This is a genomic window from uncultured Marivirga sp., assembly GCF_963974845.1.
In the GTDB taxonomy this organism is placed as follows: domain Bacteria; phylum Bacteroidota; class Bacteroidia; order Cytophagales; family Cyclobacteriaceae; genus Marivirga; species Marivirga harenae.
In genome coordinates this window covers 173,014-288,356 of sequence record NZ_CAXBEQ010000005.1, presented here as the reverse complement: position 1 = coordinate 288,356, position 115,343 = coordinate 173,014, and the positions used below count along the sequence as shown (strand labels likewise).

At 35.4% G+C, this 115,343-nt stretch carries 97 protein-coding genes and 1 tRNA gene (2 of these 98 only partly in view); 68 read left to right on the top strand and 30 right to left on the bottom strand.

Annotated elements, in window-relative coordinates; genetic code table 11:
- Nucleotides 1-698: the 5' portion of an Nramp family divalent metal transporter gene (locus AAC601_RS13120; RefSeq protein ID WP_340153521.1), read on the bottom strand. Its footprint begins 514 nt before the window's first position; 698 of the gene's 1,212 nt are visible here — the first part of the coding sequence; it begins with the start codon at nt 696-698; its stop codon lies off the left edge, out of view.
- A gap of 40 nt (nt 699-738) precedes the next feature.
- Nucleotides 739-1,323, bottom strand: coding sequence for a redoxin domain-containing protein (locus AAC601_RS13115; protein ID WP_303269464.1), 585 nt, complete (start codon nt 1,321-1,323; stop codon nt 739-741).
- A gap of 200 nt (nt 1,324-1,523) precedes the next feature.
- On the opposite strand from AAC601_RS13115, the gene mnmA reads away from it, so the two are divergent.
- The 18 genes from mnmA to AAC601_RS13025 all read left to right on the top strand — a co-directional run bounded on the left by mnmA (nt 1,524) and on the right by AAC601_RS13025 (nt 19,691).
- A complete protein-coding gene (mnmA, locus tag AAC601_RS13110; protein WP_340153520.1) occupies nt 1,524-2,660 on the top strand; it encodes a tRNA 2-thiouridine(34) synthase MnmA in 1,137 nt (378 codons plus the stop codon).
- On the top strand, nt 2,635-3,309 hold the full coding sequence (locus AAC601_RS13105; protein WP_340153519.1) for a hypothetical protein: 675 nt from the start codon (nt 2,635-2,637) through the stop codon (nt 3,307-3,309). The genes mnmA and AAC601_RS13105 overlap by 26 nt, the downstream gene beginning before the upstream one ends.
- A gap of 146 nt (nt 3,310-3,455) precedes the next feature.
- Entirely contained in the window at nt 3,456-4,271 is an 816-nt protein-coding gene (locus tag AAC601_RS13100) for a S1-like domain-containing RNA-binding protein (RefSeq protein ID WP_340153518.1), read from the top strand.
- A 71-nt stretch (nt 4,272-4,342) separates the two neighbouring features.
- Nucleotides 4,343-4,831 carry a YkgJ family cysteine cluster protein gene (locus tag AAC601_RS13095; RefSeq protein ID WP_340153517.1) on the top strand — a complete coding sequence of 163 codons (489 nt, stop codon included), beginning with the start codon at nt 4,343-4,345 and terminating at the stop codon, nt 4,829-4,831.
- A gap of 274 nt (nt 4,832-5,105) precedes the next feature.
- Nucleotides 5,106-6,128 (top strand): DNA polymerase III subunit delta, encoded by a 1,023-nt coding sequence (gene holA / locus AAC601_RS13090; RefSeq protein ID WP_303269456.1) that lies wholly within the window; start codon nt 5,106-5,108, stop codon nt 6,126-6,128.
- A gap of 97 nt (nt 6,129-6,225) precedes the next feature.
- Nucleotides 6,226-9,294, top strand: coding sequence for a tetratricopeptide repeat protein (locus tag AAC601_RS13085; RefSeq protein ID WP_340153516.1), 3,069 nt, complete (start codon nt 6,226-6,228; stop codon nt 9,292-9,294).
- Between the two features lies 1 nt (nt 9,295).
- On the top strand, nt 9,296-10,984 hold the full coding sequence (locus AAC601_RS13080) for a hypothetical protein (protein WP_340153515.1): 1,689 nt from the start codon (nt 9,296-9,298) through the stop codon (nt 10,982-10,984).
- Nucleotides 10,985-11,139: 155 nt separating this feature from the next.
- Complete coding sequence (locus AAC601_RS13075) at nt 11,140-11,916, top strand: SPOR domain-containing protein (RefSeq protein WP_303269450.1); 777 nt, start codon at nt 11,140-11,142, stop codon at nt 11,914-11,916.
- Nucleotides 11,917-11,927: 11 nt separating this feature from the next.
- A complete protein-coding gene (locus AAC601_RS13070; protein WP_303269448.1) occupies nt 11,928-12,605 on the top strand; it encodes a MotA/TolQ/ExbB proton channel family protein in 678 nt (225 codons plus the stop codon).
- A 6-nt stretch (nt 12,606-12,611) separates the two neighbouring features.
- On the top strand, nt 12,612-13,007 hold the full coding sequence (locus AAC601_RS13065; protein WP_303269447.1) for a biopolymer transporter ExbD: 396 nt from the start codon (nt 12,612-12,614) through the stop codon (nt 13,005-13,007).
- Entirely contained in the window at nt 13,000-13,848 is an 849-nt protein-coding gene (locus AAC601_RS13060) for a hypothetical protein (RefSeq protein WP_340153514.1), read from the top strand. The genes AAC601_RS13065 and AAC601_RS13060 overlap by 8 nt, the downstream gene beginning before the upstream one ends.
- Before the next feature lie 22 nt (nt 13,849-13,870).
- A complete protein-coding gene (locus AAC601_RS13055) occupies nt 13,871-15,172 on the top strand; it encodes a folylpolyglutamate synthase/dihydrofolate synthase family protein (RefSeq protein ID WP_340153513.1) in 1,302 nt (433 codons plus the stop codon).
- A 2-nt stretch (nt 15,173-15,174) separates the two neighbouring features.
- Nucleotides 15,175-15,840 carry a tRNA (guanosine(46)-N7)-methyltransferase TrmB gene (trmB, locus tag AAC601_RS13050; protein WP_303269444.1) on the top strand — a complete coding sequence of 222 codons (666 nt, stop codon included), beginning with the start codon at nt 15,175-15,177 and terminating at the stop codon, nt 15,838-15,840.
- Nucleotides 15,828-16,490, top strand: coding sequence for a phosphatase PAP2 family protein (locus AAC601_RS13045; RefSeq protein WP_303269442.1), 663 nt, complete (start codon nt 15,828-15,830; stop codon nt 16,488-16,490). Before trmB ends, AAC601_RS13045 begins: the two co-directional genes overlap by 13 nt.
- Complete coding sequence (locus tag AAC601_RS13040; RefSeq protein ID WP_340153512.1) at nt 16,487-17,422, top strand: succinylglutamate desuccinylase/aspartoacylase family protein; 936 nt, start codon at nt 16,487-16,489, stop codon at nt 17,420-17,422. Before AAC601_RS13045 ends, AAC601_RS13040 begins: the two co-directional genes overlap by 4 nt.
- A gap of 1 nt (nt 17,423) precedes the next feature.
- Complete coding sequence (locus AAC601_RS13035; RefSeq protein WP_340153511.1) at nt 17,424-18,026, top strand: sugar transferase; 603 nt, start codon at nt 17,424-17,426, stop codon at nt 18,024-18,026.
- A gap of 172 nt (nt 18,027-18,198) precedes the next feature.
- Nucleotides 18,199-18,903 carry a response regulator transcription factor gene (locus tag AAC601_RS13030; protein WP_303269438.1) on the top strand — a complete coding sequence of 235 codons (705 nt, stop codon included), beginning with the start codon at nt 18,199-18,201 and terminating at the stop codon, nt 18,901-18,903.
- Between the two features lie 68 nt (nt 18,904-18,971).
- A complete protein-coding gene (locus AAC601_RS13025) occupies nt 18,972-19,691 on the top strand; it encodes an SDR family oxidoreductase (protein WP_303269437.1) in 720 nt (239 codons plus the stop codon).
- 76 nt (nt 19,692-19,767) lie between these two features.
- On the opposite strand, the gene AAC601_RS13020 is transcribed toward AAC601_RS13025, so the two are convergent.
- Nucleotides 19,768-20,625, bottom strand: a complete 858-nt coding sequence (locus tag AAC601_RS13020; protein WP_303269436.1) for a M57 family metalloprotease — start codon at nt 20,623-20,625, stop codon at nt 19,768-19,770.
- 170 nt (nt 20,626-20,795) lie between these two features.
- Between AAC601_RS13020 and AAC601_RS13015 the strand changes: the two genes are divergently transcribed.
- The 10 genes from AAC601_RS13015 (at nt 20,796) to AAC601_RS12970 (ending at nt 33,515) form a co-directional block, all read left to right on the top strand.
- Complete coding sequence (locus AAC601_RS13015) at nt 20,796-23,657, top strand: S8 family peptidase (RefSeq protein WP_340153510.1); 2,862 nt, start codon at nt 20,796-20,798, stop codon at nt 23,655-23,657.
- A 125-nt stretch (nt 23,658-23,782) separates the two neighbouring features.
- Nucleotides 23,783-24,400, top strand: coding sequence for a DUF4159 domain-containing protein (locus AAC601_RS13010; RefSeq protein ID WP_340153509.1), 618 nt, complete (start codon nt 23,783-23,785; stop codon nt 24,398-24,400).
- A gap of 114 nt (nt 24,401-24,514) precedes the next feature.
- On the top strand, nt 24,515-25,480 hold the full coding sequence (locus tag AAC601_RS13005; protein WP_303269432.1) for a MoxR family ATPase: 966 nt from the start codon (nt 24,515-24,517) through the stop codon (nt 25,478-25,480).
- 32 nt (nt 25,481-25,512) lie between these two features.
- Nucleotides 25,513-26,349, top strand: a complete 837-nt coding sequence (locus AAC601_RS13000; protein WP_303269431.1) for a DUF58 domain-containing protein — start codon at nt 25,513-25,515, stop codon at nt 26,347-26,349.
- Nucleotides 26,346-27,365, top strand: a complete 1,020-nt coding sequence (locus AAC601_RS12995) for a BatA domain-containing protein (RefSeq protein WP_340153508.1) — start codon at nt 26,346-26,348, stop codon at nt 27,363-27,365. Before AAC601_RS13000 ends, AAC601_RS12995 begins: the two co-directional genes overlap by 4 nt.
- Nucleotides 27,358-29,535, top strand: coding sequence for a hypothetical protein (locus AAC601_RS12990; protein WP_340153507.1), 2,178 nt, complete (start codon nt 27,358-27,360; stop codon nt 29,533-29,535). The genes AAC601_RS12995 and AAC601_RS12990 overlap by 8 nt, the downstream gene beginning before the upstream one ends.
- A gap of 37 nt (nt 29,536-29,572) precedes the next feature.
- A complete protein-coding gene (locus AAC601_RS12985) occupies nt 29,573-31,237 on the top strand; it encodes a hypothetical protein (protein ID WP_340153506.1) in 1,665 nt (554 codons plus the stop codon).
- A 4-nt stretch (nt 31,238-31,241) separates the two neighbouring features.
- Nucleotides 31,242-32,702, top strand: coding sequence for a M20/M25/M40 family metallo-hydrolase (locus AAC601_RS12980; RefSeq protein WP_340153505.1), 1,461 nt, complete (start codon nt 31,242-31,244; stop codon nt 32,700-32,702).
- Nucleotides 32,703-32,849: 147 nt separating this feature from the next.
- Nucleotides 32,850-33,038: a hypothetical protein gene (locus AAC601_RS12975; RefSeq protein ID WP_303269426.1), complete on the top strand. Its 189-nt coding sequence runs from the start codon at nt 32,850-32,852 to the stop codon at nt 33,036-33,038.
- Between the two features lie 12 nt (nt 33,039-33,050).
- On the top strand, nt 33,051-33,515 hold the full coding sequence (locus AAC601_RS12970; protein WP_303269425.1) for a DUF2452 domain-containing protein: 465 nt from the start codon (nt 33,051-33,053) through the stop codon (nt 33,513-33,515).
- Nucleotides 33,516-33,550: 35 nt separating this feature from the next.
- Here AAC601_RS12970 and AAC601_RS12965 read toward each other — a convergent pair whose 3' ends face one another.
- From AAC601_RS12965 to AAC601_RS12955, 3 genes are all read right to left on the bottom strand, one after another.
- Nucleotides 33,551-34,168, bottom strand: coding sequence for a response regulator transcription factor (locus AAC601_RS12965; RefSeq protein ID WP_303269424.1), 618 nt, complete (start codon nt 34,166-34,168; stop codon nt 33,551-33,553).
- Nucleotides 34,161-34,961, bottom strand: a complete 801-nt coding sequence (locus tag AAC601_RS12960; RefSeq protein ID WP_303269423.1) for a histidine kinase — start codon at nt 34,959-34,961, stop codon at nt 34,161-34,163. Before AAC601_RS12960 ends, AAC601_RS12965 begins: the two co-directional genes overlap by 8 nt.
- A 607-nt stretch (nt 34,962-35,568) precedes the next feature.
- Nucleotides 35,569-36,156 carry a hypothetical protein gene (locus tag AAC601_RS12955; RefSeq protein ID WP_340153504.1) on the bottom strand — a complete coding sequence of 196 codons (588 nt, stop codon included), beginning with the start codon at nt 36,154-36,156 and terminating at the stop codon, nt 35,569-35,571.
- 561 nt (nt 36,157-36,717) lie between these two features.
- On the opposite strand from AAC601_RS12955, the gene AAC601_RS12950 reads away from it, so the two are divergent.
- Both AAC601_RS12950 and AAC601_RS12945 read left to right on the top strand, forming a co-directional pair.
- A complete protein-coding gene (locus AAC601_RS12950; protein WP_340153503.1) occupies nt 36,718-38,703 on the top strand; it encodes an OmpA family protein in 1,986 nt (661 codons plus the stop codon).
- A gap of 446 nt (nt 38,704-39,149) precedes the next feature.
- Complete coding sequence (locus AAC601_RS12945) at nt 39,150-40,880, top strand: DUF5018 domain-containing protein (protein ID WP_340153502.1); 1,731 nt, start codon at nt 39,150-39,152, stop codon at nt 40,878-40,880.
- A 160-nt stretch (nt 40,881-41,040) separates the two neighbouring features.
- Here the strand turns inward: AAC601_RS12945 and AAC601_RS12940 are convergent, their stop codons facing one another.
- A complete protein-coding gene (locus AAC601_RS12940; RefSeq protein WP_303269419.1) occupies nt 41,041-41,670 on the bottom strand; it encodes a phosphoribosylanthranilate isomerase in 630 nt (209 codons plus the stop codon).
- A 323-nt stretch (nt 41,671-41,993) separates the two neighbouring features.
- Between AAC601_RS12940 and AAC601_RS12935 the strand changes: the two genes are divergently transcribed.
- Nucleotides 41,994-42,701 (top strand): hypothetical protein, encoded by a 708-nt coding sequence (locus AAC601_RS12935; protein ID WP_340153501.1) that lies wholly within the window; start codon nt 41,994-41,996, stop codon nt 42,699-42,701.
- A gap of 63 nt (nt 42,702-42,764) precedes the next feature.
- Here AAC601_RS12935 and AAC601_RS12930 read toward each other — a convergent pair whose 3' ends face one another.
- Complete coding sequence (locus AAC601_RS12930; RefSeq protein ID WP_340153500.1) at nt 42,765-45,224, bottom strand: zinc-dependent metalloprotease; 2,460 nt, start codon at nt 45,222-45,224, stop codon at nt 42,765-42,767.
- Between the two features lie 310 nt (nt 45,225-45,534).
- Here AAC601_RS12930 and AAC601_RS12925 point away from each other — a divergent pair, with 310 nt between their 5' ends.
- Nucleotides 45,535-46,725, top strand: a complete 1,191-nt coding sequence (locus AAC601_RS12925; RefSeq protein WP_303269416.1) for a pyridoxal phosphate-dependent aminotransferase family protein — start codon at nt 45,535-45,537, stop codon at nt 46,723-46,725.
- Here AAC601_RS12925 and AAC601_RS12920 read toward each other — a convergent pair.
- The gene (locus tag AAC601_RS12920; protein ID WP_340153499.1) at nt 46,722-47,417 is read right to left on the bottom strand and encodes a 16S rRNA (uracil(1498)-N(3))-methyltransferase; all 696 of its coding nucleotides are present in this window, start codon (nt 47,415-47,417) and stop codon (nt 46,722-46,724) included. The genes AAC601_RS12925 and AAC601_RS12920 overlap by 4 nt on opposite strands.
- 212 nt (nt 47,418-47,629) lie before the next feature.
- Here AAC601_RS12920 and AAC601_RS12915 point away from each other — a divergent pair, with 212 nt between their 5' ends.
- The 3 genes from AAC601_RS12915 (at nt 47,630) to AAC601_RS12905 (ending at nt 51,542) form a co-directional block, all read left to right on the top strand.
- Complete coding sequence (locus AAC601_RS12915; RefSeq protein WP_340153498.1) at nt 47,630-48,916, top strand: nucleoside transporter C-terminal domain-containing protein; 1,287 nt, start codon at nt 47,630-47,632, stop codon at nt 48,914-48,916.
- Nucleotides 48,917-49,068: 152 nt separating this feature from the next.
- On the top strand, nt 49,069-50,463 hold the full coding sequence (locus AAC601_RS12910) for an alpha/beta hydrolase (protein WP_340153497.1): 1,395 nt from the start codon (nt 49,069-49,071) through the stop codon (nt 50,461-50,463).
- 77 nt (nt 50,464-50,540) lie between these two features.
- Nucleotides 50,541-51,542: an NADP-dependent oxidoreductase gene (locus AAC601_RS12905; protein ID WP_303269412.1), complete on the top strand. Its 1,002-nt coding sequence runs from the start codon at nt 50,541-50,543 to the stop codon at nt 51,540-51,542.
- Between the two features lie 40 nt (nt 51,543-51,582).
- Here AAC601_RS12905 and AAC601_RS12900 read toward each other — a convergent pair whose 3' ends face one another.
- Both AAC601_RS12900 and pckA read right to left on the bottom strand, forming a co-directional pair.
- Entirely contained in the window at nt 51,583-52,245 is a 663-nt protein-coding gene (locus tag AAC601_RS12900) for a peptidoglycan DD-metalloendopeptidase family protein (protein ID WP_340153496.1), read from the bottom strand.
- 150 nt (nt 52,246-52,395) lie between these two features.
- Nucleotides 52,396-54,018, bottom strand: coding sequence for a phosphoenolpyruvate carboxykinase (ATP) (gene pckA / locus AAC601_RS12895; RefSeq protein ID WP_303269410.1), 1,623 nt, complete (start codon nt 54,016-54,018; stop codon nt 52,396-52,398).
- Between the two features lie 223 nt (nt 54,019-54,241).
- Between pckA and AAC601_RS12890 the strand changes: the two genes are divergently transcribed.
- The 4 genes from AAC601_RS12890 to AAC601_RS12875 all read left to right on the top strand — a co-directional run bounded on the left by AAC601_RS12890 (nt 54,242) and on the right by AAC601_RS12875 (nt 57,315).
- A complete protein-coding gene (locus tag AAC601_RS12890; RefSeq protein WP_303269409.1) occupies nt 54,242-55,744 on the top strand; it encodes a peptide MFS transporter in 1,503 nt (500 codons plus the stop codon).
- A gap of 99 nt (nt 55,745-55,843) precedes the next feature.
- A complete protein-coding gene (locus AAC601_RS12885) occupies nt 55,844-56,386 on the top strand; it encodes a SiaB family protein kinase (protein WP_340153495.1) in 543 nt (180 codons plus the stop codon).
- Between the two features lie 11 nt (nt 56,387-56,397).
- Nucleotides 56,398-56,775, top strand: a complete 378-nt coding sequence (locus AAC601_RS12880; RefSeq protein ID WP_340153494.1) for a DUF1987 domain-containing protein — start codon at nt 56,398-56,400, stop codon at nt 56,773-56,775.
- A 6-nt stretch (nt 56,776-56,781) separates the two neighbouring features.
- On the top strand, nt 56,782-57,315 hold the full coding sequence (locus tag AAC601_RS12875; protein WP_303269405.1) for a hypothetical protein: 534 nt from the start codon (nt 56,782-56,784) through the stop codon (nt 57,313-57,315).
- Here AAC601_RS12875 and AAC601_RS12870 read toward each other — a convergent pair.
- On the bottom strand, nt 57,312-58,346 hold the full coding sequence (locus tag AAC601_RS12870; protein ID WP_340153493.1) for a PorP/SprF family type IX secretion system membrane protein: 1,035 nt from the start codon (nt 58,344-58,346) through the stop codon (nt 57,312-57,314). The genes AAC601_RS12875 and AAC601_RS12870 overlap by 4 nt on opposite strands.
- Nucleotides 58,347-58,400: 54 nt before the next feature.
- Entirely contained in the window at nt 58,401-65,309 is a 6,909-nt protein-coding gene (locus tag AAC601_RS12865; protein ID WP_340153492.1) for a PKD domain-containing protein, read from the bottom strand.
- A gap of 388 nt (nt 65,310-65,697) precedes the next feature.
- On the opposite strand from AAC601_RS12865, the gene AAC601_RS12860 reads away from it, so the two are divergent.
- Both AAC601_RS12860 and AAC601_RS12855 read left to right on the top strand, forming a co-directional pair.
- Entirely contained in the window at nt 65,698-66,234 is a 537-nt protein-coding gene (locus tag AAC601_RS12860; RefSeq protein ID WP_340153491.1) for a hypothetical protein, read from the top strand.
- Complete coding sequence (locus AAC601_RS12855; protein WP_340153490.1) at nt 66,212-66,394, top strand: hypothetical protein; 183 nt, start codon at nt 66,212-66,214, stop codon at nt 66,392-66,394. Before AAC601_RS12860 ends, AAC601_RS12855 begins: the two co-directional genes overlap by 23 nt.
- Before the next feature lie 5 nt (nt 66,395-66,399).
- Here AAC601_RS12855 and AAC601_RS12850 read toward each other — a convergent pair whose 3' ends face one another.
- The 6 genes from AAC601_RS12850 to AAC601_RS12825 form a co-directional block, all read right to left on the bottom strand.
- On the bottom strand, nt 66,400-67,368 hold the full coding sequence (locus tag AAC601_RS12850; protein ID WP_303269399.1) for a sodium-dependent bicarbonate transport family permease: 969 nt from the start codon (nt 67,366-67,368) through the stop codon (nt 66,400-66,402).
- Between the two features lie 5 nt (nt 67,369-67,373).
- Nucleotides 67,374-67,655, bottom strand: coding sequence for a hypothetical protein (locus tag AAC601_RS12845; RefSeq protein ID WP_340153489.1), 282 nt, complete (start codon nt 67,653-67,655; stop codon nt 67,374-67,376).
- 145 nt (nt 67,656-67,800) lie between these two features.
- Nucleotides 67,801-69,921 carry an ATP-dependent helicase HrpB gene (hrpB, locus tag AAC601_RS12840; protein ID WP_340153488.1) on the bottom strand — a complete coding sequence of 707 codons (2,121 nt, stop codon included), beginning with the start codon at nt 69,919-69,921 and terminating at the stop codon, nt 67,801-67,803.
- Between the two features lie 443 nt (nt 69,922-70,364).
- Nucleotides 70,365-72,842, bottom strand: a complete 2,478-nt coding sequence (locus AAC601_RS12835) for a TonB-dependent receptor (RefSeq protein WP_340153487.1) — start codon at nt 72,840-72,842, stop codon at nt 70,365-70,367.
- A 123-nt stretch (nt 72,843-72,965) separates the two neighbouring features.
- Nucleotides 72,966-74,315 carry an MATE family efflux transporter gene (locus AAC601_RS12830; RefSeq protein WP_303269392.1) on the bottom strand — a complete coding sequence of 450 codons (1,350 nt, stop codon included), beginning with the start codon at nt 74,313-74,315 and terminating at the stop codon, nt 72,966-72,968.
- Between the two features lie 28 nt (nt 74,316-74,343).
- Nucleotides 74,344-74,772, bottom strand: coding sequence for a hypothetical protein (locus tag AAC601_RS12825; protein ID WP_340153486.1), 429 nt, complete (start codon nt 74,770-74,772; stop codon nt 74,344-74,346).
- Nucleotides 74,773-74,918: 146 nt separating this feature from the next.
- Between AAC601_RS12825 and AAC601_RS12820 the strand changes: the two genes are divergently transcribed.
- A complete protein-coding gene (locus AAC601_RS12820) occupies nt 74,919-75,761 on the top strand; it encodes an alpha/beta hydrolase (protein WP_340153485.1) in 843 nt (280 codons plus the stop codon).
- On the opposite strand, the gene AAC601_RS12815 is transcribed toward AAC601_RS12820, so the two are convergent.
- Together AAC601_RS12815 and AAC601_RS12810 are read right to left on the bottom strand one after the other, a co-directional pair.
- Nucleotides 75,701-76,111 carry a hypothetical protein gene (locus AAC601_RS12815; protein WP_340153484.1) on the bottom strand — a complete coding sequence of 137 codons (411 nt, stop codon included), beginning with the start codon at nt 76,109-76,111 and terminating at the stop codon, nt 75,701-75,703. The two genes, AAC601_RS12820 and AAC601_RS12815, sit on opposite strands and share 61 nt — an antisense overlap.
- The gene (locus AAC601_RS12810; RefSeq protein ID WP_303269384.1) at nt 76,083-76,481 is read right to left on the bottom strand and encodes an alkyl hydroperoxide reductase; all 399 of its coding nucleotides are present in this window, start codon (nt 76,479-76,481) and stop codon (nt 76,083-76,085) included. The genes AAC601_RS12815 and AAC601_RS12810 overlap by 29 nt, the downstream gene beginning before the upstream one ends.
- 145 nt (nt 76,482-76,626) lie before the next feature.
- Between AAC601_RS12810 and AAC601_RS12805 the strand changes: the two genes are divergently transcribed.
- The 5 genes from AAC601_RS12805 (at nt 76,627) to AAC601_RS12785 (ending at nt 79,949) form a co-directional block, all read left to right on the top strand.
- The gene (locus tag AAC601_RS12805; protein WP_340153483.1) at nt 76,627-77,211 is read left to right on the top strand and encodes a hypothetical protein; all 585 of its coding nucleotides are present in this window, start codon (nt 76,627-76,629) and stop codon (nt 77,209-77,211) included.
- A gap of 83 nt (nt 77,212-77,294) precedes the next feature.
- A complete protein-coding gene (locus tag AAC601_RS12800; RefSeq protein WP_303269380.1) occupies nt 77,295-78,218 on the top strand; it encodes a lysylphosphatidylglycerol synthase domain-containing protein in 924 nt (307 codons plus the stop codon).
- Nucleotides 78,215-79,351, top strand: coding sequence for a glycosyltransferase (locus tag AAC601_RS12795; RefSeq protein ID WP_340153482.1), 1,137 nt, complete (start codon nt 78,215-78,217; stop codon nt 79,349-79,351). Before AAC601_RS12800 ends, AAC601_RS12795 begins: the two co-directional genes overlap by 4 nt.
- The gene (locus tag AAC601_RS12790) at nt 79,320-79,577 is read left to right on the top strand and encodes a hypothetical protein (protein WP_340153481.1); all 258 of its coding nucleotides are present in this window, start codon (nt 79,320-79,322) and stop codon (nt 79,575-79,577) included. Before AAC601_RS12795 ends, AAC601_RS12790 begins: the two co-directional genes overlap by 32 nt.
- A 9-nt stretch (nt 79,578-79,586) precedes the next feature.
- Nucleotides 79,587-79,949 (top strand): DUF3703 domain-containing protein, encoded by a 363-nt coding sequence (locus tag AAC601_RS12785; protein WP_303269375.1) that lies wholly within the window; start codon nt 79,587-79,589, stop codon nt 79,947-79,949.
- 131 nt (nt 79,950-80,080) lie between these two features.
- Here AAC601_RS12785 and AAC601_RS12780 read toward each other — a convergent pair whose 3' ends face one another.
- The 3 genes from AAC601_RS12780 to floA all read right to left on the bottom strand — a co-directional run bounded on the left by AAC601_RS12780 (nt 80,081) and on the right by floA (nt 84,056).
- Entirely contained in the window at nt 80,081-80,506 is a 426-nt protein-coding gene (locus AAC601_RS12780) for a hypothetical protein (protein WP_303269373.1), read from the bottom strand.
- A 77-nt stretch (nt 80,507-80,583) separates the two neighbouring features.
- The gene (locus AAC601_RS12775; RefSeq protein WP_303269372.1) at nt 80,584-83,028 is read right to left on the bottom strand and encodes a zinc-dependent metalloprotease; all 2,445 of its coding nucleotides are present in this window, start codon (nt 83,026-83,028) and stop codon (nt 80,584-80,586) included.
- A 140-nt stretch (nt 83,029-83,168) separates the two neighbouring features.
- A complete protein-coding gene (gene floA / locus AAC601_RS12770; RefSeq protein ID WP_303269371.1) occupies nt 83,169-84,056 on the bottom strand; it encodes a flotillin-like protein FloA in 888 nt (295 codons plus the stop codon).
- A 360-nt stretch (nt 84,057-84,416) separates the two neighbouring features.
- Between floA and AAC601_RS12765 the strand changes: the two genes are divergently transcribed.
- The 4 genes from AAC601_RS12765 (at nt 84,417) to AAC601_RS12750 (ending at nt 88,906) form a co-directional block, all read left to right on the top strand.
- A complete protein-coding gene (locus AAC601_RS12765; RefSeq protein WP_303269370.1) occupies nt 84,417-84,923 on the top strand; it encodes a nucleoid-structuring protein H-NS in 507 nt (168 codons plus the stop codon).
- Between the two features lie 125 nt (nt 84,924-85,048).
- Entirely contained in the window at nt 85,049-85,633 is a 585-nt protein-coding gene (locus AAC601_RS12760) for a hypothetical protein (RefSeq protein ID WP_303269369.1), read from the top strand.
- Nucleotides 85,630-86,460: a hypothetical protein gene (locus tag AAC601_RS12755; RefSeq protein WP_340153480.1), complete on the top strand. Its 831-nt coding sequence runs from the start codon at nt 85,630-85,632 to the stop codon at nt 86,458-86,460. The genes AAC601_RS12760 and AAC601_RS12755 overlap by 4 nt, the downstream gene beginning before the upstream one ends.
- Nucleotides 86,447-88,906 carry a leucine-rich repeat domain-containing protein gene (locus AAC601_RS12750; protein ID WP_340153479.1) on the top strand — a complete coding sequence of 820 codons (2,460 nt, stop codon included), beginning with the start codon at nt 86,447-86,449 and terminating at the stop codon, nt 88,904-88,906. Before AAC601_RS12755 ends, AAC601_RS12750 begins: the two co-directional genes overlap by 14 nt.
- 58 nt (nt 88,907-88,964) lie before the next feature.
- On the opposite strand, the gene AAC601_RS12745 is transcribed toward AAC601_RS12750, so the two are convergent.
- Together AAC601_RS12745 and AAC601_RS12740 are read right to left on the bottom strand one after the other, a co-directional pair.
- Nucleotides 88,965-89,693, bottom strand: coding sequence for a sulfotransferase family protein (locus AAC601_RS12745; protein ID WP_340153478.1), 729 nt, complete (start codon nt 89,691-89,693; stop codon nt 88,965-88,967).
- Nucleotides 89,690-90,607 (bottom strand): aminotransferase class IV, encoded by a 918-nt coding sequence (locus AAC601_RS12740; RefSeq protein WP_340153477.1) that lies wholly within the window; start codon nt 90,605-90,607, stop codon nt 89,690-89,692. Before AAC601_RS12740 ends, AAC601_RS12745 begins: the two co-directional genes overlap by 4 nt.
- A gap of 243 nt (nt 90,608-90,850) precedes the next feature.
- On the opposite strand from AAC601_RS12740, the gene AAC601_RS12735 reads away from it, so the two are divergent.
- From AAC601_RS12735 to AAC601_RS12680, 12 genes are all read left to right on the top strand, one after another.
- Nucleotides 90,851-91,849 carry a N(4)-(beta-N-acetylglucosaminyl)-L-asparaginase gene (locus AAC601_RS12735; protein ID WP_340153476.1) on the top strand — a complete coding sequence of 333 codons (999 nt, stop codon included), beginning with the start codon at nt 90,851-90,853 and terminating at the stop codon, nt 91,847-91,849.
- 232 nt (nt 91,850-92,081) lie between these two features.
- A complete protein-coding gene (locus AAC601_RS12730; protein WP_303269362.1) occupies nt 92,082-93,314 on the top strand; it encodes a PP2C family protein-serine/threonine phosphatase in 1,233 nt (410 codons plus the stop codon).
- A complete protein-coding gene (locus AAC601_RS12725; protein WP_340153475.1) occupies nt 93,307-93,945 on the top strand; it encodes a polysaccharide deacetylase family protein in 639 nt (212 codons plus the stop codon). Before AAC601_RS12730 ends, AAC601_RS12725 begins: the two co-directional genes overlap by 8 nt.
- Entirely contained in the window at nt 93,942-95,051 is a 1,110-nt protein-coding gene (locus AAC601_RS12720; RefSeq protein ID WP_303269358.1) for a glycosyltransferase family 2 protein, read from the top strand. Before AAC601_RS12725 ends, AAC601_RS12720 begins: the two co-directional genes overlap by 4 nt.
- Nucleotides 95,048-95,803, top strand: a complete 756-nt coding sequence (locus AAC601_RS12715) for a TatD family hydrolase (protein WP_303269355.1) — start codon at nt 95,048-95,050, stop codon at nt 95,801-95,803. Before AAC601_RS12720 ends, AAC601_RS12715 begins: the two co-directional genes overlap by 4 nt.
- Complete coding sequence (locus tag AAC601_RS12710) at nt 95,804-96,874, top strand: asparaginase (RefSeq protein WP_303269353.1); 1,071 nt, start codon at nt 95,804-95,806, stop codon at nt 96,872-96,874.
- Between the two features lie 190 nt (nt 96,875-97,064).
- Nucleotides 97,065-97,151 (top strand) — tRNA-Ser (locus AAC601_RS12705).
- 174 nt (nt 97,152-97,325) lie between these two features.
- On the top strand, nt 97,326-98,177 hold the full coding sequence (locus tag AAC601_RS12700; protein ID WP_303269351.1) for a MotA/TolQ/ExbB proton channel family protein: 852 nt from the start codon (nt 97,326-97,328) through the stop codon (nt 98,175-98,177).
- 24 nt (nt 98,178-98,201) lie between these two features.
- Nucleotides 98,202-98,525 carry a hypothetical protein gene (locus tag AAC601_RS12695; protein ID WP_303269350.1) on the top strand — a complete coding sequence of 108 codons (324 nt, stop codon included), beginning with the start codon at nt 98,202-98,204 and terminating at the stop codon, nt 98,523-98,525.
- Nucleotides 98,525-99,100: a biopolymer transporter ExbD gene (locus AAC601_RS12690; RefSeq protein ID WP_303269348.1), complete on the top strand. Its 576-nt coding sequence runs from the start codon at nt 98,525-98,527 to the stop codon at nt 99,098-99,100. The genes AAC601_RS12695 and AAC601_RS12690 overlap by 1 nt, the downstream gene beginning before the upstream one ends.
- A gap of 3 nt (nt 99,101-99,103) precedes the next feature.
- Nucleotides 99,104-99,586 (top strand): biopolymer transporter ExbD, encoded by a 483-nt coding sequence (locus AAC601_RS12685; RefSeq protein ID WP_303269347.1) that lies wholly within the window; start codon nt 99,104-99,106, stop codon nt 99,584-99,586.
- Nucleotides 99,587-99,672: 86 nt separating this feature from the next.
- Nucleotides 99,673-100,974 carry an MFS transporter gene (locus AAC601_RS12680; RefSeq protein WP_303269346.1) on the top strand — a complete coding sequence of 434 codons (1,302 nt, stop codon included), beginning with the start codon at nt 99,673-99,675 and terminating at the stop codon, nt 100,972-100,974.
- Here the strand turns inward: AAC601_RS12680 and AAC601_RS12675 are convergent.
- A complete protein-coding gene (locus AAC601_RS12675) occupies nt 100,971-102,554 on the bottom strand; it encodes a GAF domain-containing protein (protein WP_303269345.1) in 1,584 nt (527 codons plus the stop codon). The genes AAC601_RS12680 and AAC601_RS12675 overlap by 4 nt on opposite strands.
- Before the next feature lie 245 nt (nt 102,555-102,799).
- Here AAC601_RS12675 and AAC601_RS12670 point away from each other — a divergent pair, with 245 nt between their 5' ends.
- Together AAC601_RS12670 and AAC601_RS12665 are read left to right on the top strand one after the other, a co-directional pair.
- Complete coding sequence (locus AAC601_RS12670) at nt 102,800-105,826, top strand: amidohydrolase family protein (RefSeq protein WP_303269343.1); 3,027 nt, start codon at nt 102,800-102,802, stop codon at nt 105,824-105,826.
- Between the two features lie 6 nt (nt 105,827-105,832).
- The gene (locus tag AAC601_RS12665; RefSeq protein ID WP_303269341.1) at nt 105,833-107,137 is read left to right on the top strand and encodes an amidohydrolase family protein; all 1,305 of its coding nucleotides are present in this window, start codon (nt 105,833-105,835) and stop codon (nt 107,135-107,137) included.
- 79 nt (nt 107,138-107,216) lie between these two features.
- Here the strand turns inward: AAC601_RS12665 and AAC601_RS12660 are convergent, their stop codons facing one another.
- From AAC601_RS12660 to AAC601_RS12650, 3 genes are all read right to left on the bottom strand, one after another.
- Complete coding sequence (locus tag AAC601_RS12660) at nt 107,217-107,546, bottom strand: thioredoxin family protein (RefSeq protein WP_303269339.1); 330 nt, start codon at nt 107,544-107,546, stop codon at nt 107,217-107,219.
- 277 nt (nt 107,547-107,823) lie between these two features.
- Entirely contained in the window at nt 107,824-108,090 is a 267-nt protein-coding gene (locus AAC601_RS12655; protein ID WP_303269337.1) for a hypothetical protein, read from the bottom strand.
- A gap of 336 nt (nt 108,091-108,426) precedes the next feature.
- Nucleotides 108,427-112,335, bottom strand: a complete 3,909-nt coding sequence (locus AAC601_RS12650) for a PAS domain S-box protein (RefSeq protein ID WP_303269326.1) — start codon at nt 112,333-112,335, stop codon at nt 108,427-108,429.
- A gap of 206 nt (nt 112,336-112,541) precedes the next feature.
- Here AAC601_RS12650 and AAC601_RS12645 point away from each other — a divergent pair, with 206 nt between their 5' ends.
- The 3 genes from AAC601_RS12645 to AAC601_RS12635 all read left to right on the top strand — a co-directional run.
- Complete coding sequence (locus AAC601_RS12645) at nt 112,542-113,219, top strand: response regulator transcription factor (protein ID WP_303269325.1); 678 nt, start codon at nt 112,542-112,544, stop codon at nt 113,217-113,219.
- Nucleotide 113,220: 1 nt separating this feature from the next.
- The gene (locus tag AAC601_RS12640) at nt 113,221-114,474 is read left to right on the top strand and encodes a HAMP domain-containing sensor histidine kinase (RefSeq protein WP_303269324.1); all 1,254 of its coding nucleotides are present in this window, start codon (nt 113,221-113,223) and stop codon (nt 114,472-114,474) included.
- Between the two features lie 170 nt (nt 114,475-114,644).
- A protein-coding gene (locus AAC601_RS12635) for a TonB-dependent receptor (RefSeq protein ID WP_303269323.1) crosses the window boundary here: on the top strand, nt 114,645-115,343 show its 5' end (the start). 1,752 nt of this gene lie beyond the right edge of the window; the window shows 699 of its 2,451 coding nt (coding positions 1-699); the start codon lies at nt 114,645-114,647; the stop codon falls past the right edge of the window.

Here is a 115,343-nt window from a genome sequence, read left to right as displayed (position 1 = left end):
CCTAAACTTACGGAAAGGATAGTGTCAAACCTTGATAATTTCAACGAGTCACCATCTTTCCATTTTGTTTTACTAGCGGATGCATGCAGAAATAAATTGTAGGGAACCACAGTGGTGCCAATCAAACCCACTACCATCAATCCTGCTTTATCAGGAATTACCGGGATAAAAAGGCCTTCCATGATTTCAATAAAAGAGGGTTGTAATAGTAAAGCTGCAAGAATGAAAACTATTCCCATTAAACTTACTAAAAGAACTAAAAATCGCTCAATATATTTGTATTTGCCTACAAATAATAGTGTAAAGGCAATAAGACCAATCAAGATTAACAATATATTGGTTCCAAAAATTTGAGGAAAGTTCTCAAAGCCCATGACTGCGCCAGCCAAATTCCCTGATTCATATGCCGCATTTCCAATCACAATGGCGCTGATTACCAGAAAATAACTTAAATATTTTAGGAATCTACTTGAGGACTTTTTGCGAATGGCTTCACCTAGCCCCATTTTTGCTTGCGTCCCCAATCTTGAAGTCATTTCCTGGAGGATTATTGTCGCAATGATAGAAAAAAGCATGGCCCATAGCAGTGTATAACCATATCCCGCTCCAGCCATGCTAGCAGTTGTAACAGTACCTGGCCCAATAAATGCGGCAGCCACTATCATTCCTGGTCCCAATTGCTTTAAATCTTTTAGCATTCACTTTTTTGCCAAAAGTTAATATAATTATCGGGAATGCTTAGGAGACCGCTTTATATTCTTCTTCAAAAATGCTACTGTCATCAGCAAATTTCTCAATCAGATCTAAATCAAGTCTATCAGTAAGGCTCTTGGAATAATGTAGTTTTTTAAGTCTCAATCCTTTATCCACTAAGAATTCGGCAGGAATGGTGTTTAGAGACTCCTGCTCTTCAGGCATATTCATAGGGACACCTGTAAACTTAGCCTTAATGGCGGTTTGAATAAAGCTTGTGATGTGGCTATTTCTAGATATTTTTTTTGATTCCTCTAGACCATATTTAGCATAGATTTCTTTATCGGGATCCGATATCAGCGGAATTGGTGAGACCTCTTTATGAAAAGTGCTTCGCAATAATACACTTTCCTTGGATTCGAAAAAGAATATCATTTCTAGTCCTTTTGCTTTTAATTTTTCATGTACTTTAGTTAAAGCATGAACCCTTAAATTACAAAACGGACAACCGGCATGTCTAAAAAATCCAATAAGTAACTTTTTTTCTTTATAATCCTCTAAATTAATCTGACGACCAAATATGTCTTTTTTATTGAATAAGGGGGCTAAAGCTGTAGAATGAAGTGTCATATAAATATTTATATTTTAAATGTATCTACACGAACGTATGAACTAGCATTTTTGGTTTTAATTTGATCGATAATTCATGATCATTTAACGAAATATATATTTTCTCCTTAACTTTGCCCTTTCTGTCAATAAAAGTTGTTGACATCACAAAATAAATGTGTCACCAAAGCAGGGCTGTGAACCCTGTGAAAACGTGAATTATGAGCAAAAAAGGAAGAGTATTAGTAGCCATGAGCGGTGGAATAGACAGCTCATTGGCAGCCGTTCTATTGCACGAACAAGGCTATGAGGTCATTGGCATGACAATGAAAACATGGGATTACGCCTCATCTGGCAGTTCCAAAAAAGAAACGGGTTGTTGCAGCTTGGATTCCATCAATGATGCCCGAAACTTAGCAGTTAATTTGGGTTTCCCACACTACATTTTGGATATCCGGGAGGAATTTGGTGATTACGTAATCGATCATTTTACCGATGAATATTTGGCTGGAAGAACCCCTAATCCCTGTGTTTTATGCAATACCCATATTAAATGGGATTCATTATTACGAAGGGCAGACAAATTAGGCTGTGACTATATTGCTACTGGACATTATGCCAAAGTAAGAGAGGAAAACGGCAGGTTTGTTATTTCCAGAGGGAAGGATTTGAATAAAGATCAATCTTACGCACTTTGGGGAGTTTCTCAGGAAAGTTTAAGCCGAACAATCTTACCATTAGGGGATTTAACAAAACCAGAAATTCGTAAAATGGCAGAAGATAAGGGCTTTTACGAATTGGTAAATAAATCTGAGTCTTACGAAATCTGTTTTGTTCCTGACAATGATTACAGAGGATTTTTAAAAAGAAGAGTAGAAGGATTGGAAGAAGAAGTGAAAGGGGGAGAATTTGTTCTTGAGGATGGAACTGTAGTTGGTACTCATGAGGGATATCCATTCTATACTGTCGGTCAAAGAAAAGGTTTGGGAATTGCATTAGGATATCCAGTTTATGTAACTGAAATTCAAAAAGATAAAAATAGAGTAGTTCTAGGTACTTTTGATGAACTTTCCAGAGATGGAATGTATGTTAAAAACCTAGTGATGAGTAAATATACTGCACTTAACGACCGCCTTGACACGGTAACTAAAGTTAGATACAATGATGACGGTGCTCCTGCTGTAATTGAACAAGTAGGGGACACCATGAAAGTATTCTTTGGCAATGGAATTCCTGCAATTGCACCAGGCCAAGCTGCAGTTTTCTACGAAGGAGATGATGTGATAGGCGGAGGTTGGATTCATTCGTCATTTAATCAGCAAAAAATAAAAAATGAGGCTTTATCTAATTCTATTTAGTCTCTTTATAATTTTCGCTGCCTGTGAAAATTCAACTGTAGCTCCTAATGAGGAAATATTGGGGCTACAGTTTTTTCCTATTGATTTTCAAAACGCAGATAGTTACTCAGTTGAAGAGATTAATTACAATAATGATGGCACCATCGATACCCTCCGTTATTCTATTCAAGATGAGTGGACAGATTCGGTTGCAATAGACAATGGAATTAAATTAGAAGGATATCGCTACAATATCAATCATAATGGGGATAAAGAGATTGTTTCTACGATTGTAAAAACCCGAACTACGAATCTTGCTAAATTAAAATTAGGCAATGCAGAAGAAGTGAAGTTAAGTTTCCCCGTAGCAGAAGGTAAAAGCTGGAACGGTAAACCTCAGGAATTTGAAGAAGACGAATTTACCATTTCTGGAGCTTTCCAAGACAAGGAGCTTGCAGATTCAACTTTTGAGAATACTGTTCAAGTAATCCAAGAAGACAACCAAGATTCAATAGCCAGTTATGACCAAAGAATTGAGGTCTATGCTGCTAATGTTGGATTGATTTATAAAGTATCGTCTCAATTGGAATTTTGTAGAGAAACAGAATGCTTGGGATTACAAGAGATCGAGTTTGGGAAAACTGTTCGAATGCGTAGAGAATTTAACTAAGATCTTTCAAAAAGAGATTTTAATTCGTTAGAAAACTATCAGTTTCCTCTATTCTAATGACAATCTTCAATGACGCAATTTTTTGCGTTTTTAACTTCTCACTTCTATCTGTTTATAATTACCCAAATCCGTCTTAACTTGCAGCTATGTTAAAAATAGGAAAGTGGAATACATTAAAAGTATTACGGGAATCTCCACAAGGTCTATACCTGGGAGACGGAGAAGAAGATGTTTTATTACCAAATAAATACGTCCCACAAAATACGAAAGTAGAAGATGAGATCAATGTTTTTGTTTATAAAGATTCTGCGCAAAGACCTATTGCTACCACTTTAAAACCATTAGCTGAACTCAATCAGGCAAGATTGTTTGAAGTTCGTCAAATCACTAATGTCGGTGCTTTTGTGGATTGGGGCTTAGAAAAAGAATTACTTATCCCTTTTTCGGAACAAACAGATGAGCTGGAAGTGGGCGATTTGATTGTGGCTTATGTCACTTTAGACCCTAAAACCGATCGAATTGTGGCTTCGATGCATATTGAATCCTTTTTAGAGGCAGGTTCTGGGGATTTGAAAGAAGGTCAGGAAGTGGATTTATTGATATATCGAATTACAGATTTGGGTTATGAAGTTGTCATCAATCAACAATATAAAGGATTGGTTTATGAAAACACTGTGTTTGATCCGCTTGATATTGGAATGGAAGGCAAGGGAAAAATAAAATCCATAAGGGCAGATGGCAAAATGGATGTGCAATGGAAAATTGAAAAGGAAGAAAAGCAAAAGGAAATCCTTGAGTTGCTTAGAGACCATAATGGTTTTATGCCTTATCATGACAAATCCAAACCAGATGAAATATATGATATGTTCGGCTTGAGCAAAAAGGAATTTAAACGGCAAATCGGGCATTTGTATAAAGAAAAGAAAATTCAGATTAAAGAAGACGGGATTTATTTGGTTTAGCCTTTGCATTCTTGTTAATGAGAAAATTGAAGCTTTTAGAGGATTCAAAGCAAATACTATATTGTAAACTTATGAGCACCGAACTATATCAAAACTGGAAGGAAAACAGCAAAGATTATCTTGCTCATAACAAGTCTTTTTTTCATCAATTGCGCAAAAAGAAAAAGCTAGATGATAATTTTCATGCTTTAGATGCAGAGGTCTTCGAGAAAATGGATTGTTTGGATTGTGCCAATTGTTGTAAAACCACAAGCCCTATTTTTCAGCAATCAGATATAGAAAGGGTTTCCAAAGCAGTTAAGATGAGGGTGCCGGAATTCATTGATACATATTTGCATATTGATGAAGATGGCGATTATGTATTGAATTCAGCGCCTTGTCCTTTTTTAGGCTACGATAACAAATGTATAGTTTATAAAAGCAGGCCAACTGCCTGCAGGGAATATCCTCATACCAACAGAAAAAGAATGCATCAGATATTGAAAAAGACATTCACGAATGCAGAGATTTGTCCAGCAGTCTATAGTATTTTGGAAAGGATGAAAGACTTAGAAGCGTGAAATGAAAAGGTGTTCTCGGTCTGATCCATATATAAAGGTACTGAGGAGTTGATAAAAGAAATTAATGTGCTTCTAGATATTAAGCTTGCACAATAATTAGAGGATGTTTATCATTAACAGTTAGAGGTTAGCAACCGACTAACCTTCTGTGATGTGTTGTTTTTATTTTGGTTCAAAAATCTAATAATTGTTTTTCGTTATCAGTAGGCCTGGAATACTTGTGACTTGATACTGACAATCGGATAGTTTATATTCGCACCAATACAGCAATTTTATGGCAAAATCGGCAGAACAAATACTAGCAGACCTTAAAAGCGGAAATTATGCACCTATCTATTTCCTTCACGGAGAAGAACCCTACTTTATAGACCTCATTAGCGATTATATAGAAAAGCATGCCTTAGATGAAAGCGAGAAAGGTTTTAATCAACAAATTCTTTATGGTAAGGATGTAAAGTTAAACCAAGTGGTCTCTGCCGCCAGGTCTTTTCCCATGATGGGGCAACGTCAGGTAATCATCGTTAAAGAGGCTCAAAATTTAGGTGAGTTCACAGAAAGCGATTTTGATTTCTCTCTTTTAGAGAATTATCTCCAAAGCCCCCAGGCTTCTAGTGTTTTGGTTTTTTCTTATAAGCACAAAAAACTTGATAAGCGAAAAAAGATCTTTAAAAGCCTAGAAAAACATACAGTTCTACTAGAGTCAAATAAGATTTATGAAAATAAAGTTCCAGATTGGATCTCACAATATGTAAAGTCTAAGGGACACAGCATAAATCGTCAAGCTTTAATGTTATTGACGGAATACATCGGAAATAATTTGGAGCGCCTTTCTAATGAAATTGATAAAGTATTAGTTAATTTTGATAAACCATCCGAAATCACCGATGCTTTGATTCAAGAATACGTAGGAATCAATAAGGATTATAATATATTTGAATTACAATCAGCGATTATTAAGGGAAATGGGCTCAAAGCGAATCGAATAATTAATTATTTTGCCTCCGATCCTAAAAATCATCCAGCAGTTGTGAATATTGGTTTTCTGCATTCCTTTTTTACAAAGGTACTGTTGATTCATCATTCACAGGATAAAAGTGAAAGAGGAGTAGCAGCCGCAGCAGGAGTTAATCCATTTTTTGCGAAGGATTACATTACAGCAGTTAACAGGTTTAATCTGAATAAGACCATTCAAAATTTAGCGCATATTTTTCAGGCAGACTTAATGTACAAAGGAGTAACAGCTAATATTAATGAAGCGCAACTTATGAAAGAATTAATATATAAATTGATGCACTGAAATTTTTTAAGATGAAATAAATCATTGATTTTGTAGTTAATACTGCATAGTTCGAACACTTTGAAAAAGAGTTTTTAATAGACACATCACCATAGGAATGAATAAATATATTGTAGTAATAGGCTTTGTTTTTTTACTGCCCCTTCAATCTTTTAGCCAATATGCCTTCGTCAATTCAGGAGCTAATGATATCTATCAAGAGGCAATCGAGGCTTTTGAGCAAAAGCAATATACTACAGCTCAAAATAAATTCGAAGAGTATAGAAAACTTCAAGATCACGAACGAATAAAAGCAGAAAATGCAACTTATTATAGTGCTTTAATTTCTATTTACCTCTATCAGTCGAACGGAGAGAACAGAATTAAATCGTTTGTTAAATCAAACCCTGCCCATCCTAAAGCACTGGAAGCATATTACGAACTTGGTAATTTCTATTTTCGGGAAAAGAACTATGCTAAAGCCATTCAATATTACGAAAAAACTGAGGGTGATAAATTAAAAGGAGAGGACAAGACTCATTATCAATTTAAAATTGCCTATGCATATTTTAGTAGAAAGGCTTTTCAAGAAGCTTTACCATACTTCAATTCATTAAAAAGGCGGGACAATCAATACCAATCAGCTGCAAATTACTATGCGGGGTATATTTATTTTGATAAAAAGCAATTCGATGAAGCTTTAATTGATTTAGAACGGGCAGCGGAGAATGATGATTACAAAATTTCTACTGCCAATATGATGGCTAATATTTATTATCAAAGAGGCCAATATCAAAAATTAATTGATTATGCAGAAGACTTGATTCCTCGCCTGAATAGGTTAGAAGCCTTAAATATTAAGTTGTTGATAGCAGATGCTTATTTTGAGCAAAATAATTATAAACAGGCAAATGATTATTTTGAAGAATATAGAAGTGAAAATAGAAGCAAAATGGATAGGGAATTGCTCTATCGAATGGGTTATGTGGCTTATCAATTGCAAAAATATGAAGAAGCCATCAAACTATTTGAGGAAGTTGGAATTGCAAAAGATTCTTTATCACAGTTTAACGCCTACTATTTAGGGGAGTTATATTTGAAAAAAGAGAATTATAGATTTGCTTCGAACGCTTATGAGCAAGCGAAACTTCTGGATTTCAACCAAGATATTGCAATGGAGAGTCATTTTCAATTGGCTAAATTGCAATTAAAGCAAGGGAACACTACCAATGCAGTAGAAGAGCTTTCTTCTTACATTAAAAATTATCCGAAAAGCCCATATTCTACCCAAGCGAATGAATTATTAAGTGAAGCCTTTCTGAATTCCAATGCCTATGACAAAGCCATTGAATTCTTAGAATCAATTGAGAATAAATCCTTGAAGCTAAAGGAAGCTTATCAAAAAGTTACCTTTTATCAAGGTGCTGAATACTTTAATCAGGCAAATTATTATCGCGCCATGGAATTATTTCAAAAATCCGTTGATTATCCGCAGAATATCAGTCTATTAGGGGAGACTTATTTTTGGATGGGAGAATCCTACTCTACTGGAAAGAAATATAAGGAAGCCATCGCATCATACGAAAAATCATTTAAATCAAGTAAAAGGAGTGACAATTGGTTTGCTAACCTAAATTATGGATTAGCTTATGCTTTTTACAATGATAAGCAATTTGAAAAATCTCTACAATATTTTAAAGAATATTTAAATAATGGTAAATCAGCCACTTATTATGCAGATGCTATTGTTCGCTTGGCAGACTGTTATTATGTGACCAAGAATTATCAATTAGCGATTAACTATTATCAAAAGGCGATAGATGAAAGAAACCCTAATATTGACTACGCATATTTTCAAAAAGGGGTCGTTAACAGCATAACGGGCAATAATAGTTTAGCAAACCAGAGTTTTGATAAGGTTATATCGGATTTCAGAAATTCTAATTATTATGACAATGCCTTATTTCAAAAAGCTCAATTAGCATTTGAATCAGGGCAATATGAAAAGTCAATTGATGGGTTTTCTTACTTATTGAAGAATCTGCAACAAAGTCCGCTGCGTCCTTTTGCTTATTCAAGAAGAGCTTTAGCATATTTCAATTTACAGCGATATGAGAAAGCAGAAGAAGATTATACTTTGATTTTGCAAAATTACTTAACTCATTCGACCGCAAATGGTGCGTTAGCTGGTCTACAGGAACTGTATTCAATAATGAATAAAGAAGGGGATTTGGATCAATACTTATCAGCTTATAAAAATGCAAATCCTAATGATGGTGAGGTGACAAAAATTGAATTTGATGCCGCCCAATCACTTTATTTCAATCAAAAGTACGATAGAGCAGTATCTTCGTTTAAGGCCTATATTCAGAACTATCCTGATCACTCTCTGACAGCTGAAGCACGGTACTATTTGGCGGACTCCTACTATAGGAATAATCAATTTGAAGAAGCATTGGGATTATTTTATGAAGTGGTTGAGGCTGACAATACCGCATTTAATAAACGCTCAATTCAAAAAATAGCAGAAATAGAATTGGTAAATAAGGATTACAGTAAGGCAAGATTGTACTTTACAAAACTTTTGGATCAATCTGAGAATAAAAAAGACAAGTACAACGCATATACTGGTCTGATGGAAATTGCTAAAGCAAATTCTGATTATAGTAAAATGATTTTGTATGCCGATTTAATTATGGAAGAAGCAGCAGTAAATGCTAATGCAATCAACGAAGCATATCTGAATAAGGGTATGGCTAATTATTACCAAGGAAAATATGCTGAAGCAAAGTCTAGTTTTCAAAGTGCGGTAAATGCAGCTAAGGACGAATTTGCAGCAGAGTCAAAATATATGATTGCCTTAATGGATTATAATTCTAAGAACTATCAGGAATCCATTAACGCATTATTCCAATTGAATAAAGACTTTGGGAATTATGCGATCTGGATTGGTAAATCATTCTTGTTGATAGCGGACAATTACTACGCAATGGATGAGATTTTTCAGGCTAAAGCTACCTTAAATTCAATAATTGAGAATGCAGATTCCAAAGTATTAAAAGACGAGGCGAAATTGAAGCTTGAATTAATAGAGAGTGAGACTGGAACAACTGAGGAGGGCCAGGATAGCAGCATGAATACTATTGAAATGGAAGAAGTAATTGAAAATGATTCTACTAAAAACTGAGATGTTAAGATATATTCTATTTATAATTTTTTGTTTCCCCTTCAGTTTAATAGGTCAAGATAACTGGAATCAGGAGGGTGATTTGGAAGATTCTCAAGTTATTATTGAGAAGGATCGTAAAATTGATCTACCGAGAGTGAATAGGGATTTCAAAAATGTACCTAAGATCAAAGGGAATCAGTCTCCTTTAGAAGTTGAATTTACTTCAAGGCAATTTGTGCCCAATCTTAGTAACTTGACTCCTAGAATTCGAGTGCTGACCATTCAAGATGAAAAGTTAGAAAAGTTGTATGCTAATCAAGTAAAATTAGGAGGGGGAAATTATGGAGCATCTTTTTTCGAAGGTGCTTTTGCAAGTAAAAGAAGTAAAGACAAAAGTTATGGGCTAAATTTATTTCATCAAAGCTTTGCTAACGGCCCTATAGATGGAAGAAATTCTGGTTCAGGATACCAAAAGGTAAACCCATATGGAAAGCTGATCTACCAAAAAGCGGTTATAAACGCTGGTGCTTTTTATGAGCGACATAACAACTATTTATACGGCTATGATACGCTCCTTACTTCAGAAGTTGATAGAGATAGTTTGCAAAGAACATTCCACACTATTGGTGCCAATATCTCCCTGGAAGATCTAAATGAAAATAGCCAATATCATTATCACTTGGACATGGATGCATACCAATTATTTACAAATATCAATAATTCTGAGCTTTCATTTAATTATAATTTGAAAAATAGCTTTAACATAAATGATGAATTTTTAATTTATTTTGGCGCTAATGGATTTATAAGTGCTTTAAAATTTGATGCACTTGACTCATCTCAAAATAGAAATTTACTAAGATTTAAACCGGGCGTAAAGTTTATTAGAGATAAACTAAAGATTGGCGTGGGTCTCAATATGGTGAGCGAGAATGACACGCTCCCAGGAATGAATAAATTTCATGTATATCCTGACTTAAGTATTGTGTATACACCATTTAATAAGTTAAGCATTTTTGGTGGCTTGACAGGAGATGTCAGAGGTAATCGCTACAGAGATTTTCTGATGGAAAACCCATATTTAGATAATGTTATAAGTGTGAATAATACTTTAATGCCATTTCAAATCTATGGTGGAGTAAATGGTTCCTTAAGTAATTTCTTAGGCTATGAATTTGGATTCAGTGTAGCTTCAGTTCGTCATAATTTTGGATATGAGGCAATCTACAGTGAAGCCGAAGGCGAGATTAGATACAGGGCTAGGTATCTTAATAATAATAATACAGAAGCTAATGTTTATGCCTCATTATTTACTAATATCGATAACCTGAAGATTAATCTAAGAGGAGATTATTTCTACTACAATGTGGGGGAAACAGAACTTATGCCTTTCCGTCCTAATTACACTTTGAGATTTGATTCCCATTATTGGTTTGCTAATAAACTTAAGATTGGTTTTGATGCCTATTTACAGGGGCGTATGAATAATGTCAATACCTTCATTCAAGAAAACGCTAGTTATTCGTTCAATCTAGATGAATCTATCCCACCCATCTATGATTTAGGAATAAAATTAGGGTATCAGTTAAGTAATAGAAGTCAGATTTTCTTACATGCTAATAACCTGATAGCCAATAAATACGAGTACTATTTGGGATATCCTAACCGTGGATTTCAAATTTTAGGAGGCTTTACATATTCGTTTTAATGTTTTTAATATCAATATTTGCCATTATATTTGATTCTAATAGGTAAAACTATTTATTATTGAGTATTGATTTTGATTAAAAACAATAGTTTATTGATAAAGTATTATAAATTTTTAATACTTTTAAGCTAGAGTAAACCTTAAATTACCAGAATATGGCCAAAAAGGACAAAAAAGACGAGGAGTATAAAGACGAAAACATACATAAGGAGCCCGAGCAAGATGATGAGGATTTCGGTTTGCCTGATCTAGACGAGGACGAAGAAAAGTCTGCACCTTCTGATGATTTTGATTCAGAAGATATTGCTACTACTCAGGATGAGTCTGAAATTGAGACTTCATTTGATACTTCTGAAACTACGGAGGATTCTCTTTCGCAGTATGCTGAAGAGGAATACGACCCAAATCCTTTTGGGGATGAAGAGGAGGAGGTAGAAGAGGAAGAGCCTGTTTCAACCTACACTCCACCTAAAAAACAATCGGCTGCACCAATAATTATTGCATTATCAATAATAATAATAGCTACTGTTGCAGTGATTTATTGGTTTTTCTTGAGAGAACCTGCGCCAGAGCCAGTGGTTGAAAAAGAGCCTGTCGAAGAAACCACACCTGTTGTAGTAGAAAAGCCCGTTGAGCCTGAACCTGAAGTAATTGAGCCTGAAGAGCCTGCAGAAGGACAAGTCAACACACTAAACTCGAGAACAGGGCGTTCTTATGTTGTTGTTGGTAGCTTTTTTGATGAGGATTTGGCGAAAGACTACGCAGAAAAGCTTACCAAAGATGGAACTAATGCTTTTATTATTCCACCTTTCGGTAAAAGTAAATTCAATAGAGTAGCTATTGAAGAAACAGAGAGTTTTGCTGCTGCGAGTACTCGAGCTACAGAATTAACAGGTCAATTTAAAGAGCAACCTTGGCCTTTGAAATATTGATATAATTAAATATGACACTATTACAAGTTACTACTGTTGCTGATTCAGCAATGGTTAACGCTTCTGAAGAAAGCGTTAATTTGTTTGACTTACTTTTAAAAGGGGGATATGTAATGATTCCCCTTTTGTTATTATCAGCTGCAGCAATTGCTATTTTTATAGAGCGGGTACTAACTATTAAGAAATCATCTAAAACCCCAACAGGATTGCTAAACCAAGTGAAATCATTGGTTTCTGATGGGAAAATAGATCAAGCCAAAATGATGTGTTCTCAGAACGAGACTCCAATTGCCAAAATGTTGGAGAAAGGTATTTCTAGAATAGGAAGTCCCCTTAAAAACATTGAAGTTTCTATAGAGAACGTGGGTAAGATTGAAATTTACAGACTAGAGAAGAATTTATCTTTGCTGGCCACGATTTCCGGTGCTGCACCTATGATTGGGTTTTTAGGCACGGTTACTGGAATGATACAGGCTTTTATTGCAATAGCTCAAGAAGAGGGATCAGTAAGTCCAAAATTGCTCTCTGAAGGAATCTATGAGGCTATGATCACTACGGCCGTAGGTCTTTCAGTCGGGATCATTGCTTATCTTGGTTATAACTATTTGGTAACCCAGGTGCAAAAGGTTATACATAAAATGGAATACACATCCGTTGAATTTATTGATTTACTTCAAGAACCTAAATAAAACGCTATGTCAATGAAATCTAGACATAATGTTGATCCTGCCTTTAGTATGTCATCCATGACAGATATCATTTTTCTCTTATTGATATTTTTTATGTTGACTTCTTCATTTATTACACCTTCTGGATTACCCGTTAATTTGCCTTCAAGTAAATCTACCAATATCGTAATGCAAAAAGTGAGTGTTACCATAACAAAAGATATGCTTTACTTCGTTAATGATAAGAGAGTAGCAGTATCAGATTTAGAGACAGCTATAAAAAGAGAGTTGCGGAATGCAGATGAGGGTGTAGTGGTGTTACACATTGACAAAAGTGTTCCTACAGAGCATTTAGTAAAAGTAGCCGGTATTGCGGCTTCATTAAAAGCAAAAGTTTCTATTGCGGCACAGCCAAATGAGTGATTATGCACATAGGGAAAAGAAAAATCGGATAATTGGAATATCCGTTTCTGTTGGGCTTCATATTTTGTTGCTCCTACTATTCTTGTGGGTAACTGCTTGGAAAGAACCCTATCCTCCTTTACCAGAATATGGAATTGAACTAAACATTGGTATTGATAATCAAGGTTCAGGAAATGAGCCGGTCTCAGCACAACAAACTGAAGAAATTGAAGAAACTCCAACTGAGGAGACTGAACAGATTGTTGAAGACGAGGTAGAAGAAACTACTGAAGCTGAGGCTGAAGATATTGTTGAAGAGGTTTCTGAACCAGTCGAAGAAGTAGTTGAGGAAGCTGTTACGGATCAAGAAGCTCCAGTGAAAGTAGAAGATATGCCAACAGAAAAAGCTAAAGAAACAACGAAAAAGGAAGAGAAGGAAGTAAAGAAGGAAGAACCTAAGGCTAATCCAAATGCACTCTTCCCTGGAGATAGTAAATCTCAGGGTGAAACTAATGAAAAAAATGGAGATCAGGGCAATCCGGAAGGAGAAGTAGATGCCGAGGCGATGATGGGCCCGCAGGGAGGTGGGAGCGGTAGTAAGTTGGATATGTCAGGATGGAAGTGGGATTCTCCACCTAGACCAAATGATCCATCGCAACAAAGTGGAAAGATCGTTTTTGATATACGAGTGGATAATAATGGTGAAGTTATTTCAGTAAGAGCTATTGAAACTACTGTATCAGCGGAGGTGTTAAAAATATATCAGGATGAGGTGGCTAAATTATCTTTTAGTAGAACATCAGGAGGTAAAACTGCACCTCAGTCAAAAGGAACCATAACGTTTTTAATTCGCTCTAATTAGATCTTCGAATTGATTATATAATATGACATACCAAGAAGCGGAAGCTTTTTTATTTGAACAACTGCCCATGTTTCAACGTGTGGGAGGATCTGCTTACAAAAAGGATTTACATAATACTTTGGCTTTATTGGAGTCAATAGGAAATCCTCAGAAAAAAGGGAAGTTCATTCATGTTGCGGGTACAAATGGAAAGGGTAGTACTGCTTCATTCCTTTCGTCCGTATTGCAGGAAGCAGGGTACAAAACTGCTCTTTATACTTCACCTCATCTCAAAAGTTTTACGGAAAGAATGAGGATCAATGGGATTCCAATTTCTGAAGCGGAAGTAATTAAGTATGTTGAAAAATTTAAGCCCATTATAGCTGAATTAAGACCATCATTTTTTGAACTTACAACAGCTATGGCCTTCGATTATTTTGCAAGGGAAGAAGTAGATATTGCGGTGATAGAAGTTGGCATGGGTGGAAGACTAGATTGTACAAATGTGATAGAACCTTTATTATCAATTATCACACAAATAGGTTTAGACCACCAGCAATTTTTAGGAGATACCTTAGAAGAAATTACAAAAGAAAAAGCAGGGATTATAAAAAATAGTGTTCCCGTCATAACTTCTGTAAAGGAAAATGAACTGAGGTTGATTATTAAAGAGTTGGCCGATTCCAAGAATGCTCCTTTTATGGACAGCCAGGAATTTTTTAGTGTTTCAGTCCTTGAGGAGTCTTTGCCAGATTGGAAATTTAGTGCTGAGAATCTTAAAAGCAACGAAAAAATTGAGTTCGAATCTGGACTTTCTGCTACATATCAAATACAAAATTTGAAAAGCGTATTTACAGCTATTGAATTTCTAAATAAAAGCGGCTTTGATATCTCTTCAAGTGATATTCAAAAGGGTTTGAAAAATGTAATTCAAAATTCGGGAATAAAAGGAAGGTGGCAAAGGATATCAAATACTGGTTCTAGCACTCCAATGATTGCTGATACAGTTCACAACATAACAGCATTTGAATTCATTACCAAGATGCTTCAGCAGGAAGTGTATGAGCAATTGCACTTTGTTTACGCCACTGTAAATGATAAAAAGCTAGATGAAATATTAGAATTACTTCCAAAAAATGCTATTTACTATTTCACCCAAGCTAATATCCCTCGCGCTCTGGATTCGAAGAAATTGAAAAAAATAGCTCAAGATTTTGGTTTGACGGGACATTCTTACGCTACTGTAGACCAAGCAATTAAAATAGCACAAAAAAATGCTTCAGATAAGGACTTAATTTTTGTCGGAGGTTCTACCTTTGCGGTAGCCGAAATTGCAAATCTGTAAAAATGAGTAGACAAAAGTTAAAAAGGTTTGAAGATTTACAAAATCGTCATAATGTGATTGAATATGATGATGACCGATTTCCAAACATTAGGTCAAACTGGGGAACATACATATTTAGGAATTCCAATCCTATAAATTTGGAGTTGGCATGTGGCAGAGGGGAATATTCTGTAGGCTTGGCAAAAGAATTTCCGGATGAAAATTTTGTAGGTATTGATATTAAAGGAGAACGCTTATGGCAGGGAAGCACAAAAGCGTTAGAAGAGGGCTTAGAAAATGTCGCCTTTGCTCGTCATTTTATTTTAGACCTTGAGCAAATGTTTGCAGAGGGGGAAGTGAAAGATATTTGGATTATTCACCCTGACCCTAGACCAAGAGATAGAGATGAAAAGAGAAGATTGACTTTTCATCGTTTCTTGGAAATATATAAGAGAATTCAAGGAGGAAAAGGGAGGATATATTTCAAAACCGATAATACAGACTTATTTAACTGGACACTCAATGAAGTTTTGCCAGCTAGGGAAGACATAAAAGATTTGCATTATACAGATGATTTGCATAATTCTGTATATTTAGGAGAGCATTATGGGATTTCAACTCGTTATGAAAGAAAATTTTCTAAGGTGGGAGAGACTATAAAATACTTAAGATTTGAATGGAAAGCTTAAAAGATAAATTACAAAGCCCTGCATTTTTGATGTACGTGCTTTATTTCTTAACAGCCTTGGCCTTAGTGCTATTTCTAGATAAGGGTACCTTCTTATTGTGGCTAAATAAAAGACATAATCCTTTTGGAAATGCCTTTTTTACTTATATCACTTATCTGGGTGAAGCACATATATTTATTATCACAGGCATTATTTTATTAATGTATAGAATTTACTTTGCTATTTTATTGACTTTAACTGGTCTAGTACATTTTGCAATTGTTCAATTTCTAAAAATTGTAGTATTCAATGTTAATCGGCCTGCGTTGCATTTTGAGGAATCTTTGTCCTCATTTAATTTGGTAGAAGGCGTAGAACTGAGCAACTTTTACAGTATGCCAAGTGGGCATTCTGCTTCGGCATTTGCCTTGGCAACGATTTTAATATTACTTACAAAAAATAAGCTTCTGCAGGTGATTTATATGTTACTAGCCATTTTAGTTGCTATTTCTCGGGTTTATTTGTTTCAACATTTTATGGTCGATACAATTGTGGGTGCTACCATTGGCTTATTGGTTTCTGGTTTTATATGGTGGTTTTTCTCCTTCAAAAATCAAAAGTTACTGTATAATGTAAGTGCCATGCATAAAGGATTAATTTTTAATAGATGATTTTACACGGAATTGAAATTGAGCCAGGAGAGGAAAAAGTGGTAGATGTGAATATTGCCAGACTCCCTTCGCATACTACTATAGACGTATCAATTACAGTGGCTAGGGCTGTTGAACCGGGGCCTGTATTACTATTGATGGGAGGTTTACATGGTGATGAAATCAATGGTTCTGAAATTGTAAGGAGAATGATCGAGAAAAACGATCATATTCCTAAGATTGGAACCGTAATCTGCATCCCTATTATCAATGTATATGGTTTCATTTATTTCTCTCGATATGTTCCGGATGGTAAGGATGTTAATCGATCATTTCCAGGAAATAAAAATGGTTCATTAGCTTCCAGGATGGCGTACTTTTTGACAAATGAGATTATTCCATTGATTGATTATGGAATTGATTTTCATACAGGTGGAGCCGATAGAACCAATTACCCTCAAATAAGATGTATGATGAAGGATGAAAAAAATGTGCAGTTAGCAGAGGCTTTTCATGCTCCATTTACATTAGATTCTAAATTTCGGCCAAATTCTTTGCGACAAACGGCCAATAAGTTCGGAAAGAATATTTTGGTATATGAAGGTGGTGAATCTTCCCGCTTCGATGAATTTGCTATTCGTGAAGGTATTAAAGGTACAAAAAGGATGATGCAACACTTGGGAATGTGTGAAGAATCTGAAAAAGCCAGTTATAAGAATTTAGTTATAAAAAACTCTTCTTGGGTGAGGGCCAAAAAATCAGGTGTATTTCTTTCTGCTGTCAAAAGTGGGGATGTAATTAAAAAGAATCAGTTATTAGGACATGTGAATGATCCCTTTGGCGGCTTTAAAAGTAAAATTACTTCTTCAGTGAATGGTTATGTTATAGGTCTCAATCATAACCCCATTGTGCATCAAGGAGATGCTATTATGCATTTGGGCGTAATCAAGTAGAATGTACAAAAAATTTTATAAACCTTTTTTTGACAAGTTAACTGCCTTAATTGCTTTTTTAGTTGCAAGTCCAATATTTCTCGTGGTTGCTTTACTATTAGCAATATTTCAAAACGGAAAAATCTTTTTTACACAGAAAAGACCTGGTTTAAACGAGGAAGTATTCTTGTTGATTAAGTTTAAAACCATGAGAGATGATAAAAATGAAAAAGGGGAACTATTACCTGATTCAGAAAGACTTACTTGGATTGGTAAACTAGTAAGAAAAACGAGCATGGATGAAATCCCACAGTTATTCAATATTATAAAAGGGGATATGTCTTTTATTGGGCCGCGACCATTGTTGGTGGAGTATTTACCTCTTTACAGTCAGCAGCAAAGCCAACGGCATTTGGTAACGCCAGGCATCACAGGTTGGGCGCAAATAAACGGCAGAAATACCATTAGCTGGCAAAAGAAATTCGAATATGATGTTTGGTATGTTCATAATCAATCCTTTCTGCTGGATTTGAAAATCATATTTTTGACCATTTTTAAAGTTTTCAAAGCAGAAGGAATCAGTGGGGAAGGGGTGGCTACAATGGAGAAGTTTAGGGGCAATTAACAGGGAAGGATTTCTTGCTTTACCTCAATATTAATAATTCACTTGATTTTCATATCTAATATTAAGTCTAGTTTACCTTCAAGTTATTTTCACTTTAACTTCAGTTTTTGAGGATATATTCATTCCGATTTTGTGCTTTCTTAGAGTAATGAATTTAAGGAGTATCTAAGAAATGCAACAAAGCAGAACTGCGGTAATAGCGGACGATGACAAGAGTACATTAAGGGATTTGGTGACCATTCTGGAATCAGAAAATTTCAATGTAGCTCTCGCCTTAGACACTCAACATGCAATCCAACTAATCAATAAACACCATCCTCAATTAATCATTTCAGAAATTGGTAATCAGAATTATGATGGGATTAGCTTATTTACTTACCTGAAAAATGAAGTTGCAATTAACGAGCTGGATACTAAAATAATAGCCCTTACTTCCAATAGTGACGAGAAATACGAAATCCTAAGTTATGAAACAGGGATTGATTTTTTCTTAAGAAAGCCACTACGGAAAAATGCTTTTAAAAAGAGGTTGTCCAAATTCTTTGACACAGAAGACTCCGTTTTCAATTTAAAGCCGATTGAAGAATATGAAATAAGAGATCTGTATTTTGATGTTAAAAAGCGATTGTTATTTAAACTTCCTGCCAAAGATTTGTTACAGATTCAATCTAAATCTTATGAAATACTTTTATTTTTAGCACGATTTCCAAACCAAGTATTTTCTCGAGAGCAGCTTATGCAAGCTATTTGGGGTAATTCCGCTAAGGTTACTTTGCGTTCTGTTGATATTCATATCTTGAAAATTAGACAATTGCTCGGAGAAGGTTATATCAAGACCATCAAGGGAGTGGGCTATTTATTCAAGCAAAAAATCTAAGTTTCATCTAGTCATTTTGTAACCAATCATTTTTTTATCAGTTGATTGAAGGTAAACAAACTTATATTATGCAAAACTTAGAAAATAAAACAGCACTTATAACAGGAGGAAGTAAAGGTATTGGATATGGTATTGCAGAAGCATTATTGGCAAAAGGTATAAATGTAGCTATTACAAGTAGGAGTCAGGAGTCAGCGGATAAAGCTGCAGAGTCTTTAGCAAAAAATGCGAAAGCTGAGGTTTTAGGACTTCAAGCTGATGTGAGATCATTTGAAAATCAGCAAACATGTGTGAATGCCGTATTGGATAAATGGGGAAAATTAGATATCGTGATTGCGAATGCAGGTTTAGGACATTTCGCTCCTATTGATGAAATGGAAATTGATAAATGGAATGAAGTCATAGATACTAATTTAACTGGCGTCTTCTATACAATTAAATCTAGTGTTGAAGCATTAAAGAAAAATGGAGGTTATTTCTTCACAATATCTAGTTTAGCAGGCACTAATTTCTTTCCTGGTGGTTCAGCTTACAATGCCAGTAAGTTTGGTCTGACTGGTTTTACGCAATCAGTGATGTTAGATCTGAGACAAGAGGGTATTAACGTTTCAACTATAATGCCAGGGTCTGTGGCTACTTATTTCAATGATCACGAGCCGAACGAAAAAGATTTCTGGAAAATTCAAAAGGAAGATATTGGGCAGATGGTTGTTGATTTGTTAGAAATGAACCCAAGAACATTGCCAAGTAAGATAGAGGTGAGACCAAGTAGACCACCGCAGAAGTAGTTTTCACTTGTTTAGGAACTAAAAAAGGTCAGCATTTGCTGACCTTTTCAATTGTTACTGTTAACTCCAAATTGTATTAGTATAGGTATTCTAAAGCCACTCTATCGTAGTAACCAAATTCACCATCCTCATTTGCGCTGAAGCAAGCAAGCATTAATGAATTAGGATCAATATCAGTAGGAGTGCCAGGAATATGGATTGCTCCAACACCTGCAGTACCTTCACTTCCTCCAGATCCACAAGAATAAGAACGGTTAAACCAGTCGGTATGACGTAATCCTATTGAATGACCCATCTCGTGGCCAATTACATGCTCCACTACATTTGTGTCATATTGACTTGTACCTGAATTAATTCTGATAAACTTATTAGGGGCTCCTCCGCTTGGGAATCCGGCACTTCCACCGCCTCCGCCACTAACTCGGTAAACTACCATGTCATATGAGTTGTAATTAGTACCATAGGTTAATGTGAATGTTAAACCAGTGTTCAATGCATTGTAATTATCTACAGCCCATTGAAGAGCAGTTCGCATCTTCGAATCTAATCCATTAGCGTTGTTGCCAGTATAACCAATCACGTCTATTGTGCTATTTTGGCTCACAAGATTAGATGTGCGATATTGTTCAGCAAATTTACCCGTGTGGAATAATTCGCTCTCAGACATTTCTTTTAATTGTTTTTCTTCAATTAAAATGTCACCTTCTACTACATAATGGAATCCTTGATCTCCTGTAAGAGGGTTGTTGAACTTTTCACGATAAGCATCGCTCGGATCGAAACCAAGATCTTTTAACTGATCTTTCACTTCTTCTGACACAATACTTTCGTCAATTTGAGTTGCCATTTCTTCATCTTGCTGGCATGAACTCATGAATACTGTTGCGGCCATGAATGTTAGTACATACATGACACCTTTTCTTAAATTTGTCATAACTTTGTAAAATTTTAGTTAGGTTTGCAACATATAGTTTTAATTCTGAATATTAAAAATATTACATTGATAAATTGTGAAAATATTTGTAAATTAATATTTAAAATTAAAAAAAGACAATATAATACAGCTAAGACCCTATGAATTATTGCAATTTATTCTCCCATTTATTGAAATCTTGTATACGACCAAGATCAATAATATTATATTTTTGCCTTTTTGAAGGGGTCCAATCAATAGCTCAAGAAAATGAAAGTGTCTTATTTTATGAACCTGAGAGTTATGCGATAAAATCACCAAATAATATAATTGAAGGAAATTATTATTTGGTTAGCGATACTACATATTTGGCTTCTACTTTAGGTTCATCGAGCAGTTTAGAAGTCATTAAGAGGTATTTAACTGGCTCATACATAGTGTATTTGGATCCTCATGCGAACTCAATACTGTTTAAATCAGAAGATATACAACCTTTTCACAATATAGATGATTTTTGGAAAACACCAAACAAAAATAAGATTAATACTAAATCAATTTTGAATGGGGATTATTTAGTTTCGGTAAGAGATGAGTCAAAGTACCTAGATTTTACTAGAATGCAATCTATGTTAAGTACTATTGGATTGCAAGATGGCCTCTTCAAGCTCTCTGTTGATAGCGTAGGTGCTGATAAAATTATAAATAATATAGCTATTACTTACATTGAGAAAGTAGCTGCTAAGGCTGAAAGTGAAGTAAATGTCTTAGATCTCAATTTGCACCCAAATAAGATTAATACAATTCATGCCTATTTTCCTAATCTTAATGGAGCAGAAGAGTTAGTCAGTTTAAAAGAGCCATTATATGAGGTTAATAATATTGATGTAAGGGGTCGATATATAAACACGGGTTTCGAAAGCACTGTTCTTGATAATCATGCTTTGGAAATGGCCACCATAATTTCTGGAAATGGGAATTCTTCTTTAAATGGTTTTGGTGTCGCACCCAAGTCTTTTCATACCTCGAGCTCAAATGAGTCTATTATTCCCGACCCGATTCAATATTTTGTAGATAATGATATCCAGACACAAAATCATTCTTATGGAACAGAGATAGAGTCTTTTTATGGCATAGGCGCTTCGCTTTACGACAAGCAAGTTTATGATGCTCCGCAAATCCTTCATATATTTTCAGCTGGAAATTCAGGTTTAGAAAGTGCCGATCATGGTAAGTATCAAAACCTTACAGGTTATGCGAATATTACTGGTAATTTTAAACTTGCTAAAAACGTTCTAACAATAGGTGCTGTAGATACAACAATGAACACGATTGTGCTCAATAGTAATGGCCCTGCATTTGATGGTAGAATAAAACCCGAATTGGTTGCATACAGTATGACTGGAACTTCAAATGCTGCCGCTTATGTAAGTGGAGTAAGCGTTTTGCTACAACAATCCTATCGCCAAAAATTTAATTCTGAAATGCCAGCAGCTTTAACAAAGGCTATTTTGATCAATGGAGCTGACGATATTGGTGTATTAGGACCAGATCATAAAACTGGATATGGCAGTTTAAATGCACAAGAGGCACTCTTGCAACTAGAAAATGGCCATTTTCTTGAGGACGATCTTATAGCAAGTGAACAAAGCAAATACAAGATAGCCATTCCGGAAAATGCAATTAATTTTAGAGCCACATTAGTTTGGACAGATCCGCCAGCAAATCCAAATGACGAAATTGCCTTAGTGAATGATTTGAATTTGCACGTCAGAAACCAAAAGGATCAGAAGTTTTTACCTTGGGTGTTGTCTACTACTCCCAATATTGAATCTCTAAGTGCGGCTGCATCAAAAGGTGTGGATCATTTAAATAATGTAGAGCAGGTATATATAGAAAATGTTGAATCTGATACACTTGAAATTGTAATTAGCACTGAAATTCCATTGAATTCTCGTCAAAATTATTCAATCGTGTATGACTGGGAAATTGAAAATGAATTTAGCTGGACCAGCCCTACCTTTAAGGATAATATACCCTATAATGGAGAAACTGTTTCGCATTTAAGGTGGGAAAGTAGTTATTCTAAAGGGCAAAAAGGAGATTTGTATTTCAAATTAGTCTCTGAAGAGAGTTGGAGGGCAATTGCAGAAAACGTATCTCTTCAAACAGAGAATTTCAGATGGGATCCTGAAATGGTAAATGATTTTGCACAATTGAAAATGGAAGTTGAGGGTTCCCAGTACTTAAGCGACACTTTTTCTATCTCAGCACCACTAAGATTAAATGTGGGCTTTAATTGCACAGATTCTCTGTCTTTTTATTGGAAATCAATAGAGGGCGTAGATTATTATACGCTTTTCAACTTGCAAGAAAATGAAATGAGGTTACTTGTGAGCACTATGGACACTAGTATTACCGTTAGTAAATCAGATTTAAAGAGCTCATTTTTAAAGGTTCAAGCATTCAAGGATGATAAGCCCTTAATTCAAGGCGGAGCGATTGACTATAATCTGCAAGCTTCAAATTGCTTTTTACAATCCTATTTTGTTGAAGCTGTTCAGGGAGAAGGTATTTTCCACAACATCCAATTATCATCTTTGGTAGGAATTAAGGATATTCAAATTCAAAAGATGAACGCTCTGGAAAGTAACTGGGACTTATTAATTGAACTTAATCCCAATTCCTTTAAGCTGGAATTTTTAGAAGAACAGCCGATCAATGGTTTTAATGAATCTAGAGTAATAGTAAATCTTGATAACGGAGAAAGTGTAGTAAGTGAAATGAAATCTACTTATTTTGTTAAAGATGAAGAATTCATTCTATATCCCAATCCAATATGGACTGAAGATGATTTAAAAGTATTTGCTAAAGAACCCAAGACCGATGCAGTTATTAACTTTTATAATTTGCAGGGTTTAGAAATTATTTCTTTCCCTATTCCGAATGACCGTAATTTTCTTGATTTGAGTTCATTTGAAGAGGGGATGTATTTTTACAGAATTAGTGAAGAAGGAGAACAATATGCTCAAGGGAAAATATTAATTCAAAATTAAGTTTGAAGCTCCACTCCCGGTTTCTATTTTCATATTGTTCTTTCCAATAATTACGCTTTCTGACCATTTATATAAATACCAACAAATTCATTGTTCTCATTTGTTTTTTGCCGTAAACTCGTGAAATGAATAAATTTTTCTTCACACGCTTGCAATATGAATCGGGAGACTGGAACGTGGATCAAAGGATGCCAAGCAACCTATTAAATTCACTAATTGAATATACCAATATGCCAGTGGATACCACAGAAAGGGTGGTAGCCTTAAGCAGTGAGGAAATATTTGAATGCCCGTTTTGCTATTTAAGTGGCCATAAACTGGTGCAGTTTACACAAGCTGAAAAGGAAAATTTCACTAAATACATTAATAATGGAGGATTCATTTTTGTTGATGATTGCAATCACGATATAGATGGGCTTTTTGCTAAATCATTTGAAAGCCAAATGGATGAAATTTACGGGGAAGAAGTACTTGCGAAAATACCCGATAATCACCCCATTTATTTCAGTTTTTTTGAATTTGAAGATGGCCCACCTACCACTTCGCAAGAACTAAATGGCTGGGGTGATGACATTGTCCATGATTACTTAAAAGCGATTGAAATCGATGGTAAAATACGAGTGTTATATAGCAATAAAGATTATGGATGCGAATGGGACTATGATTTCAGAAACAAACGATGGTTGGCTGAAGATAATACCAAGTTTGGGGTGAATATTGTAATGTATGCGATTTTCAATTGAATTGAATAAGACCATAATCAAGTTTAAACGGATCATTGAATCCCAAGGGATGAAAGTTGGGATTGCAGCGGTAAAAGCTAGTCTCAGGCCCTATCAGAGTGACATTAAATAGCGATGGAAGATATACAAAATACAGTTACGAAGTTTAAGGAAGCACGCAAGGAGCTCTCTAAAGCCATCATTGGACAAGAAAATGTTGTCAGTGAGGTTTTTATGGCACTATTGGCAGATGGTCATATTTTGTTAGAAGGAGTTCCCGGATTGGGAAAAACCCTTCTGGTTCGTTCTTTAGCAAAGGTTTTGCAACTGGATTTTCATAGAGTGCAGTTCACACCGGATTTGATGCCCTCGGACATTATTGGAATGGAGGTTCTGGAGGAAGACCGTAGTACTGGAAAGCGCTTTTTTCAATTTAATAAAGGGCCAATTTTCACTAACATATTGCTGGCCGATGAAATCAATAGAACGCCACCAAAAACACAATCTGCACTGCTAGAAGCCATGCAGGAGCGCGAGGTGACCTATGCTGGTAAGACTTATGAGTTACCAAAACCATTCTTTCTTTTGGCTACCCAAAATCCCTTGGAGCAATCAGGGACTTATCCACTGCCTGAAGCACAGTTAGATCGGTTTCTGTTTTATACCGTAGTGAAATATCCTGCAGAGCAAGAAGAAGTTGATATTCTAGAACTCACCACTGGAAATAAGAAAAATGAACTTAACCCAAGCCTTACTGCTGAGGAAATTCTAAAAGCCAGAAGTTGGGTTAGGGATATTCATATTGATAAAGAATTATTAGTAAAAATTAGTCAATTAGTCCGTTCTACTCGGCCACAAAATTCGGGAAATCAATTAGTAAAACAGTATGTGGATTGGGGGGCAGGTCCGCGAGCAGGTCAGTCGATTGTCTTGGCTTCAAAGGCTCATGCATTCTTAGCTGGACGCTTATCGGTTGTGCCTGAGGATATCAAAGCTGTTTCCTTGGCTGTTTTACGCCATAGAGTCGTTTTAAACTTTGTAGCGAAAACCGAAAAATTCACAGTTGAAGACTTAATTCCTCACTTACTAAAGGAGATATAGAGTTGATGCGTTCCTTAAATGATATATTTCAAATGCCCGACTTTGAAGCACTCAAGGCTCTTCAATTGTATATTAAACATCATATTGAAGGGGTGATGATTGGAATGCATCAAAGTCCGAAGACCGGATTTGGAATCGAATTTAAGGAATATAGGAATTATGTCCCTGGTGATTCACTGAAGCAACTGGATTGGAAATATTATGCCCGCACCGACCACTATATGATAAAAGAGGCGGAAATGGAAAAGCAACATGATTTCATATTCGTTTTAGATAGAAGTTTATCTATGAACTTTGAAATGCAAAATACAAGTAAATTTAATTGGGCTCGAACTATAATAGCCGCTCTGGCTTTTTTAGCCGATAATCAACACGATAAATACTATATTTTCAATCAAGAAAATCCCCCAAAAGACTTTGACACTTTTCTTTATAGAATGATTCAAATTCAAACCCGTGAAGAAAGCAATATCCGAGATTTGAATCCCACCCGAGAAATTCGAAATAAAAGCACAGTATTTATCTTTACCGATGGGTATACGGACGCTGAAGAGTTACAAGATTTACTGAAAAATTGGGCTATTGCCTCAGATCAAGTGATGTTGATCCATCTACTATTCGAAAATGAAGAAAAGCTGGAATTCGAAGGGAAGTATTTCACATTTAAGGATTTGGAAGGGCAGGGTAGTGTTCAGGTTAATACGCAAGAGGGATTGCAGGACTATCAAAGAAAACTTTCTGCTTGGAAAAAAGGAATAAAAGACCTTTGCTCAAAAAATAGTATTACATATTGGCAAATAACTGGCAGCGATGATATTCAGAAAGCAACTTTTCGAATGCTAAATCAATTTAATCAATCTCGGGCGTGAATTGGCTTAATCCCATAGCGCTCTGGGGCTTAACTGCTTTGATAATTCCTATTATCATCCATTTATGGAGCAAGAATAAAACAAGGGAAATTGCTTTTGGAAGTATCCGCTTTTTAAAGGAAAGTAGCACCTTACAATCCAAAAGAATTCAATTCTCGGAACTTCCTTTGCTATTATTGCGACTTTTGATTTTGGTATTGCTTGTGATGCTTTTGGCAAGGTGGTTCATATTGGAAGAAGTGGAAAAACAAAAAGCTTTATTGCTGGGGGAAGGAATTGAAGTTCCTCATGCCTTTGCAGATAATAAAGATCTTATGGTTTTAAACACCTCTCCAAATCATGATACTGGAAATCATTGGTATTTTCTGGAAAGGATTGCACAAGAAAATCCAGAAATTGATTCGCTAGTGTATATTAATAATTTTAAGAATACTGATTTCACTGGAGCTATACCCAAATTAAATTTCAATGTAGAATTTATTTCAGCGGATAATCCTGTTACAACATTTGAAGGGTTTAAGAGCCAGGATACTTTACTTATCCATTTTGATAAGCTTCCGCTAGCTGCGGAAAAAAAGTTCGACAAAGTTTTGAAAACAAATACATTATATACAAGTGGGAAAGTTAATTTCAGGAAATCTGATAAGGCAAAAGCTCATTTGATTTTTGCTAATTCAAGGCAGAAGCTGGAAGCCAACCAAGTGATATTGAGTGACAGTATATCAGGTGATTATCACCTTCATAAAAAGCATAGTTATACTAATTTGTACCTAAGTAAAGAATGGGTTAATAATTCCCTTCAAGAGGATTTGTTTTTGTCCGTGGTTACAGAATTTGTTGCTCAAATAGTCGAGCCAAATTATCAATATTCTTCATTTAAAGAAATCTATGAAAGATCTACTGCAAATGAAGAGTCGGTACAAGAAGCCAAAACATTTGACAATGAGCTGCTTATAATAATTGTTTTCTTAATCGCATTAGAAAGAGTTTTTAGCTTTAGGAAAAGAAATGCATAAGGGATTCTCAAAATATTGGAACCAGTATAAATGGCGATTTAATCTGAGACGTGCCTTAATAGTGGGACTTCCTTTAGCATCCTCAATTGTATTATTGTTGGCTTTAGGAAATATTTTCAATATCAAAATTCCTTTCGCTTTTTGGGTTGTTTATACAATCTCGGTTTTAGCTTTATTGATTATATGGAATCCAAAATTATTGTGGACCAGTGAAAAACTACTTGCATTCCTCCATCAAGAGTATGAGGAATTTGAATACAGTTTATCTCTTTTCTTTAAAAATGACTTAAATGCATTGGACAAGCTCCAACTAGAAAAAGTATTTAAGCAATTTCCGTCCAGTCAACATATTAAGTTTCCCTTGGCATTAAAGAATGTTTCTCTGTTATTAATATTTAGTATATTATTTTATCTCTTGTCATTTATCATTCAAATTGACCCACAGGTCAAAAATCGTAATGTATCGCATACAAAGGATGCAGTTTTAATTCAGGACAGTACAGCAGAAAAGACTAGATTGGAATTTGGGTTTAAAATTTTCGTTTATCCTCCAAAATATACTGGCTTAAAAGATTTTCAGTGGCAAAAGGATCAAAAAATACCGGAAGGTAGTCGTCTGGTTTTTAAAAATAACGGAAATATCCATTTTGATTTGTTATGGCAAAATCAATACAACTTCAACCTGAAGTCTAAAGAATCAAAAACCTTTACTGTAATTCAACCATCTATTTTCCAAATTGAGTACGAGCAAAAAGACAGTATAATATCAATGCAGCCCGTGGTGTTGGAAATAACACGAGATAATCCACCTGTTTTGTCGACAAATCTGAAGGACAATAGACACGAAATTGGGTATAAAGATTTACGCAAGGGTTTTGAGCTTGATTTGAAACTTGAAGATGATTACGGGATCGTTTCTTCTGATATTATTATGACTTTAAGTAGAGGAGAAGGGGAGGCGGTAAGATTTAGGGAGATGAAGCAATCGCTTAGTGGTATTTCAACCAAGGTCAGAGCACAACAAAAGAACATCAGCTTACCGTTGGATACATTTTCCCTGGAACCTGGTGACGAGCTCTATTTTTATTTTTCAGCAAAGGATAATAAAGACCCTAGAGCCAACACAGGCAGAACAGATGTTTATTTTTTATCTGTTGCCGATACGAGCGAACAGGAATTGGTAGAATATGAAGGTTTTGCCCTTACCAATGAAGCCGAGTATTTCAAAAGCCAGCGACAAATCATCATTGATACCGAAGCACTTTTGGCAGATAAAAACCAAATCAGTCTTGAGGAATTTGAAAAAAGAAGTAATAATATCGGTGCAGACCAAAAGCTATTGCGATTGAGATATGGGGTGTTTTTAGGAGAAGAGTTTGAAACTACTGGTGGTTTGGGTGAAATCGACCATTCGGGTCACAATCATGGAGAATTAACTGATGAAGATGAGGAAAATCATAATGAAGATGTTCACGAGGGGCATGAGCACGAATCGGAAGGGAATTTTTCTAACCCAATATTCAATGAAACACCAGAATTAGAAGCCTACGTGCATGCACATGATGATTCGGAATTATCAACCTTCCTTGATGCTAATGTAAAAGTAAAACTAAAAGAGGCATTGGCCAATATGTGGGAAGCTGAATTGTTTTTAAGAACCTATAAACCAAGTGAAGCACTGCCGTTTGAATACAACGCTTTAAAGTTGATCAAGGAAGTGAAGCGAGCTTCAAGAATTTATGTGGAAAGAATGGGTTTTGAACCACCTCCAATTGATGAAGAGAAAAAGCGATTGACTGGTGAACTAGACAAAATAAATGCGGAAACCACTCAGAGGAAAAGAGGAGAAAAGCTTTTTGACAAATATCTATTTGAGACCTACAGTCTAATGAATAAAGCATATCAACAAGAAGATTTATCAGGGGCTAGAGATGTTGCCAGTGTTTTCACAGATAAATTAGTGATAAAAATAACTTCTGAACCTGTTCGCTACGGAAGTCTTTTGGCTGCCGTCAAAAAGTTTCAGTACAGTGAATCAAAGGCAGCATTGCGTGCTGTACTAAACTTGATGGAAGATGTCTTGAACTTAAAAGAGCTGGAAGCAGGAAGACAGTCTAGCAGTATAGAAAGTTCATTGCACAGCACATATTATGAATTAGAGAATGAATGATGTTTTGAAAAATATAGATTTTGAAAATTCGTTCGCGATGTGGCATCTAGTTGTGCTTATTGGTCTGTGGGTTATAGGTGTTTACTGGGAGTTTCGCAAACAGAAACCTCGAACTGTATTAAGGGCAATAGCTGTATTGCTCACGCTTATTTCCTTATATGTCATCTATTTATCACCTTTTGTATTAACTGAAAAGAGCCTAAGGTCAACTCTAATTGTAAGTCAGGAAATTCCTACGGAAACTATTGATTCTTTAAGACAGAGTTTTGAATTAACTACTCTAAAGCAGCAAGGAAATTCACATTTCAGAAAGCTCGAAAATGATAGATTAGTATCCCTTAAGGACTTAGAATTCCAAGTGGACACCGCTTATATTTATGGATATATTCCACATCTAAATCCTGACTATCATCGAGTTCGTCAAGATATTAACGTGCAAAAGGGGATTCAACTTAATTACCCTAAAGCCATAGCACTGGGTGATAGTCTACAGATTAAAATTGAGAATCTTGAAAATAGGGAAATTACGATCTCTGCGTTTATTGATCTTGATTCGATTTCAAAACCTATTGGAAATAAATCAAGCATTATTTTATCCCATCTTCCTAAGGCAGCAGGCTTTGTTTTAGTCAAGATCTCAACTGATGATTCTGATTATCATTTTGCTGTAAAAGTAAAGAAGCGTGAAAACTACGTAATACAAATACTATCAGCAGTTCCTGATTTTGAGTGGAAATTCTTTGCAGAATATTTAAAATCAAAAGAACATTCTGTTTATCAGAAGTCGCAAATTTCAAGGGGGGAATTTAAATCTACCTTTTTAAACTGGCATGATTCTCTGAAAATAGATAGAGGTGTTGCTAATGATTTGAAAGTTTTATTTGCGGATGCAAAAGCGTGGGAAAAATTAAATCCGAGTAATCAACAACTGTTTTTAGACAAGTTAGCCGATAATAGAGGAAGTTTAATTTTTAGAACCAACCCAAATAGCAAAATTGAACTTGGATTAGGCCGATCTATACCTACTAAAATCTTTAGTACCAGTGATAATTTTCTAGAATCAAATAATTATAAATATTTGCAATTCAATAATTTGAGAGCTTTAAATGAAGTGGCTGAAAATGCTATTTTTAGAAAAGTTGATCATAAAATGATATTTGGTGTGATTAATTTTCAAAATAGTTTTCAAATGAAATTATCAGGTAAAGATGAAGAGTATGAGCAACTATGGTTACCTGTCTTCGATGAATTAATCAGAGAATCTAATGAGGTGTTTTATGATAAAACCAAATGGCCTGTTCAGTATCAGCCCTTCTTTTTAAGACTTTGGAACACAATGAATGTAGATGAAATACAGATCATTACTGCAAAAGCAGATACAATTTCACTATCCTCAAAAAATGATTATTTGTTTCCCGAAAGACAACATTTTATGTTCTATCCCAAAGAGGTAGGATGGCATTTTGTTCAATTAAATAATTATCAAGAATCTATTCCTTTTTATGTCCATTCCGAGACGCTGACAAGTCATTCAGAATTCTTGTACAATTACAATTATGATTACTTAAAATATCTTAATTTTGACAATTCACGTACTCAGAAGAAAACCTTAACTTATAATCGGAAATCCGTAACTATATGGTTTTTCGTAATGTTTCTAATGAGTGTAGCTTACTTATGGATTGAAGATAAAATTACTTAAAAATATGATAAGATTTTTTGCGCTATTTGTTGTTCTTTTTTCTACTTCAGCTTTAGCTCAAAATCTAGGTGATTCCGTTGAACCGCCCGAATCGATTTCTTTGAATCAGTCTATTGATTTGCTATCAGCATATATTCAAAGAGAAAGTGTTTCAGGTAATGAAAAGGAAGCGGCTATCTTTATTGAAGATTATATTTTAACAACCGATCTAAATCTTCGGGTGTTTTCAAGTTCTTCAGATAATTATAATTTAGCTGCATCGCTGTATCCTTTAGGCAGTGGTAAACCCAATGTTATTTTGCAAAGTCATATTGATGTCGTTCCTGCAGAGGATTTAGATATTTGGGAACATGATCCTTATAGTGGCTATTTTGATGGAGAATATATTCATGGTAGGGGAGCTTTAGATGCTAAAGGTTTAGGTGTCATGCAATTAAAAGCCTTGCAAGCATTTCAACAAGATTACGATACAGCTGATTTACCTTTCAATATTACGGTTTTATTTGTGTCAGCTGAAGAAACAGGCGGAGATAAGGGCGCTCGATATCTTATGGAGAATTTTGAAGATGAGCTCAATGCAGTTGCAGTTCTTGGAGAAGGTGGTGCAGGATATCAAAATGTTTTGCAGAATAAACCCGAGAAAGTGGTTTTTGGAGTTTCAATAGCCGAAAAACAAAGTCTATGGCTCCAGCTTAAAATTATAAGCAATTCTGCTGGACATGGAGCAGCACCTACAACAGATTATGCTAATATTCAGTTGATCAACAGTTTAAATAATATCACCAACCGTAAAGCTTTATTGCTTTTCAATGCTAGCACTAGAAGAATGTTCAGAAGATTAGGAAGAGCGGAAGGTGGTATTAGAGGATTTTTTATTCGGAATATTAATTGGTCGATTCTTGCGCCATTTGTGAGAAAGCAAATTGAACGCGAACCTTTTCTTTCTTCATTATTGACTAATACAGTGACCGTTACTAATATCTATAATCCGCCTGGCCCTCCCAACCAGATCAGTACTTCAGCTACTGCCGTTTTAGATTGTAGATTAGTTCCTGGAACATCTAGCAAGAGTTTTATTCGTTATATTGAGAGAAAATTAGACAATGATAATATTACCGTATCGGTCATATCAGAAAGTCCGGAAGCTCAGCCTTCAAGATTGAATAGGTATTACAAGGCCTTGGAAGATGCGGTAGCCATAAGCTATCCTGAAGCGGAAACAATTCCATTTTTATTTCCTGCGACCAGTGACAATAGCTTATTTCGATCCTACGGTATCCCCTCTTATGGGCTAATTCCAGCAGTGGTAACGGAGGAGGATATCAATAGTATCCATAGCGTAAATGAACGAATTAGTCTAGATGTTTTACAATCTGGAATTACCGTTTATTATAACTTTATGAAAGAATTACAGTTGAAGGAACGGTTTTCTCTTTTTGGATTTATGGAAGATGAGGAGGAGTGATGTGCAGCAGTCTCGAAATCAGTTAGCTTTTGAAAAGATTGAATTCGTTGATTCCGAAATTTAGTAAATAAATCAAGGAAACCTAACTGGTCTGGTGCTAACTTGATTTCTTTTAATTTGATATAGTAAAAATGAATTGTATGCAAAATGAAAAAGTCTAGAGTATTTCTTTTAGTTGCCGTTATCTTTATGTTGATTGTCTTTTATGTGGTTTATGACATGTCTACAAAGACTAAATTTCCTAAAGGAAGACCTGGTGCTGAAACTGAAAAAAACAAATCCGTTAAAGATAGTGTTGAGCAACAAAATCCAATGGAAATTGAAATCAGAAGATAATAGGATAGTGAAATGAGCGAGTCAGGGAAAAAAATAGATGTAGATAAAATTGATTTAGAGAAGATGAAGGAAGGTACCACCGATAAACCGGGTACATTAGACTTCCCTCATCATTCAGGTAGTGCGATCATTAAACCCACTGACAGAGGGAAAATAAAAGGACGTGCCGTTTCAGCTATGCATGAACAGACTGACAGACAAATGAGTCAACTGTACGAACAGATGCAATTATTGGCCAAACAAGCTAATGATCTACAAAGTCGAGTGGAAATATCAGAAAGGATTTATCTAGCCAAAATTAATTTTGAGCCACTGATCAATCATGTTTACTATATGTATGAAGGTCCAGACAAAAAGGATATCTTGTCTTTAGTTGCGCCTAACGAGTGGGGAAGGAGCAATACTCAAATGAGTTACTTGGCCACAGTTAAATTATTAGCTGATCACACTTGGGAAATATTAGATAAGGCCCCTTAAGCTGTGGATTTATTCGAATGCATGCTAGTTAAAGCTTAAATTAGATGGTTTTCGTATGCAAATTGAACCAATTGAGTGGTATTGTTAACTCCTGTTTTATGTAAAATATTCTTTCTATGGGTACTAACCGTGTGTGTAGAAATATACAGTTTTGTGGCAATTTCATTTGTTCCCAAACCCTCTGCCAATAATTTAATAATTTCTATTTCTCTTTCTCCCAATTTATAGGATGCGATTTCTTCGGTAGGATCAGTGAAATCTTTAATTTTATCATAATAGTATTTGCCACTCTGGACTCTCAATATGGCGTCATGTAATTCCTTTCCCGAATTATTTTTCAGTAAACAACCTTCAATTCCTAATTTAATGATTTCATCTATAAAAGATTTTTGAGCATACATCGTCAACATAATGATCTTGATTTCAGGAAAGTCTTGCTTTAGTAGTTTTGCACAACTGATTCCATCCAATTCAGGCATATTAATATCCATTATGGCCACATCCACTTTGTTTGATTTAACAAATTCAATCACTTCCTTGCCATTTGGAAACTGACCAATTAATTCTAAATCTTGATGCTTTCTTAAAACTTCAGACAAACCATCAAGGATCATTTGATGGTCATCCGCCAATATGATTTTAATTTTATTCATTGACCGGTATTTCTATAATTACAGTAATTCCTTTTTCTCGAGCTGAATCGAGGGTTATTTTACCATATAATTTGCTAACTCTGTTGTCAATATTTTGTAGACCAATGCCCTTTACTTTTCCACTTTCATTTAAGTCAAAACCAAGGCCATCGTCTTCATATATGATATTAATATATTTGTCCTTCAACTCTAACACTTCTAAGCGAATATTCTTGGCCTGGGCATGTTTCAAGGTGTTGTTAATTAATTCTTGAATTATTCTATAAAGTTCTGTATTGATTTCATTTGAAAATGTGCCTTTTAATTGGATGTCAAAATGTGTTTTTAAATGCGTTAGCTCATCAAGAGTTGCAGCCAAATCGATTAGTGAGGCTTTCAATCCGAAATGTTTAAGAAGTCCGGAATCTAAGCTATGTGAAATCTTTCGGGTTTCATTTGCAGCTTTTTGAATCAAAGAATCAATTTTACCAATTTTTTCGCGAGTATTAGTATCCAGCTGTTCCTTTGGCAAAGCATCAATTGATAAATTAGCCGTTACCAGCAAGCTTCCTAAATTATCATGCAGCTCCTTAGAAATTCTTTGACGTTCTTTTTCCTGTCCCTCCAAAAGTGAATATGCATTTTTCAACTCCTGCTCATTTAGTAAATCTTCTACTTTTTGATAGGCTATTTTACGCTTTAATAACTTCCTTTGATAGAAGAATACAAAGAGAATGATTCCTACTGCCAAGGTAAGCATGCCGGAGGCTCCAATTGCCAATGTCAAGAAAATTATCTCTTTTGAACCATCCATAATCCAAGCGCAAAAATTATATTCTTTGAAACATTACCTATGTTATGCACAAACCATAAAGAGTAGTCAAATAGACCAGACATTATCTCTGTTGATAGAAAGAATGGGAAAAAAGCTAATGAAAAATAAATCAGAATCCCTACATTATACCAAAACTCAGGTGCTTTACTTCTAAAGATATCTTCTTCCTTCGTATAGATTTGGTAAAAATACAAAAGAGATAAAATAATGAAAATCAAGCACTTTACAGTAAGTGTGAAACTAAAGAATTCATAAATAGGATCTTTGTATAAGAATTCAATAGCTAGTGTTGAAAAGAAAACAGTGAGTAAAAGGATAATGAGTTTATTGCTCTTACTTAAAAGACTATTAAATAGTAAAAGCAAAAGCACAGTATCTAATATTGAATAGATAAATAAATAGACATAATTCCGGTCAACAAAATACGTAGAGAATAGGTCAGTTAAGAAGGAAGAAAAAACTATAAGTATTAAAATTTTATCTGTTCTTAAAAAGTGGTCTTTACGCCTAAAAAATAGAAATACTATAAAAAGTATAGGTGAATAGATAGAAAGATTAGATTGAATTTTGTAAAATATTTCCATATTTAATTACACTCTGTTGGGCAGGGGTTTGAATAATTTAAAATTGGATCTCTATCCTCAGATATTCTTAATTTTGGCAAATCCGGATTATTTAGGTTTGGGTAGTCTTTATTATCTTTAGTAACAGCAATCATGAATACATCAAAGTACTTTTGTTCTTTCACTTCTGAGATGGTTCTGTAAACTCTGATACCAGTTAATTGCACTGAATCTTGTTCCTTGTTGATATCATCAATTCTTTGGATTAATCCTCTCATTTTCTCAAGTCCGAATATGTAGCCGTAAGCGTTTTGAATACCTGGTTTTCCTGGATTATTTCTCCTGTAAGCTAGCATAGTATCCAGTTTGGCTTTCGCTTTTGATTGTGAAATGAATTTTCCTGTAGTCGAATCAACTCCATTGGCGAGCATTTTAGAGAAATACTCCTTAATTGCTTTGTTATTAGCAGAAGTTGCTTTCTCTTCCATTTGTTTTGGTGCTTTCTCCATACTTTCCGTTTGCTTAATTTCATTATCTTCAAAATAGAAATGAAAAATGACCATAGCTACTAAAGCTAAAAATAATACGATTGTAGTGCTTTTGTAATTCATGTCAATTTGTTTTTTTTGGAATATAACTAATAATCGCAAATTATCTGCTTTTGTATCAGTTAACAATACCTAACTTTGGGTATTCTGTTCATTGGAGCTTTTCGATTTAATTATCTTAGCAGCTTAAATTGCTCCCTCAAAGTAATTATGCTATGACACAGTTTTTACTGAGCATTGGTTTGTAAGGCCAGCTCGGCCTCGTTTGTAACGAGGATGCCCAATCCAAGCTATATCATCCTGAAATTTAATTACAGTTTTACATTATTTAGACTACGAGTACGAAATGAATTCTCCACAAGGGCGTCTGTAAACCATGTAATTAGCGTAGCTTTTGATACTGAATTTCTGTGTTTTATATATTTCTCTTAGGTATATTTTTTCAAGTTAGATTTGTATTAATTAGTCTTTAAATAGAGGTATTTTTATGTGATTTATCTCGATTTTATATCAAAAATAGATAATTTGTTATCATTATTACCTGTTTATCAATAATTTATATATATTTGCTTAATGTTATGGTTTAATGACATGCTTTATTTTTATCAACTTTAATATCAAGAGATGAAAAGCTTAATATTATGGACCGTTTCAACCACTCTGATATTCCTTTTTTATTTCCCCTCTGCTGGACAGGAGATTATCAAAAATAATCTTTCTGATTCAATTAACAGTAAGTATACAGAAACGAAACCAATGATTTCTGTTGATGGAAAGACCCTGTATTTTGCTCGACAAAATGCACCAGGTAATGTGAATGGGATCCTTGATGATCAGGATATTTATGTTAGTATATATGGCGATGGGGGTTGGGAAAAAGCATTTAATGCTGGTTTTCCTTTAAACAACGAGGGTTCTAATGGAGTAGTTTCTATTTCTCCGACAGGGGAAAGTCTATTTTTGTTGAACGCTTATAATAGTGAGAATTCAAAAGAGGGTGTATCTATTAGTCATTCTGTAAATGGGGAATGGAGTTCCCCAGAAGTAGTCCCGATCGATGATTTTCACAATCACAGTGAATACATTGATTATTTCTTTAGCAGTAATGGACAAGAACTGTTAATTGCTGTAGAACGTGACGATAGCTTTGGTGATCAGGATCTATATGTAAGCCAAAAGGGTGCAGATGGTATCTGGAAAACTCCTATTAATTTAGGTGATCAGATCAACACTAAGCATCCAGAGTTCTCTCCTTTTCTTGCAGTGGATAACAAGACTTTATTTTTTGCCTCCATGGGTCATGAAAATTATGGTAGTGCAGACATATTTTACACTAGACGTCTTGATTCTACTTGGACCAATTGGTCTAAACCTCAGAATTTAGGTCCTGACGTTAATACAAAAGAATTTGAGGCCTATTATACAATTCCTGCTAATGGTTCAATTGGTTACTATGTAAGTTCCAATGGTGGCAGGAATGGAAGTCGTGATATTTTTTCAATTACAATTCCTTATCAATTTAGACCTGATCCTGTTGTTTTATTAAAGGGTGAGTTCTTAGCTGATCAGGAAGATGATGACAACTTAGACTATCACGTTAATTTCTTAACCACTAATGCTAGTGAATCAGAAGTTAATATCGAATATGAAGCGACTCATTTTAATGCCATTTTACGTTCTGGCGGATCTTATTTCTTTTATGTAAATAAGAGTGGACACATAAGCGAAAGTCATTATATTGATTTAACGGATCAAAAGGAGTATTTGGAAGAAACTGCTGACATTCATACCATTCCCATAAGGGAAGGAGCTAGGACGACAAGTCATAACATTCAATTCTTAAAAAATACTGCTGAGTTCTTTCCTGCTAGTTATTTTGAATTGGTCAGATTGTTGGAAGTATTTAAGCGTTATGATAGTCTTCAACTAGAATTAGTAGGTCATGCACACGATTTTGACGACAGTCTAAAAAACTTTACCCTGTCAAAGGAAAGATTGGCTAAAATTAAGGAATTTTATGTTGACGAAGGATTTCATCCAGACCAATTTGTTTTGACGCCTAAAGGGAGCTCTGAACTTAGTAATGATGATTATAAAAAACATGTCAATGCTCAATTTGATATCAATAGTCGAATCGAATTTAAGATAAATAATTTGAAATGGGTCTCTGAAAGCTCGTCTCCTATGATAAGCAATTCTGGTTTGAATAATACGAAAAATATACTAGAGGTAAGGGTCAGAAAAGCGCAGCAAGATCAATATAAAATAGTTTTTGGTTTTGATGAGGACCAGGTTTCAGCTAATCAAGAAGTGCTAACAAAGCTTAGAGATAGACTTAGTGGACGAAACATCGGCACCATTGAATTAGTTGGCTATACCTGTAACATTGGTGATTCGGCTTATAACCAGTATTTGGCTAAAAAAAGGGCTATAAATGTTAAAAAATGGTTGCTGAAAGAGGGATGTAATGACCGTGATATCAAAATTATAGCTAAAGGAGAATCAAACCCTATTGCAGATAACGGTGATCCTGAGCAAAGAAAATTAAATAGGAGAGTTGAAGTAATTTTTAATCAATATTCATCAACTCAAAGCGTCACTGAGTACTAATTAGTAATAAAGAAGTACTATTTTTTAAGTAAATTGTTGATTCAACTATAAATTCAAGACCAATATTTTCAAGTCTTTTAGTTTATCCTGATTCGATTATTGCAATTTGCATATTTTGAAATCTGGGACTTGTAATTGACTTTATCTTGGTATTTTCTTTTAGTTCACATTATGTTATGGATTGTACATTATGGGTATAGGAATTCAATTACTGGTTTTTATGCAAAGTTAGTTCATGACAAAACAGTTTCAAACCTATTAAGCTGACAATCAATTCATTTAATTGGAGATATGCTGCTTTCAAGCTATTTTGATCTGTTTTTAACTTTTCTCAGTTTATTATAAACATTTCGGTTTAGGTGGAATAATTATGAGATATCTTCTTAGAATTTTAAATGCTGTATTACATTTGCGCATTATTTATTAAACTATAAGATTATATAATTATGACAAAATCCCTATTAAGGAGAATTTGGTTATTCTCTGCCATTGCTTTTTTATTTATCCAATGTACAGAAGATGAAGAAGCCAAAAGTCCATTAAACAAAATTACAGAATTTAGTATTTCATCAATTAGTCCGGAAGTGACTGGAAGTATTGATGTAGAAAACCTTAAAATCGAAATAGATGTGCCGAGTGGTACTGATCTTACTACATTAAGTCCAAGTATTTCTGTTTCAGAGAATGCAACTGTATCACCTGCATCAGGGACATCACAAGATTTTACGAATCCTGTTATTTATACTGTAACAGCTGAGAATGGCACATCAGTTGAATACACCGTTACAGTAAATGTACTAAAGAACACCAATGCAAAAATAGAAACTTTTGTGTTCAAAGGATTTGAAACTGAATTAGCAGCTAGTATCGATGAAGAAAACAAGATGATCACGGCTGTTATTTCAAGAGATTATGATATCACTAAATTAAAGCCTACTATCATTATTTCAGATTTAGCAAGCGTAACTCCAGCTTCTGAAACGGAAGTGGACTTTTCAGAAGATGTAATTTACACTGTAGTGGCTGAAGATGGCACTGAAGTGAATTATACGGTTTCAATCAGATACGAACTACGCACTGGAAATGCAATGGTAAGTTTTGACTTAGAGGAATTTACACCTGTAGTAAATGGAACTATCGATGAAGATTCGAAAACTGTTTCGCTTACGCTTCCCTGGAATACCAGCGATTTAACGGCTTTAGTACCGACTATAGAAATTTCAGAAGGAGCAACAGTTTCGCCTGAGAATAATTCTGCACAAGATTTCTCTTTCGGTTCGGTGGATTATACAGTTACAGCCGAAGATGGAAGTACTCAAGTTTACGAAGTTACGGTTGAATTAGAAGAAGCACCGGATCCGGTCTTCGATGATTTAAGCTCTTCAACTTTTCGTAAAGGAGAACTAATTACCATTTCGGGGCAGAATTTTAGCGACATTAGTGTAACATTTGTCCGTGAAGGCTTCAGTTCAAGCCCATCCCTAGAGACAGAGAGTGAGACAAGCTTCTCATTTACTGTACCGAATAATGTCAGTTTTGAGGTAGGTACTTATTCTTTGGAAGTCTATATTAGAAACGAGGAATTCGTTTTGGGTGAAGTAGATATTTTGCCACCGCCACCTTCTATTTCTGATTTTACTACTTCTAATTCCGATGATAATATAATAGTTAGAATCAATGGCATAAACTTCATCGATGGAGAAAACAAAGTCTCTTTTATCAAAGACAATGTGAAAAATGAGGCCTATATCAAAGAAGAGAACAGTAGTAGGATATATGCAGTACTTCCTCCATTACTTGAAACTGGTGATTACACTATTGCTGTAGAAACTAATGGGGCAGAAGTATCAGCCACTAATACCATTAATGTAGAGGCAAATACTACTACTGATCCAATAATTGCCGGAGTGGAAAGCCTAATTGTGAAGAAAGGACAAAAATTAGTTATTAATGGTAAGAACTTTGGAGCAGGATCTGGTTCAGTAATAATTGGTTTTATGGACGGCTGGACTTCCACAAAAACGAAAACAGCAGATCGAATCTCAGATTCTTTGGTTGAGTTAGTAATACCTAATGATCTTCCTGTTGAAACTTATACAATCTATGTACAGAGATATAATGATGATTTCAGTACATCTTTTAGCAATCATTTTTACAATATTGTAATCGAGGATTAAAATCTCAAATGTTTTTAAGAGAGCCCCGAAAGGGCTCTTTTTTTTGACTATAATTTCAGGCCCTTCCGTTGATCACGAGAGATATAAGCATCAAGATGCGTTCCTCTGCTCCCTTGCATTTGGCGCAGGCATTAGATCTTTTTTTTGCTCAATAAGGAGGCTATTCTAATGTATCATCTATCTCTAGTGTTTCTAAGATATCAGCTAATTCATCAAAATCTTTGTATCCAGGTCGGATTTCATCACCACCTTTCAAAGATATTCCAGTGATTGAAGTATTATTGACATAATTCATGACATTAGCGTCAGTGATATTAAAGCCAAGAACAACTCTGAAACTTTTTGCTAAATCTAATACTTGATCCAATACATTGTCTTTATAAACAATACCGTTATCAGATTCGAAAAGGAAAAATTCAACCTGATTGGCGGTTTGTTCCATTGTTTGCTTTACTTCTGCTGCATCCGAAATTTTGTCCATATCGAATCTCAATATTTTCTTTCGGTCTGGGAATAGGGGGAGAATGGCTGGATTATCTGTTTGCAAATAATGAATTTCATATTCATCAATAATAGACTTGATGGCTTCTTCCGTAGAATGCCCGAATTCACCTACAAATTCAAGTCCCGATACCCAGCCTGTAAGCTCCATAAAATTCTCAGGAGAGACAAAGTAATCACTGTCCTTGTTGAGGTTGAACCCCATCAGATTAACAGTCATTCCTGCACAGTAACGCGCGTCACTCAAATTATTGACTTCAGATATTTTAACGAATGTTTTTAATGCCATCTTTAAAACTTTGATGCAAATTAAAGTAAAATTAAGCTTGTTTGAAAGGCGAAAGCTAAGTTTAGAGCGGTAAAAAGAATTGTGTTTAGCATGAGGCTTTATTTAATATTGCTTTCTTCAACATGAAATCTTAAGTTGAAATCATTTTATTTTAATGCTGCTAAGGGCATTAGTAATAAAGTCATCTGACCGTAGTTTAGAGTGCCATTTTTATACATTTTCCGGATATATTTGTAGATTTTAAAATTAAAAAAAGTAAATATAATATTGGTAAAAGCATATTAATTATATAACTTTCAATATGTTTAACAAAATCTAAAACTATGAAAACCAGAGGACTAAAACTTTTAATTTGTGCAATGGTCTTAAGCTTTGCTATTAGTACGACACAAGCTCAACAGTTTCTAACTCCTGTCAGTACTTTAACTGGGGATGCTATGGTAGAAACCACAGATGGGAAGATGATAGAGGGGGATATTCGTACGGCATTTTTTAGCGGTAAAGGTCTTAAAAGCTTCAGAATAAAAGATGCAGAAACAGGTGATGTAACTAGGTTTAAAGCGGAAGAAGTTAAGTCTTTAAGAATCAAAATGGACGGATGGGGTAAATTAGCTACCTATGCTGAGCAAACTTCCAGTTTACAAAAAATGGCAACAGCTGATTTTGATGAAGCTGTAGATCGTGAATATATTTACTATCATACAGTAAAATGGCCAGGGAAGAAGGATAAATTTATGCTATCTCAATTGTTGAATCCCGGTTTTGATAACAAAATTAAGGTGTACGATTATCCGGGAAAAAAAACTGCTTCAGCTGGGATAGGGGGCATGACTGTAGTAGGAGGAAATGCCAAAAAATATGTTGTTGCAATAGATGGCAAGACATACATGGTAGAAAAAGGAAAATATAAAAAAGAAGATTTTGATATGTTGTTTTCTGATTGTGAAAAACTGAATAGTTTAGAGAAATCAGATAAAGAGTGGGACGAAATGGCACTGCATGTTTTCGTGAATGACACAGAATGTGAATAGTCTGGTCTTATTTAAACAAAAAGCCCGTTGAAATACTTTTCAGCGGGCTTTTTAATTTATTTTTTATTGGTTTTCCAGTGATTTATTAATTCTAGCTAATAAGTCATTCCAATGAATTCTGCTCATTTTATCTGAAGTCCTATATCTTCTGCTACTGATATCTGCTTGCAACTGCTCCAGTTCAGCTCTCATTACTGGAATTATATCCGAAATAATCACATCATCGTTTCTCTTTTCCTCAGCTTCCAATTCTGCAATTTTTGAAGAAGCTAACTCCACATAGGCTCGTTGCAAGTTTCTCCTGTATGCATCTACTGCTTGACTTTTATAAAGTTCTGAGAAAATTCCAGTTCTTAGGTCGTCTAACATGTTCAGGATGCTATAGGCCTCCGAACCATTAAAACTTTCATTTTCTACCATTCTGATCAATCGGTCTTCATCCAACAAACTCGCTAAACTTCTACTTTGTAGAGATTTTACTCTTTCAACTGCGCCATCGTCCTCGATTCTATTTAATACTTCGCGATTCAACAGCCAATCGTGATTGGTAAAGGCGTGGTCATTTAAGAATTGTACTGCTTGTTTTTGAATGCTTTTAGGAACATGCTGATATACTACGCCTTCTTGATTAGAAGTTTTTCGAGTTTCGTATACACCCCCCACGTTGGCAGTGACATGTCGAATATATCCGCTCCACATATAGCCTAATTCTCTATATACTTCTGCTAATTCACTGTAATCTTTACCATCTTCAGAGGTCCAAGCCACCAAATTAGGTACCACTTTTTTCAAATTAGCCAGGCCGTATTCACTTGCTTTTACATGGTCGGCTCCTAAGCTTTCCCTGTTTGCTCTTGGGTCGGCAACTCCGTAACCACTTCCGAATTCATACCAAGGGTTACCAGCCTTATCTAGGATCCATTCATCTAGAATAGGTTTTTCATCTTCTTTGCTATTGGCTGCAGGAATATATCTATATCCCCAGTTTACAGAATACTTATCATATGGTCCCATCATTCTGATATAGCGCACACCTTGGTCTTCCGGCTGTGCCACGTAATTCACTCTAGCATAGTCCATGATAGAAGGAGTAAGGCCATATTCCTGAGTAAAGGTGGCAGATCTCAATGAGTCGGTAGGGTAGGCTGAACTTGCTTTCATATTATGAGGTAATCCCAAAGCATGTCCCACCTCGTGAGCAATCACCATTCGCATCATCTCGCCAATTTCGGCTTCTGGAGTTTCCAAGGTTCTTGCAGATTCCTTTTGAGCACCGGCTTCAATCATGTATCGATTTCTGTATGACCGTAAATGATTATGATACCAAATGATATCACTTTCAATGATTTCACCTGTCCGTGGATCTGATACAGAAGGTCCGACCGCGTTTCTAGTAGTGGTTGCAACATATCTCACTACAGAATAGCGTATATCTTCCGGACTGAATTCTGGATCTTCTTCTTTCGAGGGAGCCTCTTTTGCTATAATCGCATTTTTAAATCCAGCTGCTTCAAAGGCAACGTTCCAATCTTCAATACCCTGAATGAAATAAGGTCTCCATTTTTCAGGAGTGGCAGGATCCAAATAATACACAATTGGTTTTACAGGCTCTACTAATTCTCCTCTTTTATAGGCCTCAATGTCTTTTGGTACTAATCTCCATCTTCTGATCAATTCGTAGTCATCAGATTTCAGCTTATCGGAATTATAGTCATATTTTTGGATAGTAAACCAGCCTACCCGATCATCTGCTAGTCTTGGTTGCATTTTATCTTCAGGCAGCAATATCATAGATTGATTCAATAGCATGCTTATCGTACCGGCTTGATCCCTACCTGGAGGATCGCCTGCGTCATACGTCATTAAATGCTGTACTTCAATATTTTCTGGAAATGATTTTGCTGAGGCAATATATGAACGACTTTTATCCAGTCTTTTTACTTGATAAGATTTTCTAAGTCTATCCGGCATGGCATTAATTGCGCTAACCTCATCAGTGAAAAGGCTAGTGACATCTACCAAATAAGCGGTTGAATCAGGATTTAAGGCTTCTATTTTACTGCTGTACAAAATCGGAAAGAAATTATTGGCTTCAACTGATTTGTAAATAGGAGATTCTTCATCGCTTTCATTTTGAAAACTTATAACTTTCAAGTCAATGCTTTTATCTCTTTTATACCAGCGGACAACCTGCTCATTTACTTTAGATCCTGCATTGATATATCCACCACCAAAATTATCGGGCAGTTTTACTATTCGACTGACTAAAAGTAAATCCTTTTCCAGATTATCAAATGGGATTTCGTAGTAAAGCTTTCCATCAATTTCATGCGTCATAAATAAGCCATCATCTGACTTGACATCACCTTTAATAATGTCTGTGTAATTCTTGAAATCGCCTTTTGGCTTTTCTGTTTTACTTTTTTCTTCTTGCTTTTTCTTTTTACCAAATAGCTGGGCTTCTACATCAGCATGAAAAAGGAAAATACTTAGTGTAATAGTGATTATTGCTTTTTTCATCATAAGTTTTAGATATTTAGGTTACTAAGGTGATAAATTATAAGTTTGGATTAAAATCATTTTATTTAATTGGTTAGTAGCATTTGATAGCTTCTTACTTTTATCTGTAAATAGATCAATAAAATGCTGCAATTCTGTGGGATAGAAACAATAAATCGAAAATCTTGTTTCGGCCCGTTGTCAGAATATCAAATGAACAAGTTCAATCTTAAGAAGTTATTTAGCCTATGCTTTGAAGCGCCAAAATCAAATATTCTAATTGCGGTTTGTATTTTATCCACTTTTTAAGTTCAATTTTCATAAAATAGTATTAATGGATCTTTTCGAAAAATGTAACGCTTTTGTTAAACCACAAATCTTAAAGAAACAAGGAGTTTACCCATATTTTAGACCTATTTCCGGTAGTGAAGGTCCAATCGTAACCATGGAAGGTAAATCTGTAATCATGGCTGGGTCTAATAACTATTTAGATTTAACCAATCATCCTGATGTAAAAAATGCAGCTATAGAAGCTGTAGAGCAATATGGTACTAGCTGTTCAGGCTCTCGATTTCTAACTGGAACAATTGATCTACATAATGAATTGGAAAAGGAAATTGCAGATTTTATGGGCAAGGAAAGTGCAATGTTATTTACTACTGGCTTTCAAACTAGTCAAGGAGTTATTGCGCCTTTGGTTGAGAAGGGAGATTATATAATTTCAGACAAAGATAATCATGCTAGTATTGTTGCGGGAAATATGTTAGCAGCAAGCAAAAATGTTACAATTGTAAGATATAAGCATAACAACATCGAAGACTTAGAAAAAAGGCTCTCAAACATATCTAAAAATGTTGGTAAATTAATAGTGACCGATGGTGTATTTAGCACTGATGGAGGAATAGCATATTTAGATAAAATCACAGCAATAGCAAAAGAGTATAATGCAAAAGTACTGGTAGATGATGCTCATTCCTTTGGGGTAATTGGTTCTGGCGGTAGAGGTACAGGACATTATTTTGGAGTTCAAGATAAGGTGGATTTGGTGATGTGCACATTTAGTAAGTCATTGGCCTCTGTGGGTGGATTTGTGGCAGGAGACGAAACTGTAATTAACTATCTAAAGCATAAAAGTCCAGCCCTAATTTATAGCGCTTCTCCAACGCCAGCTTCGGTGGCTGCAGCAATTGCAGCTTTGAAGGTATTACAACAGAATCCTGATCTACCTGCAAAGGTATGCTCAAATGCAGATAAAGTAAGGAAAGGGTTAAGAGATTTAGGCTTTACTATCTTAGATGGGAAAACCGCAATTGTTCCAGTAATTGTTGGCGATGATGAGAAAACGTTTAAAGTATGGAAAATGCTGTATGATGAAGGGGTTTTTGTAAATGCTTTTGTAGCTCCAACTACTCCTCCGGGAATGCAAATGCTAAGAACTAGTTATATGGCATCTCATACAGAAGAACATCTCGAATACATAGTAGATACGTTTAAAAAGGTAGGGATCAAAGCAGGATTAATTTAATCACCGCTAATATTCATTAAGTGAACGCTTACTAATGCGGCTGTTTCGGTTCTCAATCGGCTTTTTCCTAAACTGACTTTCTTGAAGCCTTTGTCAATTGCCATTTTAACTTCTTCCGGAGTAAAGTCCCCCTCGGGCCCAATTAAAACTAAGGTGTCTTGAAATGTGTCTAACTCATTTTTTAGATGTGCTTCATTTTCAAAGTCAACATAGGCAATGAATTTCTTCACAGCCCTGGTATTCTCAAGAATGAAATTGTAAGACTTTAATTCATTCAAGATTGGTTTTTTAGCTTTTAGTGACTGTTTCATTGCGCTAATCACTTTCTTTTCAAGTCGGTCAATTTTTATAATCTTCCTTTCAGAATGAAAGCTTTGAAAAAAGCTTATTTCATCAATGCCTAGTTCTGTTGCTTTTTCCACTAACCACTCCATTCTATCTATATTTTTCGTTGGTGCAATGGCCAAATGCCTATGAAAGGAGTTAGGTTCTTCCTGTGTGGTTTCTAGTACTTCAAATTCACACTGTTTATGATTTGCATTAGTGATTTTTGCTTTGTAGAAAACGCCTTTACCATCAATAAGATTTATTTCATCACCATTTTGCATCCTTAAAACCTTGATGCAATGTTTAGATTCCTCATGGTCCAATGTTTTTATTTTCGGCAGCTGAGATTGATAGAATAAATGCATTCAGCAAATCTAAGAAAAATTGATTTATTTAGATTATTTAATAAACTAGAGATGATAGATTTTTTAATTAGATACATTCCTTTAATTTTGTCGCTGCTTAAATATGGATTTTAAAATTTAGTGGTACTTAAGTATTTTACTTAATTCGTATTAGAGGGAAATTTCAGTACTTTCTTTAGTAGTAGCTTAGGAGGCTCTATTTAAAATATTCTATGGATTATATAAGAGGCCTTATTGGATTATTGGTTTTAGTTGGTTTTGCCTGGCTTTTCTCAGTAAATAAAAAGAAGATTGATTGGAGACTGGTTGGTACTGGATTATTACTACAAATTATTTTTGGTCTTCTTATTACACAAGTTGAGTTCGTTGCACTGATTTTCAAAAAGGTTTCCGAGGCCTTCGTAGTGTTTTTAAGCTTTTCTGGTGATGGTGCTCGTTTTCTCTTTGGTGATTTAGCTGGAGACTCATTCGGATTCATATTTGCCTTTCAAGTACTTCCTACCGTGATTTTCTTCTCCACTGTTACTGCAGGATTGTACTATCTAGGGGTTTTACAAAAACTGGTTTATGGCATTGCTTGGGTAATGTCCCGCACCATGCGCTTATCAGGGGCCGAAAGTTTATCTGCAGCGGGTAACATCTTCTTGGGTCAGACGGAAGCACCTCTACTGGTCAGGCCTTTTGTTCCCAATATGACACGTTCCGAATTGATGTGTTTAATGACAGGAGGTATGGCCACTATTGCAGGTGGGGTACTGGCCGGATATGTAGCATTTTTAGGAGGTGATGATCCAGTTGAGAAAGCAAGATTTGCTTCATATTTGTTGAGTGCCTCGATAATGAATGCTCCAGCAGCCATAGTGATTTCAAAAATATTAATACCTGAAACCAATCCTGATGAAATTGATGATACCTTACACGTAAGCCAAGATAAATTAGGTGTGAATTTAATTGATGCTTTGTCGAACGGGGCAGCTGAGGGTTTAAAATTGGCTTTAAATATTGGGGGAATGTTATTGGCTTTTATTGCTGTTATTGCCGCTATCAATTATTTCTTAGGAAATTTAATAGGAGAATGGACGGGTTTAAATGCTTTTGTAGCTAGTTCAACTAATGGAACCTTTGATAGTTTTAGTTTAGAATATATTTTAGGACAAGCATTCCGACTCTTTGCTTTTGCTATGGGCGTAGAATGGAATGATACTCTGGCTGTTGGTAGTTTGTTGGGACAGAAAACAGCGATTAACGAATTTGTGGCTTATTTGGGATTAGCAGAAATGAAAACAGCGAATGTATTAAGTGAAAAATCGATCATAATAGCAACTTATGCCCTCTGTGGGTTCTCCAATTTTAGTTCCATTGCTATTCAAGTTGGAGGAATTGGGGGTATGGCACCTAACCAACAGGGGAATCTTTCCAAATTGGGAATGAGAGCGCTACTCGCTGCAACTTTAGCTTGTATGATGACTGCTACCATAGCAGGATCTTTGATTGAGTAAACTTCAATTACTGCAACTCCTACAGTAAAAAGTCTTTTACAAGTTGTATTAACACTACTAGGAAGTTTGTAGTGATTTGCAGGCAGTGTCATATAGGAAAAGATAAGATTTTCCTGATTATTTCATAAATTGATTGCTAAAAAAAAGGATTTATGAAAAAGCTATCGTCTATTGCATTGTTTACTATTCTTTCTTCTGCTTTGTGGGCTCAAAATATAGAAGGTAAATGGCAAGGTTTACTCAAGCTCCAAGGAATAGAGTTAACTATTGTATTCAATATTATGGGGCAAGAAGACACTTTAGCAGCCACCATGGATAGCCCCGATCAAGGAGCTTTCGGCTTGGCAGTTCAAAAAATTTCTTTTCAGGATAATCAATTGGAAATGAAAATGAGTATGCCTTCCATTCAATATCAGGGGATTCTCAATTCAAAGGGAGAAATTGAAGGTACTTTTAAACAAGCTGGAGCGGAGTTATCACTAGTACTAACGCAAAATGAAATTCGAAAATCCATTAAAAAGAAGCCACAGGATCCTATTGAACCATTTCCTTACAGGAGCCAAGAAATAATTTTTGAAAACAGTGTTGCGGATATTAAGTTAGCCGGAACCTTCACAATGCCTTCCGAAGGAGATATTTTTCCTGCAGTGGTTTTAATAAGTGGGAGTGGTCCACAAGACAGAAATGAAGCTTTATTAGGTCATAAACCGTTTTTAGTATTATCTGATCATTTAACGAGGCAAGGAATTGCTGTATTACGATTTGATGATAGGGGTACAGCTGAATCAGAAGGGGATTTTAGTGCCGCTACTTCTGCAGATTTTAAGACCGATGTGGCTGCAGCAGTTGACTATTTAAAGTCTCAAATGCAAATACGGAGCATCGGATTAATTGGTCACAGCGAAGGTGGTATTATCGCCCCAATGTTGGCGGCAGAGTCTGAGGATGTAGATTTTATTGTTTTGATGGCAGGCACAGGAATTAGGGGCGATGAACTGCTTGTAAGACAGAGTGAATTGATTGGTAGAGCAGCTGGAATGAAGGAGGTAGAATTAAAGAAAGCAAGAGATTTTAATAGAGGTGCTTATGCAGCAGTAGTAAACAATAGCAATGATGAAACAGTCAAACAGGATCTTCGAAAATACCTGGAGGAGTCAGTGGCTAAGAATCCTGAGTTAGCAACAGCAAATGGATTGACAGAACAAATATTTGTAGATCAGATTTTGGCCCAGCTGACAAGCCCTTGGATGATGTATTTCTTAAAGTATGATCCTGCAGAAGCTTTAAAAAAGGTAGATTGTCCCGTATTGGCGGTAATTGGAGAGAAAGATTTGCAAGTGCCAGCAAAAGTGAATTTGGAGGCTATTGAAAAGGCACTAAAAGCTGGAGGGAATTCTCAATATACTGTAAAGAAGCTCGAAAAATTGAATCATCTTTTCCAAGAAGCTGAAACCGGAGCTCCTAGTGAATATGCTAATATAGAACAAACTATTGCTCCCGAAGCTTTAGAATTGATTAGTGATTGGATTTTACAGCAAGTGAAATAGCTTTCTAGAGAAATTCTCAACCTTTTGACTCCTGTCCGTTTTCAATGTCTAGTTGAAGAGAAAAATAGACAGACGAAATGAAAGCATTACAGATTACTGGCTATGGTGAAATAGCAAAAAACGTTGAATTTAGAGAAATAGATAAGCCAAAGGTTAATGATCACCAGGTTTTAATTGAGATACATGCTGCGAGCATTAATCCCATAGATCATAAAATCATTGAAGGAGCAATGAAAAATATTAGTAAACTGTCCTTTCCTGCTCCTATAGGGTTTGATGTTGCTGGTAAAATTATAGATAAAGGGGAGAAAGTAATGGACTTCAATTTTGGAGATGAAGTTTTTGCAAGAGTACCTACGGCTGCTCCAGGGACGTTTGCGGAAATGATTGCCGTAGACCATCAGGCCGTTTGTCAAAAGCCATCAAATTTCTCCTATATAGAGGCAGCTAGTATTCCTTTGGTTGGTTTAACAACAGTACAATCATTTGAAAAAGCAAAGCTGAAAGAGGGAGAAAAGGTACTGATTCATGCTGGTTCAGGTGGAGTAGGTACTTTCGCCATACAATATGCTAAAGCCAGAGGAGCTTATGTGTACACTACCACTAGCACAAAAAATGTTGATTGGGTCAAAGATTTAGGTGCCGATAGAGTGATTGATTATAAAAAGGAAAATTACCTTGAGATCGCTAAAGATGTAGATATTGTATATGATACCTTAGGCGGGGAGTATACAAAAGACGCATTCAAAATTCTCAAGACTGGTGGGAGAGTAGTTAGTATTGCTGGAGATCCAGATGATGAAACTGCCAAAAATTTGGGTTTAAACGGATTGATTCGTTTTGCTCTAAAGCTTAAACGCTATAAAATTGACAAGCTGGCAAAAGAGAAAAAGGCCATTTATAAATTTATCATGATGCATGCGGATGGCGCTCAATTAAACGATATTAAAGAGTTGATCGAAAGTAATTACATTTCAGCTGTAATTGATAAAGAATACTCCTTTTTGAAAGTAGTAACGGCCCTACGAGATGTTCAAAGAGGGCACACAAAAGGAAAGGTCGTAGTGAATATGAAATAGATTAAATTCCCGCTAATGAGCCGGGAATTTTTAATTTCTATCATGAAGAAGTTTTTAAAATAAAGACATTAGGATCGGGACATACTTTTTTGAATTCTTCAAGTTCGGAAGGCGCACAAACACCTGGAAAGTCTCCAGATTTATCTGCCATATCTCTTATCAATTGAAAATGCAAATGTGGTGGCCAATCTCCATTTTCAGGATAAGGACCTAGTTCACTAAATTTTTGTCCTTTTTTGATTTCATCACCTTTCTTTAAGTTTTTCAGGCTCTTCATACTTAGGTGTCCATAAAGCGTATAGAAATGTTTACCGTTTAATTCATGCTGGAGGATAATGGTGGGTCCATAGTCTCCAAAGTTATTATTGTCGGCAAAGCTATGAATTATTGAGTCCAAAGGTGCATATAGGTGATGAAATGCCTCTGCCCAAACGTCTATACCCAAATGCATGCATCTAGACTCTCCTTGTTGGAAATGAGTGCTTCTTTGGTAGATCATACGGTTTTCCAAATAGCCACCGTATCCGTACCTTTTCTCCTTTTTCTCTAAAAATCCAAAAACATATTTATTAAAAGCTGGGGTGGACTGAAGATCAAGCTCAAGTAAATCAGTATTCTGATTGGAGAAATCTAATAAAGTACTGTTGCTGGACTTTAACCATTCGCCCATTACTGGAAATAGTATATTTTGGTCTATTTGCATTTATTGTGGAATTTGCGTTTAGCGACAAACTTAACAAATGATTTACATTCAAAAACTTTAGTCCTATAGAATTTGATTTTTCGTAAAAAAAAACTGCCATGAGAAGGTATTCCCACGGCAGTAAATTTAACTTAACTGAAAAAAACTATCTTATACTTTCGATAAATTAGGTTTTGGGGCTCCCGCCATAATCTCATCATTGGCAAAATCTTCAAACTTCTTGAAATTCCCGTTGAATTCATTTGCTAGTTTGTTGGCCATTTCATAATAGCCTTTATCATTTTTCCACGTTTCTCTAGGGCTTAATACCTCTGAAGGAACGTCAGGACATGTAGCAGGAATAGCACATCCAAAGATGGAGTGGTTTCTATACCCCACCTCATCTAAGCCGCCATTTAAAGCAGCAGTGATCATAGCCCGAGTATACTTCAGTTTCATTCTCGAACCCACACCATATGGACCACCGGACCAACCCGTATTGATCATCCAAACGGTAACTTTCTGCTCATCCATTTTCTTACCCAGCATTTCAGCATATTGAGTAGGATGCAACGGAAGAAAAGGCGCTCCAAAACAAGCACTGAAAACGGTTTGCGGTTCTGTAACACCCGCCTCAGTACCCGCTACTTTTGCGGTATAACCAGAAATAAAGTGGTACATAGCCTGGCCCTTAGAAAGCTTAGATATTGGAGGTAAAACTCCGTAGGCATCACAAGTTAAGAAGAATATATTTTTAGGAATTCCTCCGATTGACGGAGAAACGGAGTTATCAATATGATGAATAGGATAAGCCGTTCTGGTATTCTGAGTCACTTCTGTATTCTCATAATCTACAGTTCTCGTTCCTGGAAAAAATCGAGTATTTTCTACAATTGCCCCAAATTTGATGGCTCTGTAGATTTGTGGTTCTTTTTCTTCTGTTAAATCAATAGTCTTGGCATAACATCCACCTTCAAAATTGAAAACTCCATTCTCGGTCCATCCATGCTCATCATCGCCAATTAAGCCTCTGTTCTCATCTGCAGATAAAGTGGTTTTTCCAGTACCTGATAATCCGAAGAAAATGGCAGTGTCACCATCTGCTTTCTCGCTCATATTTGCTGAACAATGCATCGAAAGCACTTTGTGGTCAGTCGGAAGCGTATAATTTAGAACAGAGAAAATTCCCTTTTTCATTTCTCCGGCATAGCCAGTTCCACCAATTAGAATTATATTCTTGCTAAAATTAATGATAGCAAAGTTTTTCTGGCGGGTTCCGTCTATTTCTGGATCAGCTTCAAACTCGGGGGCATTAATAATAGTGAAGGTTGGTTCGAATGATTCCAGTTTATATTTTTCAGGCCTTAGGAACATATTGTAGCAAAAAAGGTTGTGCCAGGCTTGGGTATTTACCACTCGTAAATTTAATCTATACGTCTTATCAGCACCAGCATATGCATCTCTTACATAGACTTTCTTATTCTCAAGGAATTTGAGCATTTTATCATGAAGTGCATCAAATTTATCAGGATCAAATGGAATGTTAATATCTCCCCACCACACAGTATCTTTCGTTCTGTCATCTTTTACGATGAACTTGTCTTTTGGCGAACGACCAGTAAATTTTCCGGTATCACACATCAAAGCACCCGTATCTGTCAATACACCTTCTTTATTGGTTAGGGCGTGCTCAGTTAATTCGGCAGGGCTTAGGTTCCAATAGGCCTCTGCTACATTCTTTAAACCCAGTGCTTCTAAACCGGATTTAGCGGATTTCAATCCAAATTCCTTCATTCTTGTATGTTTTTGCTAGGTATAACATGGTTAGGTTCGCAAAGTTAAAGAATTTACTTTGCTTAAAAAGTAATTTTTAAATCATTTACAAATGTTTAGATAGTGTATAAAATACACTTTCTATCGAAAATAAGGCCGATTTTCATATTCTATTTGTTTTAATGGAAAGCCCGTATTAGATTTAGCATTTCGATTTTTAAGATAAAGTAAACTTATAGATAATATGAATTCCGAAAAAACTTTTTTTGGCCATCCGAGAGGTTTAGCAACTTTGTTCTTTACTGAATTTTGGGAACGCTTTAGTTATTATGGAATGCGTGCCTTATTGGTCCTTTTTATGGTAGCATCTATCGAGACTGGGGGGCTAGGTTTAGATGATAAATCCGCAACCGCAATCTACGGCTTATATACCATGTTTGTTTACTTATTGGCTTTGCCTGGTGGCTGGTTAGCTGACCGTTTTTTCGGCCTGCAAAAGGCAGTCTGGTATGGAGGAATTATAATAGCTTGTGGGCATTTTGCAATGGCTATTCCTACAACTGAGTTCTTTTTTATTGGTTTGATTTTAATTGTGATAGGCACAGGCCTATTAAAACCAAATATTAGTAGTATTGTCGGAGGACTGTACAAAGACGATGAACCGGCCAGAAGAGATGCCGGTTTTTCTGTTTTTTATATGGGTATAAATCTAGGTGCTTTCATTGCTCCTTTGATTACTGGTTATTTAGGCGAAAGTGTGAATTGGCATTATGGCTTTGCAGCAGCAGGTTTTGGTATGCTGTTGGGTGTTATTCAATATAGAGCTTCTTCCAAATACCTTGGTAATATTGGACTTAAACCTGAGGGTTTTGATCCTGCAAATGAAAAACAAATTTCTTTTAGGAAAAAGGTTAAATTGGGAATATTTGCATTTTTAGCAGGGCTTGTTGTTCTAGTTTTACTAACAACTCTAGGTTATATAGATGTAGATGTTGTAAGTGTCGCGAATGTTGCTTCTTATGTAGTTGCAGCTACCTTAATACTATTTTTTGTAGCAATTTTCTTATTCGCTGGATTGAATAAAGATGAAAAGAAGAAGATAGGTGCTATTGCAATATTATTAGTGTTTTCTGCTATTTTTTGGTCAGGATTTGAACAGGCAGGATCTTCATTAAACTTATTTGCTTCTCGCTATACTGATAGAATGATAGGGGATTGGCTAATGCCAGCTAGTGCGTTACAAAGTGCTAATCCAATGTTTATTATTATTCTATCACCGGTTTTTGGATGGCTTTGGATTCAGCTCGCTAAAAGGAATTTAAATCCTAGCATTCCACTTAAATTTGCCTTCGGACTAATTTTCTTAGGTCTTGGATTTGCCGTAATGATTGGTGCTGCACTTCTTGTAGTTTCGTCTGATACAGTTTTACCAACTTGGTTGCTAATAACCTATTTATTGCATACAACTGGTGAACTTTTCTTAAGTCCAGTTGGCTTAAGTGCTGTTACCAAATTAGCTCCTAAAAGATTAGTGGGTCAAATGATGGGAGCATGGTTTATGTCTGTTGCTTTTGGGAACCTAATTGCCGGACTGGTAGCCGGTGAATTTGATGAGAAAGCAATTGAAGCCAATCCTTCGCTATTACCAGATATTTTTCAATTTATAACAATATTCATTATCGGAGCTGGTGTACTGGCACTGATTGTAACCCCTTTAATTAGGAAACTTACCGGGAACGTGCATTAATTAATTCTCGGCTAATCATATAATTATTATATTTATTCAAAAAATAATTGTAATTTGACAAAAGATAATTTTTAAGTCGTTATTTCCCATTTGGAGAAAATGTTGGATACTTTAAGCAAATTTAAAAATCTAAAACAAAGCGAAGAGTTAGTGCTAGCTTACCATGGTATAATTACAGAAAGCCTAACTAATAATCTTTTGACCTTGGCCGAAAATAAACTGGCTATGGTAGAGTATAATTCGCGAGTTAAAAAGAAGGTTTTTAATATTTTAGTGGAAGTACTTCAGAACATTTACCATAATCAATATGAGCTTAAAAATTCAGAAGAACCCTTTCAGAAAATAATGATTATGGTAGTGAAAAATCCCACCGCCTACGAGATTATTTCTGGTAATTACATCAATCAAAGTAATATCATGCAGCTTGAAAAGCGTATTAAGGAAATAAATCAATTGTCAAATGATGAACTCAGAGCTAAGTACAGAATTAAATTAGACGAAGGCGTATTTTCTGAAACAGGAAGGGCCGGCTTAGGGATAATGGATATGGTAAGAAAATCAGGTCAGCCATTGGATTATGGTTTTAAGATCATTAATGAAGATTATGCCTATTTTAGTTTGCAAGTGAATATAAATCATTAAGAAAAAACAATATGGATGCTTATTACTTAGAGGCGACACCGAAGACGCCTAAACTTGATTTTAATCCGGATGCAGAGACGTTTTTAATATCCGGTAGGTCAATTCCAGAGAATTCTATCGAGTTTTATAAGCCATTGCTCGATTGGTTGGATAAATATGTTCAAAATCCGCTCGAATCTACTATTTTTGAAATCAAATTAGAATACTTTAATACAAGTTCTTCAAAGTGTTTAGTGGAAATATTCCGTAAGCTGGAGAAAATCAAGGAAGATGGGAAATCCATTACCATTGATTGGTACTACGAAGAAGAAGATGAAGATATGGAAGAGTCTGGTGAGGACTTTAAACAGATTATTAAAGTACCATTTAAAATGGTAGAGATTAAATAATAATTTATGGCTAAAAATGTTACCCAATCAGATGTCTTTCAAGCAGAAATTGACTTTTTAAACGAAGTCAGAGCTTTGGCAGAGGACGATAATATTCCTACTGAGAAGGTAAAAGAAAACTATAAGTTATTATGTGATAAATATGATAGATTGATCGGAGAGGCTAAATTACTGACCTCAGTGAGTGATCGTTTGCACGCCAAGCTTAATGAAGCGAACGAAAAGCTAAAAAAGCAATCTGATGAAATCAATAAAATAAATGATGACTTAAAAGTCAATAATCAACTACTGCAAGATACAATTGATCAGTTGGTTAAAGCCAAAGTAGGTAGAAAGGCATCCTCTATCGTACTTTTAATAGCCATATTATTGTTTGTACTTTCGGAAGGTTTTCTAGAGCCATTCGTAGAAGAAAGAGTGGGTAATGAGCAAATTGGGTTTATTTTCAAATTAGGTATTGCTGTATTGCTAAAACCAATTGATGTTTTGGTGGAAAGATATATGATGAGACGGGCATTGAAACAAAGAAACAATGCTTAAAAGGTAGGACACGGGATAAATTCCTTCTTTCTTTTCTTCTTCAATCTAGCTTCAAAGTCAAAAATTATCGAAATTTCATGTGCACCACCTGATGCCCCGCCAAATTCGGAAATTGTAAAATCATAGCTGTAGCCTGCCTGAAAATCTGGGAATATTAAACCAAACTTAAAAACAAGTGCATCTCTATCATACAAGCCTTCATTTGGGTCAGTTCTTTTAAAAGGAACCCCTCTGTACCAAAGACCAGCTGATACTGGATCGTAATGCCAGTTAAAACCAACATCCAGTTGATCGTTAATTCCTTGCCTTTTATAAACAAAAGAGGGAGCTATGCTTGAAATATGATCTAATTTTTTAGGTCCTCGATACAATGGAATTCTAACACCACCATGGATACTTATTTTCATATTCAGTGGATTTGAATCACCTATTAAGGACATTTCGGGTTGTGTTAAATGGTGTAATGCAAAACCTCCCCACAACATTTGGCTGTATAGTAGCATTCCACCAGAGAAGTCAAAGAATTGAATGTTTTGAATATTGGCCAATTCATTATCAAAAGATACTCCTCTATTATCTAATAGCTGATCTCCCAACGTAAGGCCATTTTGATTCAAGCCCGTAAAATTATAGGCGAACTGCAAACCAGTACTTAAAACTAATTTCTTTCCAATGGCTACACGGTAAGAATATAAAAAGCTAGCATTGGTATTGCCTAAATTTCCAGATCCGGCAACATCGCGGGTGAACATGAGTCCAAATCCACTACTAAGGTAATCTAGGTTGTAATCATAAGCTAATGCATTAGTCACATAAGCACGTGGCAGACTTGGCCACTGTATTCTGGAATTGAGCGTGAAGCGGTGCATTTTACCTAAGCCTGTAAATGCCGGGTTAAGGTACAACGGTGACTCATGGTACTGTGAAAATTGAAAGTCCTGAGATTTGCTTTCGAATCCTAGCAGCGACAATACGGATATTGCACAGACAATAAGTGGTTTATTTAAACTTTTTATTTGATTTATATTCATTCATACCCTAATTCAAACCTGCAATATATAAACTAAATGTACTACTCAAAATTATTACCTAATGAGCGTGATATCCCCAACTTTCGTTTCCCTTCGTCCATTTTCATAGACCAGCTCTAATCGGTAAACATACACTCCTTGTGGCATTAAAACGCCATTATAATAGCCATCCCATCCTTCATCTTTACTAGTAGATTCAAATAACAATTCTCCCCATCTGTTATAGATTTTCATATTAAACTGCGATACCCCCTCAACCCTAGGAAGAAAGAAGTCATTTTGTAATGGATTTGTACTGGCTGAGCCTGGCCCCGCTCTACTTGGTGTAAATGCATTGGGAACATCTGATTCACCGCCCAATATTACTTGGACTTGAGACTTTAAACTGATAGAATCAGTGCAACCAGTTTCAGAATTAATAGCGATCAAAGTTATATCATAAAGGCCACTATCTGGGTAAGCGTGAATTGGCTCAAACTCAAATGACTCATTACCATCTCCAAATTTCCAAATATATTCATCCGCCCCTTGGCTTAAGTTCACAAATCGTACTTCCTCCCCAGTAAACACGGAACGATATTCATCTGGAATTGTAAATGACGCTTGAGGAGTCGCAAAAACTTCTATGAATTCCTCTTTAATCATTTGCGTCCGTTGGCCTGTGATGTTTGAAGCAGATAAGGTTACGGTATAAATTCCCGGATTACGATAGACATGTGTAGGATTCTCTACGGCAGAAACCCGTTGTCCATCTCCAAATTCCCACTGATAGGTGGAAGGATCTGCAAATTGGGTTAAGTTCTCAAATTCTACAACTAATGGTAAGCAACCTTCCCTTGGGTTTGCATCAAAATCTACTATGGGTGGAATTGCACCAATAGTCACTATACTTTGATAAGTATCTGTACATTGTCCATTCGTTGCTGTCATTTTTATTACAAATTCCCCATATATTCCATAATCGTGTGGTGCAGGGTCAACTTCATTGGAAATAGTACCGTCTCCAAAATCCCATTCATATTCCCACTCATTTTTATTAGTGGTATTGTTGGTGATATTAACCGTGCTCTCTGGTAATATCATATCCTCAGGTGTGGCTTCAAAACTTGCTTCCAGCTCTGGAAAGACTTCTTTTAACACGCTACCGCTCACAGTACCACTGCAGTTATCAGGCGAGTTACTGTCCACTACAGAAACCAGTGTATATGTGGTCGTAACAGTAGGAGAAACAGGTTCAAAATGTCTGTTAAATGAAGTAGTAAATGTGAAGTTTTGGCTACCATTGGAATAGGTAATAGTCCAAGGACCAGCTCCTGTTTGGTCAAAAATTAATTCTGTTTCCTCACCATAACAGGTCACATCGTCACCAGAAATTTCTGAGGTAGGTAAGTTATTTACATTTATACTTACAGGACCACCTAAACTAGTGCCAAAACATCCTCTATTGTCCGTTAATTCTATTACTCTATAAACTGTTGATGCTTCGGGGGTTTGGCTAATAGATTCACCATCTTGAAGGCTGTTGTATTCTACGGTATCTTGATTAGCCGTTATGACTACATCAAATGGTCCATCTCCGGTGAAATTAAAGGTTAAAGGGCTGTTATCTCCTAAGCATATAGTACTATTACCCGAAATTTCTACTTGAGGTCTGTCAAAAGCGGTGATAGTGGCAGATCCACTCACATCACCAGAGCAATTAGGAGTGTTGGAGTCGATCACATCAACTAAAGTGTAATTTTTCGTACCAGGTGCTGCACTAATGGTAACAGTTTCCGTGTGAGTATCCGTATTGCTGTCGAAACCTGCTTCTGGTGTGACATTGGCTAAAGTAAAAATATTGTTACCATCCGTATATCGGACATTCCAAGGAGGTGTTCCTGTTAAATTAATTTCTAAATCCGTAGGTGTATTCACACAAACATTATTCTGACTTCCCGAGATTGATGCGGTAGGCTTCGAATTCACTTCAATAGTAGCGCTGCCCGAAACATCTCCAGAACAAACAGGAGTGTTTCCATCTGTAACGCTCACCAAGCTATAAGTAGTAGAATCGGTTGGGCTGACGGGTTCTAAAGTAACCGGATTATTACTGTTGAAGGTGAAGTTTGAGTTGCCATCAGTGTACACCACTTCCCATGGCCCAATTCCTGTTAAATTAAAGAATAAGTTCGCATTATTGCCCTCGCAAATGGTTGTGGAGCCTGATAAGGTCGCAGTTGGCTTTACATTCACTGATACAAAAGCTGAACCAGATATACTGGAAGGATTGCAATTAGGATATTGTCTATCTTCAACGCTTAATAAAAAATAGTTGGTAGAATTGGTCGGGCTTACGTACTCAATATGGCCGTTGGCAACGTTAAATAAAGTGTCATTGCTCACTCCATTGTTATAAACCACATCAAAATTTTGAGTGCCTGGACCACTTAAATTAAAAATCAAGCTTGTAGAATCTCCCGGACAGATTACATTTGAGCCATTTAAACTTAAGCTGCCACTAGGACCTGTCAAAATGCTTACAGGATGGAGTGAGGGGTTTCCAAAACAACCGTTACTGTCTATTTCAATAACTTGTACATTACCTGAGAAAGTACTGAAATTAACATTTATGGAGTCACCAGTAGGAGTAGAGTTAATAATAAATGCACCTGGTGGCAGGGACCATTGATAATTTGCATCATCAGATGGATTAACTTTAAAGGCAATTTGTTGCGCAAAAGCACAAATTTCATCTGGTCCAGTGATTGTTGGACTATTAAATTCAGGAAAGACAGTTAAAGAATCAATTGCGGCAGTATCATAACAAATAGTCCCATTAGAAATATCGGAGAAAACATTATAGCGAATTTCAAAAATTTGTACACTGTCACTAGTATTTGAAAAGACTTCTGAAACCGCACCGTTATTGGATGGACTATTGGTAAAAGGTACCCAAGTGCTGGTCCCCGCCACTCTTTTTTCATATTGGTGATTGCCACTGATGCCTGCTTGAATCGAGGAGCTAGTGAAATTGACCGGAAGGGGAGAGCAACCCTGTTCTTTGTCCTTGAAAAAACCCGCCTGCACCCTAGGATTTAAATTAACTGGCTTACTGACACTAGCAATACAACCGTATTCAGTTTCAATTGATAAGGTGACCGTATAGGTATCTGATCCAAAGAAGCTTGCTCGATTACTAAATGTATGATTGACAATAGTGTCCTCTTCAGTTACAAGTGTTTGTCCATCGCCCCAACTCCATAACAGTTCATAATCAGCAATATTAATATTATTGGTAACTACTTCAAAATCAAAATTATAGTCTTCTTCGCATGCTGGATTTGTAGAAATAACATCAAAATCTATATCTGGTTCTTGAAAAACTCTGATCGTTTGACTTGATTCAGCAGTACATCCAGCCACTGTTTCAGCAATTAAAATCACCTCATAGTCGATATAGGGCGATCCAGCAGGAACGGTCAAATTAGACAAAGTTAAACTGTTGAGTCCCGCAGGGTTACTTGGCCCTTTAATAACTGTTCCAGAGTAACCAGCTACCAAAGTGCCATTTGGTCGTCTTACTTCATAAGATAAATCAAAATCACTGCCAGATGGGACACTACTTGTTTCGTTTATAATGCTAAAGGAAAAGGGTGCACAACCTTCATCTATATTGGTATCGAAATCAACAGTTGGGCTTTCATTTATGCTAAGTGAAATAGGAGGGTCAGAAGCTACATCACAAGTACTTGGTAAAAGGGCATTTAATCTAATCTCGTAATTTGCTGATTCTGAAAAAGTATATTCGAAAATATCTGCAGGATCAGATTCCCGAAATTCCTCATTTCCAGCTAAAGTACTTCCATTAATGATCGTTGAATCATTGATGTCTAGATTTTTAATAATCAATTGCCATTCGGTGCCGGCAGGAACGGGATCAGTGGTATTATTTACAAAACCATAGGGTGCAGGCGTGCAGAGTTCATTTCCAACGGTATCAAGAATTACATTAATATCATCTTTTGGGAGAATTGTATCATTAAAGGGATCAGACAAATCGCCAACGCAATTAAATGGGTTTGTAGTCTGCAATCTAACCTCAACATTTACGTTGGGATCTCCCACATCAGGTCTATTGTAACTTACCCAGAAGTTAACTCCATCATTTTGTGTAGAAAGAGTGTCGGCCGTAGGCTGGACTTGCCAATCGTAGGTTAAAAGACCTGGTTGTATAGCTTCGAAATAATAAGTTACAGAGTCGCAGGTTACAACGGTATCGGCAGGTGTGAAATCTGAACTAGGTCGTGGCAGTACGCGGACAGTTCTTTGCGAATTATTAACACAAACACCGTCAACAAAAGGTTGTAATACCACTGTATAATTGATGGCAGCAATACTTGGGAAATCATTATTAAATTCAAATGAAAATTGATCGTAGTTTGCTTCACCAAATTCCAGCGTGTCACCTCCTAATAGAGTAGAACCATCAAAAACTTCCCATACCAAAGAGTCTCCGGGATCTAATAAATTATCAGTTGGATTATCAATTTGAAAGTAAAATTCATAGGGAGAACAATACTCAATAATTGGATCGTATTCGTTTGTAAATGTAGGTTCGTCAAATACCTCAAATCCAGATGCACTACCAGGAAGAACAGTAACCGTTATAGGGGCACTTATGATACTACACCCATTATCACCATTGGCCACCAATTCGATTGTGTAAATTTCATTTGATCCTGTATTATTAAAGAAAATATTTGGTGAAACGGATTCATTTACATCACCTGGGGCTCCTATTTCACGAAATATTGTAGTGCCTAAACTATCTATTTGCAACTCATAATCGACAGGGGCAACGGAAGGGTCATTTAGAGATTCATCTGTCGTATTAATGAACGTTAAAAGAGTTCCAGGGCAAATGGGATCGCCTGAATAAGGATCACCCGCTAAATTGCCTTCATAATCATTGGTATAAGAAGCCTCGAGATCAGAAAGTGGATTGTGTTTTACTTCAACTACGTATTCTACAGTATCAGTACAACCATTGGTGGTTTCTACTACTAAAGCCACGTCATAAAATCCTGGTTGCGATTCAGTAGGTTCAGCTCCATCTGTACCATCTAAAAATCTTTGAAAAGGATTATTATTATTAACGTCTCTTTCATTATTAAAACCTGCTACCACATCGTAACTAAAATCCCACACCCATCTGACAACTTCATCTCCATTCACTTGAGGATTTATACCGTTATTAGCGTCTGAAATATTGAAAAATTGAGTTCTATTACTTGGGTCACCATCACCGGCACATACATCATCAGTTTCGAAATCTGCTTCAGGGGTGTCGTAAATGAAGATATTTACAGTGTCAGAAGCTTCACAACTTGTTGTTCCATCCCTAATTTCTAAAACGACTTTAAAATGGCCAGGTGTAGGAAATGTAAATGGCATTAATCCAACTGGATTATCTGCTGCAGCTGTTTGAGCACCGTAGACACCCCCTCCAAATATTATCATGTCATTATTATCAAAAACTGTCCATCTAGATTCGGTTGAAGCATTTCTATCTGGAGTTTCATCTGTAAATGCAAAATCAATAGGGAGCTCAACTTCACATAAATTAATTGCACTAATAGTTATATCAGTGCCGCCACCACTTAAGTCGTCTGTGCCAATTGTTGGAGTAGGAGTTTCAATTATTTCAATCAGTTTATCCTCAAAAACAGTACAATTGCCTGTTAAATCTGTATCTGAATTTTGGATATACATTCTAATCAATTTATCACCGGAGGTTGAAAAAGCATTTTGTAAATCACCTACTTCATCACTTAACCATGTGAATTGATCGTTAGTTCTATCAAAAATGAGGGGGTCAGTAGCATTTGGCCCATCAAATATCTCCCAGCTATATACAAAATCTGGTGTTTGGTTAGTTGAAGAACCTCTTAATCTAATATCTTCACCGGGGCAAAAAGTTATTTTTTGATTAAGTCCAGGTCCATCAGTTGATATTGTAAAGTCCAGTCCTTGTGGAGGTTCAACAATTTCGATTATCGCATATCTTTCTATTACAGGTATTGGACCACCCAGCGGATTACATGGGCCCCAGTTTTCAAGTTTTATTTCAAATACTTGTCCTACAGTTGCAGTGGCAGGTACTGTCAGGTCAAGTGTAGTGGAAACAGCATCGCCTGGACCTACTATAGCAGGATACTCTTCGATCGTATTAACATCACTTCCAGGGACATCTGCCTGAGGAGGGATATAGTCTTGGTCTCCTATATTAGAACCATCTAGAGTTACTCCATTGCTAAGAAGTACATCATTAATTCGACCAAATGGTGCTGCACCATCGGTTGTATTGTATGTCCACCTAACATTTCTTAAATCTTCATTTGGATTGTCAGTATCGGCAGGATTAACACAGTTAAAAGTGGTATTATCATCAAAATTTACTGTTACTTGATCTCCTGCACATACCTGTATTAATATAGGATCAATATTTACATTCCCAGGAATATCTTCGTCTGTATCCCAGTAATTAACCTTATTGATAATAGTTGATGCAGCACAAACGTTGCCATCAATCACTAATCTCGCTGTTATGTCGTAAAAACAAACATTTTCGTTTGTGGGATAAATTTTTCGCGCAACTGTAGTACCTGCATAAGTTTGGGATCCGACAGTAAATGTAGCACCATTTCCGTCACTTAATTCCCAAGTTGTTCCAAAATTATTTGTATTGTATGTATTATCAGTACCATCACCCCAGTCAACAATAACATCCACATCAGCTCCTACTGGTATAGAAGCATCAAAAGAAATATACCAGTCAACAGTTACTGGTGCACAAAATGTCCCTAGTCCGGCAGCGCCTTCTACTCGTATTTGTTGTCCATTCCCTGCTCCAAATGACGCATCTGCGCAAGTAAATTGGGCTTTAAGCACATTGGAAGTACATACAAAAATTACACCCATTAAAACAGTGTAGAAACATTTTATATAATTACCCGAATTAATCATTATACAAACATACTATTTATAGTTGGTGCGCAAAAAACATTATTTCATCGAACAATACATATAATACATCGAAATATAAATATACAAAATTATATACTATAATGGAAAAATTATAAATAATACCCTTTTAAAGGGGGTTGTAAAAATTTTTTACAATCGTATTGGTCTTTAACCTTACAACAAACTTACACTTTATAGATTGAAGATAAGTGAATTATATTTTAAAATATAATTTTATGTATAAAAAAATTGATTATTTAATGTTTTTGATCTCCTTGGATTTTTTTGTGAATCTTGGCACTGTTTTTAATTCTTCCAGTTCATAAAATATTATATTTGCCAAATGAAGAGATTTTTGTTTTTGTTTCCTTTGAGTTTTATGCTGCTCTCTTGTTTACCTGATGAACCCACTTTCGATGCATTCAGAAGGGTAGAGGTGCAAAGATTACTCTCCAATCAGGAAACTAAGAGATGGATGTTGGATGAGAGATTGTTATTCTCTGAAGAAGTAGCGTTTGATTCTTGTGAAGTTCCTCGACAGGTCATATTTAATTTTACCTCGGCTACCAGCGATAAGGATTCCCTTTTTTATATTAATCCTGCTGATACTTGCGGCAATTCAACCGATACACTAAGAGGATTTTGGTTTGTACCGTCTACTCAAACTGCACAAACTGCAATTGATACGGTGGTTTTTGTATGGAGAGGAACGGATACTGCCTATTTCCAAATTGAAGATATAGATCCAAATCGTTTTTCCATCAGCACTTTCTTTGAAGCGGATAGCCTGTTCGAAAGATTTACTCATTTTCCTTTTCCTCCTGTGGTAGAGGATGAAGATGAGGATGATGAAGAAGATGAAGAGGAAAGCAATCAATGATCATTATTTCAATTATACTGCATTTGAAAAGGAAAAGTCGCACCTTCTTTGCATCCATCGACTATTGATTGCCTATATCCCTGGAAGCCCGTTCAATAGAACTACTTGGAGTTTAGGATTTGCTATTTTATTGTATATGATGTTATTAATGACTAGTTGATAATTCTAAAGTAGATTCATTTCAATTATTTTCATATACACAGGAAAGCCCAGGGTTATATTAAATGGAAATGTTATCGCTAAAGCCATAGGTAAATATAAACTAGGGTTTGCCTTTGGCGCAGCGATTTTCATGGCAGCAGGAACTGCAATGTAAGATGCACTTGCTGACAAAATACTTAATAAAAACCGGTCACCCACTTCAGAAGTGATCAATCCACTAAGAATACTTACTACTACTCCATTAAATAATGGCATTAGAATTGAAAATGCGAAAATGAATTTTCCATGTTGAAAAAGATTCCCTAATTTTTTACCACTAGATATACCCATATCTAACAGAAATATTGCTAAAAAACCTTTGAAGATATCTGTGGTGAATGGTTCTATCCCTTTTGCTTGACTATCACTTGCAATCCAGCCTATAACGAGACTCCCAAGGATTAGCAGTACACTTCCATTGGTAAAGGCATGAGATACTACCGATCGATCAAGCAATTTTTCAGATTTTTCTTCCTTATACATATTCAGCAATAATACACCCACCATGATCGCTGGGGCTTCTAACATGGCCATTATAGCAACCATATGTCCACCAAAGCTGATCTTTTGCAGCTCGAGAAAGCTTACTGCTGTTATAAAAGTAACTGCACTAATGGAACCGTACGAAGCTGCTATAGCACCTGCATTTTGTGAGCCTAGTTTTCCTTTCAGTATGAAAAATGAATAGATTGGAATTAATACAGAGGTAGCCAGAGCGAAGAGCACCGTCCAAAATACCGACCAACCCAATTCAGCATGTGCTAATTCATGTCCACCTTTAAAACCAATGGAAAATAATAAATACAGAGATATAAATTTTGATGAGCTCTCTGGTATTTGTAAATCACTTTTTAGCATCACTGCAATAATCCCAAAAAGAAAAAAAAGAAGGGCAGGATTGCTTAAATTTTCAACTAACAGTCCAAAATTCATTGGTTTTATTTATTTATTGGATTGATATTGATAGTACTCTCAATTCGTAAGTCGAGCTGCTCATGCATGGCTTCCTCTATTATTAACTTAATTTCCTTTTCAAGTAGCTTCAATTCCTTAAGTCGTTGCTCTGATTTCTCAAGATTTCCGGAGCCAGTTTCTTTAATATGCGCAATCTCCATATTATGAAAGTCCATTTTGTTTTTGAGTAGGCCTAATAATATTTTTGTTGCTTCGCCAGTATTAAAGATTCCTGATATAAGTTTTAAATTTTCCGCCTTGATCATATGGTGCAAAACTATAAAACTATTCGCTTGTATTATTATTTGTTTTTCTAATGGATAGGATAAAATATTTATATGAATTCCGTAGTGAAGTATTTCAGATATATTTCATTCTGCTCGTGATGCTTAAATTTAGAGGCCTTGAAGACTAGGATGTAATTAGATTTCGGAGAATTGATGTTAAAGAAAGCTGTTGAATCTTTTTTAATACCTGTTGATCATTTTCAATTCCCACTGGTAACCACCTTTCAGCTGTTATACCTAGAAATTTCAGATCTAAATCAAGCAATTCATCACTTTTAATTTTCAGTTCTTGTAGGTAATTAGCAAATTCATCATCAGGTCTAAGAAGTTCCTCGCAATGCAGCTGCAATGCTCTAATTATAGCGTTTCTTTTTTCAAAAGGGCTTGATTCTTGGTCCAGCTCCTCACTTTTTAAAATGATATTTCCGATACTTAAATCTTCACTGACTATAAACTCATCATCATCAAAATTCCATTTCACTGAGCGTTTATTTTTAACCAAGGGTTTTAAGTCTCTGGGATTAAGGGGAGCCGCTAAAAATATTTTTCCCATTCCACTTCTGGCATCCATATTAGCTACAGTCAACCAGCTTTCATCAGCTAATTCATCTTTATGCCCTATAGCCGCTATACTGCCATTTGACAATTGAAACTGAGCATTATTGCCTCTTTTTGCGGAAGCAATTCTGTCAGGGTAGGCCATGGCAAGTAAGTATCCGATTGCATAAGGATCAATTTCGCTATTGTCCTCATCAATATTGAAAAGTGATCGGTAGGAGGAAGCGATTTTTTCTATCTTTTTAAAATTTCTTCCCAATCTTTTTTCATTTCTTAGTGTTCTAAGGGTGTCAATTCTTTCGCTTATATCAGCACCTGCCTTTTTATACAGCGGGTCTTTTTCTTCTAGTAAGGCTGCAATATCAACAGCCAGAGATAAATTTTCGGTAGATTTCACTAGCATATGTGCCAACCTTGGATGGCATGGGAGTTGGTGCATTTGTTTACCAACTTCAGTTATATGCTTCTCAGCGTCTATAGCCTCCAATTGATTCAATAAGTTTTCAGCATATATCAGCTTATCCAAAGGGGGAGGAGTCAGCCAAAAAAGTTTTTTACTTTCATGAATGTTTCGAGCAGCCAAATCCAATTTTAAGTTGGCTAAATCAGCATAAAGGATTTCAGCCAATCTGTGGCTGGGTTTTAAATTTTGTTCTGTTTGAGTCCACATTCTATAGCATTTTCCAGCAGCTACTCTTCCTGCCCTCCCAGCTCGTTGTGTTGCTTCATCTTGCGAGATATTTTGAGTTATTAAGCTATTTAAGGCCGAATTGGGGTCAAAAATTGAATTTCTTTTTAGTCCTGTGTCAATTACAATTTTTATACCTTCAATTGTCAAACTTGTTTCTGCGATGGAGGTGGCTAAAACGACTTTACGTTTTCCTTTTGGGTGGGGCTGAATGGCGGACCACTGCTTTGGCCATGGAAGCTGGCCGTAAAGTGGACAGATTTCTGCTTTTATTTTAGCTTTTCTTAGCAAATCTTGTATTCCTAAAATCTCGCCCTGACCCGGAAGGAAAACCAAAATATCTCCTTCATCTTCTATTAAGGATCTTTTAATTTGTTCTGCGGTTAATTCTGCGATCAATCTTTGATCTAAATTTCCAGCATAGACGATATCGACAGGATATTGCCTACCTTCGCTAACCACCACTTTTGCCTTAAGTTCTTTGGCCAATAATTTTTGATTCAAGGTAGCAGACATGATTAATAGCTTTATATCAGGCCTTGAATTTTGTTGAGTGAAGCGGGCTAAAGCTAAAGCAACATCTGCATGTATACTTCTTTCATGAAATTCATCAAAAATGATTATGGCTACATCTGTGAGATGAGGGTCACTGTCCATCATTTTGTTGAGGATACCTTCAGTTACAACCTCTATTTTGGTAGATTTGGTCACTCTGGTCTCAAAGCGGATTCTGTAACCAACGGTGGTGCATATTTCTTCTCCTAAAAGCTGGGACATCCTTTGTGCTATGGATTTTGCTGCTAATCTTCTTGGCTCCAGCATGATAATTTTTTGATCCACTTTCAGCATATCCAGTAACGCTAATGGGATGATGGTGCTTTTTCCAGCACCAGCTTCTGCATTTAATATGAGGTTTTGCTCCTCTTTCATTCTTTGCAGTAGTGTTGGAAGAATTTTGATTATCGGTAAATCTATTTTAGAAAAGTCAAATTTTGGCATGTAGCAAAGATAATTGACTAGATCTATATTATCATGATTATGCTATAAGCAATTCACTCAGGAGTATATTTCTATTAAGTTTATCCCAATACTGATAAATTTGGCTAGAGCTAAATCTTCGAGAATGCGAGTGATCTTGTGATAATAGTTTACGAAAATATGAATCCTAGTTTTAAAGACTTGTTTGATGAGGTAGCTGCCATGAAATAATTGAAACAAGTTTCAATTGGTCCAGATCCCTTTTTTCAAAGGGATGATAAATGAATTTAAGTTTGTCTATGATGTGGGCGATTCACTCTGTTGATATTTAAATTATCATATTTACTCAATTCCAAACTTAAGCAGAAGTGCTGCCTCAATTTTGGTTGAAAATGTATTTTGCATAAAAAAAAAGGGTCGGATACGTTACGTATCCGACCCTTTTTTTAGGTCGTTACAGCCAATTAAAACGATTGGCCATCATCTCCTCCAGATTTTTGATCATCATTAGAGATTCGACTTCGCTTTGTCCTTGCTTTGTAATCTAGCTGACCAAATTTATAGCTGAAGTTAATTCCAAAAGAACGAAATGGAATCGCAAAGACATTTCTTTGGTAGAAATCGCTATTTTCCTCTCCTAATTCACTTTCAAATGGTTTTCTAGCCTTAAAAGGTTCTATTATAGAAAGACCAATGCTTCCTCTTTTTTCCCAGATCTGCTTTTTTATTCCCATGCCAAAAATTGAAAATGCCGGGTTATATCCTTGCAAGGTTTGTCTCCTTGGTCTCGCAAATCCAAAAGCATCTATAACCCAATCTTTTGGTAATTCAATATTTGAATTAATATTACCGCTAAACAACCACGCATTGTTTTCAACCTCCTGCCCTTGAATAATTCCTTCTGACATGAAATAATTAGCATTTATTCCACCACGAACAGTCCAGATATCAAAAAATTTAGTGGATATAAATACGTTACTCCCTACGTTTTGCTGTGTTCCCACATTATCAAAAGTCGTCACAGTTGCATCTCTTTCTGGGTCTTCGAAAATCACGGATTGAATGACTTCGCTGATATCATTGTAAAAGAAAGAAAGGTTAAACGATGTGCCTTTTAAAAATGTACTATAACCGAGTTCGTAATTATCAGATAATTCAGGATTTAGCATGGGATTACCAAAGCTGATATTTCGAATATTTCCTATTTCTACATATGGATTTACATTACCCAAACTAGGCCTTTGAATTCTTCGATTATAAGCTAGCTTTAGGGAGTTGAACTTGCCAAACTTTTGGCTGACTATGATGCTGGGTAACCAGTTTTCATAAGAAATAGGGCCAAATGCTTGCTCGGTAGCTTCTTCAAAATTTCCCTCTAAGCCTGTGTACTCGTACCGAACTCCTGCTATCATGCCTAATTTTTTTGTGATATTAGTTTGAGTAGAAATGTATCCTGCAAATACATCTTGATTATAGAAGAATATATCTGTTCTATTATCCACTACTTGGTATGAATTTGCACCCTCTGGCTGCTCTTCGTAGCGAAAATCACTATCTATATCGCGAATAATGGATTTAAAACCAGTTTCTAATTTGAAATTCTCTCCCATTGGATGAGTGTAATCAAGTTGTACAGTATTTTCTCTGTTATTTCCATCATTTACATTTCGTCCAACTTCATAGTTTTCTGGATTCTCTTGATTAATCTCAAATTCTTGATCTCTAACATTACCATCTATTTTGTATGAAGCTGAAAATTCTCTTCCTTCTTGTTCGGGAAATTTCATTACATAGTCAAGTGACCATTCATATCCCCAGTTTTGGGAGAAGTTGTCTTGAAATCTTTGAAATGAGGTCTCATCTCCTCCTAAGTTTTGTGAAACTGTATTGGTTCCAGATGAAGTACTATTGAATCCGCGTAATCTTAGACTAGTCGATAAACTATGGTAAGCGTTGAAGTCATAAAATGCACCCATATTTCCAAAGTAACCCAATCGATTGCTCAAGTTTTCTCCATTTTGTTCGCGAATATTTTCCTGACCATTAACTACCGTTCTTTGGTAGAAATCTGTCGTTGCATACTGCGGCCAGGAATAAAATGAACTACCGTTTGCATTAAAGCCCAATCTACCTTTTCCTGCATTAATACCAACAACACCTCTATTAATTCGAGTACCTGCAGTTAAATCTACATTTCCTGCAAAACCTTGGGGGGTTTGTTTTTTAGTAATTATGTTGATAATACCAGCAGTACCTTCACCATCATACTTGGCCGAAGGGGAGGTGATTACTTCTACACTTTTAATCTGATCAGAAGGAATCATTTTCAATGCATCTCCCGTATTTGCTCCAAACATACTACTTGGTTTTCCATTTATTAGGATTTGAACGTTTGAGTTTCCTCTCAGGGAAACATTTCCGTCCTGGTCAACCGCTAGGAGGGGTGCTCTTCTTAAAACATCCGATGCATCCCCACCCATGTTAGCAACATCCTGTTCGGCATTGTAAACTATTCTATCTATTTTGTTTTCTATGGTTTCTCTTTTACCCGCAACAACTACTTCTTCTAATTGATCTGTGTCTGTTACTAGCTGTATTTTTTCGAAAGTAAAATCAGGCTCCTTAGGCGTCAATTCAACTTCTTGTGTAAATTTTTGGTAACCCACAAATGAAATTTCGATAATATACTTACCAAGTTTTAAACCTACGATCTTAAATTTACCGTCATCACCAGTTACTACTCCGTTAACGGTTTCACCACTTGCTGGTGATTTTACAACTACAGTTGCATACGAAACAGGCTCAGAATTTTTTTCATCTAAAATAGTTCCATCAATTTTCCCAGTAATTTGCGAATTTCCGGCTCCTCCATAACCTCCTCTTTGTTGCGCGAAAGAGTAATTTACGGTCACTAGTAATAAAATAATGTATATACACTTCATAATTAAAATTTATTAATACAAAGTTAGACACATAAAAGATGCTAATGTTTACCATAATACACCGAAGGCGATTCTGTGTTACTTATACCAACTTATCTGGGATAAAAGGAGATGTGATTTTTGTTATACTGATGATGGATTAAGTACAATTTTCTTACTATCGTATAATAGATAGCTCATGCAAACAATTGCCGTTGCGAGGTCTGCAATAGGGAACGCAATCCATATTCCATTAATTTCATAGAAACTTGGTAATATCAAGAGAAGAGGTATCAGAAAGAAACCTTGCTTAGTCAATGTTAATAGAAGTGCAGGCAAAGCTTTGCCTAATGCCTGAAAATACGCTGAACTAATTAGCTGGAATGCGATTAAAGGTGTCATCAAAAATGTAATTCTTAATGCCGGAACAGTCTCTTTTATTAAATCTTGATCATTAGTAAAAACACTGACTATTTGAGGTGTGAAAATCAAGATGCCTGCGTAGATAACAGAAGAAAGTACTGTAGCAGAAATGATGGCATTTCTTAAAGTCAAACTAACCCTCTTAAATAAATCCGCCCCATAATTATAGCCTATAATAGGCATGGAACCTTGTGTAATCCCTATTGCAGGGACATTTACCAACATCATCATCCTATTTATAATTCCGTACACTGCAATAGCACTTTCTCCTCCATATTTAAATAAAGAATTATTCAATACTAAAAACAGTAAACTCACTACTCCTTGACGGGCAAAGGTTACTGATCCTATAGAAAAAATCTCTCCAGTAAGTTTTAGGTCCAAAACAAAATCTGACTTCTTTAATATAAATCCAGTTTTGCCTTTCAAAAAGAAATAACCTGCGTAAGCAGCACTAAAAAGGTACGAAAATGTAGTTGCCCAAGCAGCTCCTTCAATTCCCCATCCTAAAACCGCAATAAAAATCGGGTCTAAAATGACATTTACAATTGCGGGAACAATCATGACTACCATCGCAACCTTAGGGTATCCAACTGCGCGAAAAATACTGTTGGACATCATGGCAAATGCCAATACAGGGATTCCCAATAATAGGATTGTGAAATACTCAACGGTTGGTTGGAGAATATCTCCCTTTGCTCCAAAAGCTGCAAGTAACGGTTCTATAAATATCCAACACGCCAAACTAAAAAATATTCCTAAAATGAAAGTTAAGGTAAGCTGATTACCAAATGTTTTATTGGCTTTTTCTGTTTTGCCAGAGCCAAGAGCTCTTGAAATAATAGAAGCACCACCGATTCCGATCCCCATCCCAATTGAAGAAATCAAAAATGTTATAGGAATAACTACAGTGATGGCAGCGATCCCTACTGAGCCTACATAATTACCTACAAAAATAGTGTCGACAATGCCATATATGGATAGCGTTAGAATTCCAATTGCGGATGGAACTGCTTGTTTTCTTAATAAGTAGTTTATAGGCTTAGTGCCGAATTCGTCTGAGGAGGTCATTAATTATTTTTATTGCAGGTATATGTAACTACATATAATGTTTAATGTTGTCTATTCTACCGATGAAATTCAAAATTACGATAAATGTCCACATTATAGTTCGCCTCCAATTTATTTGAACCAATTTAGTCGCTGCGGTTTGCATTTCATTAGCTGTTTCAATCTGATTATGTAGCGGCACGGCCTGAAAAAAGGTAGTGGTCCATAGTAAAATGATTAAAATACATTGTATGAGAAGAATCAAGTTAAAATCATTATAAGTCAAGTAGAAAGTACTAAAGAGCTGGATTAGCATTAAGGGCATAACTACCACAGATATCATGGTTGTGTACTTTGGATGCCAAGACAATAGATTTTCATTATTCATGTATGTAAAAGATGGGTAGATAATTAATTGCACCAACCAGATTAGTATTAGTAAGCCAAAATCTGATAATTCTTTTATGTATTGAATCATTTGTAGGATTTAAGAGAGATATTTTAACAGCGCTTTCTATAAAGATAAATGTTTTTTCAGCATTCTGATTTACCTTTCCAGATCTATGCAGTTTCTCATAGAAAATAAATCTTTTAACAAAAGCTAATGGTCGATGTTTAGTCAATATGAAAAAAACATCTCTCCATGCTGTTGTTCAGTTGAATGCTTCCTCCAAAGAATGGGTAGTTTTTGTTCATGGAGCAGGTGGAAGCACAGCCACCTGGAAATATCAAATAGAAACTTTTAAATCATTTTATAATATTTTACTCGTTGATCTGCGAGATCACGGGAAATCTAAAAATATCGAACCCGAAATAGAGAAATATAATTTTGATCTCATTTCAAAAGATTTAAAAGACTTGCTTGATGAGCATAAAATTAAAAAGGCACATTTTATTACCTTAAGCTTTGGCAGTGTCATCATGCAAGATTTAAGCATCAAGCACCCAAAATTGGTGGCGAGCGCAATTTTTGCTGGAGGTATTTTCAAAGCTAATAACTTGATAAAATCTTTTGTTCAATTGGCTCGGATTTTCAATTTGTTTTTACCCTATAAATGGATGTATAGCATCTTCTCATACTTATTGATGCCTTACAGAACACATCAAACATCAAGAAAAATTTACCAAAAGCAAGCCCAAAAGTTGACTCCAACTGAATACATGAAATGGGTTGGTTTATATGGCGAGTTTTTCAAGCTTTTGGATAGGTTTTATTGTCAAGAAATTAACTTTCCAGCACTAGCATTGATGGGTAAAGAGGATTACATCTTTTTGAATTCTGCTAAAAGTTTTGCTAAAAATCACCCCTCAGTAATCTATAAAGAAATCATGGAGGCTGGTCATATCTGCAACATCGATCAAGCAGAAATTTTCAATGAACTGGCACTTGATTTTACTCGTCAGCATCAGTACAAGGAAACAGTTGACTTCCCTACTCTCCATACCCATAAAATTAAAGCGGGATGAACAACTATTAATCTTAACCATCCAATCCATTCCGGAACGCATAGACCATTATCAATGCAGGAACCAATCTGAATGAAATAGATGTGTGAAGGAACAAAAGCCAAAAGTACAATAATCGTGATAAAAGAAGTAGTTTTTCTGCTGGGGTAGAAGAAAAGTCCTCCTGCAAGTAGAATTTCGGCTATCCCACTAATCTTATTAATTTCTTCGGGATTTTCGAAAAAGGGTGGAATCAGTGGCCAATAAAATTGCGGATTAATAAAATGATTAACTCCTGCTATCAAATAGAAACCGGCTATCAGCCACACTGAACCCTTCATTTCAAGATAAGTTCCAATTTGTTTTAACATGAACGTCTTTTAAAATTAAGAAAAATGGTATCCACCATATGAAATCATTGGTAATTAATGTAAAAATGAATTCAAATGGAACGAATCCTTGCACATAATTAAATATAAAACCTATGGGTCCAAATATCTTTCCTAGAAAGCCTACCATTATTATCGGCCAGTGTCTAAGTGGATTATGTGATGACCACCAGTATCCTAAACCATAAACGCCAATGACCATTCCCATCCCTTGCCAGACCATCGGATGATTAATTCTTTCCATACCAACTAAATCGAAGAAATGTTGAGGAAACAGAACGACCCAGCCTCCCCATAGTATATTATAGATAGCTGCTATTTTTAAGGTAATTTTTTGATATTCTATTTTCATGTTGCAACAACTTTCATCGCTACAAATTGTTGATGGAATTATGGATTATTATAATTCATTTTGGCATAAGTTTTTTTAATTCCATTCGTTCAAACTATATTTACAGCCAATTAAATGGGTACTTTTTACGACAAATAGATTTATTATGAGATACACACTTTTGGTTATTTTTACAATGATTGCTTTTGCAATTCAGTTTGATGCATTTGCTCAAGAGGATGCTAAGCTATCTGAGCAATACCAAAATATGGTAGAAAGCAGCGAGACTTTTGAAAAGTATAAAGTTATTCCAATCATTAAAGTCAATTCTTTTGGAGAAGTTTTAAGTGATACTATAAACAATCTTAATCAGCAAGTCTCTTCAGCGAAAGATGCACAATTGACAGCTGAAAAGGAAAGAGATTCTGCCAAAGCGCAAATGAATGATTTAAAGGCTGAATTAGAGCAAGCACGAAGTGTGGTAGATGAAATGCCCTTGTTTGGTATCCCCATGACAAAAACTACTTATAATATTGTCATGTGGTCTTTAGTCGTGATTTTATTGGCTGGGTTAGTAATCGTCTATATCATGTTTATGAATAGCTTTCGATTAACTAAACAAGCTAAACGCGACAAAGAAAGAGTAGATGAAGAACTGGAAGATTTAAGAAAGAGATCACACGACAAGCAAGTTAAAATTAAAAGAGAACTCCAAACCGCTTTGAATAAGCTGGAAGAATATAGAAGATAGAAACAGAAATTTTCTTGATATTTTGAAAACCACCTACTAATGTGCATCATTGTATGGTGGTTTTTTAATTTTTATACAGAAGCTTGAAAAAATATCTGCTGATTGGCCTTAAAGTCTTTATAACACTATTGGTGCTGATTTTTTTATATGAAAAAATTAGTGCAGACCCATCAGGCTTTATTGCTGCCTTCAAATTATTTAATCAAAATATAGTTGTTTTGTTTGTAGTCATATTCCTAATGCCATTTAATTGGTTGATGGAAGTTTTGAAATGGAAATACTCCATTCAACCTATTACCCAAATCACGATGTCAAATGCAGTAATTGGGGTTTTGGCGGGAGTCGCACTTGGATTTGTGACACCCCACGCCATAGGAGATTATTTCGCTAAAGTGTTTTCAATAACTCATCAAGACCGGAAAAAGGCATTAGGATTGATCTTAATTTCTCGCATGATGCAAATGCTACCTACTGCTTTGTTTGGGTTGTTAGCCTTATTCATTTATTCTCAGAGGAGCTTGGTCGAGATTGAAATTCCTTTTTCTATCACTTATCCATTTTTAAGCATTTTGGGTTTTATAATTATAATTATTTTCATTCTCTTATTCTTGAAGCGAAAACACCCAAAAATTCACGAATATATCGAGCCTGTCAACAGGATGGGCTTCAAACTGATCACCATTTTAACGGGGCTATCCTTTCTCAGGTACTTAATCTTTAGTACTCAATTTCTACTCTTGTTATCTGTTTTGAACCTAAAAATCGATGTCTTTCTACAATTTATGGGTATAGCTTTCATGTTTTTAGCTAAATCCGTTCTCCCAACTTTTAATTTCTTAAGTGATTTGGGAATTAGGGAATTTAGCGTAGCCTTATTCTTCGACAGTCTAAATGTAGAAGTTGCACCGATTATCGCCTCTGGGTTGATTTTATGGCTGATAAATATTGCTTTGCCCGCATTAGTGGGATTATTTTTTATTCCTCAACTTAAATTGAAAAATACGTGATTTTTGCATTTTTCTCTTTAGTTATTATGCTCTATGGATTAGCCTTGCTTTTCGCCTCTAAAACATGGAAGAGTTTGCCTCAATTAAATGAAAGTGGAGAACTTAAATCCGTAGCAATAATAATTCCTTTTAGGAATGAGTCCAAAAATTTAGATAGTTTGCTCAAAAGTCTGTCTGGTTTAGATTATCCAGAGGAATTATTGGAAGTGATTTTGATTAATGATCATTCTAATGATGATTTCAAAAAAATCATTCAATCCTTTGAAGCTAATTTTCCCTTTAAGATTATAGTCCTTAGTCTGTATGGAATCTTAAATGGAAAAAAATCAGCTATTGCAGAGGGTATTAAACATGCAGAGGCAGAGATCATTTTGACTTCCGATGCAGATTGTGTTTTTCCAGTGGATTGGGTAAAGAATATGCAGGCACCCTTCGAAATTGAGAAAATTCAGTTAGTTAGTGGGAGTGTCGTGTTCAAGTCTAATAATTTCCAATCCAAAATATTTCAAATAGAATTTGCACCTTTGATAGGAACGGGTGCAGTCAGTATCGAGCTCGGTAATCCTAGCATGGCAAATGGTGCCAATTTGGCTGTTAGAAAATCCATCTTTGAAGAACTAAACCCCTATGCTGATAATTTAGCAATACCATCTGGGGATGATATTTTCTTGTTGCAGAAAATTAAATCTGAATATCCTGGTGGTATATTTTTTCAAAAGGAAGCGGTAGTCGAAACAATTGCTCCGGAAAATTTAAATCTGTTTTATAAACAAAGAAAGCGTTGGGCTGCTAAATGGAGTGCTACGGCTAACTTGAAAGACAGTTTACCTGCATTATCGGTATGGTCCTTTCATTTAATTTATATCACGGCTGTCTTTTATAGTTTAATTAACTTTGAATTTTTGATTCTTTTACCGATCATTATTTTTAAAATTCTTACGGAAGGGCTATTTATTTCACTTATTCTAAAGTCTCAAAAACAAAAGTTTAGTTTATTCGCTTTTGGTTTATTGCAGTTGTTTTATAGTTTTTATGTTGTGATATTTGGTCTATTAGCCAATTTTGGGAGCTACAGTTGGAAAGAAAGAAAATATAATAGTAATGAACGATCAGGAAATCGATTTAATGGATGAATTGTATTTTGTGCAATCCTATAATGAAGTAAAGGATGCTTTGGGTTGGGAAAATGAATCTCTTCAAATGCATCTATTAGCTCTAAATCAAAAGGAGTACATAAAGATTTTGGTCAATCATGATGAAGAATATCCACATCAAATCAAAGATAGAAATTCAGTCCCTTGGAATGATCTTTATTTTTTAGCTACTAAAAAGGGATTATTGGAACATAATGGATTTTAAAATATCAGTATGAACTTTAACTATAAATTTCCGGATGGTTTAAGGCCTTACTATGAGAAGGAACTTAGCGAATTTAGAATGAAACTTAATGCACAGCATTACCAACTTGCTTGGAGGCATTTAGAACGAGCCCACATCATTGGACAGGCATTTCCCTTTCAACATTCCTATGTGCATTGGTTAATGTTGAACTTTGGATTTAAGATCAAAGATTTTAAAGAAATTGTAGGTCAAATTCCAAGGCTATTGGTGGGCGGAGTAAAATCTTTTGTCGGAAAAATTCCCGTTGGAAATACAGGAGGTGCTAATGTACCACCATTGCAACCAATGGAAATTCCTTCTGACTTACAGTTGATCTTGGAAAAAGCTTAATTCCTGCAAAGCAATAGTAAGCATAGAAGTTAGCTAATAGTGCTTCAAACCTGAAAGATTATGGAGCGAAAATAAACCCATATGCGCAATAGGCCAGTTACCTATTCTACTCAAGTTTGAATTATGTTATATTATTCTTTTTTATTGAACTTATATCTAATTCCCCAACTTCCCCCAAAATACGCTCCAAATCCATCAAAAGGAAAGCTAGGTGAGAATTCCATTAGAAAGCCAAAACTCTTGTTCTCAAAAGGATAAAGATTTAGTCCAACAGGAATAACTAAGGTTATATCCTCCTCAATTCCTGTAAATGCGGATAGGCCGCTGTAAAACTCAAATGATTCTTTTTTGACAAAATCATAGTTTAGCATCAATTTCAAATACAAGTTTTCTATCAAAGTATTGGGATAAAGTCTGATTTCTGGTCTAAATTTATCATTGATCTCATATGCATAAGCCAGCTCTCCACCATTTGGCGATTGATGATAGCTTACGATGGATTGTGAAAATGATAAAGCGGGTAAAAGGCTTAATGCTAGAATACAAATTAACTTCATTGTGGTTCAATTTAATACATGATAAAATATTTCAACTTTAACGTTAGATGTAATTAAAATATTTTATCATGTATTTTTTAATAATCACAACTTCCAATCGGACTACCAGGTGGAAGTGCAGGAATAGGTGCGATATCATACTCCTCAGGTGATTCCATAAATAGTTTAATTTGAGTTGCAAGCATTTGATTTTGAGCTTTCTTTAATTTGCTGTCTCGGTAATTAGGTTTAGACAATTTAGATGAAATATCACGTAAAACCACAAGCAGCTCCGCCCTGGCCAAAGGAGAAAGACTTCCTTTTTGAACACTGCTCATCAATTTATTCACAAAAACAGATTGAGTTGTCAATTGTATTGCTTCCTGATAGTCATTATTCACTTTTGAACTAAATAAAGTAGCCTGAAAGATATCCATAGTTTCCTGAATCCCAGGATATTTTTTATCCCTTGCATGATATTCCACTAATCTACTTAATCTTTGAGGATGCATAAGAAGGTCAAAAACCATTGATGAAGCTTGTTCTGCAGCACCAATTGCATCAAAAGTCAATCCTGTTCTTCCATTTAAAAGTTCTCTACCATCATAATAACCTAAAGGTCTAGGATATAATGTATTTAATAATTGTTCTGGTAACGCTAAGTTTTCAGCGGTAACAGAGTTGGCTAAACTATTAGCTGCTTCTAATTGCCATTCAGCTGGAACAATTCTCATTTCCTTTAAATTATCATCCCTCATTTTATAAGAGTAATCTAATCCTCCAATCAGCTTTGAAGTTGCTTCTGCTTGATAGCGATGAAGAAAATAGATCGGAATTAAAGCTTCTTGAATTTGTGCCAACGGTTTGTCGTATTGAATAACATTTTCGCCAAATTTGGAAAGTGCTTTTTGCCTTACATTGAGCAAATGGTTTAGTTGAACTACTGGATCTTTGCCATTGTCCCATAAATGAGCATATGGATGAGCACCACCAGTTGCCCTTGCATCTCTATCGGAAATAAAAGTTAATCCCTTCTCATTGGCTTCGTTTATAATACTTTTCAAGTATTGCTCTTCATTTTTACCAGAAGGTATTTCTTCATAACCATAACGAATGGCGTATTTATCCCACAGACCAATATTTTCAGCATAGGCATTATCAAGGGTGATATTTCCTTTTTCGTCTAATTCTACATTTGGGTGAGGATAATCCATCACAGAAGCATCATTTTCAGTGCTTGAAGAATAAGAGTGAGCTAAACCGATAGTATGACCAATTTCATGAGCTGATAATTGCCTGATTCTAGCCAATGCCATTGCTTCCATGGCATCGTTTTTACCGGTTTTATCGTAAGGCGCTAATAATCCCTCTGCAATTAGGAAGTCCTGTCTAACTCTTAATGAACCTAAGCTTACATGTCCTTTGATAATTTCTCCGGTTCTAGGGTCAGTCACACTAGCGCCATAGCTCCAACCGCGTGATGACCGGTGTACCCATTGAATTACATTATATCGGATATCCAAAGGATCTACACCTTCTGGTAGCATTTCAACTTGGAAAGCATTTTTGTAGCCCGCAGCTTCAAATGCTTGATTCCACCATCTGGCTCCATCCAACAATGCTGAACGAACTGGTTCTGGTGTCCCAGGATCCAAATAATAGATGATTGGTTCAACAGCCTCGCTTTTTGCTGCTGCTGGCTCTTTCTTTTGTAATCTATGTCGGTTGATCAGTCTTTGATTGATGTCTTCGTTGATCGGAACGGCATAATCCTTATAGGTTGTGCCGAAATATCCTGCTCTTGGGTCAAATTTTCTTGGCTGGTATCCATCATCAGGCAATTGCACAAATGAGTGGTGCTGTCGAACGGTAATATTATCAGCATCAGGAGTTACAGAATAAATTTCCCTGCCTTTTGCTTCCCCATTAAATGAAATCCAAAAATCAAGTTCCGTATTTTCAGGAAAATTACCTGAACCCTCTATATTGAATACTGAACGACTCTTATCTAAACTAAAAGCCCCCTCATTTGATTGCTTTAATCTTTTACTTACACCATGTGCATCTCGGATAAAAAAATCAGTGGCATCGACTAAATGTGACCAATCATTAGAGGCTTCAATTTCAAATCCGTGAATGATGGAATGGGAAAATGCATCTTTAACGGCTTTTTTCTCTGCTGCATTATCAGTGTTGGCTCGGAATTTATAATTTGGTTCAAAAACCATGATTTTATTTCCGATCTTCTCAAATTTAATGATTTTGGAATTACCAATTTGTCCTCTGTCTAAGCCAATATCATTGGATCCTAAACCCGCAGACAAGTAGGTTACATATATGAGTTCTTCATTTAATTTATCAATCTCAAGGTATATTTTACCCTTTTCTGGATCCCAGTAGTAATTTATAAATCCACTGAATTTCTCTTTCCCCTTTATTAATTTATCGTATTTAGATAATTCAGGCTCAGTAGTTTGATTGTTTTTCAAGGCGTTACATGAAACCGCAAAAAGTAAAATGAAAATATAGAAATAATGCTTCATAGTATTTTTTTATTTTCTGAAAGGTAAAAAAATATCTTAAAACATATTGACGGAATTATTCAAATGGTCAATCGATAAGTTCACTTTTTGATCCATAAGGTCTTTCTTGATACCAAATTGACAAATTCAAAACTTTCTTTTCAATAAAAACGACCTGTCCTAAAAGCTCCAGATAAAGCAACAGGTATTTCAGCCTCAGCTTTGATTACTGAAGCTTTTGCTTTTTGGACACGAGCCAGCATTTCCTGCTCCAGCGCGACTGCCATCGCCCTTCGTTTTTCGGCTTTAGCTTTAGCGATATTGAGATCAGCAGCTGCTTGGTCGATCTGCAAGAAAGCTCCAATATTTTTTCCGATGTCGATATCGGCTATATCAATAGATAAGATTTCAAATGCTGTACCCGAGTCTAATCCATCGGCCAATACTTTTTTGGAAATGTTTTCAGGGTTTTCTAATACTTCATAGTAAGTTTTCGCAGTTCCAATGCATGAAATAACACCTTGTCCAACTCTTGCTTTTATGGTTTCTTCTCCTGCACCACCAACAAGTCTCTCCAGATTAGTCCTAACGGTTACCCTTGCCACAGCTACCAATTGGATTCCATCTAGCGATACCCCAGTAATGGCAGGTACAATGATTACATAGGGAGTCACTGATACCTGAACTGCTTGTAAAACATCTCTGCCTGCCAAATCTATTGCTGTTGCCTGTTTGAAAGTCAGTCTTAAATTTGCTTTGTCTGCTACGATCAAAGCTTTAATCACATTGGGTAGATTTCCATTGGCGAGATAGTGGGTTTCCATTTCTTCAGTGGTAACATCCAAAATTCCTGCTTTTGTCGCGTTTATCATCGAATTAGCAATAAGGACTGGTGGTACCTTCCTAAATCTCATGAATACCAATTCCAGTAAATTGATCTTAACCCCTGAGAAAATGGCAGTAATCCAGATATTAACAGGAAATATGAATAAGAATAACCATATGCCGACCAAAATGGCAACTAGTAGGATAATAGAATTTAATGCCATGGGATATCAGCGTTATTAAGTGCGGTGAAAGGTAGTAAATTGCTGTGATATTTTTTCTTGAATTATTTTATTTTTACTAAGGAGTTTTCTTTTCCGCTATTGAAACATTGATTAGTTAAGTAATTCTATCTGCTTGAAGAGTTGCTATGTAAAAAGTGAAGTATTTTTTGTACTCGATTATAACCAAAAAAAATTCACATAGGGTCATGCAATTGTTTTTTTGGTAAGTATATGTTTTTGGCTGGTAACATATAATTTTACCAATCATCTGATCTTGTCGATAAAGCAATTATTTTTATCGATTAATATAACTTTTTGCTAATTATACGTTACTAGGGCTGTACTAAACAATTGTATGAAATGAATAAATTGAAATCTATTTTTAGGCTCAGTGCCTTATGTTTGATTTTGAGTGCAGGCTTATTTGCTTGTAAGAGTAGTAAGAAAGTAGCGGACGCATCTAAAGATACGGCCACTACCGAAGAGCAACAGGAAAAGCCTGACAATGTCTCAGTGAATTTAGGGGAAGCGGGCACTTCAGAAAATGCCAAAGATAAGAAGATTTCTGAGGAGGAATTATCTAGGAAATTAAGTGAATACTTCAATGCGATTGCCAATTCTTCAGATAATACGGCCCAAGCCAATAGGAATATTAATGAAGCAAAATCTATGTTCGCATCTCCTGATGTGCCTGTGCTCATTATAATTAATGAATCCGCTGATGGTTTGAAGGATTACGACCAGCCAACAAATATTTTGGATTACATGAACTATTTAAAAGATCAGGGTAAGAACCTGAATGAAATCTACAAGGTGAAAACTAACGATAAAGGTAGAATCATGGAACTTGAATTGATTCGTAAATAATTGATAAGTGATTATTTGACAATTGCATTTGTAAATCTTATAACTATTTAATTGACAGTACTTTACTTTAAGTCCTCATTGTATAGATTATTAGATTATATTTCAAACTACCTAAAATTAAAATAATGAAAAGATTAAAATTAAAATATATAGCAATTACAGCGCTTGTAGTAAGTTTTTCTTTTGGTGCTACTGCACAAACTGATGATGTATCTCCTCAAAGAAAACAAGCCATTGATTCTTTAGCTTTAGAGAAAGTTAGAGATTTAAGTAAATATATAAGCATCATCGGTGATAAAAAAACGGCCTATTCTGAAGCTAATAGGGTAATGGACAGAGCAGAAGAACTATTTGCTCCTGAAAGCGAAATGGGTGTTTCTTCACTGACTACCGAGGAAGTAGAGTATTACAAAGTAAGGAAGTACTTTGAGCGGTTGATGGCTTTGAACTACGATAAGGTTAAAATTAGCTGGTATGATATTCATTATATTAGTGACTTGGAAAAACAACCAGATGGTAAATATGTGGGAGTTGTAACAGTCTATCAGCGTTTCGAAGGTACTTCTGATGACGGATTGAATTACAAAGACACCACTAAAAAAGACATTACCATTTACGTAGAGAAAAAGAAGACTCAAATTTCTGGTAGAACCATAGAGTTTTGGGATGTGATGCTGGGTGATATTCGAGTGACAGAAACTTCTTCATGATACGAATCCTTTTTCTTAACATATTTTTATGTGTAACTCTCTATCTTCCTGCGCAAATTGTGCAGGAAGATGGAAGTTCTCGCGATGAGAGTGAATTGTATGCTTCCACCAAGCAGGTGAATCAGTTTTTCAGACGATTTAATGGGGAAGAAGATCAGAAGGGAAAACGGTTTTATGAATCTGATAAATCATTTCGATCCTCCACTTTACGAGAGGACTATATCAGTTTGCTTTTTGATCGCCAAAATCGAAATCTCTCAAATGAACAGAAAAGGAAATTCATAAGCGATGTGACGGACAAGACAAATCCTCAATTTTTGAATTTTCGACAGGATGGATGGTTTGCTGAAGTGAATGCAGTGTTTACCAGAAACGGAAAAGAGGAGAATATTTTGCTTTTCTTTAAAATTCAAGAAGAAAGAGAAGGTTACGAATGGGTTTTGGAACAAGTGTCTTCAGCTCACTATCAGCAATTTTTTAATAAGAGCAAAAGCGAAGAAAAAGCGTTTTTACACCCCATGAGTCATGAATTAGATTTTATGAACTTGCATAAATCTTTAAAACAAAAAAATGCTGTGGATTTCACTTCAGATGAATTCAAAGTGGATCCATTGTCTATTTTTTTATATGAAATGGCTTCCAAAAGTATTCAATTCAAAACAGTTACCACAAGTAGATTTCATTTTTTTCAATGTGAAGGCTGGTATTTTCAAATCGCAGAATATAATCGTAAAGGCTATAATAGCGGATGGTTAATTTCGGACTTGACACCAGTCCAAAAGGAAGATGTTACAAAACTGAAAGCATTTATATATGAGGCTAAATAGTGTCTTTTTTTTACTAGTAGGTTTGATTTTTCTTCAAATTTATAAACTTTCCGCTCAGGAGATTAAGGGATTTGAAAAGCAAGAAATTGAATCCTATCAATCTAAAGCAGAAGATCAAGTACGGTTTTTGGAATATTTACTAAACACATTGGGTAGTAAGGATGCAAGTCATCGTGATAAAGATGTTATTATCAGAGAGAGTTATTTAAAGATTTTCAGAGATAGTAAAGTACAAATTGAGGATGATTTATCCGAGAATCGTAAAGTATTGATCAATAAAGATGTTACGGCTTATCTAAAGGATATTGATTTCTTTTTTGAAGATGCCAACTTCGATTTTGATATTAAAACAACAGCAGCTTTTCTAAGAGATAATGGAGGTCTATCTTTCAAAATTGAGCTCAATAGAACATTAAAAGCAACAGGTATTGAGGGAGAATCAATACTAAATACTAAAACTCGATTTGTAGAAATAAATTTGGATAAAGAATCAGATGAACTGCAGATTGCCAGCATTTATACAACAAAAGTAAGTAGGGATGAAGCCATAAAGGAATGGTGGAATAATCTTTCTTTAGGTTGGAAGAATATATTTAGAAACAAGTTTGAGATAGAAGGGGATAGTGTCGAAATAGATAAGCTCAATTCAATAGCTTCTCTAGATTCAATTGATTTGGCCGATAATGATTTTATAGTTAGCCTTGAGCCTTTAAGTTTTCTAGTCGATTTAGAGTATGTAGATCTTAGCCATACAAAAATTGAAAATATATCCCCATTGAGCAGTTTAACCGAACTTAGACATTTAGATATTTCTTACACTACAATTGAAGATTTAAGTTTTTTGCGCTATGCTGAGAAGTTAAGGATACTTGATGTTTCTTTTACGCCAGTACAAAAAATAGCAGCTCTTGAAAATTTGAACGCACTTACCGAATTGTATTTGAATGGTGCTGATATAAGAGATTTTGAAGTACTAGGAAAATTTAAAAACCTTGTTAAATTAGATTTAAGCCAGACCTTTTTTAATCAGCCAGATGTTTTTAATGAAATGGTGAAACTCGAGGAACTTAATTTGTCCAAGAGTAACTTGTCTCAATTGACTGCAAAAATGAGCCCTAAAACCCTGCGAGATTTAGATATATCTTTTGCGTTCATCTCAGATCTGAGTCCGTTGGAAAACTATCAAGAACTCACGTCTCTTAATGTGAATAACACCCAAGTGGAGAATTTAAAAGTACTAAATAAGCTCAGCTCTTTAGAAAAAATTTATGCTGATAACACTTTTGTTTCAGAAAAAGAAATTAATGAATTTATTGATTCAAACCCGAGCAAACTTTTAGTGGTAAACTCTGAAGAATTATCTGAGTGGTGGAAAAACCTAAATAGCGATTGGAAAGCAGCTCTAGAAGTCTATTTAGAGGGTATTACTTTGGAAAATCCGCAAAAAGAGCATTTAACAAAATTATTGTTGAAAGACAGTTTAAATCTTAATAATAGAGGACTTAGTGATTTAAATCCTATCAAAAAGTTCTCCCGTTTGCGATATTTATCAATTTCGAACAATCAACTTAGTAATTTAACGCCAATTGAAGGATTAACATCACTGAATGTTTTAGAGGTAGAAAACAGCGGTTTAAAATCCGTAAAATCAATTGTTCGCTTAAAGAAGCTGAATAGCTTGAATCTTGCTCAGAATCAGCTCTCAGAAGAGCAGTTTTTGCAATTAACAAAACTGAATAATCTGAAGGACTTGAATGTAGATGGGAATGGAATCAAGAAAGAGGTGGTTGGTAAATTCTTCGATAACAAAAGCTCGAAAACTAGCATTATTTATGATGGAAAAGCTTTACAGGCTTGGTGGGATGCGTTAGATGACACTTGGAAAGCCATTTTTAGATTGCAATTTCCACTTAGTAATCGGCCTTCTATCAAAGAGCTTCATGACCTGACTGCTTTAAATAGTATAGTTATTGAAGATGAAGGTATTCAAGATTTATTTCCATTAGCTCAATTTATTTTATTGGAAAATGTTCATTTAAATAGGGTAGAGCTAAATAGTTTGGAAAGTATTACTTCCATCAAAGAGGTGAAGGAATTAAGCATTAAAGAAAGTCCCATTGAAAATTTAGATCCTTTAAGTCAGCTAATTTTCTTAGAAAAGTTAGTTTTGGATTTTTCAGCCGTATCTAATCTTCAACCATTAGAAGAAGTCCAGAGTCTTGTGTATTTGAGTCTGGCGGGAACCCAAGTAAGAAATCTAAAAGGATTAGAAGGCTTAACCAGTTTAAAGTATCTCGATATTTCCAGTACCCAAGTTCGTTGGATTGGTAAACTTTCTTTAGTAAATGATTTAGACAATTTCATTTGCTATAACACTCGCATCTTTCAGTTCAGCCTCAATAAATTTCAAGAAGACCATCCTGACTGTGAAGTGAGATTTTATTGATCATTTTTTCGAAAAGAAGAAGCTTCAATAAAAGAAGGTTAATTCTCTATTTGATGAATTATACCGCCATCTGACTTAATTGATTGTAATAGGGCTGACACTCAGCTAATAGAGGTTTTAATTTTTCTGGAAAAGGAAAGCTTTTTGGACTGTACGGCTTAAAGCTGGTTGATTGATGAATATTTTTATACCAATATGGAGCCCAGATTCCGTCTTCTGAAATCGCACCTTTTGACCATTTCAGCATTGCAGGATCAAAGGGTATTCCAATTGCTTTACATAATTTTTTTAGCTGTTTTTCAGGATTAAGCAATATGGATTTAGAATCTACCACAATAACTGGTAAATTCATTTCTTGTAAATGTTCTACAATATCTAAATGCATTTTGTAGCCAACATCTTTTATAGACGGGTTTTCAATAACCTCAGCAAATGAAGGCAACATTTCTACGGGGTCCCTGGTGAGAATTATATTCACCATAGATTTCATGAATCCCTTGTCTAAGCTAGGAAGTAAATGATGAGTCATGTTTTTAAAGAAAAGCACAGGTTTTTCAGCATAATTTAGCATCATATCTACTACTTTATTCCCATCAGACTCCATTGATTCCATGATTTCATTTGCTCCTGGATGATATTCATTAGCATCAGAATTATGGAGATAATAGGAATACAAGGGTTCATCGAAGACTTTGGTGTCTGGCCTTTGTGCAAATGAATACATCAATGCTGTGGAAATATTTCTAGGTCCTGACCATAGCGAAATGCGAGTTACGGAATTGTTCATATGGCTTTGACTTCTTTTGCGATTAATTCTTGATAAAGCGAGCTTAGCGTTTTAGTTCTTGATCCTATTACCCCTTCTCCAATGATTTTTCCATCTATTTTTATAACGGGAGTTACGCCCCCAAAGCTACCGGTTACAAAGCATTCATCAGCCCCATAGACATCAAACAGAGAGAAGTTTTTTTCTTTACATCCAATCTGATTTTCTTGACAAACTTGAATAATATTAGCTCTGGTAATTCCATTCATGCAATATTGACCTGTTGAAGTCCACACCTCTCCGTCTTTCACCATAAAGAAATTTGTGGCATTACAAGTTGATACAAAGCCATGAATATCTAGCATAAGTGCTTCATCTGCACCTGCATCCAAAGCCTGAATTAAAGCTTGTACTTCATGCAATTTACTATGACAATTTAACCTGGGATCCAAATAGTCGGGAGATCCTCTGCGAATAGTAGAAGTAAATAGGCTTATTCCCTTGTCCTTAACATCTTCTGCTGCAATTTTATGTTCAGCTATGATCACTACATTAGGACCAGATATAGTTAATCTAGGATCTTGAGAAGGTGTTTTCTTAATTCCTCGAGTAACCATAACCCTGGTATGAACATGATCTTTCATATTGTTAACATCCAGCGTTTTTTGGACCATTTGCAATAACTCTTCTTTGGTGAATGGTAATTGCAATCCAATTACTTTTGCTGATTGCCACATACGGTCTAAATGCTGCTGAACAAAGAGCATTTTTCCTTTGTGTATGCGGAATGCCTCCCAGATACCATCCCCAACCAGGTAGCCGCTATCAAAAACAGAAATTTTTGCATCCTCTCTTGGAAGTAATTCCCCATTTATATAGATTTTTATATCCTTATTGCGGGGATCTTCAACGGCTTTATGTGTTCCTGATATCATTTTACTCTTTTTGCCACAATTTAGAAGAATAAATACAGAAAAGAAATTGCTTTAGGAATGGTGTTGTTCGCACGATCTTTCTCTGGTTCAATGCCTAATATTAATTAGACCAATTCAAACAATTTTTCATTATATTCATCCTGAGACAGTGGTTAAATGCTATAATTATTTTTGCTAAATCGAGAACTGCTACAGAAAATAATAGCACAATTAGTTATATATTAAATTTTTAAAAGTGTTGAGATGAAGTTATACAGAAGAAATTTTTTGAAAGCAGGAATGGCAATTGCGGCAGGTGTTGCATTTAAACCCTTCAAATCATGGTCAAATATTAATTCTTTACCATCTGATGCAATTACAAAACCGATTGTCATCAGCACTTGGAGGTTTGGAATTAATGCCAATGCTGATGCGTGGGAAATTTTGCGAGAAAAGGGACGAGCTTTGGATGCAGTTGAAAAGGGAGTACAGCGAGTAGAAGCCAATCCTGACGAGCGGAGTGTTGGATACGGGGGTAGGCCTGATAGAGATGGAAATGTGACTCTAGACGCTTGTATTATGGATGAGAAAGCAAATATAGGGTCTGTGGCTTGTTTGAAACATATTAAACACCCAATTTCTGTTGCTAGAGCGGTGATGGAAAAAAGCCCACATGTAATGCTAGTAGGAGAAGGAGCACTAAAATTTGCATTACATCACGGTTTTCCCAAAGAGAATTTATTAACGAATACTTCTGAAAAAGAATGGAGAGAATGGCTCAAAAGTTCAGATTATCAGCCTGTTGTAAATATTGAAAACCATGATACAATTGGGATGATTGCTTTAGATATTCATGGTAATTTATCTGGTGCTTGCACCACTAGTGGCATGGCTTATAAAATGCACGGAAGAGTTGGTGATTCCCCAATTATAGGAGCAGGCTTATATGTTGACAATGAAGTAGGCGCAGCTGTGGCCACAGGTCACGGAGAAGAGATAATCAGAGTGGTTGGATCTCATTTAGTTGTTGAGCAAATGCGGCATGGTAAATCACCACAAGCTGCATGTGAATCCGCTGTTCGACTAATCCTTGAAAAATTTAAGCTTAGAGAAAAAGATTATTCGACCACACAGATTGGTTTCATTGCCTTAAATAAGTCGGGTGAATTTGGCTCTTATTGTCTTCAGAAAGGATTTAATTTCGCTGTCATGGATGAGAAAAATGGGAATAGACTTTTAGATGCCGGTTTTCTAGTAAAATAATCTTGTTCCGGGACGTTATTATTAATTCAATTTGAGCGGAGTTTTTTCATAATTATTGATTGATTAATTCCAAGAAGTCAAAACGTCCATTTGTATTCTAACTTTCAGTTTTTTCGCAAGACAGAATTGCATGACTTTATATTATATTTTGAAGTTTAAAAGTAATCTGTTTTCCATTTCTTTATTCAAAATTATATTTATCATTTCTAATTGCTAACTTCACATTTCAATTATGGATACTGCCCTAAACATAGCGAATAGATACGAACTCAAAGAATTGGAGCTGAATTCATTGCTTGAAATTACTCAAGCGATTAACGAGAATATGGCTGAAGATTCTCTCTATAAAATCTACAATTTCACTTTAAGGGCAAATCTGAAGCTTGGTAAACTCATGTTATTGGTGCAAGAAAATGGACTGTGGGAGCAAAAGTTGTCTTTTGGGACCACCAAGAACTATTCTGCTGATGACAATAGTACTAATCACTTGATTAATAAAAGGCAAATACTATTCGCAGCAGACTTAGTGGATTCACCTTTTGAGGAATTTGAAGTAGCAATTCCAGTTTTCCATAAAAATGAGTTATTAGCAACAGTGTTTCTAGGTGGAGTTGCAAATGCAGAGGAGAAGGAATTAATAGAGAACCATTTGAATTTCATTCAAGCATTGACTAATATCATCATGGTGGCCATCGAAAACAAGAAAATGGCAAGAGAGAAGTTGGAGCAAGAGGTGATAGCCAAGGAAATGGAAATTGCCAAAAAAGTTCAACAATTATTATTTCCAAAATCATTACCAGAAAGTGACCATTTTAAAATCGATGCGCACTATTCTCCTCATCACACAGTTGGGGGTGACTATTATGATTGGATTTCAATCGATGAAAACCGAAAAATAGTATGTATAGCTGATGTTTCAGGAAAAGGCGTACCTGCCGCTTTGTTGATGTCAAACTTCCAAGCGTCACTTAGAACTCTCCTGAGAAAAACTACTGATTTAGAAGAAGTAATTAATGATTTAAATCATCAAGTCTTTGAAAGTGCAAATGGAGAGAATTTCATCACTTGCTTTATTGCATTGATTGATCTGAATGAAAAAAAATTGACCTATGTGAATGCTGGTCATAACCCACCGTTTTTAGTATCTTCTGATGGCATAATTGAGAAATTGGAAACGGGCACTTTAGTACTGGGAGCATTAAGAGAAATTCCGTTTCTAGAAATAGGTAGCACAGAAATTAGTACTCCGCAAACGCTTTTACTTTATACGGACGGATTGACTGAAGCCTTCAATGAGCAAGAAGAAGAATTTGGACCCGAGCGGGTAATGGAAATTTTAAGTAATTATATTTCTGCCACTCCTGAAGCAATCATCAATGCCATTTTAAAGGAGATTGAGGCTTTTATTGGCAAAAGAGCTCTGTCAGATGACATCACGCTATTAGCTTGTAAATATCATGTTTGATGGTGCGTTTTTCAAAACACCAAATGTAATTCAAAATCTGTTCCCGTCATTTTTGTGGAAGATTAATACCAGTGAAAAGTTAATTTACCCTACTTTTGATGACGGACCCATCCCGGAATTAACACAACAAATCTTAAATATTTTAGATCAATTTGATGCCAAAGCTACATTTTTTTGCGTGGGAGATAATGTTAGAAAACATCCTGATATATTCCTAAGTATTTTAAGAGAAGGACATGCCGTTGGGAATCACACCTTCAATCATTTAAAAGCGTGGAAAACGGGTCATGACGACTTTTTGAACAATGTATTGCTGTGCCAGAGAGAAATAGAAAAGCATATTGATCAAGAACGTAAGCTATTTCGATTTCCTTATGGACAAATTAATTTTAAAGTAGCTCGTGAGTTGAAAAGAAAAGGGTTCCGTTTAATCATGTGGGATGTACTGTCTAAAGATTACAATATCTCTTTGCCCGCAGAAAAAATACTCATGAAAAGTATTCAGTTTTCGGAGAACGGTAGTATTATAGTTTTTCACGATAATTTTAAAGCGAAAGATAAAATATTGCAATTCCTACCTTTGTATCTCAAACATTTTTCCGATATTGGATACAAATTTAAAAAACTATGACCTATCTATTCTTAGGCCTACTGATTATTATTCTTTTAGTAATTTTCATGGACTTAATATTATGGATGGCGTGGAAACCAAAAGCCGAAAACCCAAAGCCTTACGAAGGAGAATTGCCTTTTATTTCCATACTGATGGCCGTCCGTGATGAAGTCCATACAGTTAATTACGCTCTTAATTCCCTCGAAAAACTTGACTACCCAAAAGATAAATATGAGGTTTTAATGGGTGATGATGGCTCAACTGATGGCAGTACTAAAATCTTACAGGAATGGGATAAAGAGACTAATAATTTTTTTTATTTGTCCATTACCGAGAAAGTGAAGCACTTAGATGCAAAAGCCAATGTTTTAGAACAATTGGCAGCAAGAGCTAAAGGAGAATTCATGATGATTACAGATGCCGATGTGGAGGTTCCTTCAAGTTGGTTGATGAAGCAGTTAGCATGTTGGAAAGAAGGATCTGGAATCCAAAGCGGGTTTACCATTATAAAAGCAAAAGATTTCTTTTCTAGTATGCAAATGATAGATTGGAGTTTGGCACTTGGTATGGTGAAAATAGTAAGTGGATGGAAGATCCCTGTTACGGCAGTGGGCAATAATATGATGGTGAGTAAAGAAGCTTACAACAAAGTAGGGGGTTATAAAAATATTCCGTTTTCTGTGACTGAAGATTTTGCATTGTTTCAGGCAGTAGCTAAAGAAGGTTATAAATACCAACAATTAGCCAATGAAGACAGTCTCGTTAGGACATTTGCGGTGAAAGGGTTTAAGAATTTAATGAACCAACGAAAAAGATGGATGAGCGGGGCTCTAAAATTACCGCCTTTCATGGTCATGGTTTTAGTTTTTCAGGCATTCTATTATCCTGCTATGTTAACAATGATTATTGTCAATCCTTTTGTGGCTATACCATTGTTTGGTTTGAAGATTACTTTACAAAGTTTATTTATAAACAAAATTTTAGAAAGATTGAATCAATATGTTCCTTTGGGCAATCTTTTTGTATTTGAATTCTACAGTGGCTTCATTTCTATTGCACTTCTTTTCTATTATCTCTTACCTTTGCCCGTAAAATGGAAAGGAAGAAAATTTGCTAAAGGATGATTGAAACACACGCGCATTTATACGCTGAGAAATTTGATGAGGATAGGCCGGAAATGATGGATAGGGCCGTGGAAGCCGGAGTTGAGAAATTTTACATGCCTAATATTGATCACGAATCAATTGAGCCAATGTTGGAAGTAGAGGATAGATTCACCCATACGATCGCCACAATGGGCGTTCATCCATGTTCTATTGAAAAGCATTTTGAAAAACAGCTTTACGAGGTTGAAGATTGGCTGAACAAAAGAAAATTTGTAGCGGTAGGGGAGATCGGCTTGGATTTCTATTGGGATAAAAGCTTGATGGAAGAGCAAAAAGAAGCCCTGAAAATTCAAATTGCGTTGGCTAAAAAGCATCAAATTCCCATCATTCTGCATTGTAGGGATTCCTTTGATGAAACCTACGAAATAGTGAAAGAAATGAAAGATGATGCCTTGAAAGGTGTGTTTCATTGCTTTACTGGAAATGCGGTAGACGCTCAAAAAGTGATTGATTTAGATTTTTTTGTCGGAATTGGTGGGGTGGTCACTTTTAAAAATGGGGGGGTGGCAGAACATATTCCTGATATAGATATCAATAGAATCGTTTTAGAGACGGATGCACCTTACTTGGCACCAACTCCTAAAAGAGGAAAACGAAATGAACCGGCTTATCTTGATTTGATTGCACAAAAAATTGCAGATCTAAAGCAGATTTCCAAAGAAGAATTGGTTAAAATTACTTCAACAAATGCTAATCAGTTATTTGCATAAATGGAAAAGCCATACAAACTAATACATATAGAAACCGCAACACCTAAAGCACCAGAAAGTGCGGTGATGATTATCTATACAGGCGGGACTTTGGGCATGGTTTATAATGAAGATCAAGCTTTAGTACCTTTTGATTTCCAGAATATCTTGGACGAAGTTCCTTCCCTAAAGAATTTTAATCTGAAAATCACAGTGGCTTCGTTTCATAATTTGATTGATTCATCCAATGTAAGCCCTAAGCACTGGGATGATATTGCAGGATTGGTTGAGGACTACTATGAAGAATACGATGGATTTATTGTAATCCATGGGACGGATACCATGTCCTACACTGCTTCAGCAATCAGTTTTATGTTGGAAGGTTTAAATAAACCCGTGATTTTTACGGGTGCTCAATTACCAATAGGCGCTGCACGTTCCGATGCCAGGGAGAACTTAATTACAGCAATAGAGATCGCCAGCCAGAAGTTAAACCATAGACCCATCGTATCTGAAGTTTGTATCTATTTTGATAATCTTCTACTTAGAGGGAATCGTTCGAAAAAAGTTGAAAGCGTACAATTTGATGCATTTCAAAGCGAAAATTACCCTGTTTTGGCTGAAGCTGGAGTCATTATAGAATATAATTTTTCAGCTTTAAGGCCATTTCAAACGGAGGCCGAATTAAAAGTTAGAAAGAATATTCAACAAGAAGTAGCCATTTTAAAGGTATTTCCTGGAATATCACAATCCCTAGTGGACGGGATTTTATCTATTGAAGGCTTGAGAGGATTAGTAATAGAAACCTATGGGTCTGGGAATGCACCCACCGAAAAATGGTTTATTGATGCTTTAAATAGAGCCATTGAAAAAGATATTCTGATTTTGAATGTTTCACAGTGCATGGGAGGGAAGGTGATTCAAGGTCGTTATCAAACAAGTATGGATTTGCAGTCCATTGGTGTAATAAGTGGGAGTGACATCACAACCGAAGCTGCAATCACCAAAATGATGTATGTGTTAAGCCATGCACACACCAAAGAAATGCAACAAAGCTATCTAATTAAACCGCTTCGAGGGGAAATGGAATAAATAGAAGGAGGATGTTGCATGGAATAATATAATTATAAACTGCAATCATTCTATTTGCAACTGAATTGCATGTTAATAATAGATTAATATTTACCATTTGGCAAAATGGGCTTGCATGGAGAATAAATTATTAATTTATTTGTGCACGTTTGAAAAGAGTTCAAGTGATAAATAATTATTGACAAACAAAGGAGAGGTGCCAGAGTGGTCGATCGGGCTCGCCTGGAAAGCGAGTGTGCCTTCACGGGTACCGAGGGTTCGAATCCCTCCTTCTCCGCATTTTGTTCAATTTTTTGGTCTAATATTTTAAGTAAATGATTATTATTTAACTTAAAGGGTTAAAGAATTGCTAAAAAAATTTTCTGTTTGTGGATATTTGTGTAAAATTGGACTTAGTTTCATTATAACTAACATACATTAACTAAAAAAGAAAATTACAAACAACTTAACTATGAAAAAGCTATTTGTTTTAATGATGATGGCCGGAGCTTTAGTATTCGGTTTTAATGGCAATGCAATTGCTCAGGATGAGGAAGCAACCTCTGAAATGGAAAATGATACAACTGCGATGGAAGGAGATTCCGCAGAGGTAACTGACACAGCCGCTGTTGAGGAAGCAGATACAATGCCGACTACAGTTGTAGATGAGGAGGAAGTAGTAGAAGAGCAAGGCTTTCACCAGATTGTAAAAGAGAAGTTCATTGAAGGTGGATGGGAATTCATGTCAGTAGTTTTAATATGTTTGATCTTAGGATTAGCTATTTCTATTGAAAGAATCATCACTTTAAACTTAGCAACTACAAACACTAACAAATTATTGGCTAATGTAGAAGATGCATTAAACCAAGGTGGTGTTGAAGCGGCTAAAGAAGTGACTAAAAACACTAGAGGTCCAGTGGCATCTATCTTTACTCAAGGTTTGATGAGAATGTCAGAAGGCGTTGAGATGGTTGAAAAATCAGTTATTTCTTATGGTTCTGTTGAAATGGGACGTTTAGAAAGAGGTTTGGTTTGGATTTCATTATTTATCTCATTAGCTCCAATGTTAGGTTTCATGGGTACTGTAATTGGTATGATTGGTGCTTTCGATGCAATTGAAGAAGCTGGTGATATTTCCCCATCTTTGGTTGCTGGAGGTATTAAAGTAGCCCTTTTAACAACAGTAGGTGGTTTGATTGTTGCTGTTATCCTACAATTATTTTACAACTATTGCGTTTCTAAAGTAGATTCTTTAGTGAATCAAATGGAAGATGCTTCTATTGCTTTAGTTGATATTTTAGTAAAGCACAATCTTACTAAGTAAGTTTAACCTTTAAACTTTAACTAAATGGAAATTGTTGATATAATGTTATACGGCTCATACTTATTGGTAATTGTTGCTGCTTTAGGAGCAATAGTTTTACCACTAATTAATGCGCTGGATAATCCAAAGAGTCTTTTAAAGTCTGCTTTGGGTATAGTGATAATCGGTGTAATTTACTTAGTCAGCTGGAGTGTTTCTGGCGATGAAGTAACTGCTAGATATATAAAATTTGATATTACAAGTACTTCTTCAAGAGTAATAGGTGGCGTATTAATCACTACTTACTTATTGATGGGCATTGCGGTGATATCTATTATTTATTCTGAAATCAGAAAAATTGTAAAATAATGGCTAGAAGTAAAGGAAGAGCAACATCAGAAGTGAATGCCGGTTCAATGGCCGATATAGCATTCTTATTGTTAATATTCTTTCTTGTAACTACTACCATTGCATCTGATAAAGGTTTGACTTTAACTTTGCCTCCTGAGAAGGACGATGCTGAAGAAATTGATGTTAAAATTAAGGAGAGAAATCTTTTTAAGGTTGCTATCAATTCAGCGGATAGACTTTTGGTAGAAGGTGAGCGTTTGGATGATTACACTCAGATAAAAGAGATGTTAATTGAACATGTCTTGAATCCAAACGAAAATCCGGAATTGGCGGAAAGTCCACAAGATGCAATTGTTTCCTTTAAGACAGATAGAGGAACAAGTTATGAGATATATATCAATGTATTAGATCAGTTGCAAGGAGCCTACTATCAAATTTATGCGGATAGAGCAGGTATTACAGCTGAAGAATACAGAGCGTTAAATTTGAAAGACCCTAAGGAACAAGCTCTTTACGATAAGGGTAAAGGTCAGGGAGATGATGAGATTCCAATGGCGATTTCTATTGCGGAACCAACTAACATAGGAGGATAAATTATGTCAAAGTTTAAGAAAAAAACGAGTGCAAGTCAGGATATTCCTACCGCTGCATTACCGGATATTATTTTTATGCTCCTCTTCTTTTTCATGGTGACTACGGTATTGAGAGAAACTGAAATCAAGGTGGAACAAAAAATACCTAAAGCTGAACAATTGAAGAAGATCGAAAGAAAGTCTTTGGTTAGTTATTTATACATCGGGAAGCCCAAACAAACTGAAAAGTTTGGTGGAGAAGCTAAAATACAAGCTAACGATGTGTTTATAGAGCCAAGGGATGTACTTCTTTGGGTAGCAAAAGAGAAAGATAAATTATCTGAAGCTGAAAGAGATAAAATTACTATTGCATTAAAAGTAGATAGTGAAGCAAAGATGGGTATTTTATCGGATGTTCAGCAGCAGTTGAGAAAAGCAAATGCACGTAAGTTGATGTACAATACTTTAAAATTGACCAACAGAGATAAAGAAAACTCTTTGTTGTAATATTGACCATTTTATTCAAAACCTCATTTCTTTAAACGGAATGAGGTTTTTTTATGCCTTCTGTTGGGTAATTAAAATTATGCATCTTGAAATTGAATAATTCAAAGACAATTAATGCATGGTGTATGTATGACTGGGCTAATTCAGTTTATGCCATTGTTATTAAGTCGTCTATTTTTCCTGTCTTTTACAATACTGCCACTCAAAACGCATTTGACGGTGATGTGGTCGATTTCTTCGGTTTTCAATTTGTAAATACAGCTTTGTATTCCTTTGCTATTTCATTTAGTTTTCTAGTCGTAGCCATCTTATCACCTTTACTTTCAGGTATTGCAGACTATTCTTCTACTAAGAAGTCTTATATGAAATTCTTCACGTATTTGGGTTCCTTATCTTGTATAGGTCTTTTCTTTTTTACCGGGGAAAATGTGGAATGGGCTATAATTTGCTCGGTTCTTGCAAGCATCGGGTACACTGGAAGTATAGTATTCTACAATTCCTTTTTACCTATTATTGCTACTCCAGACAAGCACGATATGGTTAGTGCTAGGGGTTTTTCTTTGGGCTATGTAGGTAGTATCCTGCTGCTGATTGCTAATTTGATTTGTATATCTAACCCTCAGTGGTTTGGTTTAGATAGTACGGCTTTGATTGCTCGGTTTTCCTTTTTAACTGTGGGTTTGTGGTGGATGGGTTTTGCCCAAATAACGTTTAATACTTTGAAAGAGCCCAAAGTAGTGATAGATTATTCTAAATCAATTATTGCTAGTGGTTATAGGGAAATTATTAAAGTCTTTAATGAGCTTAAGTCTCAACCTATTTTGAAGTATTATCTCACTTCATTTTTCTTTTATAGCATGGGAGTACAAACGGTCATGTATATGGCTGCCTCTTTCGGAAGCAAAGAACTTAATCTTCCTGGAAATAAATTAATCTTGACTATCATTATCATTAACGCATTGGCAATTATTGGTTCCTATGCTTTTGCATATTTATCTAAAATTCGTAGTAATAAGTCTTCACTACTAATCATGTTAGCTATTTGGGTGGGCATCTGTATATATGCCTATTATGTTTACACAGATTATCAGTTTTATATCTTGGCATTTGTGGTGGGTTTGGTCATGGGTGGAATTCAATCTCTTTCTAGAAGTACATATGCCAAAATAATGCCTCAGGAGACAAGGGATCAAGCTTCTTATTTTAGCTTTTATGATGTTACAGAAAAACTCGCGGTTGTGATTGGTACTTTCTCCTATGGATTTATCGAACAGTGGACGGGAAGTATGCGAAACAGTACTATTGCGCTAGGCCTGTTTTTTGCTGTTGGCATTGGCTTTTTACTAATGGTCCGTATTCCTTCATCGCTAAATTCTAAGAATCTCTAATTAATACTATCAGCATTTTGCATTTTCTCCTCCATCATTTTTTCCTTTCTTCTCATCTCTTCCTGCGTAGCTTCTAATTCTTCCATATTTTGTCTTAACTCTTCTTCCTGAGCCCTCATTTCTTCTGCTTGCTGTTGCATTTGCTCCAACAAGATTCTTGTCTTTTCATTATTTTGAGTGGTGGCAATAGCAGAGGCAACATATTCACCGGCTTTTTCCAGAAATTTAACCTCGTGTTCTTCGAATTTCCTAAAAGAGGCTAGCTCTATTAGAGATTGTACATTATCGTTGTACATCATAGGGACGATTGCCAAGCAAGTGGGAGTAGAGTCACCCAAGCCGGATTTAATGATAGTATAGTCTTGCGGAATTTCTGTTAGTAATAAAGTTTCCCTTTCCCGATATGTTTGGCCAACTAATCCTTGTCCTATTTCAAGTTTCTTCTTTATAAATTTTTGTCTGTCAAAAGCATAGGCTGCAGATAGTTCCAAATGTTTTTGCTTTGTATCTTCTTCATCTTGAACTAAAATAAACAGACTACCTTGTTGAGCTCCCAAATATTGTGTCAAATATTTTGTAGCTTCAAAAGTCAATTGTTTCGTATCTTGTTCACTATTTCTTATGATTTCGGTCAATTTAGAGAGCCCCTCCGTTGACCAAATTCTTTTTTTATTGTCTATATCAGCCAATTGCATTTGCTTTTTCATTTCAATTAATTGACCTGCTAGATTTTTCTGGTTTAAATCTTTGTTTTCTTCTGTCATTCCTGTCCACTCCACATCAAATTCTCCAGAGGCCACTTTTCTTACGTAGTTAGCTGCTTTTTTAAGGTTTTCTATTGAGCCGTTTAAAATTTTAGCGGCACCTCTAAATTGATTGTCACCATCATTAAATAAATACTTTTTGTTGTTTTCTCTGAGGTTAATTAATAAGCCTGTTCTATTTTTTTCATCTCTTCTAAGCTTAATTGTAATGAATATTAATGTCGGTAAACCAATTAAAAGCAGCAAAAGTTGTACAATTGTATTTTGAAAAATTGCTGTTTCATAACGAGCTTGAGCCTTAGCAACCAATTCATCCTCAAATTCATACAACCTTGATGTAAACGCATCATTAATAGGCCAAAAAGTCCTTCCGTAATCATCTTTCAATATTGCTTTGTACGCTTCTAAGTCATCGTTTTTTAAATGCTGAACCATCTCTTCATACATGTCCGCATACTTTTTAAAACCAGCTTTTAATTTTGGATAATTGACGGGATCGGAATATCCTTGTATAGCAAATAGGCTGTCTAAGGCTTTAAAGTTTTCTCGATTCTCTTTTCTAGCATTAGCTACACTCCAAAATAGAAATCCCTCTTCTCGAATTAGAGCATATCCTCTGGCGCTAATGTCCATCTGTCGTATATTCAGTAATGTGTTTTCAGATACTCTAACCACCATGTCAGCTTGTTCTTGAGTTTCTAAGGCATCACTCATTACTTTTTTATTATAAAAGGAAAGACTTACACTTAATAAAATAAGGGCTGAAACCGTATATATGGCTATGGATATCAAGTGCTTATTCAAAAATCGCCTCATAATTCTTAAAAAATTTATAGGATTAACTACATTAAATTATAATATAATATTGGTAAAACAAAGTGCTGTTTCATTTTAAAGCCAATTGATTGTCGGGCTTTATTACACCGATTTTAATAAAATATACCTTTTTAATTTTATTTCCATTAATACTACTTAACCACCAGTAAAATAATAGATTCAATAAATTTTATTTAATTATATAAAAAGTACTATTTTCATTGCTTAATCTAAAACTACAAACAATGATGAAAAAAATACTTTTAGTGTGTTTGAGCTTTTGGTTCTTTTCAGCAAATGCGCAAGAAACTTATACGGTCAATGGCGTTAAGGATGAAAGACCAGGCTTACATGCCTTTATTAATGCAACAGTACACCTTGATTATCAAACCGTAATAGAAAATGCAAGTTTGGTAATTCAAAAAGGTGAAGTAATTGGGGTTGGAAAAGATGTATCTATTCCCAATGGGGCTATAATACATGACTTGAAGGGGAAGCATATTTACCCATCTTTTATTGAGCTTTCGAGTAATATAGGGATGCCAAAAGCGGAAAACGGAAGAAGTCCAGGACCCCAGTTAGGACCTAAAAAGGAGGGAGCCTATAATGCGAACGATGCCATTAAATCCTATTTCAATGCTCATGAGGCCTTCGAGTATAAAGATACTGATGCTGAAAAGATGCGTAAGGCCGGTTTTGGTGTTGTTTTAACTCACAATCAGGATGGCTTGGTTAGAGGAACAGGATCTGTTATAGCCTTACATGATGGCCCTGAAAACGAAATAATCTTGAAAGAAGCTGCTTCTAATCATTTTTCTTTTGATAAAGGAAGTTCAACCCAAGACAATCCCTCATCACTGATGGGTGCTATAGCCTTGATTAAGCAAACGTATTTGGATGCTAAGTGGTATGCAAACCAAACCGAAATGCTTGATATTTCATTGAATGCCTTTAATCAAAACAATAGGTACCCTCAGTTCTTTGATGCTGGTGGCGATAAGTTGTATGTCCTCAGAGCGGATAGATTAGGTGATGAGTTTGGTGTCCAATATATAATTAAAGGGAATGGGGACGAATACCAAAGATTGGGTGAAATTAAATCCACCAATGCTCAATTAATACTGCCCGTGAATTATCCTGAAGCCTATGATGTAGAAGATCCATTTGACGCGATGAATGTTAGCTTGGAAGACATGAAACATTGGGAAATGGCGCCTTATAACTTGAAAATGCTGTCGGATAAAGGTATTAATTATTCCATTACTTCTGATGGTCTAAAAGATGCGTCTAAACTATCTTCTATGATTTCTCAATCAATAGAAGCTGGTTTAGCTGAAGAGCAAGCCTTAAAGGCTTTAACATTTAACCCTGCTCAATTTGTGAAAATGGGTGATAAGTTAGGAAGTTTATCAAAAGGTAAATATGCCAACTTTATTATTACTGATGGTAGTCCTGTAAAAAAGGAAACAAAAATATATGAAAATTGGGTTAAAGGAAATCCTTATAAATATCAAGATTATAGCCTACCTGAATTAGCCGGTAAGTACACTTTAACTGTTGGAAATGATGAGTACCAACTAGAAGTAAAAGGAGATCCTGGAAAAGAGAAATTTGGAATTGTGGTGAATGACTCAACTACTTACGATGTGAAATCTGAGATTTCAAAGCAGTTGATCACTCTGTCTTTTAAAGACGAGGGTAAAGATGAAGTAGGTAAAATCAGATTGACTGGATGGTTAAATGATGATGGATTAAGCGGAAATGCTAAAATGCCTGATGGAAGTTGGGTACAATGGACTGCTACTTTAAATGATGAGGTTTCTATTGAGGATTCCAAGGATGAGAAAATGGATGAGGAAAAAGAAATGGAGAAGGACGAACTAGGTCCTTTGGTTTATCCTTTCGTGGCACACGGTAATGCCGACAAACCTAAATCAGAGACTATTTTGATTAAAAATGCAACTGTTTGGACCAATGAAGCTGATGGTGTCCTAGAAAATACTGATGTTTTATTGGAAAATGGCAAAATTGCTAAAATTGGTAAAGGTTTAACTACTTCTGGAGCAAGAGAGATTGATGGAACAGGTAAACATTTAACACCAGGAATTATAGATGAACATTCACATATTGCTATTAGTAGAGGAGTCAATGAAGGTTCTGAAGCAGTTACAGCAGAAGTAAACATTGAGGATGTGGTTGATTCGGAAGATATCAATATTTACCGTCAACTTTCAGGAGGTGTTGTAGCTTCTCAACTGTTACATGGTTCAGCTAATCCGATCGGTGGGCGTTCTGCCATCATAAAGTTAAAGTGGGGGTATAGTCCAGAGGAGATGAAAATTTCTTGGGCCGATAAATTCATCAAGTTTGCATTAGGAGAAAATGTTAAGCAATCGAATTGGGGTGATCGAAATACTGTTCGATTCCCACAAACGAGAATGGGTGTAGAGCAAGTTTTTGAAGATGCCTTCACAAGAGCTAGAGCGTATGAAGCGGAGTGGAAAGCTTACAACAGTTTGTCAAAACGCGATAAAAATAATGCCACACCGCCACGAAAAGATTTAGAATTAGAGACGCTTGTAGAAATCTTGAATAGTGAAAGATTCATTTCTTGCCATTCTTATGTGCAATCCGAAATTAACATGCTAATGAATGTAGCTGAGCGATATGGATTTAGAATAAACACCTTTACACATATTTTGGAAGGCTACAAACTAGCAGATAAAATGAAAGAGCATGGCGTAGGAGGTTCTACCTTTTCCGATTGGTGGGCTTATAAATTTGAGGTAAATGACGCTATTCCATATAATGCAGCACTGATGCATGGTGAGGGCGTGGTTACTGCCATTAATTCCGATGATGCTGAAATGGGACGAAGATTAAATCAAGAAGCTGGTAAAACCATGAAATATGGTGGTGTACCGGTTGAGGAAGCTTTGAAAATGGTTACTTTAAATCCTGCTAAATTATTGCATTTAGATGATAGAATGGGAAGCATAAAAGTTGGTAAAGATGCAGATGTGGTGCTTTGGAGCGATGAACCTTTATCTATTTATGCAAAAGCTGAAAAAACGATTATAGAAGGGGCTGTATTTTTCGATCGCGATGCTCAGGAAGTAAAATTAAATGCAATTCAAGCAGAAAGAGCAAGGTTGGTAGCTAAAATGCAGGGTGAAAAATCAAATGGAAAATCTACTCAAAAAGCTAAGAAAAAGTCACAGATTATTTACCATTGTGAGACCGAAATTCAAAATTATACATCTTTAAAATAAGCTGAAATGAAGATATTGAAATATATAAAAGTATTTGTACTGAGTGTAGTAAGCTTCGCGGCTATTGCTCAAGTACCTGCACCAGGAGAACATCAAACTGAGCCGATCGCTATTATGAATGCATATGCGCACATTGGTAACGGAGAAGTAATAGAAAATTCAGTCATCACATTCGAAAATGGAGTAATCACTAATGTAGCAGATGCTACTACGGTACGATTGGATTTATCTGGTTATCAGGTCATAAATGCAGAAGGTATGCATGTTTATCCAGGCTTGATCGCTAGTAATACTATTATAGGATTGGAGGAAATTGCGGCCGTTAGAGCTACTAGAGATCAAGATGAAACAGGAGATTTTAATCCTAATGTTAGAGCATTGATTGCATACAATACAGACTCTGAGATCATACCAACCACGCGATTTAATGGTGTTCTTTATGCGCAAACTACTCCACGTGGTGGGAGAATTTCTGGTAGTAGCTCAGTTATGGATTTGGATGCTTGGAACTGGGAAGATGCAGTTCTTCGTAACGATGAAGGTATACACTTAAATTGGCCCTCGAAATTAAGATATCCGAGATGGTGGTTAGGTGAAACGGAATGGAAAGAGAATGAAGACTATAATCAGGACTATGAGGAAGTGAAGTCCTTTTTTAAAGATGCAAAATCTTATAATGAAATGGATGCTCCAGAAACCAAAAACTTAAAGTTGGAAGCTATGAAAGGCTTGTTTGATGGTTCCAAAAGCCTTTATATTCATACTGATCGAGCTAAAGAAATTATTCAATCTATTCAGTTTGCCATGGAAATGGGGGTGAAGAAAATAGTTTTGGTAGGTGGAGATGAGTCTTTTTATGTTAAAGAATTCTTAAAAGAAAATGAGATTCCAGTAATTTTGGAAGAAACGCTTAGATTACCAAGCAGAACTGTTGACCCAGTGGATATGCCTTACCAATTACCAAATTTATTGCACAAGGCTGGCATAAAAGTAGCTATTGGACAATGGGGTGAAGTCATGCAAGTTAGAAATTTGCCATTTAGTGTAGGAACTGCAGCTGCATACGGCTTAGGAAAAGAAGAAGCTTTGAAAATGGTGACTTTGAATCCGGCAGAAATCATGGGGGTCGATGATCAGATAGGCAGTTTGGAAGATGGTAAAATTGCTTCTATTGTAGTTTCTAAGGGAGATATTTTAGATATGGATGGCAATCAACCTGAATTCGTCTTTGTTGAGGGCAGAAGAGTTACTTTGGAAGCTCATCAACAACGATTATACCAAAAATTTAAAGATAAATACGGTCAGGAATAGAGATGGACGTAATATAAGAATAGAGAAAAACCGGTTTGTGCCGGTTTTTTTATTTATAACCCGCTGAAAATGAATTCTTTTAGTTTAATTCAGGAGTCGATTGAATGTTGTTAATTAATGCCTGCACTGCATTTCGATCTGAACTGGAAATTTTTTCTTTTAACTCACCATTTTCATATGTAGCAAAAAAAGGTAGGCTGTACACTCCAGCAGATAATCTTGACTTTGGATTGTCGGGAGCATTCACCTCAAGAAATTTGATACCATCATTTGCATCTTCGGCCATTTTCCTGAACTGAGGTGCAAATGCTTTGCATACCCCACACCAGTCTGCATAAAACTTAATGACCACCTTGTCATGCTTTTTTAACATCTCCTCTAAATTAATATCAGTTACTTTTTCTATCATAGCTTAAAAATTTATTTTACAAACCTTAAATACCATCAAACGGTAATCTTTGTTTCGTTGAAATTTGAATTTAAAATAGGAGGGATGTGATAAATGATCCAAGTTGATCATTTTATAATGTGAAAATTCTAAGATAGGTTTTAGTGTGTTTTTCTTATCGAAAGCTTTGCACTGTTTATGTCTTAAAAATTGGGTTATTTAAAATATAAATACCAAAAGTATTAATAGAAAATAAATTTTCATGGGTATGTTTTTAGGGAAAAGGAATATTTTCATTTTAAAGATTCTCAGCCAGGACTGTTAAATCATTTACTTGAATATCTTCTGTATCCATTAATGGATAATAAATTTGTCCCTTTCTTTCAATAAAAGCAGTATGTATTCCAACTGCTTCTACGCCTGCAATATTCCATGGGTGAGAAGTTATCCTCAGAGTACCTTCAACTTTAAAATTCATTTCATTTAAAACATGATGATAAGTATTAGCTTGTAGCTTAAAAGTAAAAAGATCATTAAAATATTTCTTTAATCCAGAGCAGGTCATCTGATCCTATAAGAATTGATTAGATCCTTTTGTTTTGCGGATGCAAAGTCCAGTTTCAAGTGTAAGATTAGCAGGTAGCTGGATCAGTGATATAAGTTTAGAAGTTATCTATTCATTCTTAAAGGGAACTCCCATTTTTTGGGACAGTCATTTTTAAGTAGCTTATGCGATTTCACAAAACCTATGTTAACTATTACCAATTGGTTCTACCATTGAAATAACTAAAAAAGTTGATAACCACATACTAAAAGGAACTTCGTTTTGAAAAATATAATGAATAGCAGACTGGATTATATCTCACTTCAATATAGTTTCGTTTACATCAAGAATTGCAGCTTATTTACCTTGATTTACTTCATGATTTAAAATATCAATCACCTTATTCAGTTCAGGCAAAATTTTAGACTTCATGTATTGAGTTACCTGCTGATTATAAAAACTAGGTCTATCGAATTGGTCAATCAGCAATGCCAGATTTTCGAAACATGCTGCTAAGGCTGTACCTTTTAATTTATGCAAAACAGTCCGAAGAGCTAGTATATTTTCAATTTCTATGGTTTCATTAATTTGCCTTTCAAATGTTTGTAAATTTTGTACTGCTAAATTAATGAAACTCACATAATGCTCCTCATTGTGATTTAACCTTTTGAGTAAGTCATTTTTATTGAATTTTTGAATATTATTTTCACCATCAATTTTCCTAATTTCATTTATTTTACCCTCAAATTTCAATTTTTTCAACGCATTAATTAAATCCTCTTGAATCAAAGGCTTTTCAAGAAAATCATCAATCCCAGCTTTTAAAGCATTTTCTTTTTCTTCCTTCAATACCCCTGCCGAAAGGGCAATGATAGGGGTCCTTTCTCCAGACTTTTCGTAAGCACGTATAATTTCTGTTGCTTCTATTCCGCTCATAACTGGCATTTGAATATCCATTAAGATTAAATCGGGTTTATCTTTTTTATATCGATCTACAGCAATTTCCCCATTTTCGGCATGAATTAATTCACTTTGTGGCAATACGTTCTCTAATATGCGAGTTATCAGGAACTTATTTACTTCATTATCTTCCGCAACAAGGATCTTCTTGAGCTGCATACTTTCTTCTAGAATATTTTTTTCTATACTCTTAGGTTCAGGGCTTTCTGGCCCTTCTATACCTTTTTCAATGTTTTGGATAGCTTCTATTAATTCGCTATTAACAACCGGCTTGGGTACTTTGTAGATGTTGTCATCATCAATATATTGTGAAATAAAAATCTTGCTATCTATATGTTTATGAAGAATGATTATTGGAGTAGTATCTATCATTTTCTTTTCTTTAAGCATTGTTAGGAGCTCAATACCATCGATATTATCCATTTCCTCATCAATGATCAGAAGATCTAAGTTCTGTTTTTGTACAATTGTTTTATGCGCTTCAATTGCTGATGATTTGACCAAGACATCCAAACCAAACATTTGGAGAAAGTCTCTTAAAGATTTACTAAGAAATAAGTTATCATCGACCAACAGAACTTTTTGAATATTTTTGAATTCTACTTTATCGGTCCACCTTTTTTTACTAACATCTTTTTCAGTTAATCTAATGTCAAAAAAGAAATTACTTCCCTGCTTGGGTTCACTTTTCAATTTCAGCTTACTGCCCATCATTTTTAATAATTTATTGGAAATAGTAAGCCCCAAGCCAGATCCTCCAAATTTTCTCGTAGTGGATACATCTGCTTGTTCAAATGCACTAAAGATGTTCTTTTGCTGTTCTTTATTGATGCCAATACCTGTATCAATTACTTCAAAACGCAAATGATTGGATTTGTTCTTCATACCAACTCTTAATAAAATTGTACCTTTTTCAGTAAACTTAATAGCATTCCCCAACAAATTAATTAGGATTTGTCTTAGTCTAAGTTCATCGGCTTGAAAAAAGTGTGGCACTTCAGTTTGGTAATCAATGACTAATTCGATATTCTTCTGCGAGCTTTGATAAGTGATAAAGGCGGCAGCGGACTCAACTAATTTCAACCCGTTGATTTCTTCATACTGCAAGCTCAATTTGCCGGCCTCAATTTTTGAAAAATCCAAAATATCATTAATGATTCCCAATAGAGAATGAGCTGAATTATAAATATGCTTGGTGTAATCAGCCTGTAATTTGTTGAGGTTGGTGTTTCTTAATAAATCTGAAAAACCAATGACGCCATTCAATGGAGTTCTAATCTCATGACTCATATTAGCCAAGAAGGTAGATTTTGCTTTATTAGCAGATTCAGCCAGTTTTTTAGCCTCAAGCAATTGCTTTTCTGACTTAACTCGGTCTGTGATATCATTAAAAGTGACCAAAGCCCAATAAGTATCTACCTCATCGACTATTTTGATGTTAGCAGCAATCCAAATTGTTTTTTTTGTTCGAATATTAAATAATTGAACCCTAATATCATTAAAAGACTTTTTTTCTTTCAAAGCGATCCCTACCGGATGCCCTTCCGACTTTAATTCATTTCCATTTTCATCTAATAATTTAATAATAGTTTTGCTGAGGCTGTTCCCCACCACATCAGATTTCTGAAGGTCTAAGATTTGAGCTGCGCTATCATTCATCGACCTAATAATTCCGTCTTTATCGTAGAAAAGCAATGCTTCTGTCATCGAACTGATGATATTTTGCAACTGCTTTTCATTTTCTTGGATTTTTATTTCGGTACTTTTTCGAAAAGTAATATCGGAAAGTGTACCGAACCAATACCAATTTCCTTCCAAATCTTGATTGGGCTGTGATGTTGCTTTGACCCATTTGGTTTTACCCTTTGCAATAATTCTGAATTCTAAATTAAAATATTGATAATTTTCGAGTGCATCGTTGTTTGCTTTTAAGAAGTATTCCAAATCATCAGGATGGACAATTTCCGTTGCAAACTCATCAGTGTCAATTTCTCTATTACCAATGCCAATAATGTTTTTGAAAGGAGGACTCATGTAATTTAATTCTCCTTTTCTATTTAATTTATAAACCCCGATGGGAATATTTTCTACCAGTTCATTGTACTGTTTAGTTTTTTCATTGAGCTGAAATTCATTATGCTTTTGTTCCTCAATGTTTTGTACGGTTCCGTAAAGTCTATGAAGTGTATTTTGTTGTATTTCCGGAATGCCTATGATTTTGACCCAAAACTTCCTGCCTTTACCTGACAGTAATTGCGTTTCAATTTCAAACTTTTCTCTAAGCTCAAAACTTGCTTCAATTTTAGATTTTAAATAGGGGATTTTACTTTTATCGTAAAGAAAATTGAAAATTTCTTCGTAATTAGGTTGGTAATTTTCTCCAACTTCACAAATACTTCTGGTATTCTGCGTCCAATCGATTTTACCAGTCTTTAGATTCCAACTCCAACCACCGGTTTTGGTAATTTCATTTGTTTGTTGCAAGAGAGCTTTAGTTCTGTCTAACTCTATTTGAGCCATTTTTCTTTCTGAAATGTCGATAATGATTCCAGAATGCTCAGAGGGTACTAAATTGTCAGATAAGTTCTCTACTTGACCGTTATTTAAAACCCAAACCCAATGACCAAGTTTGTGTCTTAAGCGAACCTCAAATTCATATTTGATAACGGCTTGACCTTGACGGGCTATCAAGTAATTCCGCATCTCAGCTAGGTCATCAGGATGAACGGATTGTATCCATTCCTCTAATCTTAAAGTTGTAAGTTCATCTTTAGTATAACCTAAGATATTGGCATAGTACTCATTGTAGAAGTATAGCCCTTTTTTCTTATCCCAGTCATAAGTGCCGAGGTTGCTGCTAGAAATGATTATATCTAATCTCTTCTTTTCTATTGATAAGGCTTGTTCAGTTTCTTTAAGTTGAGTAACATCTTGAATTGTGCCTCTGAAAATAATTCCCTTCCCCTTTTTTATTTGTGAGGCAATCTGATGGACATATTTAACATTTCCTTTTTTAGTAATTACTCGATGGATCAGATTAAAATAACCAGTTTTAAATGCATGTATATCTTCTTTAGTTACTTTTTCTTCATCATCAGGATGCACAAACTTTTTATAAGAGCTAAGGGTTGGTTTGTAAGAGTCGGGCGTACATTCAAAGATATCATATACAACCGGAGACCACTGTATCATCCCAGAATCTACATTGATTTCCCAACTGCCAATTTTTGCTAATTGCTGTGCTTCTAATAATCTTTGGTTACTATCTTTTAATTCACTAGCAATAGATTGATTTTGATTTTCCATTTCCCCCATTCTGTCCTTAAATTCATACTTTATTTTTAATTAGTCAATTGTTTCAGGCATTAATTTTCATTGACTGCAAGTGTATATAAAAACTGTTTCTTAAATATCTTCAGATTTACTTCAGAATTGAACAGTACTTTTGAAATTTCCAGAAAATATGTTTTTATATTGGGTTTAAATAGCATTTAATTGCTACCATTTAACTTATGAAGGTTTTAATTGTTGAAGATCAACTAGAATTGGCTAAAAATATCCAAGAATACCTTAAAAATGAAGGTTTTCAAACTAGTGTTGCGCCAGATTTTTTTACAGCTACTGATAAATTGGCCGCTTATGAATACGATATTGTCATTATCGATTTAATGCTACCCGATGGAAATGGTATGGATCTATTATATTCAATAAGAGCAGACCGGAAAAGTATTGGAACATTAATCCTGTCAGCTAAAAACTCCATTGACGATAAAGTAAGAGGCCTTGATGCGGGGGCGGATGATTACTTAGGTAAGCCATTCCATTTATTGGAGTTAGCTTCACGTTTGAAGGCCATCTACCGAACTCGAAAGCAAGAAAGCAGTAACATGATTGAGCTTGGTAAGATATTTATTGACACGGGAAAGAAGGAGGTCAGTGTAGAAGACCAAAAACTTGACTTAACAAAAAAAGAATACGAGATGCTTTTGTTCTTTGCCAATAATTCAAAAAGAGTGCTCACTAAGCAAAACATTGCGGAACATCTTTGGGGTGATTTTATTGACCAAAGCGATTCTTTTGACTTTGTTTATCAGCATATAAAAAATTTAAGAAAAAAAATTCAGAAAGCTACAGGGACAGATATACTGGAAACAGTTTATGGGATGGGTTATAAGCTTAGAACTTTATAAAATGCGACTAATCACCAAAATAGTATTAATATTTCTTGGACTATCATTTATTGTTTTTGTGATAGGGGGTATAGTGACTATTCAAATTATATCTAATGAAGTTAAGAAAGAAGAGCGTTGGTTTTTGCAAGAGCGACTGAGTTCTACAGAAAAATATATTGAAAGAAGACAACCTACCAAAGATATAATACGCGATAAGGTCATCATTTTGCCTCAGGAAGATTCTATTGCAATAAATAATGTCATTTTTTCAGACACCATAGTTCACCACAGTACCTTAGAAAGGCCAGAACAACACAATAAATTAGAAGTTGGTAAGAAAATTGAAGGGCGGTTTTACAAAATCATTCTGTATGATATTATTATTGAGCAAGATGATATCGTTGATGGGATAGTAGAATCCTTAGTAAAAACCTATATCCTTTTGCTGACAGTAGTTTTGCTGGGAAGCTGGTTACTGTCTAGACGACTGCTGAAACCTTTTGAAGCTACACTTTCCGCAATTAAGAAATTTGACATTAAAGAAAACGAATCATTTATATTACCTAGTACGGATACTAAGGAGTTTAAGAGACTAAATGAATTTATTGATCAAATGTCACAGAAAGTGATGGCAGATTATCAATCACTAAAGGAGTTTACAGAAAATGCCAGTCATGAAATACAGACTCCTATAAGTATTGCTAAGGGAAAACTTGAACTCCTTCAAGAAGGTAACTTGGATCAAGAACAAAAGAAATTAGTGTTAGAGGCATCAAAGAGTTTAACTAATTTATCTAAACTGGGAAATACTTTAACACTTCTAGCAAAAATTGACAATCAAGAATTCGAACAGAAGGAAAGTGTTGAGGTCAGTATCACTTTGGAAGACTTTATTGACGAGTACGAGGAATTGATCTATCTAAAGGGGATCAATTTTAGTAAAAAGATTGATGAAGATGTGCGGTGGAATATTCATCCTGTGCTGCTCGAAATCCTTGTAACCAATCTGTTAAATAATGCAATAAAGCACAATTTAGTTGAAAATGGGTTTATTAAGATTTATCTAGAAAAAAATCAATTGATTATTGAGAATTCAGGTAAACCATTAAGTCACAAGCCGGAATTGCTATTTGCACGTTTCAAAAAAGGAAATCAAAGTAGTTCTTCCTTAGGATTGGGTTTAGCCATCATTCAAAAAATCTGTAAGGTGAGTGGATTGAAAATTAATTATATCAATAAGGAACAGCTTCACCAAATCACCATAGAAAGCTGATTATCACCATTTAAATTTCTATTCCACCTATTTGTTTAAAAGCTTCAAACAATAATCAATCAAAAATACTTGTATCAACATTAAAATTTTGTTCTGATTATGGGAAATTCAAATTTTCTTCAGATTTGGAACCTAATTTTGTCTTAAAATAAAGGTTGAAAAGCAAAAAAATGCAAAACGTGAGAAATAATACTCTTAAATTATTTATTCTAATTCTAATCAGTTTAGGTTCCCATTCAGCTTGGGCGCAGACTACAAGCGTGAGCGGAAAGTTGGTAGATGCTAAAACTAAGGAGCCATTAGCTTATGCAAATGTAAGTGTTTTGGATGCAAATGATGAGATTGTTACTGGAACAGTAACTCCAGAATCTGGTGTTTTCCAGTTTCAGGTCGAAAGCGGAGAATACAATCTAAGAATTCAGTTTATTTCTTATCAGACTATTAATAGAAAATTAGTAGCAAATACAAGTACAATCGATTTTGGAACTATTGAACTAAGTGAAGATGTAAATCAACTTTCAGAAGTAGAGGTTGTGGCCAGAAGACCGCAAATGGAAATGAAGTTGGACAAAAGAGTTTTTAACGTAGGAGAAGATCTTAGTAATATTGGAAGTAATGCAGAATCGTTATTAGATAATCTCCCTAGTGTGACCGTTGATATTGAAGGAAATGTTTCACTCAGAGGTAGTGGAAATGTTAGAATTTTAATCGATGGACGACCTTCCGGATTAGTCGGAATTAGTGGGGGTTCCGCATTAAGACAAATTCAAGCGGACATGATTGAAAGGGTTGAGGTTATTACAAATCCATCAGCAAGATATGAAGCAGAAGGCAATGCCGGGATTATCAATATCATTATGAAAAAAGAG

Excerpts from the sequence above, each read along its gene's own strand:
- AAC601_RS13115 (WP_303269464.1), bottom strand. The coding sequence starts at position 1,323 with ATGACACTTCATTCTACAGCTTTAGCCCCCTTATTCAATAAAAAAGAC.
- mnmA (WP_340153520.1), top strand. The coding sequence starts at position 1,524 with ATGAGCAAAAAAGGAAGAGTATTAGTAGCCATGAGCGGTGGAATAGAC.
- AAC601_RS13105 (WP_340153519.1), top strand. The coding sequence starts at position 2,635 with ATGAGGCTTTATCTAATTCTATTTAGTCTCTTTATAATTTTCGCTGCC.
- AAC601_RS13100 (WP_340153518.1), top strand. The coding sequence starts at position 3,456 with ATGTTAAAAATAGGAAAGTGGAATACATTAAAAGTATTACGGGAATCT.
- AAC601_RS13095 (WP_340153517.1), top strand. The coding sequence starts at position 4,343 with ATGAGCACCGAACTATATCAAAACTGGAAGGAAAACAGCAAAGATTAT.
- holA (WP_303269456.1), top strand. The coding sequence starts at position 5,106 with ATGGCAAAATCGGCAGAACAAATACTAGCAGACCTTAAAAGCGGAAAT.
- AAC601_RS13085 (WP_340153516.1), top strand. The coding sequence starts at position 6,226 with ATGAATAAATATATTGTAGTAATAGGCTTTGTTTTTTTACTGCCCCTT.
- AAC601_RS13080 (WP_340153515.1), top strand. The coding sequence starts at position 9,296 with ATGTTAAGATATATTCTATTTATAATTTTTTGTTTCCCCTTCAGTTTA.
- AAC601_RS13075 (WP_303269450.1), top strand. The coding sequence starts at position 11,140 with ATGGCCAAAAAGGACAAAAAAGACGAGGAGTATAAAGACGAAAACATA.
- AAC601_RS13070 (WP_303269448.1), top strand. The coding sequence starts at position 11,928 with ATGACACTATTACAAGTTACTACTGTTGCTGATTCAGCAATGGTTAAC.
- AAC601_RS13065 (WP_303269447.1), top strand. The coding sequence starts at position 12,612 with ATGTCAATGAAATCTAGACATAATGTTGATCCTGCCTTTAGTATGTCA.
- AAC601_RS13060 (WP_340153514.1), top strand. The coding sequence starts at position 13,000 with ATGAGTGATTATGCACATAGGGAAAAGAAAAATCGGATAATTGGAATA.
- AAC601_RS13055 (WP_340153513.1), top strand. The coding sequence starts at position 13,871 with ATGACATACCAAGAAGCGGAAGCTTTTTTATTTGAACAACTGCCCATG.
- trmB (WP_303269444.1), top strand. The coding sequence starts at position 15,175 with ATGAGTAGACAAAAGTTAAAAAGGTTTGAAGATTTACAAAATCGTCAT.
- AAC601_RS13045 (WP_303269442.1), top strand. The coding sequence starts at position 15,828 with ATGGAAAGCTTAAAAGATAAATTACAAAGCCCTGCATTTTTGATGTAC.
- AAC601_RS13040 (WP_340153512.1), top strand. The coding sequence starts at position 16,487 with ATGATTTTACACGGAATTGAAATTGAGCCAGGAGAGGAAAAAGTGGTA.
- AAC601_RS13035 (WP_340153511.1), top strand. The coding sequence starts at position 17,424 with ATGTACAAAAAATTTTATAAACCTTTTTTTGACAAGTTAACTGCCTTA.
- AAC601_RS13030 (WP_303269438.1), top strand. The coding sequence starts at position 18,199 with ATGCAACAAAGCAGAACTGCGGTAATAGCGGACGATGACAAGAGTACA.
- AAC601_RS13025 (WP_303269437.1), top strand. The coding sequence starts at position 18,972 with ATGCAAAACTTAGAAAATAAAACAGCACTTATAACAGGAGGAAGTAAA.
- AAC601_RS13020 (WP_303269436.1), bottom strand. The coding sequence starts at position 20,625 with ATGACAAATTTAAGAAAAGGTGTCATGTATGTACTAACATTCATGGCC.
- AAC601_RS13010 (WP_340153509.1), top strand. The coding sequence starts at position 23,783 with ATGAATAAATTTTTCTTCACACGCTTGCAATATGAATCGGGAGACTGG.
- AAC601_RS13005 (WP_303269432.1), top strand. The coding sequence starts at position 24,515 with ATGGAAGATATACAAAATACAGTTACGAAGTTTAAGGAAGCACGCAAG.
- AAC601_RS13000 (WP_303269431.1), top strand. The coding sequence starts at position 25,513 with ATGCCCGACTTTGAAGCACTCAAGGCTCTTCAATTGTATATTAAACAT.
- AAC601_RS12990 (WP_340153507.1), top strand. The coding sequence starts at position 27,358 with ATGCATAAGGGATTCTCAAAATATTGGAACCAGTATAAATGGCGATTT.
- AAC601_RS12985 (WP_340153506.1), top strand. The coding sequence starts at position 29,573 with ATGTGGCATCTAGTTGTGCTTATTGGTCTGTGGGTTATAGGTGTTTAC.
- AAC601_RS12980 (WP_340153505.1), top strand. The coding sequence starts at position 31,242 with ATGATAAGATTTTTTGCGCTATTTGTTGTTCTTTTTTCTACTTCAGCT.
- AAC601_RS12975 (WP_303269426.1), top strand. The coding sequence starts at position 32,850 with ATGAAAAAGTCTAGAGTATTTCTTTTAGTTGCCGTTATCTTTATGTTG.
- AAC601_RS12970 (WP_303269425.1), top strand. The coding sequence starts at position 33,051 with ATGAGCGAGTCAGGGAAAAAAATAGATGTAGATAAAATTGATTTAGAG.
- AAC601_RS12965 (WP_303269424.1), bottom strand. The coding sequence starts at position 34,168 with ATGAATAAAATTAAAATCATATTGGCGGATGACCATCAAATGATCCTT.
- AAC601_RS12960 (WP_303269423.1), bottom strand. The coding sequence starts at position 34,961 with ATGGATGGTTCAAAAGAGATAATTTTCTTGACATTGGCAATTGGAGCC.
- AAC601_RS12955 (WP_340153504.1), bottom strand. The coding sequence starts at position 36,156 with ATGAATTACAAAAGCACTACAATCGTATTATTTTTAGCTTTAGTAGCT.
- AAC601_RS12950 (WP_340153503.1), top strand. The coding sequence starts at position 36,718 with ATGAAAAGCTTAATATTATGGACCGTTTCAACCACTCTGATATTCCTT.
- AAC601_RS12945 (WP_340153502.1), top strand. The coding sequence starts at position 39,150 with ATGACAAAATCCCTATTAAGGAGAATTTGGTTATTCTCTGCCATTGCT.
- AAC601_RS12940 (WP_303269419.1), bottom strand. The coding sequence starts at position 41,670 with ATGGCATTAAAAACATTCGTTAAAATATCTGAAGTCAATAATTTGAGT.
- AAC601_RS12935 (WP_340153501.1), top strand. The coding sequence starts at position 41,994 with ATGAAAACCAGAGGACTAAAACTTTTAATTTGTGCAATGGTCTTAAGC.
- AAC601_RS12930 (WP_340153500.1), bottom strand. The coding sequence starts at position 45,224 with ATGATGAAAAAAGCAATAATCACTATTACACTAAGTATTTTCCTTTTT.
- AAC601_RS12925 (WP_303269416.1), top strand. The coding sequence starts at position 45,535 with ATGGATCTTTTCGAAAAATGTAACGCTTTTGTTAAACCACAAATCTTA.
- AAC601_RS12920 (WP_340153499.1), bottom strand. The coding sequence starts at position 47,417 with ATGCATTTATTCTATCAATCTCAGCTGCCGAAAATAAAAACATTGGAC.
- AAC601_RS12915 (WP_340153498.1), top strand. The coding sequence starts at position 47,630 with ATGGATTATATAAGAGGCCTTATTGGATTATTGGTTTTAGTTGGTTTT.
- AAC601_RS12910 (WP_340153497.1), top strand. The coding sequence starts at position 49,069 with ATGAAAAAGCTATCGTCTATTGCATTGTTTACTATTCTTTCTTCTGCT.
- AAC601_RS12905 (WP_303269412.1), top strand. The coding sequence starts at position 50,541 with ATGAAAGCATTACAGATTACTGGCTATGGTGAAATAGCAAAAAACGTT.
- AAC601_RS12900 (WP_340153496.1), bottom strand. The coding sequence starts at position 52,245 with ATGCAAATAGACCAAAATATACTATTTCCAGTAATGGGCGAATGGTTA.
- pckA (WP_303269410.1), bottom strand. The coding sequence starts at position 54,018 with ATGAAGGAATTTGGATTGAAATCCGCTAAATCCGGTTTAGAAGCACTG.
- AAC601_RS12890 (WP_303269409.1), top strand. The coding sequence starts at position 54,242 with ATGAATTCCGAAAAAACTTTTTTTGGCCATCCGAGAGGTTTAGCAACT.
- AAC601_RS12885 (WP_340153495.1), top strand. The coding sequence starts at position 55,844 with ATGTTGGATACTTTAAGCAAATTTAAAAATCTAAAACAAAGCGAAGAG.
- AAC601_RS12880 (WP_340153494.1), top strand. The coding sequence starts at position 56,398 with ATGGATGCTTATTACTTAGAGGCGACACCGAAGACGCCTAAACTTGAT.
- AAC601_RS12875 (WP_303269405.1), top strand. The coding sequence starts at position 56,782 with ATGGCTAAAAATGTTACCCAATCAGATGTCTTTCAAGCAGAAATTGAC.
- AAC601_RS12870 (WP_340153493.1), bottom strand. The coding sequence starts at position 58,346 with ATGAATATAAATCAAATAAAAAGTTTAAATAAACCACTTATTGTCTGT.
- AAC601_RS12865 (WP_340153492.1), bottom strand. The coding sequence starts at position 65,309 with ATGGGTGTAATTTTTGTATGTACTTCCAATGTGCTTAAAGCCCAATTT.
- AAC601_RS12860 (WP_340153491.1), top strand. The coding sequence starts at position 65,698 with ATGAAGAGATTTTTGTTTTTGTTTCCTTTGAGTTTTATGCTGCTCTCT.
- AAC601_RS12855 (WP_340153490.1), top strand. The coding sequence starts at position 66,212 with ATGAAGAGGAAAGCAATCAATGATCATTATTTCAATTATACTGCATTT.
- AAC601_RS12850 (WP_303269399.1), bottom strand. The coding sequence starts at position 67,368 with ATGAATTTTGGACTGTTAGTTGAAAATTTAAGCAATCCTGCCCTTCTT.
- AAC601_RS12845 (WP_340153489.1), bottom strand. The coding sequence starts at position 67,655 with ATGATCAAGGCGGAAAATTTAAAACTTATATCAGGAATCTTTAATACT.
- hrpB (WP_340153488.1), bottom strand. The coding sequence starts at position 69,921 with ATGCCAAAATTTGACTTTTCTAAAATAGATTTACCGATAATCAAAATT.
- AAC601_RS12835 (WP_340153487.1), bottom strand. The coding sequence starts at position 72,842 with ATGAAGTGTATATACATTATTTTATTACTAGTGACCGTAAATTACTCT.
- AAC601_RS12830 (WP_303269392.1), bottom strand. The coding sequence starts at position 74,315 with ATGACCTCCTCAGACGAATTCGGCACTAAGCCTATAAACTACTTATTA.
- AAC601_RS12825 (WP_340153486.1), bottom strand. The coding sequence starts at position 74,772 with ATGATTCAATACATAAAAGAATTATCAGATTTTGGCTTACTAATACTA.
- AAC601_RS12820 (WP_340153485.1), top strand. The coding sequence starts at position 74,919 with ATGAAAAAAACATCTCTCCATGCTGTTGTTCAGTTGAATGCTTCCTCC.
- AAC601_RS12815 (WP_340153484.1), bottom strand. The coding sequence starts at position 76,111 with ATGTTAAAACAAATTGGAACTTATCTTGAAATGAAGGGTTCAGTGTGG.
- AAC601_RS12810 (WP_303269384.1), bottom strand. The coding sequence starts at position 76,481 with ATGAAAATAGAATATCAAAAAATTACCTTAAAAATAGCAGCTATCTAT.
- AAC601_RS12805 (WP_340153483.1), top strand. The coding sequence starts at position 76,627 with ATGAGATACACACTTTTGGTTATTTTTACAATGATTGCTTTTGCAATT.
- AAC601_RS12790 (WP_340153481.1), top strand. The coding sequence starts at position 79,320 with ATGAACGATCAGGAAATCGATTTAATGGATGAATTGTATTTTGTGCAA.
- AAC601_RS12785 (WP_303269375.1), top strand. The coding sequence starts at position 79,587 with ATGAACTTTAACTATAAATTTCCGGATGGTTTAAGGCCTTACTATGAG.
- AAC601_RS12780 (WP_303269373.1), bottom strand. The coding sequence starts at position 80,506 with ATGAAGTTAATTTGTATTCTAGCATTAAGCCTTTTACCCGCTTTATCA.
- AAC601_RS12775 (WP_303269372.1), bottom strand. The coding sequence starts at position 83,028 with ATGAAGCATTATTTCTATATTTTCATTTTACTTTTTGCGGTTTCATGT.
- floA (WP_303269371.1), bottom strand. The coding sequence starts at position 84,056 with ATGGCATTAAATTCTATTATCCTACTAGTTGCCATTTTGGTCGGCATA.
- AAC601_RS12765 (WP_303269370.1), top strand. The coding sequence starts at position 84,417 with ATGAATAAATTGAAATCTATTTTTAGGCTCAGTGCCTTATGTTTGATT.
- AAC601_RS12760 (WP_303269369.1), top strand. The coding sequence starts at position 85,049 with ATGAAAAGATTAAAATTAAAATATATAGCAATTACAGCGCTTGTAGTA.
- AAC601_RS12755 (WP_340153480.1), top strand. The coding sequence starts at position 85,630 with ATGATACGAATCCTTTTTCTTAACATATTTTTATGTGTAACTCTCTAT.
- AAC601_RS12750 (WP_340153479.1), top strand. The coding sequence starts at position 86,447 with ATGAGGCTAAATAGTGTCTTTTTTTTACTAGTAGGTTTGATTTTTCTT.
- AAC601_RS12745 (WP_340153478.1), bottom strand. The coding sequence starts at position 89,693 with ATGAACAATTCCGTAACTCGCATTTCGCTATGGTCAGGACCTAGAAAT.
- AAC601_RS12740 (WP_340153477.1), bottom strand. The coding sequence starts at position 90,607 with ATGATATCAGGAACACATAAAGCCGTTGAAGATCCCCGCAATAAGGAT.
- AAC601_RS12735 (WP_340153476.1), top strand. The coding sequence starts at position 90,851 with ATGAAGTTATACAGAAGAAATTTTTTGAAAGCAGGAATGGCAATTGCG.
- AAC601_RS12730 (WP_303269362.1), top strand. The coding sequence starts at position 92,082 with ATGGATACTGCCCTAAACATAGCGAATAGATACGAACTCAAAGAATTG.
- AAC601_RS12725 (WP_340153475.1), top strand. The coding sequence starts at position 93,307 with ATGTTTGATGGTGCGTTTTTCAAAACACCAAATGTAATTCAAAATCTG.
- AAC601_RS12720 (WP_303269358.1), top strand. The coding sequence starts at position 93,942 with ATGACCTATCTATTCTTAGGCCTACTGATTATTATTCTTTTAGTAATT.
- AAC601_RS12715 (WP_303269355.1), top strand. The coding sequence starts at position 95,048 with ATGATTGAAACACACGCGCATTTATACGCTGAGAAATTTGATGAGGAT.
- AAC601_RS12710 (WP_303269353.1), top strand. The coding sequence starts at position 95,804 with ATGGAAAAGCCATACAAACTAATACATATAGAAACCGCAACACCTAAA.
- AAC601_RS12700 (WP_303269351.1), top strand. The coding sequence starts at position 97,326 with ATGAAAAAGCTATTTGTTTTAATGATGATGGCCGGAGCTTTAGTATTC.
- AAC601_RS12695 (WP_303269350.1), top strand. The coding sequence starts at position 98,202 with ATGGAAATTGTTGATATAATGTTATACGGCTCATACTTATTGGTAATT.
- AAC601_RS12690 (WP_303269348.1), top strand. The coding sequence starts at position 98,525 with ATGGCTAGAAGTAAAGGAAGAGCAACATCAGAAGTGAATGCCGGTTCA.
- AAC601_RS12685 (WP_303269347.1), top strand. The coding sequence starts at position 99,104 with ATGTCAAAGTTTAAGAAAAAAACGAGTGCAAGTCAGGATATTCCTACC.
- AAC601_RS12675 (WP_303269345.1), bottom strand. The coding sequence starts at position 102,554 with ATGAGGCGATTTTTGAATAAGCACTTGATATCCATAGCCATATATACG.
- AAC601_RS12670 (WP_303269343.1), top strand. The coding sequence starts at position 102,800 with ATGATGAAAAAAATACTTTTAGTGTGTTTGAGCTTTTGGTTCTTTTCA.
- AAC601_RS12665 (WP_303269341.1), top strand. The coding sequence starts at position 105,833 with ATGAAGATATTGAAATATATAAAAGTATTTGTACTGAGTGTAGTAAGC.
- AAC601_RS12660 (WP_303269339.1), bottom strand. The coding sequence starts at position 107,546 with ATGATAGAAAAAGTAACTGATATTAATTTAGAGGAGATGTTAAAAAAG.
- AAC601_RS12655 (WP_303269337.1), bottom strand. The coding sequence starts at position 108,090 with ATGACCTGCTCTGGATTAAAGAAATATTTTAATGATCTTTTTACTTTT.
- AAC601_RS12650 (WP_303269326.1), bottom strand. The coding sequence starts at position 112,335 with ATGGAAAATCAAAATCAATCTATTGCTAGTGAATTAAAAGATAGTAAC.
- AAC601_RS12645 (WP_303269325.1), top strand. The coding sequence starts at position 112,542 with ATGAAGGTTTTAATTGTTGAAGATCAACTAGAATTGGCTAAAAATATC.
- AAC601_RS12640 (WP_303269324.1), top strand. The coding sequence starts at position 113,221 with ATGCGACTAATCACCAAAATAGTATTAATATTTCTTGGACTATCATTT.